The organism is Nocardia sp. NPDC005366 (genome assembly GCF_040606855.1).
Classification (GTDB): Bacteria; Actinomycetota; Actinomycetes; order Mycobacteriales; family Mycobacteriaceae; genus Nocardia.
Genome location: NZ_JBEXFQ010000018.1, coordinates 1 through 113,525 on the forward strand (window position 1 = coordinate 1; position 113,525 = coordinate 113,525).

The 113,525-nt window shown below is 67.1% G+C and carries 111 protein-coding genes and 5 pseudogenes (1 of these 116 running past the window's edge); 52 read left to right on the forward strand and 64 right to left on the reverse strand.

The annotated features are described in order from the left end of the window. Window positions 1-91: 91 nt before the first annotated feature. The 4 genes from ABZS43_RS20855 to ABZS43_RS20870 form a co-directional block, all read right to left on the reverse strand. The gene (locus ABZS43_RS20855; RefSeq protein ID WP_355037575.1) at window positions 92-598 is read right to left on the reverse strand and encodes a methylated-DNA--[protein]-cysteine S-methyltransferase; all 507 of its coding nucleotides are present in this window, start codon (window positions 596-598) and stop codon (window positions 92-94) included. A gap of 63 nt (window positions 599-661) precedes the next feature. Next, window positions 662-2,221 carry an Ada metal-binding domain-containing protein gene (locus tag ABZS43_RS20860; protein ID WP_355037576.1) on the reverse strand — a complete coding sequence of 520 codons (1,560 nt, stop codon included), beginning with the start codon at window positions 2,219-2,221 and terminating at the stop codon, window positions 662-664. 97 nt (window positions 2,222-2,318) lie between these two features. Beyond that, window positions 2,319-2,546, reverse strand: a complete 228-nt coding sequence (locus ABZS43_RS20865) for a YbdD/YjiX family protein (protein WP_355037714.1) — start codon at window positions 2,544-2,546, stop codon at window positions 2,319-2,321. A gap of 11 nt (window positions 2,547-2,557) precedes the next feature. After that, window positions 2,558-4,822 carry a carbon starvation CstA family protein gene (locus tag ABZS43_RS20870; RefSeq protein ID WP_355037577.1) on the reverse strand — a complete coding sequence of 755 codons (2,265 nt, stop codon included), beginning with the start codon at window positions 4,820-4,822 and terminating at the stop codon, window positions 2,558-2,560. Window positions 4,823-5,130: 308 nt separating this feature from the next. Between ABZS43_RS20870 and ABZS43_RS20875 the strand changes: the two are divergent. Beyond that, window positions 5,131-5,865 (forward strand): annotated as a pseudogene (locus tag ABZS43_RS20875) (carbohydrate ABC transporter permease). Between the two features lie 61 nt (window positions 5,866-5,926). Here ABZS43_RS20875 and ABZS43_RS20880 read toward each other — a convergent pair. Both ABZS43_RS20880 and ABZS43_RS20885 read right to left on the reverse strand, forming a co-directional pair. Beyond that, complete coding sequence (locus ABZS43_RS20880; RefSeq protein WP_355037578.1) at window positions 5,927-6,355, reverse strand: VOC family protein; 429 nt, start codon at window positions 6,353-6,355, stop codon at window positions 5,927-5,929. Between the two features lie 4 nt (window positions 6,356-6,359). Next, the gene (locus ABZS43_RS20885) at window positions 6,360-7,202 is read right to left on the reverse strand and encodes a helix-turn-helix domain-containing protein (protein WP_355037579.1); all 843 of its coding nucleotides are present in this window, start codon (window positions 7,200-7,202) and stop codon (window positions 6,360-6,362) included. A 193-nt stretch (window positions 7,203-7,395) separates the two neighbouring features. Here ABZS43_RS20885 and ABZS43_RS20890 point away from each other — a divergent pair, with 193 nt between their 5' ends. The 5 genes from ABZS43_RS20890 to ABZS43_RS20910 all read left to right on the forward strand — a co-directional run bounded on the left by ABZS43_RS20890 (window position 7,396) and on the right by ABZS43_RS20910 (window position 13,207). Beyond that, window positions 7,396-8,319 (forward strand): zinc-binding dehydrogenase, encoded by a 924-nt coding sequence (locus ABZS43_RS20890; protein WP_355037580.1) that lies wholly within the window; start codon window positions 7,396-7,398, stop codon window positions 8,317-8,319. A gap of 84 nt (window positions 8,320-8,403) precedes the next feature. Further along, entirely contained in the window at window positions 8,404-9,498 is a 1,095-nt protein-coding gene (gene ychF, locus ABZS43_RS20895) for a redox-regulated ATPase YchF (RefSeq protein WP_355037581.1), read from the forward strand. Window positions 9,499-9,840: 342 nt separating this feature from the next. Continuing rightward, entirely contained in the window at window positions 9,841-10,542 is a 702-nt protein-coding gene (locus tag ABZS43_RS20900; protein WP_355037582.1) for a hypothetical protein, read from the forward strand. Beyond that, window positions 10,535-11,656 (forward strand): XRE family transcriptional regulator, encoded by a 1,122-nt coding sequence (locus ABZS43_RS20905; RefSeq protein ID WP_355037583.1) that lies wholly within the window; start codon window positions 10,535-10,537, stop codon window positions 11,654-11,656. The genes ABZS43_RS20900 and ABZS43_RS20905 overlap by 8 nt, the downstream gene beginning before the upstream one ends. Window positions 11,657-12,331: 675 nt before the next feature. Beyond that, window positions 12,332-13,207 carry an Abi family protein gene (locus tag ABZS43_RS20910; RefSeq protein WP_355037584.1) on the forward strand — a complete coding sequence of 292 codons (876 nt, stop codon included), beginning with the start codon at window positions 12,332-12,334 and terminating at the stop codon, window positions 13,205-13,207. Window positions 13,208-13,596: 389 nt separating this feature from the next. On the opposite strand, the gene ABZS43_RS20915 is transcribed toward ABZS43_RS20910, so the two are convergent. Then, window positions 13,597-14,643, reverse strand: a complete 1,047-nt coding sequence (locus tag ABZS43_RS20915; RefSeq protein ID WP_355037585.1) for a MerR family transcriptional regulator — start codon at window positions 14,641-14,643, stop codon at window positions 13,597-13,599. Window positions 14,644-14,763: 120 nt separating this feature from the next. On the opposite strand from ABZS43_RS20915, the gene acpM reads away from it, so the two are divergent. Then, window positions 14,764-15,069 carry a meromycolate extension acyl carrier protein AcpM gene (acpM, locus tag ABZS43_RS20920; RefSeq protein WP_104364258.1) on the forward strand — a complete coding sequence of 102 codons (306 nt, stop codon included), beginning with the start codon at window positions 14,764-14,766 and terminating at the stop codon, window positions 15,067-15,069. A 41-nt stretch (window positions 15,070-15,110) separates the two neighbouring features. Next, entirely contained in the window at window positions 15,111-15,554 is a 444-nt protein-coding gene (locus ABZS43_RS20925; protein ID WP_355037586.1) for an SRPBCC domain-containing protein, read from the forward strand. Window positions 15,555-16,295: 741 nt separating this feature from the next. On the opposite strand, the gene ABZS43_RS20930 is transcribed toward ABZS43_RS20925, so the two are convergent. Beyond that, window positions 16,296-17,198 carry a LysR family transcriptional regulator gene (locus ABZS43_RS20930; RefSeq protein WP_355037587.1) on the reverse strand — a complete coding sequence of 301 codons (903 nt, stop codon included), beginning with the start codon at window positions 17,196-17,198 and terminating at the stop codon, window positions 16,296-16,298. Between the two features lie 150 nt (window positions 17,199-17,348). On the opposite strand from ABZS43_RS20930, the gene ABZS43_RS20935 reads away from it, so the two are divergent. After that, the gene (locus ABZS43_RS20935) at window positions 17,349-17,660 is read left to right on the forward strand and encodes an EthD family reductase (RefSeq protein ID WP_355037588.1); all 312 of its coding nucleotides are present in this window, start codon (window positions 17,349-17,351) and stop codon (window positions 17,658-17,660) included. A 485-nt stretch (window positions 17,661-18,145) separates the two neighbouring features. On the opposite strand, the gene ABZS43_RS20940 is transcribed toward ABZS43_RS20935, so the two are convergent. Both ABZS43_RS20940 and ABZS43_RS20945 read right to left on the reverse strand, forming a co-directional pair. Beyond that, window positions 18,146-18,589 carry a hypothetical protein gene (locus ABZS43_RS20940; RefSeq protein ID WP_355037589.1) on the reverse strand — a complete coding sequence of 148 codons (444 nt, stop codon included), beginning with the start codon at window positions 18,587-18,589 and terminating at the stop codon, window positions 18,146-18,148. A 2-nt stretch (window positions 18,590-18,591) separates the two neighbouring features. Next, window positions 18,592-18,882, reverse strand: coding sequence for a hypothetical protein (locus ABZS43_RS20945; RefSeq protein ID WP_355037590.1), 291 nt, complete (start codon window positions 18,880-18,882; stop codon window positions 18,592-18,594). A gap of 550 nt (window positions 18,883-19,432) precedes the next feature. Between ABZS43_RS20945 and ABZS43_RS20950 the strand changes: the two genes are divergently transcribed. Continuing rightward, complete coding sequence (locus ABZS43_RS20950) at window positions 19,433-20,635, forward strand: SMI1/KNR4 family protein (protein WP_355037715.1); 1,203 nt, start codon at window positions 19,433-19,435, stop codon at window positions 20,633-20,635. An 80-nt stretch (window positions 20,636-20,715) separates the two neighbouring features. Further along, window positions 20,716-21,372 (forward strand): AAA family ATPase, encoded by a 657-nt coding sequence (locus tag ABZS43_RS20955; protein ID WP_355037591.1) that lies wholly within the window; start codon window positions 20,716-20,718, stop codon window positions 21,370-21,372. Window positions 21,373-21,515: 143 nt separating this feature from the next. Here ABZS43_RS20955 and ABZS43_RS20960 read toward each other — a convergent pair whose 3' ends face one another. After that, on the reverse strand, window positions 21,516-22,889 hold the full coding sequence (locus ABZS43_RS20960; RefSeq protein ID WP_355037592.1) for an FAD-dependent monooxygenase: 1,374 nt from the start codon (window positions 22,887-22,889) through the stop codon (window positions 21,516-21,518). A 34-nt stretch (window positions 22,890-22,923) separates the two neighbouring features. On the opposite strand from ABZS43_RS20960, the gene ABZS43_RS20965 reads away from it, so the two are divergent. Next, entirely contained in the window at window positions 22,924-23,610 is a 687-nt protein-coding gene (locus ABZS43_RS20965; RefSeq protein WP_355037593.1) for a TetR/AcrR family transcriptional regulator, read from the forward strand. Window positions 23,611-23,760: 150 nt separating this feature from the next. On the opposite strand, the gene ABZS43_RS20970 is transcribed toward ABZS43_RS20965, so the two are convergent. From ABZS43_RS20970 to ABZS43_RS20990, 5 genes and pseudogenes are all read right to left on the reverse strand, one after another. After that, entirely contained in the window at window positions 23,761-23,943 is a 183-nt protein-coding gene (locus tag ABZS43_RS20970; RefSeq protein WP_355037594.1) for a hypothetical protein, read from the reverse strand. Window positions 23,944-23,987: 44 nt separating this feature from the next. Next, entirely contained in the window at window positions 23,988-24,290 is a 303-nt protein-coding gene (locus ABZS43_RS20975; protein WP_355037595.1) for a hypothetical protein, read from the reverse strand. A gap of 140 nt (window positions 24,291-24,430) precedes the next feature. Then, window positions 24,431-24,876 (reverse strand): annotated as a pseudogene (tnpA, locus tag ABZS43_RS20980) (IS200/IS605 family transposase). An 867-nt stretch (window positions 24,877-25,743) separates the two neighbouring features. Continuing rightward, a complete protein-coding gene (locus ABZS43_RS20985; RefSeq protein WP_355037596.1) occupies window positions 25,744-26,034 on the reverse strand; it encodes a hypothetical protein in 291 nt (96 codons plus the stop codon). Beyond that, window positions 26,010-26,822: a helix-turn-helix domain-containing protein gene (locus ABZS43_RS20990; protein WP_355037597.1), complete on the reverse strand. Its 813-nt coding sequence runs from the start codon at window positions 26,820-26,822 to the stop codon at window positions 26,010-26,012. Before ABZS43_RS20990 ends, ABZS43_RS20985 begins: the two co-directional genes overlap by 25 nt. Before the next feature lie 127 nt (window positions 26,823-26,949). On the opposite strand from ABZS43_RS20990, the gene ABZS43_RS20995 reads away from it, so the two are divergent. After that, window positions 26,950-27,882 carry an alpha/beta hydrolase gene (locus tag ABZS43_RS20995; RefSeq protein ID WP_355037598.1) on the forward strand — a complete coding sequence of 311 codons (933 nt, stop codon included), beginning with the start codon at window positions 26,950-26,952 and terminating at the stop codon, window positions 27,880-27,882. Between the two features lie 196 nt (window positions 27,883-28,078). Here the strand turns inward: ABZS43_RS20995 and ABZS43_RS21000 are convergent, their stop codons facing one another. The 5 genes from ABZS43_RS21000 to ABZS43_RS21020 all read right to left on the reverse strand — a co-directional run bounded on the left by ABZS43_RS21000 (window position 28,079) and on the right by ABZS43_RS21020 (window position 31,277). After that, window positions 28,079-28,483, reverse strand: a complete 405-nt coding sequence (locus ABZS43_RS21000) for a hypothetical protein (RefSeq protein WP_355037599.1) — start codon at window positions 28,481-28,483, stop codon at window positions 28,079-28,081. Window positions 28,484-28,644: 161 nt separating this feature from the next. Next, a complete protein-coding gene (locus ABZS43_RS21005; protein WP_355037600.1) occupies window positions 28,645-29,475 on the reverse strand; it encodes an alpha/beta hydrolase in 831 nt (276 codons plus the stop codon). A 492-nt stretch (window positions 29,476-29,967) separates the two neighbouring features. Next, a complete protein-coding gene (locus tag ABZS43_RS21010) occupies window positions 29,968-30,114 on the reverse strand; it encodes a hypothetical protein (protein ID WP_355037724.1) in 147 nt (48 codons plus the stop codon). Beyond that, entirely contained in the window at window positions 30,050-30,754 is a 705-nt protein-coding gene (locus ABZS43_RS21015; RefSeq protein ID WP_355037601.1) for a 2-phosphosulfolactate phosphatase, read from the reverse strand. The genes ABZS43_RS21010 and ABZS43_RS21015 overlap by 65 nt, the downstream gene beginning before the upstream one ends. A 112-nt stretch (window positions 30,755-30,866) precedes the next feature. Beyond that, window positions 30,867-31,277: a VOC family protein gene (locus ABZS43_RS21020; RefSeq protein WP_355037602.1), complete on the reverse strand. Its 411-nt coding sequence runs from the start codon at window positions 31,275-31,277 to the stop codon at window positions 30,867-30,869. Window positions 31,278-31,380: 103 nt separating this feature from the next. Here ABZS43_RS21020 and ABZS43_RS21025 point away from each other — a divergent pair, with 103 nt between their 5' ends. Then, window positions 31,381-31,839, forward strand: coding sequence for a hypothetical protein (locus ABZS43_RS21025; protein WP_355037603.1), 459 nt, complete (start codon window positions 31,381-31,383; stop codon window positions 31,837-31,839). A gap of 9 nt (window positions 31,840-31,848) precedes the next feature. On the opposite strand, the gene ABZS43_RS21030 is transcribed toward ABZS43_RS21025, so the two are convergent. Beyond that, window positions 31,849-32,421, reverse strand: a complete 573-nt coding sequence (locus ABZS43_RS21030) for a helix-turn-helix domain-containing protein (protein ID WP_355037604.1) — start codon at window positions 32,419-32,421, stop codon at window positions 31,849-31,851. A gap of 133 nt (window positions 32,422-32,554) precedes the next feature. On the opposite strand from ABZS43_RS21030, the gene ABZS43_RS21035 reads away from it, so the two are divergent. Next, on the forward strand, window positions 32,555-35,053 hold the full coding sequence (locus ABZS43_RS21035; RefSeq protein WP_355037605.1) for a 2Fe-2S iron-sulfur cluster-binding protein: 2,499 nt from the start codon (window positions 32,555-32,557) through the stop codon (window positions 35,051-35,053). On the opposite strand, the gene ABZS43_RS21040 is transcribed toward ABZS43_RS21035, so the two are convergent. The 5 genes from ABZS43_RS21040 to ABZS43_RS21060 all read right to left on the reverse strand — a co-directional run bounded on the left by ABZS43_RS21040 (window position 35,028) and on the right by ABZS43_RS21060 (window position 38,967). Next, a complete protein-coding gene (locus ABZS43_RS21040; RefSeq protein ID WP_355037606.1) occupies window positions 35,028-36,635 on the reverse strand; it encodes a serine/threonine-protein kinase in 1,608 nt (535 codons plus the stop codon). The two genes, ABZS43_RS21035 and ABZS43_RS21040, sit on opposite strands and share 26 nt — an antisense overlap. Window positions 36,636-36,754: 119 nt before the next feature. Next, window positions 36,755-37,336, reverse strand: coding sequence for a hypothetical protein (locus tag ABZS43_RS21045; protein WP_355037607.1), 582 nt, complete (start codon window positions 37,334-37,336; stop codon window positions 36,755-36,757). Next, a complete protein-coding gene (locus tag ABZS43_RS21050; RefSeq protein WP_355037608.1) occupies window positions 37,333-37,890 on the reverse strand; it encodes a hypothetical protein in 558 nt (185 codons plus the stop codon). The genes ABZS43_RS21045 and ABZS43_RS21050 overlap by 4 nt, the downstream gene beginning before the upstream one ends. A 177-nt stretch (window positions 37,891-38,067) precedes the next feature. Next, on the reverse strand, window positions 38,068-38,397 hold the full coding sequence (locus tag ABZS43_RS21055; protein WP_355037609.1) for a hypothetical protein: 330 nt from the start codon (window positions 38,395-38,397) through the stop codon (window positions 38,068-38,070). Between the two features lie 87 nt (window positions 38,398-38,484). Further along, the gene (locus ABZS43_RS21060; protein ID WP_355037610.1) at window positions 38,485-38,967 is read right to left on the reverse strand and encodes a MarR family transcriptional regulator; all 483 of its coding nucleotides are present in this window, start codon (window positions 38,965-38,967) and stop codon (window positions 38,485-38,487) included. Between the two features lie 75 nt (window positions 38,968-39,042). Between ABZS43_RS21060 and ABZS43_RS21065 the strand changes: the two genes are divergently transcribed. After that, window positions 39,043-40,479 (forward strand): MFS transporter, encoded by a 1,437-nt coding sequence (locus ABZS43_RS21065; protein ID WP_355037611.1) that lies wholly within the window; start codon window positions 39,043-39,045, stop codon window positions 40,477-40,479. 7 nt (window positions 40,480-40,486) lie between these two features. Here ABZS43_RS21065 and ABZS43_RS21070 read toward each other — a convergent pair whose 3' ends face one another. Then, a complete protein-coding gene (locus ABZS43_RS21070) occupies window positions 40,487-41,473 on the reverse strand; it encodes a WYL domain-containing protein (protein WP_355037612.1) in 987 nt (328 codons plus the stop codon). Window positions 41,474-41,594: 121 nt separating this feature from the next. On the opposite strand from ABZS43_RS21070, the gene ABZS43_RS21075 reads away from it, so the two are divergent. The 4 genes from ABZS43_RS21075 to ABZS43_RS21090 all read left to right on the forward strand — a co-directional run bounded on the left by ABZS43_RS21075 (window position 41,595) and on the right by ABZS43_RS21090 (window position 45,351). After that, a complete protein-coding gene (locus ABZS43_RS21075; RefSeq protein WP_355037613.1) occupies window positions 41,595-42,233 on the forward strand; it encodes a TIGR03086 family metal-binding protein in 639 nt (212 codons plus the stop codon). Window positions 42,234-42,336: 103 nt separating this feature from the next. Then, entirely contained in the window at window positions 42,337-42,945 is a 609-nt protein-coding gene (locus ABZS43_RS21080; RefSeq protein ID WP_355037614.1) for a CHAP domain-containing protein, read from the forward strand. A 151-nt stretch (window positions 42,946-43,096) separates the two neighbouring features. Further along, window positions 43,097-44,458: a hypothetical protein gene (locus ABZS43_RS21085; RefSeq protein ID WP_355037615.1), complete on the forward strand. Its 1,362-nt coding sequence runs from the start codon at window positions 43,097-43,099 to the stop codon at window positions 44,456-44,458. A gap of 185 nt (window positions 44,459-44,643) precedes the next feature. Further along, on the forward strand, window positions 44,644-45,351 hold the full coding sequence (locus tag ABZS43_RS21090; RefSeq protein ID WP_355037616.1) for a DUF1906 domain-containing protein: 708 nt from the start codon (window positions 44,644-44,646) through the stop codon (window positions 45,349-45,351). Between the two features lie 4 nt (window positions 45,352-45,355). Here ABZS43_RS21090 and ABZS43_RS21095 read toward each other — a convergent pair whose 3' ends face one another. Both ABZS43_RS21095 and ABZS43_RS21100 read right to left on the reverse strand, forming a co-directional pair. Further along, window positions 45,356-45,715: a hypothetical protein gene (locus ABZS43_RS21095; RefSeq protein ID WP_355037617.1), complete on the reverse strand. Its 360-nt coding sequence runs from the start codon at window positions 45,713-45,715 to the stop codon at window positions 45,356-45,358. Between the two features lie 194 nt (window positions 45,716-45,909). Beyond that, entirely contained in the window at window positions 45,910-46,692 is a 783-nt protein-coding gene (locus ABZS43_RS21100; protein WP_355037618.1) for a hypothetical protein, read from the reverse strand. A 398-nt stretch (window positions 46,693-47,090) separates the two neighbouring features. On the opposite strand from ABZS43_RS21100, the gene ABZS43_RS21105 reads away from it, so the two are divergent. After that, complete coding sequence (locus ABZS43_RS21105) at window positions 47,091-48,353, forward strand: mannosyltransferase (RefSeq protein ID WP_355037619.1); 1,263 nt, start codon at window positions 47,091-47,093, stop codon at window positions 48,351-48,353. Here the strand turns inward: ABZS43_RS21105 and ABZS43_RS21110 are convergent. Together ABZS43_RS21110 and ABZS43_RS21115 are read right to left on the reverse strand one after the other, a co-directional pair. Further along, window positions 48,292-48,588: a 4a-hydroxytetrahydrobiopterin dehydratase gene (locus ABZS43_RS21110; RefSeq protein WP_355037620.1), complete on the reverse strand. Its 297-nt coding sequence runs from the start codon at window positions 48,586-48,588 to the stop codon at window positions 48,292-48,294. The two genes, ABZS43_RS21105 and ABZS43_RS21110, sit on opposite strands and share 62 nt — an antisense overlap. A 139-nt stretch (window positions 48,589-48,727) precedes the next feature. After that, on the reverse strand, window positions 48,728-48,904 hold the full coding sequence (locus ABZS43_RS21115) for a hypothetical protein (protein ID WP_355037621.1): 177 nt from the start codon (window positions 48,902-48,904) through the stop codon (window positions 48,728-48,730). A gap of 156 nt (window positions 48,905-49,060) precedes the next feature. Here ABZS43_RS21115 and typA point away from each other — a divergent pair, with 156 nt between their 5' ends. From typA to ABZS43_RS21145, 6 genes are all read left to right on the forward strand, one after another. Then, window positions 49,061-50,959 carry a translational GTPase TypA gene (typA, locus tag ABZS43_RS21120; protein ID WP_355037622.1) on the forward strand — a complete coding sequence of 633 codons (1,899 nt, stop codon included), beginning with the start codon at window positions 49,061-49,063 and terminating at the stop codon, window positions 50,957-50,959. Between the two features lie 168 nt (window positions 50,960-51,127). Continuing rightward, window positions 51,128-52,867, forward strand: a complete 1,740-nt coding sequence (locus ABZS43_RS21125) for an ABC transporter family substrate-binding protein (protein ID WP_355037716.1) — start codon at window positions 51,128-51,130, stop codon at window positions 52,865-52,867. Then, window positions 52,864-53,739: an N-acetyl-1-D-myo-inositol-2-amino-2-deoxy-alpha-D-glucopyranoside deacetylase gene (gene mshB / locus ABZS43_RS21130; protein WP_355037623.1), complete on the forward strand. Its 876-nt coding sequence runs from the start codon at window positions 52,864-52,866 to the stop codon at window positions 53,737-53,739. Before ABZS43_RS21125 ends, mshB begins: the two co-directional genes overlap by 4 nt. 68 nt (window positions 53,740-53,807) lie before the next feature. Further along, window positions 53,808-53,966 carry a hypothetical protein gene (locus tag ABZS43_RS21135; RefSeq protein WP_355037624.1) on the forward strand — a complete coding sequence of 53 codons (159 nt, stop codon included), beginning with the start codon at window positions 53,808-53,810 and terminating at the stop codon, window positions 53,964-53,966. After that, window positions 53,963-54,463 carry a hypothetical protein gene (locus ABZS43_RS21140; RefSeq protein ID WP_355037625.1) on the forward strand — a complete coding sequence of 167 codons (501 nt, stop codon included), beginning with the start codon at window positions 53,963-53,965 and terminating at the stop codon, window positions 54,461-54,463. The genes ABZS43_RS21135 and ABZS43_RS21140 overlap by 4 nt, the downstream gene beginning before the upstream one ends. A gap of 149 nt (window positions 54,464-54,612) precedes the next feature. Next, window positions 54,613-56,169, forward strand: a complete 1,557-nt coding sequence (locus tag ABZS43_RS21145; RefSeq protein ID WP_355037626.1) for an FAD-binding protein — start codon at window positions 54,613-54,615, stop codon at window positions 56,167-56,169. A 24-nt stretch (window positions 56,170-56,193) separates the two neighbouring features. On the opposite strand, the gene ABZS43_RS21150 is transcribed toward ABZS43_RS21145, so the two are convergent. Continuing rightward, window positions 56,194-57,879 carry a PH domain-containing protein gene (locus tag ABZS43_RS21150; protein ID WP_355037627.1) on the reverse strand — a complete coding sequence of 562 codons (1,686 nt, stop codon included), beginning with the start codon at window positions 57,877-57,879 and terminating at the stop codon, window positions 56,194-56,196. Continuing rightward, window positions 57,876-58,373 (reverse strand): PH domain-containing protein, encoded by a 498-nt coding sequence (locus tag ABZS43_RS21155; protein ID WP_355037628.1) that lies wholly within the window; start codon window positions 58,371-58,373, stop codon window positions 57,876-57,878. The genes ABZS43_RS21150 and ABZS43_RS21155 overlap by 4 nt, the downstream gene beginning before the upstream one ends. 303 nt (window positions 58,374-58,676) lie before the next feature. Between ABZS43_RS21155 and ABZS43_RS21160 the strand changes: the two genes are divergently transcribed. The 5 genes from ABZS43_RS21160 (at window position 58,677) to ABZS43_RS21180 (ending at window position 65,817) form a co-directional block, all read left to right on the forward strand. Continuing rightward, on the forward strand, window positions 58,677-61,277 hold the full coding sequence (locus ABZS43_RS21160) for a bifunctional FO biosynthesis protein CofGH (protein WP_355037629.1): 2,601 nt from the start codon (window positions 58,677-58,679) through the stop codon (window positions 61,275-61,277). Between the two features lie 337 nt (window positions 61,278-61,614). After that, complete coding sequence (fdxA, locus tag ABZS43_RS21165; RefSeq protein ID WP_355037630.1) at window positions 61,615-61,935, forward strand: ferredoxin; 321 nt, start codon at window positions 61,615-61,617, stop codon at window positions 61,933-61,935. Beyond that, complete coding sequence (dapC, locus tag ABZS43_RS21170; RefSeq protein WP_355037631.1) at window positions 61,932-63,053, forward strand: succinyldiaminopimelate transaminase; 1,122 nt, start codon at window positions 61,932-61,934, stop codon at window positions 63,051-63,053. Before fdxA ends, dapC begins: the two co-directional genes overlap by 4 nt. Window positions 63,054-63,122: 69 nt before the next feature. Beyond that, window positions 63,123-64,757 (forward strand): L-glutamate gamma-semialdehyde dehydrogenase, encoded by a 1,635-nt coding sequence (gene pruA / locus ABZS43_RS21175; RefSeq protein WP_355037632.1) that lies wholly within the window; start codon window positions 63,123-63,125, stop codon window positions 64,755-64,757. 103 nt (window positions 64,758-64,860) lie between these two features. Further along, window positions 64,861-65,817, forward strand: coding sequence for a proline dehydrogenase family protein (locus ABZS43_RS21180; protein WP_355037633.1), 957 nt, complete (start codon window positions 64,861-64,863; stop codon window positions 65,815-65,817). Here ABZS43_RS21180 and ABZS43_RS21185 read toward each other — a convergent pair whose 3' ends face one another. Continuing rightward, window positions 65,818-66,687 (reverse strand): oxygenase MpaB family protein, encoded by an 870-nt coding sequence (locus tag ABZS43_RS21185; RefSeq protein ID WP_355037634.1) that lies wholly within the window; start codon window positions 66,685-66,687, stop codon window positions 65,818-65,820. 174 nt (window positions 66,688-66,861) lie between these two features. On the opposite strand from ABZS43_RS21185, the gene ABZS43_RS21190 reads away from it, so the two are divergent. Then, window positions 66,862-67,494 (forward strand): TetR/AcrR family transcriptional regulator, encoded by a 633-nt coding sequence (locus tag ABZS43_RS21190; RefSeq protein ID WP_355037635.1) that lies wholly within the window; start codon window positions 66,862-66,864, stop codon window positions 67,492-67,494. A 27-nt stretch (window positions 67,495-67,521) separates the two neighbouring features. Here ABZS43_RS21190 and ABZS43_RS21195 read toward each other — a convergent pair whose 3' ends face one another. Continuing rightward, a complete protein-coding gene (locus tag ABZS43_RS21195) occupies window positions 67,522-68,376 on the reverse strand; it encodes an oxygenase MpaB family protein (protein WP_355037636.1) in 855 nt (284 codons plus the stop codon). A 233-nt stretch (window positions 68,377-68,609) separates the two neighbouring features. Between ABZS43_RS21195 and ABZS43_RS21200 the strand changes: the two genes are divergently transcribed. Together ABZS43_RS21200 and ABZS43_RS21205 are read left to right on the forward strand one after the other, a co-directional pair. Next, window positions 68,610-70,046: an acyl-CoA synthetase gene (locus ABZS43_RS21200; RefSeq protein WP_355037637.1), complete on the forward strand. Its 1,437-nt coding sequence runs from the start codon at window positions 68,610-68,612 to the stop codon at window positions 70,044-70,046. Window positions 70,047-70,080: 34 nt separating this feature from the next. Further along, complete coding sequence (locus tag ABZS43_RS21205; RefSeq protein WP_355037638.1) at window positions 70,081-70,467, forward strand: PPOX class F420-dependent oxidoreductase; 387 nt, start codon at window positions 70,081-70,083, stop codon at window positions 70,465-70,467. 120 nt (window positions 70,468-70,587) lie between these two features. Here the strand turns inward: ABZS43_RS21205 and dapD are convergent, their stop codons facing one another. Continuing rightward, entirely contained in the window at window positions 70,588-71,544 is a 957-nt protein-coding gene (dapD, locus tag ABZS43_RS21210; RefSeq protein ID WP_355037639.1) for a 2,3,4,5-tetrahydropyridine-2,6-dicarboxylate N-succinyltransferase, read from the reverse strand. A 116-nt stretch (window positions 71,545-71,660) separates the two neighbouring features. Here dapD and dapE point away from each other — a divergent pair, with 116 nt between their 5' ends. After that, window positions 71,661-72,761, forward strand: coding sequence for a succinyl-diaminopimelate desuccinylase (gene dapE, locus ABZS43_RS21215; protein ID WP_355037640.1), 1,101 nt, complete (start codon window positions 71,661-71,663; stop codon window positions 72,759-72,761). Window positions 72,762-72,822: 61 nt separating this feature from the next. On the opposite strand, the gene ABZS43_RS21220 is transcribed toward dapE, so the two are convergent. The 3 genes and pseudogenes from ABZS43_RS21220 to ABZS43_RS21230 form a co-directional block, all read right to left on the reverse strand. Then, entirely contained in the window at window positions 72,823-73,050 is a 228-nt protein-coding gene (locus tag ABZS43_RS21220) for an LppA family lipoprotein (RefSeq protein ID WP_355037717.1), read from the reverse strand. A 114-nt stretch (window positions 73,051-73,164) separates the two neighbouring features. Continuing rightward, window positions 73,165-73,666 (reverse strand): annotated as a pseudogene (locus tag ABZS43_RS21225) (alpha/beta hydrolase); the annotation flags it as partial. 135 nt (window positions 73,667-73,801) lie between these two features. After that, the gene (locus ABZS43_RS21230) at window positions 73,802-74,782 is read right to left on the reverse strand and encodes an aldo/keto reductase (protein ID WP_355037641.1); all 981 of its coding nucleotides are present in this window, start codon (window positions 74,780-74,782) and stop codon (window positions 73,802-73,804) included. Between the two features lie 88 nt (window positions 74,783-74,870). On the opposite strand from ABZS43_RS21230, the gene ABZS43_RS21235 reads away from it, so the two are divergent. The 4 genes from ABZS43_RS21235 (at window position 74,871) to ABZS43_RS21250 (ending at window position 78,754) form a co-directional block, all read left to right on the forward strand. After that, window positions 74,871-75,452, forward strand: a complete 582-nt coding sequence (locus ABZS43_RS21235; RefSeq protein ID WP_355037642.1) for a helix-turn-helix domain-containing protein — start codon at window positions 74,871-74,873, stop codon at window positions 75,450-75,452. A gap of 142 nt (window positions 75,453-75,594) precedes the next feature. Next, window positions 75,595-76,404 (forward strand): TIGR00730 family Rossman fold protein, encoded by an 810-nt coding sequence (locus ABZS43_RS21240; protein ID WP_355037643.1) that lies wholly within the window; start codon window positions 75,595-75,597, stop codon window positions 76,402-76,404. Next, window positions 76,401-76,988, forward strand: a complete 588-nt coding sequence (locus ABZS43_RS21245; protein ID WP_355037644.1) for a TIGR00730 family Rossman fold protein — start codon at window positions 76,401-76,403, stop codon at window positions 76,986-76,988. The genes ABZS43_RS21240 and ABZS43_RS21245 overlap by 4 nt, the downstream gene beginning before the upstream one ends. Further along, entirely contained in the window at window positions 76,985-78,754 is a 1,770-nt protein-coding gene (locus tag ABZS43_RS21250; RefSeq protein ID WP_355037645.1) for a long-chain-acyl-CoA synthetase, read from the forward strand. Before ABZS43_RS21245 ends, ABZS43_RS21250 begins: the two co-directional genes overlap by 4 nt. A gap of 67 nt (window positions 78,755-78,821) precedes the next feature. On the opposite strand, the gene ABZS43_RS21255 is transcribed toward ABZS43_RS21250, so the two are convergent. From ABZS43_RS21255 to sigE, 9 genes and pseudogenes are all read right to left on the reverse strand, one after another. After that, the gene (locus ABZS43_RS21255; protein WP_355037646.1) at window positions 78,822-79,760 is read right to left on the reverse strand and encodes a glucosyl-3-phosphoglycerate synthase; all 939 of its coding nucleotides are present in this window, start codon (window positions 79,758-79,760) and stop codon (window positions 78,822-78,824) included. Then, window positions 79,757-80,641: a dihydropteroate synthase gene (gene folP, locus ABZS43_RS21260; RefSeq protein ID WP_355037647.1), complete on the reverse strand. Its 885-nt coding sequence runs from the start codon at window positions 80,639-80,641 to the stop codon at window positions 79,757-79,759. Before folP ends, ABZS43_RS21255 begins: the two co-directional genes overlap by 4 nt. A gap of 67 nt (window positions 80,642-80,708) precedes the next feature. Beyond that, window positions 80,709-81,785, reverse strand: coding sequence for an XdhC family protein (locus tag ABZS43_RS21265; protein WP_355037648.1), 1,077 nt, complete (start codon window positions 81,783-81,785; stop codon window positions 80,709-80,711). A 140-nt stretch (window positions 81,786-81,925) separates the two neighbouring features. Beyond that, window positions 81,926-82,132: a hypothetical protein gene (locus ABZS43_RS21270; protein ID WP_355037649.1), complete on the reverse strand. Its 207-nt coding sequence runs from the start codon at window positions 82,130-82,132 to the stop codon at window positions 81,926-81,928. A 336-nt stretch (window positions 82,133-82,468) separates the two neighbouring features. Beyond that, entirely contained in the window at window positions 82,469-83,329 is an 861-nt protein-coding gene (locus ABZS43_RS21275; protein ID WP_355037650.1) for a hypothetical protein, read from the reverse strand. A gap of 105 nt (window positions 83,330-83,434) precedes the next feature. After that, window positions 83,435-83,851, reverse strand: a complete 417-nt coding sequence (gene tatB, locus ABZS43_RS21280; protein WP_355037651.1) for a Sec-independent protein translocase protein TatB — start codon at window positions 83,849-83,851, stop codon at window positions 83,435-83,437. A gap of 34 nt (window positions 83,852-83,885) precedes the next feature. Beyond that, entirely contained in the window at window positions 83,886-85,445 is a 1,560-nt protein-coding gene (locus ABZS43_RS21285) for a trypsin-like peptidase domain-containing protein (RefSeq protein ID WP_355037652.1), read from the reverse strand. A 10-nt stretch (window positions 85,446-85,455) separates the two neighbouring features. Next, window positions 85,456-85,839, reverse strand: a complete 384-nt coding sequence (locus ABZS43_RS21290) for a hypothetical protein (RefSeq protein WP_355037653.1) — start codon at window positions 85,837-85,839, stop codon at window positions 85,456-85,458. Between the two features lie 62 nt (window positions 85,840-85,901). Continuing rightward, a pseudogene (gene sigE / locus ABZS43_RS21295) lies at window positions 85,902-86,480 on the reverse strand (RNA polymerase sigma factor SigE); the annotation flags it as partial. Between the two features lie 489 nt (window positions 86,481-86,969). On the opposite strand from sigE, the gene ABZS43_RS21300 reads away from it, so the two are divergent. Both ABZS43_RS21300 and ABZS43_RS21305 read left to right on the forward strand, forming a co-directional pair. After that, the gene (locus ABZS43_RS21300; RefSeq protein ID WP_355037654.1) at window positions 86,970-87,602 is read left to right on the forward strand and encodes an O-methyltransferase; all 633 of its coding nucleotides are present in this window, start codon (window positions 86,970-86,972) and stop codon (window positions 87,600-87,602) included. 609 nt (window positions 87,603-88,211) lie between these two features. Further along, window positions 88,212-88,403 (forward strand): hypothetical protein, encoded by a 192-nt coding sequence (locus ABZS43_RS21305; protein ID WP_355037655.1) that lies wholly within the window; start codon window positions 88,212-88,214, stop codon window positions 88,401-88,403. Window positions 88,404-88,419: 16 nt separating this feature from the next. On the opposite strand, the gene glgC is transcribed toward ABZS43_RS21305, so the two are convergent. Then, window positions 88,420-89,634, reverse strand: a complete 1,215-nt coding sequence (gene glgC, locus ABZS43_RS21310; protein ID WP_355037656.1) for a glucose-1-phosphate adenylyltransferase — start codon at window positions 89,632-89,634, stop codon at window positions 88,420-88,422. A 206-nt stretch (window positions 89,635-89,840) separates the two neighbouring features. Between glgC and glgA the strand changes: the two genes are divergently transcribed. Then, a complete protein-coding gene (glgA, locus tag ABZS43_RS21315; RefSeq protein WP_355037718.1) occupies window positions 89,841-90,998 on the forward strand; it encodes a glycogen synthase in 1,158 nt (385 codons plus the stop codon). A gap of 7 nt (window positions 90,999-91,005) precedes the next feature. Here the strand turns inward: glgA and ABZS43_RS21320 are convergent, their stop codons facing one another. The 9 genes and pseudogenes from ABZS43_RS21320 to ABZS43_RS21360 all read right to left on the reverse strand — a co-directional run bounded on the left by ABZS43_RS21320 (window position 91,006) and on the right by ABZS43_RS21360 (window position 99,045). Next, complete coding sequence (locus tag ABZS43_RS21320) at window positions 91,006-91,848, reverse strand: putative RNA methyltransferase (RefSeq protein ID WP_355037657.1); 843 nt, start codon at window positions 91,846-91,848, stop codon at window positions 91,006-91,008. 80 nt (window positions 91,849-91,928) lie between these two features. Further along, window positions 91,929-92,096: a DUF3117 domain-containing protein gene (locus ABZS43_RS21325; protein WP_011211259.1), complete on the reverse strand. Its 168-nt coding sequence runs from the start codon at window positions 92,094-92,096 to the stop codon at window positions 91,929-91,931. Window positions 92,097-92,276: 180 nt separating this feature from the next. Next, on the reverse strand, window positions 92,277-92,822 hold the full coding sequence (locus ABZS43_RS21330) for a DNA-3-methyladenine glycosylase I (RefSeq protein WP_355037719.1): 546 nt from the start codon (window positions 92,820-92,822) through the stop codon (window positions 92,277-92,279). Window positions 92,823-93,232: 410 nt separating this feature from the next. Beyond that, window positions 93,233-93,499 (reverse strand): annotated as a pseudogene (locus ABZS43_RS21335) (DivIVA domain-containing protein); the annotation flags it as partial. 68 nt (window positions 93,500-93,567) lie between these two features. Beyond that, window positions 93,568-94,704 carry an Mrp/NBP35 family ATP-binding protein gene (locus tag ABZS43_RS21340; RefSeq protein ID WP_355037658.1) on the reverse strand — a complete coding sequence of 379 codons (1,137 nt, stop codon included), beginning with the start codon at window positions 94,702-94,704 and terminating at the stop codon, window positions 93,568-93,570. 19 nt (window positions 94,705-94,723) lie between these two features. After that, the gene (locus ABZS43_RS21345; protein WP_355037659.1) at window positions 94,724-95,572 is read right to left on the reverse strand and encodes a lytic murein transglycosylase; all 849 of its coding nucleotides are present in this window, start codon (window positions 95,570-95,572) and stop codon (window positions 94,724-94,726) included. Between the two features lie 101 nt (window positions 95,573-95,673). Further along, complete coding sequence (locus ABZS43_RS21350) at window positions 95,674-97,056, reverse strand: lytic murein transglycosylase (protein WP_355037660.1); 1,383 nt, start codon at window positions 97,054-97,056, stop codon at window positions 95,674-95,676. Window positions 97,057-97,175: 119 nt separating this feature from the next. Continuing rightward, entirely contained in the window at window positions 97,176-97,766 is a 591-nt protein-coding gene (locus tag ABZS43_RS21355; RefSeq protein WP_355037661.1) for a DUF1003 domain-containing protein, read from the reverse strand. After that, window positions 97,759-99,045, reverse strand: a complete 1,287-nt coding sequence (locus tag ABZS43_RS21360; RefSeq protein WP_355037662.1) for a CBS domain-containing protein — start codon at window positions 99,043-99,045, stop codon at window positions 97,759-97,761. The genes ABZS43_RS21355 and ABZS43_RS21360 overlap by 8 nt, the downstream gene beginning before the upstream one ends. A gap of 64 nt (window positions 99,046-99,109) precedes the next feature. On the opposite strand from ABZS43_RS21360, the gene ABZS43_RS21365 reads away from it, so the two are divergent. Genes ABZS43_RS21365 through ABZS43_RS21375 form a run of 3 tightly spaced genes read left to right on the forward strand, consistent with a single transcriptional unit; the run spans window position 99,110 to window position 101,157 of the window. After that, window positions 99,110-100,063 (forward strand): CoA ester lyase, encoded by a 954-nt coding sequence (locus ABZS43_RS21365; protein WP_355037663.1) that lies wholly within the window; start codon window positions 99,110-99,112, stop codon window positions 100,061-100,063. Between the two features lie 17 nt (window positions 100,064-100,080). After that, window positions 100,081-100,572, forward strand: coding sequence for a general stress protein (locus ABZS43_RS21370; protein WP_355037664.1), 492 nt, complete (start codon window positions 100,081-100,083; stop codon window positions 100,570-100,572). Between the two features lie 3 nt (window positions 100,573-100,575). After that, on the forward strand, window positions 100,576-101,157 hold the full coding sequence (locus ABZS43_RS21375; protein WP_355037665.1) for a suppressor of fused domain protein: 582 nt from the start codon (window positions 100,576-100,578) through the stop codon (window positions 101,155-101,157). A gap of 50 nt (window positions 101,158-101,207) precedes the next feature. Here the strand turns inward: ABZS43_RS21375 and ABZS43_RS21380 are convergent, their stop codons facing one another. Further along, a complete protein-coding gene (locus ABZS43_RS21380; protein ID WP_355037666.1) occupies window positions 101,208-102,299 on the reverse strand; it encodes a magnesium and cobalt transport protein CorA in 1,092 nt (363 codons plus the stop codon). A 131-nt stretch (window positions 102,300-102,430) separates the two neighbouring features. On the opposite strand from ABZS43_RS21380, the gene ABZS43_RS21385 reads away from it, so the two are divergent. From ABZS43_RS21385 to ABZS43_RS21395, 3 genes are all read left to right on the forward strand, one after another. Further along, window positions 102,431-103,285 carry a PHP domain-containing protein gene (locus ABZS43_RS21385; RefSeq protein ID WP_355037667.1) on the forward strand — a complete coding sequence of 285 codons (855 nt, stop codon included), beginning with the start codon at window positions 102,431-102,433 and terminating at the stop codon, window positions 103,283-103,285. A gap of 314 nt (window positions 103,286-103,599) precedes the next feature. Continuing rightward, window positions 103,600-105,384 (forward strand): FAD-binding protein, encoded by a 1,785-nt coding sequence (locus tag ABZS43_RS21390; protein WP_355037668.1) that lies wholly within the window; start codon window positions 103,600-103,602, stop codon window positions 105,382-105,384. Window positions 105,385-105,925: 541 nt separating this feature from the next. Further along, window positions 105,926-107,110 carry an NADP-dependent malic enzyme gene (locus tag ABZS43_RS21395; RefSeq protein ID WP_355037720.1) on the forward strand — a complete coding sequence of 395 codons (1,185 nt, stop codon included), beginning with the start codon at window positions 105,926-105,928 and terminating at the stop codon, window positions 107,108-107,110. Window positions 107,111-107,213: 103 nt separating this feature from the next. On the opposite strand, the gene ABZS43_RS21400 is transcribed toward ABZS43_RS21395, so the two are convergent. From ABZS43_RS21400 to ABZS43_RS21415, 4 genes are read right to left on the reverse strand one after another with little or no spacing between them, the layout of a single operon-like run. Next, window positions 107,214-107,927: an ABC transporter permease gene (locus ABZS43_RS21400; RefSeq protein WP_355037669.1), complete on the reverse strand. Its 714-nt coding sequence runs from the start codon at window positions 107,925-107,927 to the stop codon at window positions 107,214-107,216. After that, entirely contained in the window at window positions 107,924-108,592 is a 669-nt protein-coding gene (locus tag ABZS43_RS21405; RefSeq protein ID WP_355037670.1) for an ABC transporter permease, read from the reverse strand. Before ABZS43_RS21405 ends, ABZS43_RS21400 begins: the two co-directional genes overlap by 4 nt. Before the next feature lie 28 nt (window positions 108,593-108,620). Beyond that, complete coding sequence (locus tag ABZS43_RS21410) at window positions 108,621-109,772, reverse strand: ATP-binding cassette domain-containing protein (protein WP_355037671.1); 1,152 nt, start codon at window positions 109,770-109,772, stop codon at window positions 108,621-108,623. A gap of 8 nt (window positions 109,773-109,780) precedes the next feature. Beyond that, entirely contained in the window at window positions 109,781-110,665 is an 885-nt protein-coding gene (locus ABZS43_RS21415) for an ABC transporter substrate-binding protein (protein WP_355037721.1), read from the reverse strand. Between the two features lie 242 nt (window positions 110,666-110,907). Here ABZS43_RS21415 and ABZS43_RS21420 point away from each other — a divergent pair, with 242 nt between their 5' ends. The 3 genes from ABZS43_RS21420 to ABZS43_RS21430 all read left to right on the forward strand — a co-directional run. Continuing rightward, window positions 110,908-111,798: a glycine betaine ABC transporter substrate-binding protein gene (locus ABZS43_RS21420; protein WP_355037672.1), complete on the forward strand. Its 891-nt coding sequence runs from the start codon at window positions 110,908-110,910 to the stop codon at window positions 111,796-111,798. Between the two features lie 248 nt (window positions 111,799-112,046). Beyond that, entirely contained in the window at window positions 112,047-112,739 is a 693-nt protein-coding gene (locus ABZS43_RS21425) for a PadR family transcriptional regulator (protein WP_355037673.1), read from the forward strand. Between the two features lie 80 nt (window positions 112,740-112,819). Beyond that, window positions 112,820-113,525, forward strand: the 5' portion of a protein-coding gene (locus tag ABZS43_RS21430; protein WP_355037674.1) for a DHA2 family efflux MFS transporter permease subunit. 770 nt of this gene lie beyond the right edge of the window; 706 of the gene's 1,476 nt are visible here — the first part of the coding sequence; it begins with the start codon at window positions 112,820-112,822; its stop codon lies beyond the right edge, outside the window.

Genomic DNA, 113,525 nt, shown 5'->3' on the forward strand with positions numbered 1-113,525 from the left:
CCACACGGTATGACAAGTTGGCCATCACCTACCGCGCCGGAGTCGTCCTGGCCCTGATCGTGGAGTGGCTCAGGTCATTGGGAGACAGAACCTAGGCCGCGCGCTCCTCGTGGTCCAGCAGCCAGCGTTTGACGGGCAACCCCCACCGGAAACCGCCGAGCGCACCGCCGATCCGCAGCACGCGGTGACAGGGCACGAACAGCGCCGCCGCATTGCGGGCGCACGCGTTGGCGGCGGCACGGGTGGCGTCGGGGCGGCCGGAGATGGCGGCGAATTCGGTATAGGTGACCGGATCTCCCGCGGGAACCTTGCGTAACACCTCCCACGCGTGCAGCAGGAATTCACCCGAATGCTGACTGACCGGGACGGTATCGATGGCGCTGAGCTCGCCCCGGTGGTAGTCGGTGACGGCGGTGGTGATCGAACCGAGCGACTCACGTTCCCGCAACTCGGCGGGGCGCAGCCGGGGATGGATCAGTTGACGCAGATTCTCGGCGTCGGCCGTCCACCCGGCGGCAAGTACGGCCCCCTCGGCGTTCACGAGTGCGGTGAAAGGCCCGATGGGGGTCTCGACGGTGCTGAAATCCGCGGTGCTCATCTGTGTGTGCTCGCTTTCGTTGTGCGGCGTTGAGGGCGAGGGCCGAGTCGGCGTGCGTACCGCTCATGACGCACCGACCCGCCCGTATGTGTTCTTGCGTGACACCCGGCCCGCTAACGCGGCCTTCCACAGGTGCATCGACAGATACGACCGCCACGGAGCCCATTTCTCGGTGTCGGTGAGATCGACGCCGAGTAGCGCGGCTCCTTCTCGGACCACGAGGTCGGTGCCGAGCAGGACATCGGGATCGGCGAGCAGTCGCATGGTCACGTAGTCGGCGGTCCATGGGCCGACGCCGTCCAGGGCGAGCAGGTCGCGGCGCAGGTCGGCGGCGGTGCGGCCCTGGTGCAGTCGCAGCTCACCCGAGGCGAGCGCCGCGGCGGCGGCGATGATCGAGTGGACGCGACGCGCGGGTCCGGTCAGCACCTCGGCGCCGCGTTCGGCGATGACCGCGGGTGTGGGGAAGAGCCTGGGGAGCGGTCCCTCGACGGATTCGCCGAGTGCGTCGACCAGACGCGCGGTGTGGGTGGCCGCCGCCGACACCGAGATCTGCTGGCCGATCATGGTGCGCAGCAACAGTTCCGCGCCGTCCAGGCATCCGGGTACCCGGATGCCTGGACTGAACAGCGGATGTTGCGCGCCCACCGGATGCGGCAGGTCGCCGGTGGCGGGCGCGGTGCCCGCGTCGGGCAACTGCTCGCCGTCCAGCGGTTCCGGATCGGCGCGGCGCGGCAGTACGCCGAGTATCTCGTCGATACCGACCGGGTCGGCGTCGAGGTCGAGCAGGTGCCGCAGCCGCGCCACCGTCGGCGCCAGATCGCGCATATCGTGCAGGGCGAGTTCGGCGCGCACGTGGTCACGCTGGAAGCTCAGCCTGGTCGTCGCATATCCGTGCGGGGTACGCAGGTTGCGCGTGTAGGCGTGGTCCTCCCACAGTTCCATGCCGGGGGCAACGTGCGATGAAAGGAACCATTCCAGCCAGGCCCGATCCAGCGGTTCCCGGTAGGGCAGGCGCAATGTGAGCGCACCGTTGGTGGCCGGCACGACGGGCGAGTCCTTGCGCGCCCGCTGCGCCTCGGTGCGCATCGTGGTCGGGCTGACGGCGAAAACCTCACGCACGGTGTCGTTGAATTGCCGAATGCTGGCGAATCCGGCCGCGAACGCGATATCCGACATCGGCATCGATGTGGTCTGGATCAGCAGTCGCGCGGTGTGGGCGCGATGCGCGCGAGCCAGTGCGAGCGGACCGGCGCCGAGTTCGGTGGTCAGCACACGGGTCAGTTGCCGCTGTGAATAACCGAGGGTGGCCGCCAGCGCGGGCACGCCGCCGCGTTCGATCACGCCGTCGCCGATGAGCCGCATGGCGCGGGCGGCGAGATCGGCTCTGGTATTCCACAGGGGGGAGCCGGGCGCCGCGTCGGGCAGACAGCGGCGGCAGGCCCGGTACCCGGCGTGCTGCGCGGCGGCGGCCGTCGGCAGGAAACTGACATTCGTTCGTTTGGGTGTGATGGCCGGGCATGAAGGGCGGCAATAGATCCCGGTGGTTCGCACCGCCGTGAAGAACTGTCCGTCGAATCGCGAGTCCCGCGTCGACACCGCTCGATAGCACCGCTCGAAATCCAACGCCGTGATCGTCACTTCATCAACAATGTCAGCTCACGCGACAGCGTGCTAGCGGAAATCAGACGCGAATGCATCCGATCGGGCAGCCCGGCGGGAGTCAGCAGCAGCGGTTCTGGGGATTGCGATCCGCCTCGGCATACCGGTCGCGCCAGTAGTCACGCTCGGTCGGAATCTCGCGACCGGGGTGCGCGCGGCGTAGATGGTCGACGTAGCGGCGGTAGTCCTGCCCGCCCAGTATCGAGTCGACCCACCAGATGACGGTCTTCGCGCCGTCGCGCACGCGGCGCAGGGCGGCCGATCCGGTGAATCGACCGCCCCGCGCCATCCGGGGGCGCGTCACGCGGGTCGATCCGCCGTCGCGTGTGCCGCGCCCGGCGCACGCACCGTGCCCGCCGCGATCAACTCGTCCCACTGCTTCTGGACTTCCCGCTCGGCCGGGGTCGCGACGAAACCGCTCGGCGCGAATATCTTCGACGGTTCCTCCGGTGATTCGGTCGTCTCCGAACCGCCCGCGCGCCACGCCCGCAGGCAGACGACGGCGCCGACGATCGCGACGATCAGTACAAGCACCGCGAAGATGATCGACAGGGTGCCCTGGATGAAGGTGTTGCGCAGCGCGGTGTCGACCTGGTCGGCTTTCGCCGTCAGACAGCCTTTGCCCGCGTCCTTGGCGGCCTGGCACAGACTGTGCTGTTTCCAATACCCGAGTTTCGGATCGGCGGAGAAGATCTTCTGCCACGACGCCGTCATCGTCACCAGGAGATCCCAGATCAGCGGAATACCCGGTATCCAGGCGTATTTCACCAGGCCCTTCTTGATGATGATGGTCAGCACCACCGTCAGGGCCACCGCCGCGAGCAACTGGTTGGCGATGCCGAACAGCGGGTAGAGCGCGTTGATACCGCCGAAAGGATCGTTGACGCCCATCAGCAGGATCGAACCCCAGGCCGCGACCACCACCAGCGAGCACAGCCAGGCGCCGATCCGCCACGACGGATCCTTGAATTTGCGCAGCGGGCCACCGAAATTGCCCAGCGCGTCCGAGACGATGAACCGCGCGACGCGGGTGCCCGCATCGATCGTGGTGAGAATGAACAGCGCCTCGAACATGATCGCGAAGTGGTACCAGAACGATTTCATCGCCGAGCCGCCGAGAAATTCGGAGAACACCTGCGAGATGCCGACCGCCAAGGTCGGCGCACCGCCGGTCCGCGAAATGATCGTCTTCTCGCCGACGTCGGAAGCGATCTGGGAGAAATCGGCCGGGGTGGCGGGTGGTCCGGAGAGTCCGAGCGAATTGGTATACGCCGCAGCTGTTTCCGGGGTATTGCCGGTCAACGCGCCCGGGGCGTTCATCCCGAAATACAGATGCTGGTCGATGATGGAGGCGGTGATGATCGCCATCACGGCGACGAACGACTCCATCAACATGCCGCCGTAGCCGATCATGCGGCCGTGGGATTCCTTCTCCAGCAGTTTCGGCGTAGTACCCGAGGCGACGAGCGAATGGAACCCGGACAGCGCGCCGCAGGCGATGGTGATGAACAGGAAGGGGAACAGGCTGCCCGCGAACGCCGGCCCGGTTCCCGAACTCGCGAACTGGGAGACCGCGGGCGCCTCCAGCACCGGCATGGTGATCAGAATGCCGACCGCGAGCAGGCCGATGGTGCCGATCTTCATGAAGGTCGACAGATAGTCGCGCGGCGCGAGCAACAGCCACACCGGCAGCACAGACGCGAAGAAGCCGTAGGCGATCAACAGCCAGGCGATGGTTGTCTTCGAGAGGGTGAACCAGTCCTCGCCCCAGCTGGTTTCCGCGACCCAGCCGCCCGAGACGATCGCGAGCAGTAGCAGCGCGATACCGATCGCGGAAACCTCGCCGACCTTACCCGGACGCAGAAACCGCAGGTAGACGCCCATGAACAGGGCGATGGGGATGGTCATGCCGATCGAGTACACACCCCACGGACTCTCGCCGAGCGCGTTGACGACGACCAGCGCGAGCACCGCGAGCAGGATCATCATGATGACCAGGATCGCGACGATCGCCGCGACGCCGCCGATGGCGCCCAGCTCGTCGCGCGCCATCTGCCCGAGGCTGCGACCGCGCCGTTTGGTCGACGCCCAGAGCACCAAGTAGTCCTGCACAGCACCGGCGAAGACCACGCCGACGACGATCCAGATGGTGCCGGGCAGATAACCCATCTGCGCGGCAAGCACCGGGCCGACCAGCGGACCCGCACCCGCGATGGCGGCGAAGTGGTGGCCGTAGAGGACCCGCCGGTCCATCGGCATGTAATCCTTGCCGTTCTCCAGTATTTCGGCCGGAGTCGCCACATCGTCACGCGGTGTGGTGATCTTCCACTCGATGAACCGTGCGTAGAACCGGTAGGCGATGACATAGGTGCACACCGCGGCGATGACGATCCAGACGGCATTGACGTTCTCGCCGCGCGCGATGGCGAGCAGGGCCCATGCGACCGCGCCGAGGACCGCGATTCCGGCGAAAATCGCCTTCTTTGCCGGTGTTATCGGGGACCGGTCGACCACGCCGACGGGCGGCAGGTCGGGATCGGTCCGCAGATATTCGAGTGTCGCCATCTGCCTACTCCCTGTAGAACTCCGCGGGATCTTGCTGAAACACGTGTCAACGTATCCGATCTACGTCGCCGGCCAGGCGGAATTCCGCTATCGAGGGCCGGTCTTCGACATTTGTCCCGTGTGTCGGGCGCTCCGCGATCGCCGCCGTAAGTAAGCTGCGTTGCCGTCCGTGTTGCGCCGCCCTCACCCCCGGCAGGAGTGCCGTGCTGCATCCGACCCGCGCGGTATCGAATCCCGCGAGTCCGACTCACCGGGCCGCCGCGCGGGTGCGCAGGCGGACTCTGCTCGGGTCGGCCCTCGCGTTACCGCTGCTGAGCGGCGGCTGCGGTGACGACGACGAGGCACTGACCCCGTGCTGTGGGCCGTATCCGGCTCACTGAAGAGCGACGGCGACATCACCGAGCCCACCGTGCTTCCCGCGCATCCGCGCTGGTCCAACTACGGCCGTGTCTTCGACACCCTGCCGATGGGGCGAATGCTGTTCAACACCACCGGCTACGCGCTGTGCGTGACCGCGGGACAGGTGTTCTTCTGCTCGCTTGCCGGATACGCGTTCGCCCGCTTGCGATTTCGCGGCAGGGACGTGTTGTTCCTCGCCTATCTGGGCACCCTGATGGTGCCGTTGACCGTCACGGTGATCCCGCAATTCCTGCTCATGCGTGTCCTCGGCTGGGTCGACACGCCGTGGGCGGTGATCGTGCCCGGCCTGTTCGGCAGCGCCTTCGGCACCTACCTCATGCGCCAGTTCTTCCGCACCCTCCCCGTGGAATTGGAGGAAGCGGCGATCCTGGACGGCTGCACGACCTGGCAGATCTACTGGCGGGTGCTGCTACCGCACACCCGTCCCGCCCTGATGGTGCTGGCCGTACTCACCCTGGATATCGGTCTGGAACGATTTCCTGTGGCCGTTGATCATGATCCAACGCAACGAATACGCCACCGCCACACTGGGTCTGGTCCGCCTGCAAGGCCAGTACCACACCCAGTGGCCGCTGCTGATGGCCGCGGCGGTGGTCATCCTGTCGCCGCTGCTCGTGCTCTAGGCCCTGGCACAACGCGCCTTCGTGCACGGCATAGCCATGTCCGGGCTGGGCGGTCGCTGAGCTATTCGCCGCGGTAGGTGCCGAAACTCCAGATATTGCCCTCGGGATCGCGCACCGCGAAACCCCGTGAGCCGTAATCCTCGTCGCGCAGATCGCGCACCACCTCGGCCCCCGCCGCCGTGGCACGGGCGAAGAGTTCATCCGGTTCGTCGCAGACGACGTAGACCAGGTCGGTTCCGGGTTCACGCCGCCCGAACGGTGAGTCGTCCCTGCCCGCGCTGCCGAACATGACGCCGCCGCCGAGCGGCCAGCGGAGTTGACCGTGCTCGATGACGGACGGGTCGCCCTCGCGCGCGTAGAGCGCCGCCAGTTCGAAACCGAAGGCGCGGACGAGGAAATCCGCCGACGCGCGGGCGTCGCGGAAGATGAGGCACGGCCATACGGCCGTGGCGATGCGAGTAGTGGCTTCTGCCGGTGCTGGATTGGTCATGACCTCAGCGTGCGCCCGCCCGCGCCGTTGCGTCTTGGACGGATGTAACCTCCTGCGCCAGCCACGTCGTCGGACTGCACCCCGCCAACTCGGCGAAATCGCGATTCAGATGCGCCTGGTCGTAATAGCCGCACGTGGCCGCGACCTGGGCGATAGTGATATGCGGCGGGACGTGCTCGATCATGCGCCGTGCGCGCTCGAATCGGGTGATCCGCCCCGCCAGCTTCGGACTCACCCCGAATTCGGTAGCGAAGCGCCGCGCCAGATGCTGCCTGCTCCACCCGACGCGCTCCGCCAACGGAGCGATGGCGACATTGCCGCCGCTGTCCACGAGAGTTCGCCAGGCCCAGGATAATTCGGGTGTCACGAGACGATCCGGACGCGCCACCCGGGTCAGCACCTCATCGCAGATCGCGAACCGTCGCGACCACGGCGCCGGCCCCTGCAACCGTTCCCACAACTCGTCACCCGCGCGACCAGCCACATCGGCGCACTCCAGCGAGGTATTCCACAGCGTGCCCGCGGGCATTCCGAACAACGTCCGGCACCCCATCGGCGTCAACGCGATCGTCACGCCCTCCTGATCCCCGCAGTGCGCGATCGCGGCCGAACTGGCCTGCAACCCGCTCAACACACAGCGATAGTCATCCGGCCGCTGCCGAGGATCGGTCTGCGCGACGACATCGATGGTCGGCCCGATGGACACGATGAACGTCAGATGCCGCGACGGCAGACCCCGGTGCAGTCCGGGCGGATAACCGGTCATCCGGTAGCCGAGGTAGTGGTCGATGAACCCCGCCAGCGCGGGCGCGGGCCGTGCCGTCACCACCTCCGTGATCGGCTCCATACGAGCACGGTACGCCGGGGCGTTCTCGTGCACAGTTGTTGACGGAAAGGCGTGCGTGCGGCCCTCGAATGTCCGCTCAGGTCGGATCCCGCCCACGGCCTGGTGAGATGTCGCACAGCAGCGCCATCGAATGGGTGAGATCCGCCTGCCGTCCCGTTACCGTTACGCCTTCTAACGATCAATGGAGGTTGGGATGCGTCGGGTCCGGTATGAGCGCAATGGTGGTCCCGAGGTCCTCGAGGTGGAGTCGGTCGAGATCCCGACTCCCGGCCCCGGTGAACTCCTCGTTCGCGTCGAGGCGATCGGAGTGACCCTGCCGGTGGTGCGGAAGGTCCGAGAAGCCGGGGAACCGAGCCCATTGGGCGGCGAGATCGCGGGCGAGGTGGTGGCCGTGGGCGAAGGCGTCACCGACTGCATGCCCGGCTATCGCGTCACCGGCCTGTGCTTCGGCCACGGGTACGCCGAGTACGCGCTGATCCATGAGTCGATGGCATCGACCATCCCCGACGGTGCGTCGGCCGTCGACGCGGTGGCGCTGGTGCGCAGCGGTCTGGTCGCGCTCGGCGCCCTCGATGCCGCGAAACCGGAGTCCGGCGAGTCCGCGCTCGTCACCGCCGCGGCGAGCGGCGTCGGACACCTCGCGGTCCAACTGGCCCGCGTGCGCGGAGCCAAGCGGGTGCTCGCGGCCGTCTCCGATCTCTCGAAGGCGGAATTCCTGGACGGCCTCGGCGTCGACGAGGTGGTCGCCTACAGCGCGCGGACATGGGGTGAACCCGTCGACTACGGCCTCGATGCCGTCGGCGGCGACCTGCTCGGCCCGGCGTTGGCCGCTCTCGCCCCCGGCGGTCGCCTGGTCGCCTACAGCTCCGGCGGCGGCACGATCCAAGCCTATGACCTGCTCGTCGGCGCGAAATCGGTGATCGGATTCCAGATCGCGCGCGTCGCCGCGGAAACCCCCGAGATCTACGACCACTGGCGCCAGGAATTGTGGCAATACGCCGCTTCCGGCCAACTGCGACCCGCCGTGCATGCCGAATTCTCGCTCGATGACGCCGCCGAGGCGCACACCGTCATCGAGGGCCGTGCCAACCTGGGCAAGGTCGTCCTCATCCCCTGACGATCGGCAACTCGACCCGATCCCCGACGTTTCCCGGGAGCGGTGGGCCGGGCCGTGCGTCGCGACGCGTAGACTCCCTACCTCGTGAGTCTCACCCTCGGAATCGTCGGCCTGCCCAACGTCGGAAAGTCGACGCTCTTCAACGCGCTGACCAAGAACGACGTGCTGGCCGCGAACTACCCGTTCGCGACCATCGAGCCGAACGTCGGGGTGGTCCCGCTGCCCGATCCGCGCTTGAAAACGCTCGCCGGGATCTTCGGTTCCGAGCGCCTCGTCCCCGCCGTCGTCTCCTTCGTCGATATAGCGGGCATCGTGAAGGGCGCGTCCGAGGGCGCGGGACTCGGCAACAAATTCCTCGCCAACATCCGCGAGGCCGACGCCATCTGCCAGGTGGTGCGCGTCTTCGCCGACGACGATGTCGTGCACGTCGACGGCAAGGTCGACCCGACCGCCGATATCGAGGTCATCGAAACCGAACTCATCCTCGCCGACCTCCAGACCCTCGAGAAGGCGGTCCCGCGCTTCGAAAAGGAAGCCAAGATCAAGAAGGAGCGCAAGCCCCTCGCCGATGCCGCCAAAACGGCCCAGGAGATCCTGAACAGCGGAACCACCCTGTTCGCTGCGGGCAACAAGGTGGATACCGAACTGCTGAAAGAACTTTCGCTGCTCACCACCAAACCCTTCCTCTACGTCTTCAACGCCGACGAATCGGTGCTCACCGACGAAGCGAAGATCGCCGAACTGAAAGCCGCCGTGGCGCCCGCGGACGCGGTCTTCCTCGACGCCAAGGTCGAAGCCGAACTGCTCGAACTCGATGACGAATCCGCCCTGGAACTGCTGGAATCCATCGGGCAGACCGAACCGGGCCTGCACGCCCTCGCTCGCGCCGGATTCCACACCCTCGGCTTGCAGACCTACCTCACGGCGGGGCCGAAAGAGGCCCGCGCGTGGACGATTCATCAGGGCGATACCGCTCCCAAGGCGGCGGGCGTCATCCACACCGACTTCGAACGCGGCTTCATCAAGGCCGAGATCGTCGCCTTCGCGGATCTTGTCGAAGCGGGCTCCATGGCGGCGGCGAAGGCCGCGGGCAAGGTTCGTATGGAGGGTAAGGACTACGTCATGGTCGATGGTGACGTGGTCGAATTCCGCAGCGGATTAGCGTCTGCGAAGAAGTAACACTGCGCGCGAATCGCTGCTGGTAGAAAGTCTGCGGAGTTCCGCTCAATATCTGCGTGGGGGCCCAGTGGGTTCGCCGGGACAGCATCCTGGCCACTTCGGTCAGTGCGGTCTGACGCGTGAGCGCGCGTTTGGTCAGCTGTGGAGAAAGGCGTCGGTGATCAGTCCGGCGGCGTGGTGGCGACCGTTGATAGGCCAAAGGTCGACTCGCCCAGCCTGGTCTATGGGCTGTGGCGCGCCACGCTGAGCTCGACTGAAGCGTCTATGCGCGAATCGCGTGCCATACTGAAGTGACAGTCCTGGCCGAATGTGCGGCTCCGGACGCGGAATCAGGAGTCCATCATGGTTTTGCACTCGCCCGCCGATGCTCTCGGCTCCCACGCTCCCGGCATCCGTAAACTACTCGTCGAAATTGTGCGTTCGAGGCACGACCGCGCGGCGGAAGCGCACCTGGCTTCGGGGTCGCGGTACTCCATGGGCTTTGGCAGTCAGTGGCGCGATCTCCTCGATGACGCCCACGAGGCACTAGCTGCTCGCGGCTTCCAGTCGCATAAGCTGACCCCGGCAGGGTACGAGCTTCCCGTCGTCAACGACTGCGTGCTGTACGTCTGGCGGGTGCCGGGCACTCCGGATGCGCTCAGCAACTTCGCGTCAAGCCCGACGCGGATGAACGGCTTTGCTGCCCGGCCTCCGGACCCGATGCTGTTCGAGCCTGGCTTCGAGGAGGCACCCGAGCCTGACAACGATGTGGCCGAGGACGCTAGCGAGCCTAGTGTCCAGCGCCTGGTGGCGGCGGTCGGCGACACGATGCCTCTCGTGCTGATCATGGTCCATTCGTCGCCGCGGCAGTTGCAGGCGATCGAGTGGGCCGTCGCCGTCCTCGATGACGCAGGCAAGGTCAAGTTGCACGGGCATGAAGCCATCTGGCAGCCCGAGGCCGACTCTGAGCGCGTGACTGCGGACGTCGAGCCGTTCGACAGTGGCACCCCGGTCGTTCCCGTCGTTGAGTTGCAGAAGCAGGAGGAGACGCCTCCAGATGCGTGACGATACCCCGAGCCTGTTCGACCTTCCCGGCTCCGGGCAGACGCACGGCCGTTTCGAACCGGCCCGGCTAACTCAGGCCCGTGTTCGTCTTTCAGTGACGAAGTCCGACCTAGCGGCCGAGGTCGGAGTGTCGGCGGCCGCGATCGGTCAGTACGAGGCCGGAATCAACTCGCCCCGCGCCGACGTGCTGGACCGTTTGGCGAAGGCCCTGGACGTCCGCCCCGGTTTCTTCGGCGTCGGTCGCCCTCTGGCCCGCATCGACACGGTGAATGCCCACTTTCGGAGCCTGCGTTCGGCGCGCGTGAGCGACCGCCAAAAGGCGCTGGCCACGACGACCTTGGTGTGGGAGTTGACATTCGCGCTTGAGCGGCACGTCAAGCTCCCTGAGGCCGACCTCCCTGAGGTCAACCGGGGCATTGCGCCTGCCGAGGCCGCCGCGCTTCTGCGCCAGCACTGGGGCCTGCCCGATGGCCCAGTCAAGCATTTGGTCGCCACGTCCGAGTCCCGCGGCATCGTCGTCGCTGTGCGCCCGCTCGGCGAGATCGACGCTGTCGATGCCTTCTCCGTTGTGATTGTCGACCGTCCGATCATCATCACGACCCCGCGGCGGACCGAGAACGTATTTACCCACCGATTCTCGATTGCGCATGAGATTGGGCACTTGCTGCTGCATACCGACTCCAGCGAGCACAGTGCAGCCATAGAGAAGGAGGCCGACGAATTCGCCGCCGCATTCCTGACGCCAGCCGCGTCTATGGATGCTGCCCTACCGCAGCGGCTCGACCTGTCCGCGCTCGACCGGCTTGGCAGGACTTGGGGCGTCTCGCCACACTCGCTGGTTCGCCGGATGGTCGAGCGCGGCCGTACCACGGAGTCGTCCGCGCGTCGGGCGTACCAACGCCTCGCTATGGTTATCGACCCTTCCGCCGATCCGTCGAGCGCGTATCCAGGGGAGGTGCCGACGTTGCTGAGGAAGGCAACCGAACTCGCTGGCAACCACGGGGTGAGTATCCCCGCTCTCGCCGATGTCCTGAAGATCAGCCCGAGGCAGGTCCGCGACCTCCTCGGAGAGGCCGACCAGCGGCCAGTGCTGCGCCTTGTCGGCAACAAGTGATGCCGCGTTCCAGTCTGGACTGTGGGTGAAGACAATCTCACTGGCGGAACTCACCTGACGACCAGGAAGGAACCTGATGGTACGACCAGTGCCAGCGCCGGTCGTACCATCAGGTTCGCGCAGAGGTTGTCCGACTTCGGTACATGAGTCGCGGCGCGAAGGAGGTTTGACGTGCAGTGATAGGACGTCAACAGGGGCGAGGTCCGCAGCGGACTAGCGTCAGCGAAGAAGTTAGGCCGGCGGCTGCGGAAAGGCTTGATACTTGGTATCGCTGATCGAACGGACATTAGTCTCGGACGATGCAAATCCGTTCCCGGCGGCTAGTTCGGTGCGTCCTCATCGAGAACGTTCAGGGCTCGAACGAGGGCAGCTCTTTTCGCCTGGAACAGCGCTGGATCATCCACGAGGCGGTAGGCAACTGGCCGTCCACGGTCGGCGCCAATCGTTCGGACAGGGTCAACCAAAGGATGCTGCTTGCGGATTTGCCTCGCAGGCAAGAAGTGATCTGTGCGGAGCAGGGCTTGAACTTCTGCTCATCGGGCGCTAGCGGCGGCTGGCATGTGAGTCCATCATGGGCTATGCTGGTGCCAATCGTCCCCCTCCCAAGCCTCTCGCTGAAGCTCAAATGGGAGGGGCCTTTTTCTTTCCGGGGGCTCTGTGAAGCCTAGCCTGTCCGTGGAGGAGCAGGTCGAGCTCCTGGGGCGACGCGGTCTCGTTATCGAGGACGAGGCGGGGTGTTCCGCGTTCCTCGCCGCGAATAACTACTACAGGTTCTCCGGTTATGCACGGTACTTCCAGCAGGCTCCACATCTGGGCGACGATGACTTCCGTCCCGGCACGACCTTCCATGATATCCGGACGATTTACGAAGCAGACGAGGCGCTGCGGTCCATGCTCGTGCCGCCGCTCGCCCGCGTCGAGTTGTTGCTACGGACTCATACGGCGCGTGTGATCGCGGCTGCCCACGGGCCACGCGGGCGATACCTCAAGGATGATTTCTACATGGATGTCGGTCAGGGCGAACGAACCGTCGAATCGTGCCTGCGCGACATCGAGCGGAGCAAGGAGCGTCACATCCTGCGCTTCACGACCACCGACGCAGGCAGGCAGGGCTTTAGCGAACTGCCTGTCTGGTCGGCTGTCGAGGCATGGTCGTTCGGCACGCTGTCGAAGTGCATCGAGCGCGGGGCACTGGGCACGCTGCCCGACGCTGTCGCGGCCAGTGTCGGAGTAGCAAAGAGCGGTTTCGCCTACCGGGTGAGGGCCATGGTCTACCTCCGTAATCGCTGTGCTCATCACAGCCGACTGTGGCACCACTCCGTCATCGACGCTGGCCCCACACCGAACAACGTGCGCGTCAAGGCCAAGAAGCAGGCTGGCCAGTTCGAGCCGCGCTCTGTGCTGGACGTCGTCGCTTCGCTCGATGACGTGCTGGTCCGCAGTAGAACAGAGAATCCCGTCCTGCCGGTGCTAACGCAGCAACATCCTCGCGATTCCCAATTCTGGCGGGGACTTGCCTGCCCGCAGAACCCTCGGGATCATGACGCCTGACATCAGTGTGTCTCACAGGCAGACCTCGCGATGCCCTGGTGACCAGCGCCCGACCGAAAGAGGGCGACTGCCCTCGACTCCAACCTCACAAAGAGGAAGTCGCTAGAGTCCTGGTGAGGTTATTTGGCTTCGGAACGTAGGCTGCGTGCGGAACAGGGTGTTTGACGTGCCGATATTGGATGTCAAGAGGGTCGAGTTCCGCAGCGGATTAGCGTCAGCGAAGAAGTAGGCAGCACCTGTATCGCTGCTGGTAGAGGCGCTGCTGAGGCCACCGCCCGGTGTCCGGGCGGGGGCTCTGTCGTTTCGCTGGCACGGTGATCTGGCCGGTTCGGTCAGCGCGGTATGCGGCAAGACAGTGCGTTTGCGTCAGTCTTCTCGACGAGCCGGCGCTACAGCAGCTGCCGCAGTAGTTCGGCCCGACGGGCGGCTCGGCGGCGAGCATTCCCGGGCTCGTGGCCGGAACCGTCACGGTATTCCTCCGGTAGTGCGGTCTGCTGGCTCGCTGGTGCGTCGACGAGCTCGGTGGAGCTGGTCAGGGCTTCGTAGAGCCAGTTGTGGGCTTGGCCAACGGTGACGCGAGTTCCGAGGAACTGACTGGTCAGCGCCCAATAGCGATGAATCCGGTGGTCGGCGTCGGTAGCGTCGATCATCATTTGCTCGCGGAAACGTGGGGTGTCGCGTTCGCCGCGCGCGCTGGCGTGAGCGATGACGAATCGATCGAGTTCGTTGCCTCGATGCGGCTGGACGCCTTCGGTGACGAGTGACACCACATCCACCATCACCTCGCCCACCGCGACGTACAACGCGTGGGCATCATGAATCAACTCCGGCCGACCTCGCCAGTATTGCCGCCGCACAACTCTGATCACGTCGGGATCGGCCGCGAGAGCGGCCAACTCGACATACGCCACAACCTCGTCGATGGATGGCTCAGCAGGCGGCTGCGGGACGTTCCAGCACACCCACGGATCGCTGGCGGCTCGCGGTAGCGGTGCGAGGATGCGCCGCCAGAAGCGGACGAGGCGATCGTGGACCGCAACTCCGTCCTGCGCGGCAGCCAGCAATGCCAATCGCGCACTCCGCTGTGCCGAGGACGCCGTCTCGATAGCCCGCAGTGACGCCCGCCGCCACGCCAGTGATCTCAATTCGACATCCAGTCGTGCACTTTCGGCAGCGATGGCTTCTGTCAGCGACCGTTCCCCGTGCAGCACATGAGTTATCGAATCGAGGCCGAGGCCCAGAATGCGTAGCCGCCGTACCAAGAGCAGTCGTTCGGCGGCACTGTCAGGGTCGAACATTCGATGTCCGCCCGCGCTGCGTTGCGATTCCAGAATGCCTTCGTCGCAGTAGAACCGGATCGTTCGCACCGCGAGACCGGTCCTGCGTGCCAACTCACCGATGCTCACCAGCACACCGGATTGCGTGTTGTCCGTCACAACCTGTTGAACCTCCACCCCACTGGAGCTCTTAGCGTACTGGCACTGACTCTCGGCTCCAGCGAGGCACAGGGCCTCGGGTCGACGCAGACAGATAATTGCACCGAGAAAGGGTAATTCGTGGCTACTACGCAGGAAGAAATCGTCGCTGGCATCGCGGAGATCGTCGAGGAGGTCACCGGTATCGACGCTGCAGACGTGGTGCTCGAGAAGTCGTTCGTCGACGACCTCGATATCGACTCACTGTCGCTGGTTGAGATCGCCGTGCAGCTGGAGGACAAGTACGAGGTGAAGATCCCCGATGAAGACCTGGCGAGCCTGCGAACTGTCGGCGATGCGGTCAACTATGTCCAGAAGATGGAGGCCGAACAGCCGCAACTTGCAGCGGAAATGGAAGCGAAATTCAAGGAAGGCCAGGCGAATTGAGCAGCAGGGCCGGTTCGGCCCTTTGTGGAGGTGGTGCGCCGGTGATCGCTGATCCGCAATTGAATCCCGCCGCAGTCGAGCTTGGCAGCTTCTTTCGGCAGCCGCCGGAAGCCGTGTGGCGTGCATTGACCGAGCCGGATTTGCTGCAACGGTGGTTGCTGCGACCGACCGGGTTCGCTGCGTCGGTCGGGACCTGCTTCCGGTTCATCATTCCGGAATCAGTCACCGAGCAGATCCTCTGTGAGGTGTTGGCGGTCCGGCCATACGAGCAGCTGACCTACAGTTGGGATTATCCACAGGCAGAGTTTCCCGCCCGCTGGGTTGTCGACTGGATGCTGCAGACGCAGGGGCGGGGTACACGACTTCTGCTGACACAGACGGGGTTCGACATCCAGGATCGACGACAGCGGATGGTGCGCAACGCCGTCGAGCGCAGTTGGAAACGGTCCGTTCTGCCGCGGCTCGGTGAGGTGATCCACCACTGAGTTGCGCGGAGTACGGAGAGGGGGCGAACCTACCTCCGATCGCACCGCGAAGTGCACTCAATTCGGCATGAGCGCGCACTTGAGTTCTCTAGAGTCAGCCGGGCGGTGCGGCGGCCGGAGCGTCGGATCGCACGAGCCGCCGACACCGGTTGGGTCGAGGAGAGGTGCAGAGGTTATTCTGCTTCGGAACGTGACGCGACGTACGAGCAGGGGGTTTGACGTGCCGATATGGGATGTCAATGGGGTCGAGTTCCGCTTCAACGTATAGCGAATCAGCGTCTGGGAAGAAGTAGCGCGGCACGCGTATCGCTGCTGGTAGAGACTCTGCTGAGCCTCGGTCCGGTTGCCGGGTGGGGGCTCAGTCGTTCCGTCGGCGCCGCCCGTCCGGCCGGTTCCGTCAGCGCGCTGTGCGGCAAATGTAGTGCGTTCTCGACCCCCTGCGGTTGGCACGGGCATGCAGGGGGTGGACGTTGCCGTGGAGCTGTTACTGCGAAGGTGGCGAGGCCCGTTTCGGCGACAGACCTCGGGGACCGGAGGAGGTCAGCCCGGTGCGCCGGGCGCGGGGGGTGGGTCGCACGGGTGGGCTGGCTGCTGCTGGTGGTCGCTGTAGTACTCGGATCGTGGTGCCGGTTGGGCAATTGCTCGTGCTCATACCGATTTCCTGGACACATCCGCTGTTGAAGGTTGTGGCGGTGCAGGGGATCGTCATCGTCGGCGGCAATCTGCGTGACCTGCTGCGCGTCAGTCGGGCAGCCAGTGCAGCTCGTGTGCAAGGGTTTTGGCGACGGTGCGGACGCGGCGGTGTAGTGGTGACTGCACGCGCGGGAGGACCAGGTGGATCGTCAAGGTGGGCGCGCCCTGCAGCGGTCGCCACGTGAGACCGGCCGTTTGTGTCGCGACCGCGGCTTCACCGGCCGGGGCGAGGGTGAGCCCGTCGCGTAGGTCGCTTTGAGACATGTCGAAAGAGACTGGGGGCGTGTGGAATCGGGGGTTCGGCCGGGTATCGCGGAACAGTGCGGACAGCTGGTCGTGGATCACGGGGTTGGCCGTCCGGTCGGGGAGTCGCAGCGGATACGCGGCCGCATCGGCGATCTCGATCTCCGGGTGTTCGGCCAGCGGATGATGCTGTGCCAATTGGACCCCGACGCGCTCGCGCCGCAGCAGGAACCGGCGCACGTCACGACCCGGCTGTCCACCGCGGGTGATCCCCGCATCGATGCGGCCGTCGGCGACCGCGGGGGAGATCTCCGGTGTCGCCATGGGGACCGCGCCGACCTCGAGTCCCGGGCTGCTGCGAATGAGCCTGTCCACCAGGGTCGGTGCCGTCTCGGCCCCCGCGCTGAGGCTGTATCCGATGCGCAGCGTGCCCAGTTGACCGGCCCCCGCATTCCGGGCGGTGTCCCATGCCCGGTCCAGCGCCGCCAGCGCGGGCGGCGCGGACTCCGCCAAAGCCGCGCCGGCCGTGGTCAATACGACGCTACGCGTGTTACGAACCAGCAGCGTCGTACCGAGTTCCGCCTCCAATCGGCGCATCCGGGCACTGAGTGCGGGCTGCGCGATACCGATCCGTGCGGCCGCGCGGGTGAAGTTCAACTCCTGCGCCAGCACCAGAAAGTACCGCAGGCTCACCGTATCCGGCGCCATATGCCCTCCCGGTCGATTGATAACGATCCGTTCTGAGTCTATCCCGTCCCCGTCTTTCCCTCGACCACACATCAAGCCCTAACCTGCACATATGACGATTCAACCGACCGCGGTACCGGACACCGCACTCACACACACCGGGAGGCGGTCATGCATAAGTTGGTAGTCCTGTATCCCAAGCCCGCCGACCCTGACCACTTCCGCGACTACTACGTGACCAATCACCTTCCACTGGTCATGAAAATGCCCGGCCTGCTTGCGTGGCGCTACAGCTTCGACGTAGCGGCCACCAACGGAGAAGCGCCGTATTTCGCGGTCTTCGAAGCCGACTTCGCCGACGCCGCCGCCATGGCCGCGGCACGGGCATCACAGCACGGCCAGCGGGCGGCCGCCGATGTCGTCAACTACGCCACCGGCGGTGCGGTCGTCATCGACTATCCGGTGCAGGACGGCACCGACTGAGGCGGGACGGCACGCTCCGGGACGCGTTCGGCCGGCCGTTACGGCCAGATCCCGGCTATCGGTGGAACGCCGTTCCCGGTCGCCGGTCCGTTGAGCGTCAAAGGTGGGCCGATGTCCTGGCCGGATGTCACGGTGGTTGATGCGCGTGTGCGGCGCGACGGCCGGGGCGGGAGCCCGCCACACTCGGGCAGGCCAGGCATCGCCTTTCGAAGAACGGTCCAAGCGTTGCGAACCCACTCCGCTGCGCCCCAATCCAGCTGTCCGGGTGGGGGCGCGGTCGTCTTGGCGGCGAGCAAGTATGCCGTTCTGAACCGCGCGCTATGCGGCATTGCAGGTTGTCTGTCACCCTCTCCGGCTACCCGTAGGAGTGGGTCGGCCTTGGCGAGGTGACCTGTCGACCCGGCGGGCATCGGCTTGGCCGTGGCGACCATGTTGGACGAGTTCGGCCCTGTCGCCCGCGGCACACGGGTCCTGCTGTTCGCCCCTCATTGCGCACGGCGCTCAGCTTCACCGTCCGAGCGTGTGTCGAATGCCTCGAAACGCCGCGTGCAGCGCTCGTAGACGGTGTGCAACGCGAAGATCAAGCACACGAAGATCGGAATGGTCAGTAGATTCCAGTCCTCTTTTCTCGCCAGCAGAGCCGTGCTTGCGGCCAGCGCCGTGTAGGCGGAGAAGAACAGTGTGCGAACGATGACCAGTGATGTTCCGGCGGGTGGGGTCCGCCAGCTCATCGCGATCGCCGCCACCTGCACGAGCAGGGCGTAGCCGAGCGCCGCGCGTTGGGCTACGGCGAGACCGGCCCACTCCGCTATGTCTGGCACCAGCAGTCCGCACCCGATCACCGTTGGAATCACGGCTTGCAAGGCGAGTCCGAAGATCCGGACGCGTTGTTCCCCCGCGCGCATCCGCGCCGGGTCCGCACCTGCCATGTCTAGGCGATCTCCCAACTGGACTTGTCGTCGCCCTCGACCGACGCGTCGTTGAAACTCCTCGCCTGGGAGCCCGGCCATTTGCCGTCGGGGAAGGATCTGTCGATGTCGCCCATGGCTTTGGCCTGTGCGCCGAGAAAGGTCACCAGGGCGGTGCAGGCGGCAGCGCCGGTCGCCGCCGTCATCCCGGATGTCGCGGCGATATCGGCGATACTGACCCCGGCCCCGACACCGCTGAGCAGTTCGCCGATGGCGCGGGCCAGACCGACCAAGAAATTGACACAGGCCGCCACGAGGTACTCCCGGGATACAACCGGGCCGATCCCTGGACGGCTTCGGCCAACACAGAGGCGCGGTAATTCGGCAGCGGGTCGGCCGGGCGGGTATCCGGTCCCCGTCGGGCCGGTCGGGTAACCGGGCGGATCGGCTCGTCGTCCCAGAACTCGTCGGGATCGTCGTAGTGGTTGAAGAATCCGCCGCTCATCGAAACACCTCGCCGTTCCCTCCATCACGGACAAGAACAACGAAGCCGACCAGACATTGCCCCCGCCCACATAGGCCACCCTCCAGTGGATGCCATCACCCTTACTCCCGGACCGACTTTTGTCAATTGTCCGGCGTTGGTCCACCACTCGGCGCCCGTCGGGCTCGTGCGGCATTTGCGGACATGTCTGAGCAGGGCCAGAGTAGTAGCTACTCTCACCACGATCTCGGCCTGCACGCACGCCGAACTTGTCGGAGGCCACTCGTAGCGTTCATGGAGTGAACTGGAGACCGTGGCTGGAGCTGTGGAGCGAGGAATGGGTCACAGGCAGTGATTTCGGTGACCTGGAGCCCGATGTGGTGCGGCAGCGCTGGCTCGGGTACGCCCCCGCTGCCGAGGTCGACGTCGAGGTGGTCGAGGAGCGACTCGGTCTGAGGTTGCCGCCCTCGTATCGCGGCTTCCTGCTGACCACGGATGGATGGCGCCATGCCGGGGAATTCGTGTGGAAGATGCGTGATACCACCAATCTGGGATGGCTGCGTGACCTCGAACCGGCTTGGGAGTCGTGGGCCGACCTGATCACCGAGGCTCCGGTCGGCGCGCCGGGTAACCCGTTCAGTCGCGGGCTACTGATCTCGCTTCACGCCGACGTCGGGGTTCTGTTCCTCGACCCGGCCGACCGTGATGAGAACGGCGAGTGGGCGGCCTACAGCGTGTTTTCCTGGGCTGAATTTCCGCGGCGGTATCCGTCGTTCACTGCGCTCATGGAATCGCTGTACCAGGACTTTCACCGGTTGCGCCAGCCGCCGGGCAAGACTCGTGACAGCTGGGATCTGGCGGTGGAACAGGCTCGGGGCGAGGCTCTTTCCGGGGATATCGACAGAGCCGTGGTGGCCCTGGAAAAAGCCCAAGATTTCGGCCAGCCACGCGCCACTGTCCTCCAAGTCCAGCTCCAGATGTTCCTCGCCACCTCCTCCCCGTACGAAACCTCCCGGCTTCTTTCGCGTCTGCTGCCTCCGGCGCCCGTCCCGGACGGATTCTTCGCTGGTTCACTGTTCACCGAAGAGTTCCTGCCGTGCGTGTTCCTGCAACACGCACATAAAGAACCCTGGTACGGCTCCGCGCTCGAGACTGCCCAGTACATGGCAGATCGCGCACACGCCGGACACCGCGTAGCCCTCGAAATCGCCCAGCAACACACAAACAAAGGGGCCGCGCAGTACTCCGCGCTCGAAGTTGCCCAGATCCTCGAAACCGCCCAGAACGACCCCGGGTTCGAGATCGGACGTGCCATCGACGAGCACCGAGCGCGGGTACAGCAGCCCGGCTACCGGCTCACCTACGGAAACCAGGCATTCGACACCGCGGTGCGAAACGCGCTCGCTGAACACCACTCCGACCCAGCGGCACTCTGGCATGCGCTCGAGACCGCGATGACGCACTGGCAGCCCCGCACTCCAGATCACATCGCCCCGGTTGCGCTGCTCGCCGACCCTGTTCTTGCGTACAGCCTCACCCCGGAACGCGGCCGCGCGTTGTTGAGCAAACCGCGGAGTGGCTGACCCCGCGAGCAACCGGTTTTGCCGCGAGGTAAGTCGTTGAGCGTGTGCGCTTCGTCGGCGTCGATGGATAGCTTGGTCGAATGGGTGCCGACGAACAAAAGCAGCCTGGTACCGCAGCCGCGCTGCGCCTGCGACTGCGCCATATCTATTGGATCGGTGGGGGCAGCGGTGCCGGCAAATCGACAATCGCGGGTAATCTCGCGGCCCGGCACGGCTTGCGCGTGTACTCGACCGACGATGCCATGCGCGACCATGCTGCGCGCAGCACACGGGAGAACTCACCCTGGCTGAGCAGATTCGCGGCGATGAGTATGGATGAACGCTGGGTGGACCGGTCACCGGAGACGATGCTCGACACCTTCCACTGGTACCGGGGGGAAGGATTCCATTTCATCGTCGACGACCTGTTGTGTTCATCCTCCGAAACCGGTGTCATCGCCGAGGGATTCCGCCTGTTGCCGCATCTGGTCGCTCCGCTGCTCACCGAGCGCAGCCACGGCGTGTGGTTGCTTCCCTCACCCGCGTTCCGCCGGGCAGCGTTCGATAAGCGCGGCTGGGAGATCCCGGACAAGACCCGTGATCCGGAACGTGCTGCACGAAATCTGCTCGAACGTGATCGGTTGTTCACCAACCGTCTCCGCACGGAGAGCACCCGCCTCGGACTTCCCGTCATCGACGTCGACACCGTATCCGAGGAGGATCTGACCAAGAGGGTTGGCCGGGTACTCGGACTCTGAGCCGCAAGTGCCAAGGCACATCCGGAACTCGGCATTACATGGCGTTGGCCAGCGGCAGTTGTAGCGGCAGGTCGCGTCTTCGAGATACGCCCGCGGCCGGTTCGAGCCGCGCGGGCTGCGACCGGCACAGGGCGCGCTGGCGACTAGGGGTACGAACGGCTCACGAAACCGTCGGGGCGGACCAGCAGCGTCCCGTACGGCCAGTCATCCACGAGGTGGACCGGAATGTCGGCCTCCACATCGGGATCGGCCGTGAGTACGCACCACTGCGATCCGACGAGATCTAGCGTGGACACCCCGTCGGTCACCCACCTGTGCGGCAGGCGCGATCCCGGCGATCCGTCGAGGTCGAGGGTGACGTCCTCGGTGGAGGGGAGCTTCGCGCCGCCGTACCGGTATCCCATGTGCACCACCGGCGCGTTGATCGCCCCCGCTGCCTTGCGTGCCTGTGCCATGTCCTTGCCCCAGTGCAGGGAGGGATCGTTGAACCGCAGGCGCGCCTGCTCCATCGTCATGAGGGCCACCGGATGGCGTTCGGCGTGATATGTCTCCAACAGCTCGGGCTCGGCTTCACCACGCAGCACGTGCGCGAGCTTCCAGGCCAGATTGTGTGCGTCGGCGATGCCGGTGTTCAACCCGAACGCGCCCAACGGGGGGATCGCGTGCGCCGCGTCGCCTACCAGGAAGACCCGCCCGACGGAGAGCCGATCGGCCACCTGGCCGCGCCCCCGGAACCGCAGCACACTGCGGATCTCCACCTCGATCGACGGGTCGCCGACCGCGGTGCGGATGAGCTCGGGAGTCGGCTCGGTGTCGAGACGGGTGAGGAACACCCATTCGCGTTCGCCGTCGACGGTCACCAGCAGGCCGGTCGCGTCCGGATGCTCGATGTTGCACATGGCGAACGGCGTGTGCGGACGCAGATCGGCACCGAACAGAACACTGGTCGTCTCCTGGCCGATCACGCCGGGACCGGTGAGGCCGATGCCGAGGACCTGCCGAACCCGGCTGCGCACCCCGTCGGCCGCCACCAGATAGCGCGCCCGCACGACACGCCCGTCCGACAGGGTCGCCGTGACGCCGCCTGAGTCCTGCTCGAACGAGTCGAGCGCCACGCCGAACTCCACGTGCCCGGCTCTGGTGATCAGCACGCGGTCGAGCCGGTTCTGTGCGCAGGTGCCACGGATCCGGGCCGGTGTGTAGGTGAGCTCGGCCGCGCTTTTCGTCTTCCACTGCGCGTCTTCGGTGAAGTCGGCCTCGGTGAGCGTGCGCCCTCTGATCTTGCCCGCCCGCAAGTCGACCGCAGCCTCGTTGACCGCTTGATCCAGGCCGACCTCGCGCAGGATCTCCACCGACCGCGACCCGATGCCGGTGGCCCGGGGGTGTGGCGAGAGCTCCGGCTTCTCCTCGACGACGAGGGGCTCGACGCCGTGGTGGCGCAGCAGCACCGCGAGCATCAGCCCGACCGATCCGCCGCCGGCGATCAAAACATCTGTGGCTACAGTGTGCCCGTCCATGGGCACACTGTAGCCGATTCTGTAGACTCTGCCCATGCCGCTTATCTGGGAACGTGAGCCGTACCAGCCGAAAAGGCAGGCCCTGAGCGTGGAACGCATCGTGGACGCCTCCGTCGCCATCGCCGACTCCGAGGGGCTCGACGCGCTGTCGATGCGCCGCGTCGCCGCCGAGCTGTCGACCGGCACGACCTCGCTCTATCGCTACGTGGACAGCCGCGACGACCTACTCGACCTCATGGCCGACGCGGTGCACGACGACCACGCGCCGCTGACAGGAGACTGGCGCGACGACCTCGACGCGTACGCCCACCACGAGCGCGCGCTGTGGCTTCGGCACACCTGGCTCGCCCCGCTGCTGGCCACCCGACCACTGCTCGGCCCGAACTGGCTGCGCGGGCTGGAACACGCCCTCACCGCGGCTGCCCCGCTCACCTCCGACATCGCCGACGCCGCCTCGGCCGTCGGACTGATCAGGGACTACGTGCGTGGCGCGGTCATGCGCGAGCTCGCCGAGAAACAGACCCAACGACGCACCGGCCAGACCGAGGACCAGTGGCGCGCCGCCGTCGCCCCCTACATGCGCAAGGTCATCGAGAGCGGCGCATATCCCCAGGTTTCGCGCATGACCGAAGCCGTCGACCTGAGCCCGGCCGAACAGTTCTCCTACGGCTTGCGCCGCATCCTCGCCGGGATCGCGGACTCTCAGCAGACGACAAAGTGATCACGAACGCACCGAGGCCGATCCCGCCAGAACGGGGGAACCACCTACGCGACACACCTATATGCCAACGAGGCCAACCACTTTCGCTGAACGCGCCGATCGGGCGGCACCTCTCCGTGGTGCCACTCCGGACTTCGAGACAGAACCTAGCTAGGCGATGTCACCGCTCAGGCTGGACGAACCGGTGATCAAGCCGTTCACCAGTTCGAGGAAAGGGGGCGCATGGAGTGAACTCGAGTCGAAACAGCCGACCGGGGCAGCCGGTTCGGGGGGTGCCTGGGCGGCGGCCGGTATCAGCGCACCGGCCGGGACGGCGGCGAGTGATCGTTTCATCGAAACGTTCTTCTGCTCTGGCAGTTTCGGGCTGACTCGTTTGCTCAGGAATTCCGGAAATTCGAGGACAGGCCGGACGAGCCGGTGGCCAAAGTCCACTTGATCGCATCGATCAGGCTTTGCCATAGTGGAGGCTGCGGTACACAGGTGATGCCTGGGCACCCACCATCGCCGGACCCCGAGGAGACCTGATCGACCTGAGCCTGCGCGGTGGCCATTGGAGCCAGCGTCAGTGTGCCGGCCAGTACCGCGGCGGCGAGTGATCGTTTCATCGAAACTTCCTTCTTCAGCGTCTCGGGCTGCCCGAAAAGCCCCGGAGCAGCGCCGATTACGCTATGCCACAGCATCGAGCAGTCATAGACCCCCGTTTCGCGGCCCGCAGTTCCCGGGGCAGGCGATGCCCTGACGGCTGGGAGTGCGCGGATGTTCGGTTCGCCGAGGTTTGACCATGAAACGTAGCGCGCAAGCCCGGTCCTTCAGGGTCGGGTTAGCGCGTCAACTTCGGTCTTCCTGGGGTGTGGGGTGGGCGACGCTGCTGCTCGATGTACTGCTTGATGATCGAGATCGGCGCGCCACCGCAGGAGGCGGCGAAGTAGCTGGGGGACCACAGGTGTCCGTTCATGCTGTGCCGGTTCACTCGCCCGGTGAACTCGTAGCGCAGCCGCCGGGCGGAGACACCCTTGAGCGAGTTCACCAGTTTCGACACCGCGACTTTCGGCGGGTACTCGACCAGTAGGTGTACATGGTCGTCTTCCCCGTTGAACTCGACCAGCACGGCTTCGAAGTCGGTGACACTTCCCGTATCACCTGCTCGCACAGGGTGAGCATGGCGTCGTCCAGGACTCCGCGTCGGTATTTTGTCACAAAGACCAAATGAACGTGCATCGCGGAAACCACACTGCGCCCGCGTCGATAGTCGTTTTCAGAAGACATTGCGGAGGTGTCAGCTGCTCCCGCACTATCTCATGCGATGTGTGTGGATTCCTCGGGTGCTCATGTGGGCGCTGGTGGTATCGGCAGCGCGGGAAGTCAATGCCGCCCAGCGGGTTTGTCCGCCGGTGGAGATTCGGGGTCACCGCTGTGGTCATGGCCGTGATCACCATCGGTGCTGGATCTCTTGCCTGTACGGTTTCCGACTCGCCGCGGCTGGGCCACGGATCGGCTGTCGACGGCCGCGGCATTCTCACCGGCTCGTTTCCGCCGCAGTGCGTCGAGATCGACGACACTCCCGTCGTGGTCGCCTGGATTTTGCGCCGCGGCGGGGTGCCGCGCCGGGCCAGGGGCGACCGGCCACCGCCCTGTCTCATGCTGTAGTTCCGATCGCAGCACGGGCCTGGTCGGTGCCGGATCGTAGACGCTGTCATTTTCCGGACGCCAGGGCTGCTTGGGGCGCCCGTCGGCTTCCTCTGTCACGCGCCGGGGGCGACGCGGCAGCCGGATGACTTTCGACGTGCCGTCCCCGGTACCGGGCGAATCGGTCGCCTCAGATCTCATTCCTTCGAGCTTTCGGCGGAGCTGGTCCCGCGCGTCGGCCTGCCAACCCGGCACTTCCTGATCCGACATCGCGTCAGCGGCCGCCGAGTGCCGCTTCACCCGTCAATGCCGCGACCATCGGTCCGTCGAGCTGATATCTGATCCTGATTGCGTTACTCACGCCCATATTGTCTCTCAGAGTCACCACATTTGTTTCCCGGGTGATTACTGAGCACCGGAGCCAGGCGCGCGCTGGCGAGTGGCTCGGCCGAGTCCAGCGATCACACCATCGCTTCTCGGACTCGAATCGGGGACTCACCAGGGCCACTACTTCTGTCCGGAAAGGCTGGACGAACCGGTGATGATCGTCTGCGGCAGCCCTTTGAACCCGAGCAGGAAGTCGGCGTCTTGACATTCGGGCCACGTGAAGTCGCCCGGTTTGCGCGAAATCGACGTGGCCGGGGCCGGGACTGCCGATTCCGGCTGTGCATGGGCGGTGACCATCGGCGCCAGCATCAGTGCACCGGCAAGGGTAGCTAACGAAGCGGCCGCGGCCGTTCTGAACAGGGCGGGTCTTTGTTCGCGAACGCCGATCAGCCCGTAGTGCTCGATGGCCATGCCTTGTCGTCCACCGCGAGCCACGGTTCGCTGGCCGCGGAGGAGGGGGGAGTGCCGGTGAATCCGCGTACGTCGCGGTGGAGATGGGACTGGTCGGCGTAACCACTGTCGGCCGCCACTTGCGCGGGTGAGTGTCCCCGGACCAATCGGTGCACGGCGTGGTCGAACCGCACCAGCATGGCGGCGCGCTTGGGCGTGAGGCCGATCTGTGTGCCGAAGCGTGACCACAGCCGTTGGCGGCTCCACCCGACCTCTGCGGCCAAGCGCTCGACGCGAAATCGGCCTCGGCTGAGGATGAGTTGGCGCCATGCCCAGGCGACCTCCGGGTCGGCCCGGCGGTCGTCGCGCAACCGTGCCGACAGTGTCGTCTCGATCAGCGCGAATCGTTCGTGCCAGCCGCATGTTTCGTGCAGGCGCTCACTCAGACGCGTCGCGTCGCGCCCCCACAGATCGTCGAGGGCGACGATATTCCCGGTCAATTCGGCGAGCGGGAATCCGAGGATGGCGGATGCGACGACCGGTGAGAGGCGGACCTGGACGCACTCGATGGCCTGGACGCGCACCGGCGCAGCGTTGCCGGTCAGGCCGAGGGCCAGGCTGCCCGAATGGGTTCGGCCTGTCGAGTCGCGGACGTCGAAGCAATGGTCACCGATGTTGACCGCTACCGTGACGGCCGGATGGGGAATGGCGCGCAGCCGAGCCGGGATGTCACCGTGAATGCGGAATCCGGCCATGTCCACCCCGTGCAGCGCGGGTGTCCGCGGTGGTCGTGTGATCTCCCAAGCCACACCGCGATTATATGAGCCGTCCGGTATCGGCGGTCGATGCCGACCTCCGTCGCTGACATTTCTTCAAGACGTATGTCGTTGTCGCCCACCAGGGTGGTGGTCTCACGGATCGGTCGAAGGAGGACCTATGAATGAGAGCACCGCCGCCGCAACGTCGGGTCGGCGACGACGTATCGGGCTGATGGTCGCCGCGGTGTCGGCCGCCCTGTTCGCGGGCAACGCGGCAGGTGTCGCGACCGCCACGCCGGACGTTTCCCAGGATCAGATGGTGCACCTTCCCACCGGAGATATTCATGTCATCTCGAGCGGAGTGCCCAGCGCGGATGCGGTGGTGCTGTTGCACGGGCTGGCCGGATCGACCGCATGGTGGGACCAGGTGATGCCCGCCCTGCAGAATCGATACGTGGTGCGGATCGATCTGCTCGGACACGGCGGATCGGCCAAACCGGATAGTGGTTATCAAATGGCCGAGCAGGCGAGCCGAGTCGCAGAGGTACTCGATCGGCTCGACGTGCGCCACGCGATCGTCGTCGGACATTCCACCGGTGGCTACGTGGCGACCTCGTTGGCGCAACAGCGCCATGATCTGGTGACGGCGCTCGCGCTGATCGATACCGGTTCACGGCTGGACGCGTTCACCGACAACGGCCCGGCCGGCAACCTGCTGCTCAACCCGGCGATAGGGCAACCACTGTGGCCGCTACTTCCGGACGCCGCTATTCGGTACTCCCTGAGCAGTGCTTTCACCCGCGACGTACCGGTTCCCGAGCGGATCGTCGCTGACGTCCGAGGTATGACATACCGCAGCCTCACCGCGACTTCGAACGCGTCGGACGCGTACCTGCTAGACCGCCCCGAACCGGACCGGCTCGTGGACCTCGGCCTGCCGACCATGGTGATCTATGGCTCCCAGGACAAGCGCTGGCCGGCGGCGTCCTTCCAGGACTATCGCCGAGTCCCGAACGTCCGCATCGAGCCCCTCGATTGCGGTCACACCCCCATGATCGAGGATCCCGGCGCCACCGGCGCCCTCATCCGTGACTTCGCCGAGCCGTACTGACCCCGGGGAATTCAGGCACGAACTGCAACTCGCGCACGGCACTGAAGGCGTTGAGCGAATTAGGTTTTGGCACCTTCGAACGCGTCGAGTCCGCCGCGAACGGACGCCGAGACCGGACAGAACATGAGCTCCGTCCGGTCCGTCCGACATATATGGACACAGGTCACAGGCTTGACGCCGGTGCCCGGCCCCCATCTCATCGAGCGGCGTCGATGGCTCCGGTGATCTTGCGGGCCATCTCGGCCATGGCGGGGCTTGGCTCGCCTTTGCGGGGCCGAGCGGCTGTTTCGATGGCCATCATGACGATGCTGCGGAAGTTGTCGGCCTCTGCCGGGGCCTGCTTCTCGAGCATGCTCATGGTTGCCGTCAGGGCGGGCAGCACGTGGTCGGCGAGTCCGGCTACCGACTTGCTTTTCAGGTTCATGCCCTTCGACTTCTCGGCGAGTACGTGCCCGATCAGGCCGGTCGCGGAGGACAGGGCGATGGTGCCGTCGGTGGCGGACCGGTGGGGCGAGCCACCGGCGGCGGCCATCAGCGTCACGGCGCCGTACGCAGCGGTCCGCAGGGTGAGCTTGTCCTGATCGGTGAGGGTGATGGACATGGTTGTGTGCTCCTTGGAATCTGTCGGAAAACTCGGTTGAAGGGATGGGCGGTGGAATGCGGTCCTGTTGGCGCCCTTGGTATTCGGATCGCTGAGGGCCGGTCGGCGTCGGTCGCGGCTCTCGGTACATGCCGCCGCGTGATCGATCGTGAACCCGTCCGTCATCGGCTCGGCGAATCCTGCATGTCATGGGCCGCTGCCGTCTCGCGGACGGCTTCGGCGACGGCTCGGAAGTCCTTGCGCAGAATGTGGGAGTGGTTGCTCGGGACCTTCGCGCTGACCTGGAGGTTGGGGTTGCGGGCGAGTACCGGATCGAGTGAGGCCCGCGCCGCTTCCATCTCCTCCTCGCCGCCGCCGAGGTTGGCGCCCGTGGCAAGGACATATCGCATCGGGCAGGTCACGCGGTCGAGGACCGGCGCCATGGCGGCGCCTATCTCGTTGACCTCGATGTTGACCTCGGCGTGCTGGTCGGCGCTCATCCGCGCGGCCAGGCCGAGCGGGCGCACCAGTGGCATCAAGAACCGCATGCGGTGGAACAGCTTCCGGATCCGCTCGTGGCCCTCCTCGCCGGTCAAGCCGTACGGCATGGCGCCGTCTACGGCCACCACGCCCAGGACGCGGTCCGGATTCCGTTCGGCCCAGTGCGCCGCGAGCGTCGCACCGTAGGACCAGCCGACGAGAATCGGCCGCTGCACCCCGGTCGCCTCGAGGACGGCATCGACATCTCGCAAGCACGCCTCGAACGAGTAGTCCGCCGAGCGCTTCGATTTGCCGCGAGCCCGCTCGTCGAAGGTGATGTGCCGCCAGTCGGCGCCGAGTTCGGCGATGACTGGCCGCCAGTGCGAGTGGTCGGCATAGGCGCCGTTCAGATAGATGACGGGACGGCCGGGGCCGCCGCTGTCGGTCACGGCCAGCGCGGTGTCGTCGACCGGCACCATGCCGGTCCAGGTCGAGTTGTTCGAGTCGGTGCCGGTCATGTGTTGAGCGCGCACGTGATCACCCTTCCGGTGCGTTACGTAGTAGCGGTCTAGCTATACGTAGATGTATACGTAGGACTCACTATAAGTAGAAGTATACGTATATGCAAGAGTGGAATTCACGCGCCTTGTGGGAGGTCCGAGTCGCGGTCGCCCAGCGGCATATATGCCCTGTTCAGGGCGTCACGAAGTAGTCCAGGGGCGAGTCTGGCCGGTTCCGCGCGCTCGCACCCGGGGTACTGACTGTTCGAAGTCGAACCGTCGTCAGTCGTCCACGCTGTTCAGTTCAGATGAACAGCGCAAAAAATTGAACACCGATCCTGCGGCGCTGCCTTAGCTCGCTCGCCGAGACCGGAGTCCGCGTCGGCAGCCTGTCGCCGACCTTCGTGACGTGCGGTCGTTGCGGCCACCGGAATGCGAACTGGCCGCGACCACACACGAGACGGTCCGGAATCGCCGCGACGGCGTCCTTCGCGCCCTCCGCCTCGGCGATCCCGGATCGCCGTGTCATCGCGGGGCATCGGTGAACGCACCGTCGACCAATAGCGGTACCGCAGAACTGGATTCGATCTCGATCGCGACCGCGACATCATCGGCGAATCCGAGCGCGGCCAGTTCCAGACCTGACGCACATCCGGAGATCAGCGTCGCCACATCGGGATCCCGGCGTAACTGCTGTGGGCGAGCGTGGCCTCCGGTGACAACGGTCCGGCCCCGTGCTCGGCGAGTGCCGCGATGACGGCGGCAGCGCCGAGCCAATCCTCGATCGCGGGCCGCAGCACATCCTGACCCGGCCAGTGCTCACCGCCGCGATCACCGAAACGGGTGCCTGTTCCGTCCCCCACCCCTGCGCGCTGATCCAGCGAGCCACCGCCGAGGCATTGCGCAGGCACGCCGCGACGACGGGAATCCCGCTGACCGCGGCCGAGATGGCCGAGCCATTCGGTGACGGAAGGACCAAGCGCTCCGGCGCGGGAGCACGCCGCAACGCGGCGGGAGACAGTGACCACGGCTGCCGCGCGGAAACGGCTCGACGGCCCACGGCCAGTTCCGCGTGGTTGGCCGCCGCGTATTCCTCGGCTGTGCGGTCCCGCCACCGGTAGGGGAGAACCCGCGTCCCGGCGTCGACGGCTACCGAAACCGATGTCGTGAACGACAGGACATCGACAACGACGACCACCGCGCTATCCGGCCCGAGCGCCCGCGCGCCGGCCGCGCCCCAATCGATGCGCACACCCCACGGACGCTGTGTCGACCAGTCCGGAATCGCCGGCGTATTCGGTTTCCCTCCCATGGATCACAACTTAGCCGCGACCACCGATCCCGCCGACCGACGCTTGCCCACCGTGTGCGGGATCAGCAGATCCGTGCCGTGTTCACGTCGGATACGGCGGCAGTCCGCCGGCTCAGCGCCGCTCGTCGATGCGGACCATATTGCCCGCCGGATCGCGGAAGGCGCAGTCACGCACCCCGTACGGCTGCTCGGTCGGCTCCTGGACGACTTCGGCCCCACCTGCCCGCACCCGTTCGAAAACACCGTCGAGGTCGGAGGTCGACAGGAGGATGCTGGCGTAGGTGCCTTTCGCCATCATCTCGGCGATGGTGCGGCGCTCTTCGTCGGTCATGCCGGGAGCGGCGGTCGGTGGGTGCAGGACGATGGAGGTCGCTGGCTGGTCGACCGGGCCGACGGTGATCCACCGCATCCCGCCCTGCCCGACATCCTTGCGGACCTCGAAGCCGAGGGTGTCGCGGTAGAAGGCCAGGGCGGCGTCGGGATCGTCGTGCGGCAGGAAACTCGAGTGAATGATGATGTCCATGACAGTGACGTTAGGTGTGTGCCGGGGGTGGATGCTTCTCGATTCCTGACCGGTCGGCGCGCCCGGGTGGGCCGTGCGGCGGGCCTGCACGAAGATTGCCACCATGTCTGCAGATTCCGACCTCGCGGAGGCGATCATCGCGATGCACTACGACCTCGCCGAATGGATCGGTTCGGATGCTCCCCCGAAGGTGTTCGACCGGTTCGCTCACGTCCTGCACGAGAAGTTCTCGGCGGTGACGACCGTCGGACAGAAGGTCGACCGGGATACGTTGCTGGCCGGTGTCTGGGCGGCCCGGAATCTGCAGCCCGGTCTGGAGATCGAGATCGATGATTTCGAGGAGCTGGTGGACGGCGGTGATTTCCGCGTCGTCCGGTTCGCGGCGGCGAACCGGACGGGCGACGCGGTGGCCCGGCGTCTGGCGACCGCGGTCCTCGTTCTCGGCGACTACGGATACCAATTGCGGACGTTGCACGAAACCAATACGCCGACTACGGAAATCGAGAACCCGTCGATGGAGCAGATCAGGAACCGCCTCGGTCGCGATAGCTCGTCGGGATGAGCTCGCCGCTCATTCGCCCGGTCCGGCGCTGATCGCGCGTGCGGCGGTCTCGGCGACCTGTTCGTCGGTGAGCCCGCTGCCGTGGATCAACGCGTGGGACAGAACGGTGCGGACGACGACTTCGCCCGCCTGCCGCGGCGTCAGGGCGAGGCCGGTGTCAGCGCGTGCGGCGATCAGCGGTTCGGCGACGGTGGCGACGGTTTCCACGAGATTGAGTTCGGAATCGCCGTGGGGGATGGCGATGGTGAGCAGCCAGGCGGGTTCGTTGACGCGAACGTATTGGAAGGCGCGGTGCTCGCGAAGGTATCGCAGCGCGAACAGTGTTGCCGCGCGGGCGATCTCGGGCACGGGTGCGGACAGGTCGATCGCCTCGTATGCGGCGGCGACCATGCGGCCGACCTCGTTGCGTCCCACGGCCGCGACGAGGCCGTCCTTATCGCCGAATTCGCGGTAGGCGGTCGCCCGCGAGACTCCGGCGTGCTCGGCCACGGCGCTGAGTGTCAGTCCGTCCAAACCGCTTTCGGCGATCAGCGTGGCCGCCGCGTCGAGCAGCGCGTCCGACGATCGGGTGGAGGAGCTCATGGCTCTTTCTACCCCGTCGGCGGCGGGGTCCGGGTTGCCCGCCCAGATAACTGAGACTAATCTGGCAAAAAATCTCAGTTTCCGCCGGTGGTCGCTCGGGAGCTGCCGAGGACGATGAGGTCGGAGGGCGAAGATGACCGGGCGCGAACATGCCGTGGTGCTGGGAGCGAGCATGGCCGGACTGCTGGCCGCGCGGGTACTGAGCGAGAGTTTCGCGCGGGTCACGGTGATCGAACGCGACGATCTGTCGGTGCCTGGCGATCGGCGCGGCGTCCCGCAGGGACGGCATGTGCACGCCCTGCTGGCGCGGGGAAAGCGGATATTCGAGGAGCTGTTTCCCGGCGTCACCGAGGAACTCCTCGCCGACGGCGCGGTGGATTGCCGGTCGTTGAGCGAGATGCGGATGACGATCGCAGGTCACACGCTGAAGCGATCCGACGACGGGTATTCGCTGCTCCAGGCCAGTCGGCCGTTCCTGGAGTGGCGCGTGCGCAATCGGGTGCGCGCCCTGCCGAATGTGGAGTTGATCGACCGCTGCGCTGTCACCGGGCTGACCGCCGACGCGGCGCGGGCGCGGGTGACCGGCGTACTGGTCGAACCCGAGGAAGCGCCGGCGCGGGAATTGGAGGCCGATCTGGTGGTCGGCTGTCTGGGGCGGCACGGACCGATCAATGATTGGCTCGCCGGTCTGGGGTATCGGCGTCCCACCGAAGAGGGCGTGCGGATCGACATGATGTACGCGAGCCGGTATGTGCGGCTGCCCGTGGGATCGGTCGGCGGCGACAAGGAGATCGTCATCGCGAATCAGGATCCCGCGCGGGGCCTCGCCCTGTTCGCGGTCGAGGACGGGATGCATATCCTGACACTGATCGGGTATGGAAAGGACCATCCCCCAACGGATTCGGAGGCGTTCTGGCGATTCGCGGCGTCGGTCGCGCCCCCCGATGTGCGCGAGGCGCTGCTGGACGCGATGCCGCTCACCGAGGTCAGCACGTATCGGTACTTGGCCAACCAGCGTCGGCGGTACGAGCGTTTGACACGCTTCCCCGAGGGGTTGCTGGTCGTCGGCGACGCGGTGTGTAGTTTCAGCCCGGCGTTCGGCCAGGGGATGACGGTTTCCGCGCTCCAGGCACAGCGGCTGCGCCACGTTCTGGCGGAAGGGGACCACGACCTGGCACGCAGGTATTTCCGCGCCGCCGCGGCCGCGATAGATGACGCCTGGGCTATCACGAAACTGTTCGATCTGGCCATGCCGCATGTGGACAGCGCGGGGCAGACGCCGATGCGGGCGCTCGGTGCGCTGACCCGGCTCGGTATGGCGGTCGGGGCACGTGATGCGACGGTGGGGCGGCAGATCGCGCGTATCGCGGGGCTGCTGGATCGCCCGACGGCGGTGCTGAATCCTTCGCTGTTCGGTCACGGCATGGCGGCGCTGGCCGGCGTTGGTGTCGATTATCTACGGGCGGTCGATTATTCACGGGCGCTGGCGGTTTCGCCGTCGCGCGCCTGCGTCGTCGTCGGTTTCGATCCGGTGCCGCACGGGCCCGCCCGTGGTTTCCATCGCCTGGCGGTTCGATCGGTCGTCCGTGACACCGTCGACAGCGTCGTGGTCGAATTCGATATCCCGGAAAGACTTCGCGCGCAGTACCGTTTCGTCGCGGGCCAGCATGTCATCGTGCGCGGTGTGCGGCGCGGGCAGCCGATCCGTCGCAGCTATTCGCTGTGTGACGCGGCGAGCTCGGGGCGGCTGCGTATCGCGATCAAAGTACGGCCGGGCGGGGTGTTCTCCGATTTCGTCGCGGGGGAGCTGACCGAGGGGACGATGCTGCATGTATCGGAACCGACGGGTACTTTCACCGTCGAACCGGCGCGCGATCGGTCACGCGCCTACGCGGCGGTCGCGGCGGGCAGTGGCATCACGCCGATCGTCTCCATCATCGCGACGATTCTCGAGGCTGAACCCGACAGCACGTTCACACTCCACTACGGCAGTCGTGACCACGAGCGAATCATGCTCGCGCATCGGCTCGACGACCTCGTCAGCCGGTTCCCGGAACGGCTGCGCGTCACCCACCACCTGTCGCGGCAGGTTCGCCTGCCCGGCGACCGGGACTATCGGCACGGACGGATCGACCCGTCCCAGGTCGCGAAATATGAGGCCGACCAATGGTTGCTGTGCGGGCCGAAAGAACTCGTGGCCGATACGGCGGCGGCACTGCGCGAGCGCGGCGCGGACAGTTCTCGAATCAAGACCGAATTATTCGAGACGAGCTCTCCCGACCCGATGCCGATTTCGGCGAACACGCGGACCAGCACGGTCACACTCTCCGGATACGGGCCCGACCTGAGTGTCGAAATGCCCCGAAATGGCACGATTCTCGACGCCGCGCTGCGCAACAGGGAAGACCTGCCGTACTCGTGTCTCGGCGGATCCTGTGGAACCTGTATCGCCACCGTCGAATCCGGACAGGTGCGGATGGAACCCGATCCGCTGCTCGCCATCACCGACGACGAAATCGACCGGGGGCATATTCTCGCCTGCCGCGCGCGACCGGAATCGGACGAGGTGACGCTGCGGTTCGGTCGTCGTACTCGGGCGGACAGCGTCAGCGACCCCTCGGGAACATCGTGACGATGCTGCCGTCGAGGTTGGCTGCGAGATAGGCGCCGCCGTAATCGTCGGTCAGGTAGACCAGGAGTGTGGGACGGTCGTCATTGAAGGTCCAGGCGGGGTCCACGATAACGTAGCGCAGGGTGGGCTTCGGGATGCCGAGTTTCTCGTTCGCGGTATCGAAAAGGCCGGGAACGACATCCCAATTGATCGAACTCAGCTGGATGGTGACGCTGTCCTTGTCGAGTTCGCCGCCCGCGCCTTTGCGGCTGGCACCGCCGTTGCGATAGACGTACTCGTCGTAGACGGTCGGCTGGTTCCGGACCGGCGCGCTGGCGTTGACGAAGGTCGGATAGAAGGTCACCTCGGTGAAAGCTGTTCCGCCGGAGACCTTTTCCAGTGCGGTGACCGCCTGGCGCATTCCGGAGGGGGTCAGGAGTTCGGTGCTGTCTCCGGTCGGTGTGTCGGTGATCCTGATACCGGAACCGGGCGCGATGACGGTGCCGGGGGCGGTGCGCGATTCGGTGGCCTGCGTGGTGCCCTGAGGCGCGCTCGCGCCGGGTTCGTCACCGCCCGAACCTGGGCGCAGCGCCATCGCGGCCAGCGCCGCGGCGGCGATCACGATGACCGCGGCGGCGGCGATGCCGAACCGTGCGCCGCGCGACATCGGGGCGCGGGCGGGCGGACTCGCGTGGATCTCGTGTCGGTACGAGGGTGGGGGCGTCGCCGGGGCGGGCGCGACGGCGTGCGGAGTGTGCGCGACGGCGTGCGCGACGTGGGGGGCGGTGAGCACCTGGGCGAGCAGATGGTCGACGTGATCGGCGGTCGGTCGGTGATTCGGATCGGACACCAGTATCGCCTGCAACACCGGTGTCAGCGGTCCCGCGCGATGGGGGACGGGAACGGTGCCCTGGAGTACGGCGGCGAGTGTCGCGACCGTGGTGTCGCGCCGCATGGGGTGATATCCCTCGACCGCGAGGAACAGGACGATGCCGAGCGACCACAGATCCGAGGCCGGGTTGCCCTCCTGACCGCCGAGACGTTCCGGGGCGATGAATTCCAGTGACCCGACGAGATTTCCGGTGCCGGTCAACCCGGTCGCGTCGTGCAGCGCCGCGATGCCGAAGTCGGTGAGCACCGGCGAACCGTCCTCGCGCAACAGGACATTCGCGGGTTTGATATCGCGGTGCAGCACGCCCACCTGGTGCGCGGCGCGCAGACCGGCCAGGATGCCGCGGCCGATATGAGCGGCCTGCGCGGGAGGGATCGGGCCCTGGGCGAGGTAATCCGAGAGGGTGCGGCCCCGCACCAGCTCCATCACGATCCACGGGTGAGCCGGCGCGGGAGAATCGACGATATGGTGCACGGCCACGACATTCGGATGGGTGATACGCGCCAGTGCCCGTGCCTCCCTGAGCACCCGCTCGCGTTGCACGCCCGGTGCGCCGCCCGGCCCCTCCGGTTCGGCCGGCCGGACCTCCTTCAGCGCCACCTCACGATGCAGGGCCAGATCATAGGCCCGCCACACCGTTCCCATACCTCCGCTGCCGAGCGGTTCGAGCAGCTCGAAACGCCCGTCGACCACTGTCCGCCCGGAATTCACGGCGCAAGCCTATGTCCCTCGGCGCGGTGGCGCGAGAGCGCGGTACCGCCGCGAACAGACACGGACCGCACGAGCGCGGCAGTGGTGGTCGCGCTCGTACGGTCCGACGGTGGGCGGGGTCAGGAAGTGGGGGACAGCAGTTGGTTGAAGAACGCGCGGTAGCTACGCAAGGCGCAACGCAACGACTCCGTGTCCGGGTTGTCCGACCAGCGGTCCGCGATGATTTCCTTGCGCTCGGCATAGGTGGCGGTGAGTTCGTGGATCAGCTCCTCGACGAGATCGTCGGCGCGTGCCACGGCGTCACGGGGATCATCGACGAAGGTGCCCTGCAGATCACGCCACCGGCCGCGCAGCTGTTCCAAGGATTGTTCGTCGAACAGCGGGACGACGGCGTCGTCATCGGTGACGGGGCTCTGTTGCCCGAGTGGTTCCGAGGACGGTGTGTCGTCGGTGTTCTCGAGACCGGGCTCGCTCTCGTCCACGGCTCTCGTCCCGTGCTCGGCCACGAACACCCGTCCGTCGTCGGTGTCGGTCGCTGTCGGCTCCCGCTCGGCGTCGATGACTTCGGCGTCGATGACCTCGCCGTCCCGAGCGCTCGTATGCCCGCCCGGTGCGAAGCTCTCGGATTCGTGGTCGTAGTGCGCGTCCGTCGATTCGTCATCGAGCGAGCTGGTTCGGGTCTTGTCGTATTCGGTGCTCATGACACTGTGTCCTTCTTCTGCGTGGTGTGGCCGTTCGTCAGGTCGAGGAACAGGGCCCGGTAGTGCACGAGGGCAGTGCGCAGATCCTCGGTGGTCGCGTTGCCGTCGGACTGTTTGATCGCGATGTCGTGGGCGTCGCGGTAATGGCCGAGGGTCGTGGCGTGTTCCACGGACAGGTCGGCGACCCGCTGGTCGTAACCTTCGGTCGGATACCCGCGTTCGGCCATGACGGTCGTGATGAGCTGGTCGGCCTCGCTCACCGCGTCGGCAGGCTGGTCGACGAACCGTTCCTGCACCGTTGTCCAGGCTCGGGTGAACTCTTCCTTGCGTTCCGCGCTCAGTTCACGCAGCTCGAACTGTTCGTGCCTGCGTTCCCGTTGCGCCAGTTCGCGTTCGGCGGCGCGACGATCCTCGGTCTGCTCTACGGTCCGGTCGTATTCGGGCCCGAACCTGTCGCGTAGGCGTTTCCTACGCAGGTACGGGGGGATCAACAGTGCGGCGCCCGCGACCAAGACCACGACGACGATGACGATTACCAGGATTCCGGAAGACACGGGGTTCTCCTTCTACGAGCCTCTTGTCCCGGTAGTGCCTCGAAATCCGCCGTTCAAACCCTCCGGACCGCACGCGTCCGCGATTCGCGCGGCCGGGTATCGAATCCGGTTCGTCCCGCGAAGATCATCCCCGCCCGATCGGGGTAGTCCCGGGAAGCGGCGACGAGCCGCCCGGATTCAGCGCCGGGGCACGGTAAAACGCCTCTTGGCGCGTCGGCGCAGCGACGGGCTGACGAGCAAGGCCGGGGAGATGATGATCGCGGCGACGATCATGCCGATGAGCCGCAGCGCCGCCAGGAGTTCGCCGACGATCTGCACCCCGGCGGGAACGGCGAAGGCGAGGGCGAAGACCGCGAGGGCGAGGGCCGCGACGTAATGCTCGGCGAGCGCGACGGTTGCGGCGACGGTGCCGAGCGCCGCCGCCACGATCAGGCCGAGTGCGCCGATCAGGTAGTTGTCCCAGGTGAGCCAGGTCGGGCGCGGTGTGCTGCGATACCGGTTTCCCACCCGTGCGAGCCTAGCGGGATCCTGTGGCGGCGCAGCGGAATCCGCGAGTTCGTCCCGGGACGAGTGGGGTAGCTCGATGGTAGCGATCTATGTGATCTCGGGTGGGCGCGGCCACCGGTTGTGTTCGAGGTGTTCGATGGATTCGTTGAATCGCGCGATGAGCGAGCCCAATTGGTCGACATCGACGGGCGACCAGTCGGCCACGACCGCGCCGATGCCGTCGTGGCTGCGGGCGCGGTCGTCGGCGAGGGCTTTCAGGCCCTTGTCGGTGGCGCGGATCTTGCGCGCGATGCCGCCGTCCGGATCGGGTTCGCGTTCGACGAGTTCCTGTTTGAGCATGGCGCCGATCTGGCGATTGATCGTGGAGATATCGAGCTGGAGGGCGTCGGACAATTCGCGCAGGCTCAGCGGGTTGTCGAGCTCGAGCCGGGTCAGGATGACGTAGGCGGAGCGGTCGAGCTGAAATCCGGGGCGGCGCAACATGGACGCCGGATAGTGCCGCGACAGTAGCGTCAGTTCGAAGACGAGCCGCCGCAGCGCCGTGCTGTCGACGGGGGTCTGGTCTGACATGGCACCAACTATGTCGTTCTGTTCACAGCAAAAGCAAATTGTGCACCATACATATTGTGTGTACCGTACACATTCATGTCCATCACCGCCGACGCGTCCGCGACCGTCCCGAGTGTCGATGATCGGCGGCTGCCATCGCCCGCAGTGCTCATCGCGACGCTGGGCACGGTCGGCATCGTCGTCTCGCTCATGCAGACGCTGGTCATTCCGATCATCCCGCTGCTGCCTTCGCTGCTGCACGCCTCCGCCGCCGACGCCTCGTGGGTGATCACCGCGGCGCTGCTCGCGGGCGCGGTGTTCACGCCGATCAGCGGCAGGCTCGGCGATATGTTCGGCAAACGCCGGGTGCTGCTGGCGAATCTGCTCATGATGATCGCGGGTTCGGTGATCTGCGGCGCCTTCTCGTCGCTGGTGCCCGAAATCATCGGCCGCTCGTTGCAGGGCGCGGCGATCGGCGCGATTCCGCTCGGCATCAGCATCATGCGCGACGAATTGCCCCCCGAGCGGGTCGGTTCGGCGATGGCGATCATGAGCGCGACCCTCGGTGTCGGCGGCGCCGTCGGCCTGCCCGCCGCGGCGTTCATCGGGCAGAACGCGGACTGGCACGTGCTGTTCTGGACCGCCGCCGGACTCGGCGTTGTGTGCGCGATCCTGGTTTTCCTCCTGGTGCCGGAGTCGCCGGTGCGTACCCCGGCGCGCTTCGATTTCGGCGGCGCGGTCGGCCTTTCGGTCGCACTGCTATCTCTGCTCATCGCGATCACCAAGGGTGCGGACTGGGGCTGGGGCAGCGGCTCGATTCTGGCGCTGTTCGCGGTGTCGCTGGCGGTGTTCCTCGGCTGGGGCTATTTCGAATTGCGGCAGAAGGCGCCGCTGGTCGATCTCAGGGTCTCGGCCCGGCCCCGGGTGCTGTTCACCAACGTGGCCTCCATCGCTGTCGGGTTCTCGCTCTACGCCATGTCCCTGGGCTTCCCGCAGCTGCTGATGGCCCCGGAGGGCACCGGCTACGGGTTCGGGCTCGAAATGGTCAACGCCGGATTGGTGTTGGCGCCATCGGGTCTGGTGATGATGCTGTTGTCGCCGGTGTCGGCGCGGCTGACGAGGGCGCGCGGGCCCAAGGTGACCTTGATGCTCGGTGCGACGGTGATCGCGGTCGGTTACCTGTGCGCGGTGGTGTTGATGAACGGCGTATGGGAGATCATGCTGGCGTCGCTGATCGTCGCGGGCGGTGTCGGCCTCGCCTACGCCGCGATGCCCGCGTTGATAATGGGCGCGGTGCCGATCACCGAAACCGCCGCCGCCAACGGCCTGAACTCGCTGATGCGCTCGATCGGCACCTCCACCTCCGCCGCGGTGACCAGTGTCGTGCTCGCCCATATGACCATCGCCTACGGCGGCCACGTGCTGCCCTCCCGCGAGGGATTCCACACCATCTTCTTCATCGCGATGGCGGCCGCTGTACTGGCTATCGTGCTGACGGCCTGCATCCCGATGGGCAGGAAAGCCGAGGCCTGATCGGTCATCACGCGCCCGGTGCGTCGGCGACCGCTTCGGTATAGCGCCGCGCCAGGGTGCGCAGGTGGTCGACGAGTTCTGGCGGTCCGTCGACGCGGAAGTCCATCATCAGCATGCTCAGATAGATGGCGATGGTCTCCAGCGCGTCCGCGCCGGTGAGCAGGGTGCAGCACTGGTCGTCCACCGGTTCCACCACCCCGACGGCCGGATTGATCCGTGCGATCACCGTTTCGGCCGGGGCGAGGACCGTCACCCGCGCGTGCACCTTCCAGCCGGTGGTGGCGATATCGCGCATCACGAAGGCGACCGGATCCTCGTCCGGCAGTGCGCGCGCGGCGAACCGGCGTCCGGCCGTCGTGGCGTGGGAGACGGCCGCGACGGGAATCGCGCGCCAGGAATGGTTTTCGAGGGAGTAGGCGACCAGATACCAGCGTCGCTGCCAGTTGATCAGCCGATACGGCTCGACCTCGGCGGTCACCGAATCGTCGGGACCGGCGATGTCGACCCGTACCGTCGCGCGGTCGCGCACGGCACTCGCGAGAGTGGTGAGCAGCGTCGCGGGCACGGGCGCGTCGGGTTCGCGTGAACCGGTGGTCGCGGGCCCGACGGCGGTCGCGGTGCTGAGCGCGGCGACCTTGCGCTGCAGACGTTTCGGCAGGATCTGCTCCAATTTGGCGAGGGCGCGTCCGGCATGGTCGGTGATATCCGTCAGGCCGGTGGAACCGTCCTGCGCGAGTCCGATCGCCACCGCGACGGCGACGGCCTCGTCGTCATCGAGTAACAGTGGCGGCATCGCCGTGCCGCGACCGAGGCGGTAGCCGCCGACCGCGCCGCGCGTCGCGTGCACCGGATAGCCGAGTTCGCGCAGCCGCTGGATGTCGTTGCGCAAGGTCCGGTCGGTGACGCCGAGCCGTTCGGCGAGTTCGCGGCCGGTGTGGGTGCGGTCCTGGAGCAGCGAGAGCAAACGCAGCACCCTGGTTGTGGTCCGTGACACACCCTGCCTCCGCTCATATTAGGAACGAAATGAGCCTAATGCGCTTCTACGCTGAGGTCAGCACCGAGGAATACCCACCGAGGAATACCCACCGAGGAATACCCACGGCGAAAGGGCCGACATGACTATCACCACCGCTCCACTGACCACTGTCTGGCGCACCGTGCTCGACGAGTCCTACCGCGCACTGGAGAACGCGGTCGCCCGCGTCGACGCGGACCAGTGGCGACTGCCGACCCCGTGCTCGGAATGGAATGTCGCCCAGGTGGTCCAGCACGCCGCGGGCGATCAACTCGGCTTCGCCGCGGCGCTCGGCTTCGGTGCGGGCCCCGCCTACAACCCGTTCGAGCCGTCCGGCGACATCGAGGGCGCACCGCTGGATCTGGTGCGCGCCGCCCTCGAACCGGCCGTGCTCGCCTGGTCCACCGTGACCGACGAGACCCCGACCGTTCCCACCCCGCTGCCGCACGGTGAACTGCCGACACCCGTCGCCGCGGTGATGTGCGCGCTGGACGCCGCCGTGCACGCCTGGGATATCGCGGTCGCCACCGGCAATCCTTCCCCGCTGACCGACGAACTCGCAGGCCGTCTGCTCACCGCCGCGCGCACCGTCAACCCGGCTCCTGGCGGCGGTCCCTCGATGGAAATCGTCGAGCCGCTGCGCCAGTGGGGCGCCTACAGCGCCGTCGTCGACGGCGAACCGGACGACGGCGCGGTCGAGCAGTTGCTGCGCTACCTGGGCCGCGACCCGCGGGCATGACCGACACCCGGCGCATCGCGGTCGGAGCGGAACCGTTCGGCCGGCCCGTTCGTCCAATTCATAGGGCCGAGGGTCGGTCGTGACGCGCTGAAACCGGGGGAGTATGTCCGAACGAGATTCGACGACGACGCGAGCAGGTCTGTGGATCACCCTGGGGGCACTCGTCGTCGTGCTCGCGGCCGGGGCGGCGCTCGGGGTGCGATGGTGGCACGTCCACACGCCGCGGCACGCGATCGTGGGGGAGAGTCCGGCCGAATTCCCTGTCATAGACCGATCCGTCCTCGATCCGGCGCAGTCCAGACTTGTCGCGGTCGCGGAGCGCGAATTCGAGAATCCCGGTGACGGCACCAAATATTCCGAGGGCGTGCGCGAACCGTGGTGCGCCGATTTCGTGAGTTGGGTCATGCGGGAAGCGGACAGTGCGCTGCGGAATCCGCATTCGGGATCGTGGCGGATTCCCGGCGTCTACACCCTCCAGGAGTACTACCAGGACGCGGGCCGATTCACGCCGTTCACCGACGGCTACCGGCCGCGCACCGGTGACGTGCTGTTATACGGTGATGCCAGTCCGTTCACCCAGCACACCAATATCGTTCTCGCCGCCGAGAACGGGGTCGTCACCACCATCGGCGGCAACGAGTACGGCGAGGTCAGGATTCATCGGTTCGCGCTCGCCGGGGTGCCGGGCGTGGTCGGATTCGGACGGCTGTGAGAATCATTGCCGCTCAGCCGAAATGGTCGGCGCGGGCCGGTTCGGCGAGTCCGGCGCGAGGACTTACCATTGAGTAGGCGGCGCCCGGCAGCGCTGTCACCCCGGAGCCCCGTCCTGCTACCCCCTCATCAGCAGGACGGGGCTCCACCTCGTGAGCTGGTGTCTCGTCGGTCTCCGGCCGCAGCCGCTGGGGCAGTCCATCGAACAGCGGCAACGCCAGGTCCAGAGCACACTCGACCCCGAGATGCCTCCCGCGTGGGCCGTCACCCCCGCCCTGAAGGGCGGAGCACTGGCCCACGATTCGGTAGCGTGTCCGATATCCCGTCCACAGGTAAAGGGTTCCGGAACACTCATGCAGCCGATGACGCAGCCGACCGACGAAACGAGCGGTGATCCGGGCTGGATCGACTACGCCGAATTCGGCGAGCGCTTCGTCACCCATGCGGTGACCGAGGAGCGGATCGTCGCGGCGGTGTCCGGAATCGCCGGTCGGGGGATGACCATAGGCCCGTTCTCGATCGGCCCCGCAGGGCTGGCCGGATTCGTCGCCGAGGGCAAAGTGGGCGAGCCGACGGTGTTCCGGCACGACCCCCACGTCGTCTTCGCGCTCACCGTCCCGCTCTCGTTGACGGTGAAGGTGCTGCTCGGTGGCCGCAAGCTGCGATTGTCGGCCGTGGTCGAAATAGATCTGACGTTGCGCGCTCGCACCGCCGAACCGGTGCTCATCGTCATCGATATCCCGCCGATCAGCGCCCGCGACGTCAGTTTCGTGCTGCGTGCGCAGGCCGTGGACTCGGCGTGGGAGTGGCTACTCGATCCCATCGCCGGCATGGTGCAGCGCGAGGTCGCCAACCGCGTGAACGCCATGCTCGACGAGCCGCAGTCGCGGCGCGGCCGGGTCTTCGATATCGACGCCATGATCGCGGGCGTCCGCTCCGAACATCGCGAGCAGGCCGAATTCGACTGGATCGACTACGGCCGATTCGGCACGAACTTCTTCCACCACGTCGTAACTCGCGACCGCGTCTTCGACGTGGTCGAGCGAATGGCCGGTCGTGCGATCGAGGTCGGGCCGCTGCGAACGGGGCCGGGTAGGAAGGCCACGGTCACCGTGCGCGGATCGATCCGAGTGCCCGAGCTGACCAGGCGTCCGATCGAGGATCCCGAGCACGAGCCGGTGTCCTTCGATCTGATGCTGCCGGTGAGCCTGGACATCACCGTCGATGTGCTCAAGGCCCACCACTACCGCGCCGACGTCGAAGTTCCACTGGTGTTGACCGCGCACGCCGCCGATCCACTGCGCCTGGTGATCGATGTGGTGCCGCCCGCGCCCGACCATATCCGGCTGGCATTCAAGGCGCACGGCATGCGCGCCGCCACCCTCGGGGCGCTCGCCGGTATCAAGAAGCAGATCGTCGCACAGGTCGCCGAGGTCGTGCGCGCGGAGTTGGACGACAGCGCGAAACGGACCATCGATGTAGCGGCGCGTATCGCCACGGTCACCCGATCGTGACGCCTGTGGCGAGTGTGATGAGTGTGTCCGATGGGTCTAGCGGTTCCAATGTGAATGTGGTGAAATGAGTCCACGTTCGAGGCTCCCGGCGCGCGATCGAACCTTGGGGAAGGTGCGCCGGGCACGCTGCCGCTTTTTCGAAAGCCGTGCTTTCCGATTCCGGGGGGAGCGCGAAGGAGTCTGCGATGCGTTCGATGGACCTGTCCCGACGTGAATTATTCGCACTGACCGCCGCCGTGGCTGTTGTCGGTGTCACCGCGCCGACAGTTTCGGCCGCGGGAGAACTCGGCACCCTGATCGACTACGCGGGCGGCGTGCCCGACGCGGCGGCCATTCGCGACGCGGGCCATATCGGCGTGATCCGGTATGTCTCCGACCGCCGCCCCGGTGCGGAATGGATGGAGGGTAAGCCGCTGCGCGCGTCCGAGGTGGACGCGCTGCACGAGGCGGGGCTCACCATCGTCTCCAATTATCAGTACGGCAAAGGCCCGACCGCGGATTGGCGCGGCGGACTCGAAGCGGGGAAACGCCATGCAACGCGGGGGCTGGAATTGCATCGTCAAGCCGGTGGTCCGGACGACCGGCCCATCTACGCCTCGATCGACGACAATCCCTCCGCGGTGGATTTCGCCACGATGATCGCGCCCTATCTACTGGGCTGGGAATCGGTACTCGGCAGGGGAAACGTCGGCGTGTACGCGAATTCGCCGACCATCGAATTGGCCCGCGTCGCCGGGCTCGGCTCGTGGTACTGGCAGCACAACTGGGGTACCCCGAAAGGGTTCGTCCATCCGGTCGCGCACCTGCATCAATTCGAAATCGACAAACGCGCGGTGGACGGCGTCGGTGTCGACCTGAATTCGATCCTGCGGCCGGAATACGGTCAGTGGTAGCGGTTCACGTCTGGCAGTGACAGACCGGCGCCACCCGCAGATCGGGTTCGTCGTCGGGGACCACCCGCAGATTCGGGCGCGAATCCGGTGCGTCGTGATCGCCCTGCCACGAAAGCAGCGACCAGCGCGACAGACCGGAGAAGGCCGACCCCAGGCTGCCGAAGGAACCCGAGGACATCATCGATCCGAAGGATCCGACCGATCCGATCGACAGAATCGACCCGACGCTGCCGATCGACAGGATCGAATAGGCGGAACCGATGGAAAGGATGGAGCCTTCCGACCGGAACGACAGGATCGATCGCCGCGATCGCTTGCTCCGTATCGATCGGCCAGGCCGCACGGTTGCCTCGACAGTCGCCATGTCTTCGGTCTACCACAGTGTTGTGGCCCGTGCGCGCGATCACCGAGATTCACGGGCGTGCGTGTCGGCCCTGGGAACGAAGTGCGAAATCGCCGATCTCCCGGAGCCGCAACGGGACACGGAGGCGGTCGAACAGCGAACCGCCTGCCGCCGACAGTGATTGTGGCAGCAGGCGGGTTCGATCCGAAGCGGGATCAGACGGTGAAGAATCCGAGCGTCGGGAGGAACGAGCAGGTACGCGCCTCGGCATCGGGTGCCTTGGTGGTCAGCGAGCCGCCGACCACCGCGACGATGCGGCCCGAACCGGTGTTGGCGATAGCCGACAGGGTGGCCGGGCCGTCCGGGTTGATCTTGGCCTCGTCGGTCAGCGCCTGGACGCCGCTCTGGCGGGTGTCGAGGTTGAGCCACTGCACCGTCATCGGCGGATTCTGCTCCGCGGTCGGCGCCTTGGTGCCGAGTGCGGTGAAGACGAATCCGGTCTGACCCGCCGCGGGTCCGGGCGGCGGCAGCTGCGCCGGGCCGGGGACCGCGAGTGCGGTGCCCACCGAGTCGGCGGAGGCGCTGATGCACCCCTTGCCGATGGTCGGGTACAGGAACTGGGCGATGACCGGCCCGTCCTGCGGAGGTAGCTCGGGGCCGCCGCCGCCGCTGCCGTCGAGGAACGTGATGATCCGTTCCAAGGTCGACTTGATCTGCGGCGGCAGGTTCAGCGTCGCCAGCAGGGCACGCGCCTGCGCGAGAATGGCGGACTGCGGGCCGTCCGCGATATCGGCCGGACCCGCGATCGACCCGACGATTGCCGGGGTAAGCGCGGCCAGCGCGTCTACCGGAACACCCTCCGGAACCATGGGGATGCTGTTCGGGACCGCGGCGGGCGCGGGAGCGGGCGCCGCCAAAGCGGTCGGCGCGGCAAGCGAAGCACTCGCCGCCAGGGCGAGAGCGGACAATGCAATCCGCGTTCCTCGGGTGCGAAGCACTGGTCTAGCCGTCCTTACCTTCGGGTACATCTGGAGCGATGCAAAAAGCCATCGTTTCGGGTCACTCTAGGGACAACGCCACCGAGTTGTACAGCTGCGGTGTCCGACAGGTTCTGTGGACGATCAGTGTTATCGGAAGGTAGCGCGCCGCCGGTGTTACTGGTGTGAAAGGTGATGCAAATGTTACCTGTGAATTTTTTGCTCGGCGGGGCTGTGCGCGGGGTGCCGCGAGCAGGACCGACCGAATCCGTCGGCGGTTCCCGGATTCATGTGTCCGATCGAGTGGATCGGGGCTCCGGTTAATGTAGTCGGAGCCTTCGGCTCTTGTCGCCGAACACACCGAATAATTTTCCGGCGGGTCGAGACCGTGACCCGCACCGACGTCGAAAGCCTGCGATGTGAACCGAGAGAGCGCTCGGACGGATAGCCGTCCGACCGCCGCACCCCTACGACTGGCAGTGCTCGCGCTCGCTTTATCGGTGCTGGCCCGGCTGCTGTGGATGCTGCTGTCGGACAACGGGATGAATCTCGTCGATCTGCACGTCTACGTCGGCGGCTCGGCCGACCTGCTGACCGACCGGCTCTACGACTACACCTACGCGGAGAAGACGCCCGACTTCCCGCTGCCCTTCACGTATCCGCCGTTCGCCGCGCTGGTTTTCTTCCCCCTGCACTACCTGCCGTTCACCGCGGTCGCTGTCGGCTGGCTGCTGGCGACGGTCGCGGCCCTGTACGGCGTGGTGTGGATCAGCCTCGAACTCATCCTCGGCAAGCAAGCGCTGCGCGCGCCGGGCTGGCGGGTGGCGGCGGTCGGCTGGACCGCGGTCGGGGTCTGGCTGGAACCGGTGCGGACCACGATCGACTACGGCCAGGTCAATGTCTTCCTCGTCTTCGGCGCCATGCTCGCGGTCCGCAGTACGCGGTGGTGGTTGTCGGGCGGGCTGGTCGGGATCATCGCGGGTATCAAACTGACCCCCGCCATCACCGGGCTGTATTTCGCCGCGCGCCGGCGCTGGGCGACGGTGGCGTGGTCGGCGGCGGTATTCGGGGCGACCGTCGGCATCAGCTATCTCATCAACGATCACGAGGCGACACGATATTTCGGAACTCTGCTCGGCGACGCCGACCGGATCGGGCCGGTCGGATCGGTGTGGAATCAGTCCCTGCGCGGTGCGCTGAGCCGGATCCTCGGCCACGATGTCGAATCGGGACCGTGGTGGATCGCGTCCGTGCTCGTCGTCGCCGTGCTCGCGTTCTTCGCCTGGCGCGCACTGGATTCGGACGACCGGCTCGGGACGCTCGTCGTCGTCCAGTTGTTCGGGCTGATGGTGTCGCCGATTTCGTGGTCGCACCACTGGGTGTGGCTGTTGCCGACGGTGCTGTGGCTGGTCTACGGACCGCTGCGGCGGGCGCCGGGCGCGCGCGTGCTCGCGGGCTACTGGCTGGCTACCATGCTGGTCGGCCTGCCGTGGATACTGTCGTTCTTCCAGCCGACGATCTGGGAGATCTCCCGGCCCGGTCTGCTGTCCTGGCTCGGCGCTGTCGACGTGCTCGGGGTGCTGTGGTGCTACGCCTGGGTCATCCGCTCGGGGCGTCCGCTCAGGAGAAGCGGGGCGCCAGCCGATCGATCTCGCGAGCCAGCGACACGTCCAGCTGGGTGAGTCCGCCCGCCGAGTGGGTCGACAGCGCGAAGGTGACATCGCGCCAGCGGATGTCGATATCGGGATGATGGTCGGCCGCCTCGGCGACTTCGGCGACCGCGCGCACCAGTTCGATGCCCGCCGGGAACGAGGCCGCTGTGACCGTGCGGGTCAGCGCGGGCCCGGATCGGGTCCAGTTCGGGAGCGTGGCGACGGCTTCGGCGATCTCGGATTCGGTCAGCAGCGAGGTGCTCATATTCCGGTTCTACCCTCGTCGCCGGATTTCATCGCGCTCCGGCGCGGCGATCCCGCGAACCTGCCCGGTTAGTCGTAAATGTCGCGTTCGCCGGAGTAGTCGATCGCCGTGGAAGGCAGGTATGCCCGACGTTCGCCGGTCAGGCCGCGCGGGCGTGTTTGAGCGCCTTCTTCAGATCCTTGCCGCTGCAGCCCGCGGCCTCGGCTTTCTTCATTCGCATGATGACCACGGGGCATTTCACGCAGCGCGTCTTCTTGCGACAGCACTTCTTCTTGGGTTTCAACGAGGAAACCTTGTTTGCTTTGACCTTGCCCACGGTGGTTAGCATACCCTTAGTACCCTGCCGGGGGACCGGGGGCGAGTCTATTGCCGGTAGGGTGTAAAACTGGCCGCAATGCCCGGTGAGTTTCGATTCTCCACCTGTTTGCAGGGGTCGGCCCGCACTTATACCCAACAGCAGGAGGATTGAGGCGTGTCGTCTGCACGCGATTTTCGCAACGTCGCCATCGTGGCCCACGTAGACCACGGTAAGACGACTCTGGTCGACGCCATGCTTCGTCAGTCCGGCGCTTTCGCCGAGCGCGCCGAGCTCGTCGATCGAGTCATGGATTCCGGTGATCTGGAACGCGAGAAGGGCATCACCATTCTCGCGAAGAACACCGCGGTACACCGGCATAACCCGGACGGATCGGTGACTGTGATCAATGTCATCGACACTCCCGGCCACGCCGATTTCGGCGGTGAGGTCGAGCGCGGCCTGTCGATGGTCGACGGGGTCGTGCTGCTCGTCGACGCCTCCGAGGGGCCGTTGCCGCAGACCCGCTTCGTGCTGCGCAAGGCGCTTGCCGCCTCGTTGCCGGTGATCCTGGTCGTCAACAAGACCGACCGCCCGGACGCCAGGATCGAGGAGGTCGTCGAGGAGAGCCACGATCTGCTGCTCGATCTCGCCTCCGATCTGGACGACGCCGCGGCCGAGGCCGCCGAACTCGCCCTCGATCTGCCGGTGCTCTACGCGTCCGGCCGTGAGGGTAAAGCGTCCAAGGAACGGCCGGAGAACGGCAACGCCCCCAGCGCGGAGAACCTGGACGCGCTCTTCGACGTGCTGATGGAGTACATCCCGGCGCCCAAGAGCGATCCGACCGCCCCGCTGCAGGCGCATGTCACCAACCTCGACGCCTCCGCCTTCCTCGGCCGTCTCGCGCTGGTCCGCATCTACAGCGGCGAACTGCGCAAGGGCCAGAACGTCGCGTGGATGCACGCCGACGGCGTCAAGCAGGTCAAGATCACCGAGCTGCTCCAGACCGTCGGTGTGGAGCGCAAACCGGGTGAAATCGCCGTGGCCGGTGACATCGTCGCCATCGCGGGCATTCCCGATATCATGATCGGCGACACGCTCGCCGACGTCGAGAATCCGGTCGCGCTGCCGCGCATCACCGTCGACGAGCCCGCGATCTCGGTCACCATCGGCACCAATACCTCGCCGCTGGTCGGCCGGGTGCAGGGCCACAAGCTGACCGCCCGCATGGTGAAGTCGCGCCTGGATTCGGAACTGGTCGGCAACGTCTCGCTGCGGGTGCTCGATATCGGCCGCCCCGATGCCTGGGAGGTGCAGGGCCGCGGCGAGCTGGCACTGGCCATCCTGGTCGAGCAGATGCGCCGCGAGGGTTTCGAGCTGACCGTCGGCAAGCCGCAGGTGGTCACCAAGCAGGTCGACGGCAAAGTGCATGAGCCGTTCGAAGAGCTGACCATCGACTGCCCCGACGAGTACCTCGGCGCGATCACCCAGCTGCTTGCCGCCCGCAAGGGCAAGATGGTGCAGATGAACAACCACGCCGCCGGGTGGGTGCGGATGGAGTTCATCGTCCCCTCGCGGGGTCTGATCGGTTTCCGCACCGACTTCCTCACCGAGACCAGGGGCACCGGCATCGCCAACGCCGTCTCCCACGGGTACGCGCCGTGGGCGGGTGAGATCCGGGCCAGGCATACCGGCTCGCTGGTCTCCGACCGCGCGGGCACCGTGACGCCGTTCGCGATGATCCAGCTGGGCGATCGCGGCCAGTTCTTCGTTGAGCCGGGCGCGGACACCTACGAGGGTCACGTCGTCGGCATCAACCCGCGCGCCGAGGATCTCGATATCAACGTCACCCGCGAGAAGAAGCTGACCAATATGCGCAGCTCCACCGCCGACGTGTTCGAAACCCTCGCCAAGCCGCTGCAACTCGATCTCGAGGGCGCGATGGAATTCTGCGCGGGCGACGAATGCGTCGAGGTCACCCCCGAGGTGGTCCGGGTGCGCAAGGTGATCCTCGGCGCCACCGAGCGAGGCCGGGAGCTGTCCCGGCGGAAGGCTCGGGACCGGGCCGCGTTGTAGTGCGGACGTTCGCTGACGAACCGGGATCGCGATCCGGCGGATTCGACTCCGCCGGATCGCGGTGCTTCGGGCAGGGAAGCGTCGGCCGATGGTCGGCGGCTTGCGAGGCTGGGTAGAGTGCGCACCGTGAGCTCGGGGGCAAGACGACGCGCGACGGTGCGCACGGTGCTGGCAGTGCTGTCGGTGGTGGCGGCCTCCGTGACAGGGCTCGTCGGATGCACCGCGAATCCGCCGCCGCCGATCGAGAGCACCGACAGCCCGAAGACGACACCGGCGAAACCGGGAAAGCACACCGTCGTGGTGGCGATCGACGACATCGGTATCGGATTCAATCCGCATCTGCGCGCCGATCAGTCGCCCGCCAACGCGGCGGTGGCCTCGATGGTGTTGCCGAGCCCGTTCCGTCCCGCGCCGAATCCGGCCGTACCGGGCGCCACCGAGTGGGTGCCGGACACGGCCCTCGTCACAGCGGCGGAGGTGACCGCGCAGGAGCCGTTCACCATCACCTACACCCTGCGCAATCAGGCCAACTGGTCCGACGGAGCGCCGATCGCCGCCGAGGATTTCCGGTATCTGTGGCAGCAGATGATCACCCAGCCCGGTGCGGTCGATCCGGCGGGCTACCGGCTGATCGCCGATGTGAGTTCCTCCGGCGGCGGCAAGACCGTCACGGTGACCATGAATCAGCCGTATCCGGCCTGGCGTGAGTTGTTCGTCGACCTGCTGCCCTCCCATCTGCTGAAGGATTCGCCCGGCGGATTCGTCAACGGCCTCGAGGAGCCGAGTCAGGTCTCCGGGGGTAATTTCGCCATCAAATCGGTGGATCGGGGACGCGACGAGATCCTGCTGGAACGTAACGACCGATATTGGGGCACGCCCGCCGCGCCGGACCAGATCCTGTTGCGCCGCGGGGGAACTCCCGCGCAACTCGCGGAATCACTGCGCACCGGCGACGCTCAGATGGCGCTCGTGCACGGTGGCGTCGCCACCCAGGCCCAGTTGGCGGCGATCCCCTCGGTGCGCACCGCGATCATGCCGCAGTCGCGCGAACTGCAATTCGTATTGAACGGGCGCAGTGGGGATCTCGGCGATCCCCGGGTGCGTCGCGGCGTTGTCGCCCTGCTCGATCCCGCCCTGCTCGCCACCGTCGGCGCGCAGACAGGAGGCTGGGTGGAACCGGTCAGGGCACAGATCCTGACCCCGTCCGATCCCGGTTACCTCCCGACCGCGCCGCCACGCGCTACCGCCGACGAGGCGTTCGGGCTGCTGGCCGAGGCCGGTTACGTGCGCGCGCCCGAGCAGCCGACGGCGGCATCGCCCACCTCGCCCGCGCCGCGTCCGCGCACCGTCGCCAAGAACGGCCGACAACTCGTCATCCGGATCGGCGCGGTGACCAATGACGCGACCGCGCTCGCGGTCGCCAATACCGCCGCGGACCAATTACGCAGCGCCGGAATAGATGCCAGCGTGCGCAGTCTCACCGCCGACGCGCTGTACGGCAAAGAACTGGTCGACAGCGGTGTGGACGCGCTGGTGGGCTGGGAGGTCGCGGGCGGTGATCCGGCCACCGCGCTCTCCTCGCGTCACGGATGTCCGCCGGTCGTCGATCCCGCGATGACCGACGACGCGAACGCGGCCGTCGAGGCGGCGCGGCGCGCGCCGAGCAATCTGTCGGGCGTATGCGACCCCGTGTTGCAGCCGGGTATCGATGGCGCGTTGCGCGGTATCGACGTCGGGCGGGTGCTGGCCGATGCCGAGCCGGGGCTGTGGAATCTGGCGACGACGCTGCCGATCGTGCAGGACAACGTGGTCGCCGCATCCGGTCCGTGGGTCGACGGGGCGTCGCTGAGCGGCGCGATCCAGGTCGGCATCTTCGGTGACGCCGCGATGTGGAGGCGGATTCCGTGAACGGCGGCATTCTGTTGGTGCACGCCCATCCGGACGACGAATCCATCACCACCGGCGGCACTATCGCCTACTACCGCCGCCGCGGGGTTCCGGTGACCGTGGTGACCTGCACTCTCGGCGAGGAGGGCGAGGTGATCGGGGAGCAGTGGGCGCAACTGGTCGCCGATCGCGCCGATCAACTCGGCGGCTACCGTGTTCTCGAATTGACCAGGGCGCTGGCCGCTCTGGACTGCGCGCCGCCACGATTCCTCGGCGGGGCCGGTCGCTGGCGCGATTCCGGCATGGCGGGTACCCCGTCCGCCGAGAATCCCAGGGCTTTCGTGCATTCCGGCTCCGCGGCCGTCGACGCACTCACCGAGGTGGTGCTGGAACTGCGCCCGAAGGTAGTGATCGGCTACGACCCGCGAGGCGGTTACGGTCACCCGGATCATATTCGCGCGCACCAGATCACGACCGCCGCCGTCCATGCCGCGGCCGAACGCGGTTGGGACACACCGAAATTCTATTGGACCGTGACCGACGCCGATATGCTCCGCCTACACACCGAAGTGCTGGCGCGGCGCACCGTCGAGGGGTTGCCCGGTGCGCTCCCGCCGGGTTGGCGACTTCCGGTCGTGGGCGAATTGGCAAGTGTGCCCAGTCATTCGGTGACGACGACAATCGAGGTATCGGATGTGCTCGCCGCCAAACGCGCGGCGCTGCGCGCCCACGCGACACAGGTGACGGTGGCTCCGTCGGGCCGGGAATTCGTGCTGTCCAACAATGTCGTGCAGCCGGTTCTGCCCGAGGAGCATTATGTGCTGGCGCGCGGCGAACGCGGTCCGACCGGAGCCGACGGGCGCGAGCACGACCTGTTCGCCGGTATCGACTGACACGGCAGCTGCCCGGTGGCCGCGGACGGCGACTGACCCGCGGGTGTCGAGCGGAATAGACTCGTCATATGTACAACTGGCAGCTCCAGGACGCCATCGTGGCGTTCGTGGAGAGTATGAAGCCGAACTGGCCGGCGCAACACGAGCTGTACATGTCGGTGCTGTACACCTTCGTCGACATGCAGAGCCACCTGCTCTCCCTTCTCGGTTACCCGCCGGTCTCGTGACGGCGACCGTCGATAAGCGGACCGGAGCGACCGGCGCCGCCCGGGACCGGCTGGAAGGGATTCCCGCCGTCGCGGTGATGTCGGTACTCGTCTTCAGCGGCCTGTTCACCCTGGTATTCGAGGTTCTCTACCTCCCGGTCTACCTCGGCAGCGGCAGCGTGCCCGCGCCGGAGCCGGAGGTGGTCGCCGCCCCCGCCGGACTGGCCGCCGCGCTGACCGATGGCGCTGTCGCCTTCCCGGTCACCGCCCTGCTCGCCGGGGTGCTGAACGTAGTGCTGGTCGCGGCCATGCGTACCCTCACCGACCGACCCGGCGTCGCACTGCTCCCCGTGCTCGCGTGGACTTTCGGTTTCTTCGCCTGTTCTGTCAGCGGGCCCGGTGGCGACATCATGCTGCTCAGCGACTGGCCGACACTGCTGCTGCTCCTGTGTGGATTGGTCCCGCCGCTGGCCTATACCTTCGCCGGATCCGCCCCCGGGAGAGTGCGCCCGAGCTGAATGCGGGCCGCTCGTGTGGCGCGGTACGCAGTACCCGTGTCCTACCGGCGGCGAACGCATCTACCCCGCTCGGTGAGATTTCGCGCGTCGGCTGACGACCCGCTACTGTTTCGATCGATTATATCGACGCTCCACTCGGGGGAAGTTCAATGTTGTTGTCTCGTCGCGGTTTTCTCGTCGCGCCCATTGTCGCCGGCGCGGTGACCGCGCTGAGTCAGCCGGTCGCGAATGCCCTGGAACCGACGGTCGTGCGCGCGGGCGATGCCGACTACCTGACGCTGGCGACGCGTGGTTACAACCGGCGGTTCGCCGCCCGCCCGCAGCAGATCTTCGTGCCGTCGAACGCCGAGGAGGTCCGGCTGGCGGTCGCCCGGGCGGTGAGCGAGGGATCGCCGCTCGCGGTGCGGTCGGGCGGGCACGGGTTCGACGATTTTGTCGACAATGACCGGACCAAGACGATTGTCGATCTGCAGCGGTTGAATGCGGTGTCGTGGGACGAGACCCATCGCGCGTTCTCCGTCGAATCCGGCGCGGATCTCGGCACGGTGTACGAGCGGTTGCTCGGTGGTTGGGGCGTGACGGTTCCGGCGGGGATCTGCAAGGGTGTCGGCGCGGGCGGTCATGTGAGCGGCGGTGGATACGGTCCGCTGTCGCGGCGGCTCGGGCTGATGGCCGATCACCTGTACGGGCTGGAGATCGTCACCGTCGACTCGAGCGGTGCCGCCTCGACCGTAGTGGCGACCAAGGACGGTCCGAACGCGGATCTGTGGTGGGCGCACACCGGCGGCGGGGGCGGCAATTTCGGGGTGGTGACGCGGTATCTGCTGCGCTCGGCGGATTCCGACGGCGCTGATCCGGCTCGGGCGCTGCCGAAATCACCGGGGAGCATGCTGCATACACGGCTCGCGCTGCCGCTCGCGAACGAGGAGTCGTTCATTCGTTTCGTCGGCAACTACCTCGCGTTCTTCGAGCGGCACAGTGCGCCGGGCGATCCGTTCACCGGCCTGTACGCGCCGCTGCACATCCGTCCGGGTATCACGGGCTCGGATGTGCTGATTCTGCTCGACGGCGACCTGCCCGACGCGGGGAAGATGTTCGACGAGTTCGTCGCCGCCATCTCGGAGGGGGTGACACCGGGACTCGTCATGCTGCCGCCCACCCGGGCGTCCTACGCCGATACCGTCGCGAACGTCTACTACGCCAAGGGCATGCCCGGTTTCCGGGTCAAGGTCAAATCCGCCTATCTGCGCAAGTCGTATTCGACCGAGCAGTTGCGGACCCTGTACCGCTACCTGACCGATATCCGTTTCCTCGGCGAATCCCAGCTGGAATTCATGCCTTTCGGCGGGGCGACCAACGCCGTGGCCGCCGACGCCACCGCTGTGCCCGCGCGGGACTCGTTCATGAAGGTGCTCGTCCACGCGGCCTGGCGACTTCCGGGCGACGACGACCGCTATGTCGCCTGGGCCAGAGAGATGTTCCGCGACGTCTACGCCGACACCGGCGGTGTGCCCGTGCCGAACGAGTTCAACGGTGGCAGCTACATCAACTACCCCGATCCGGATCTGGCCGACCCGAACTGGAATACCTCAGGGGTGCCGTGGCACGAGTTCTACTACGGCGGCAACTACGAACGGCTGCGCGGGATCAAGGCGACGTGGGATCCCGGTAACGTCTTCCAACACCGACTTTCGATCGGTCGATAGCCGCGCGAGGTCGGTGGCCGGTATTCAGTCCGTGACGGGTGGATTCGGCTCGCCCTCGCGCGGGAAGGAGCGGACGCCGAGTAGGCCGGGAGTGATGGCCGCGATCAGGGCTCGGGCGTCTTCCATCGGTATGTCGACCACCACGTAGCGCTTCTTGCCCGCGGCGGTGGCGGCCACGACCGTCGCGATACCCGATCGGCGCTGCCAGAAGGACTGGCGCACGGTCCAACCGATGATGCCGGGGCCTTCCAGGCAGTCGCGGTCGCGGTCGAGTGATCCGGCTCGGGTGATCAGCCAGGCCGGGGTGGTCGCCGTCGCGGGAATGACGGCGTGGCCGAGTCCACGGTAGCGGTCCTCGGCGAGGGCGGCGGCGATGAGTGCGGTCGATGCCGGAAGTAGCCACCACCACGGGGAGAAGTCGAGTCCGGCCAGAGTGCACAGCAGCAGAATCACGACGGTGATGAGGGACGGGGCGAGCGCGCGGGTGTAGCGGCGGCGGCGCGCGACGACGCCGTGGGGTACCAGGGGGATGCTGCCCTGGGGACTCAGCAGGGCCGACGTGCTGTCGTCGCGGGCGGTCGGATGGTCAGCGGTTGTTGTGAGCGCCCTATCGCCTTGTGTGCCATAGGTTGTCGTGCCCCGCGGAATCGCCGCGCGCGAGGCGAGTAATTCGGCGAGGGTGCGTTCCACCGCGGACCTCGGCGCTTGCGGCAGGAGTTTCTGGCGTGAATTCTCCCCGACCATGATCGCCTCGAGTTCGGCCGCGCCGGAAAGTCGCAGCAGCAGTGGCTCGTTGATGGTCGCGCCGCGGAACCGTGCCAGATCCAGGGTGATCTGCCTGGTGGTGAACAGGCCGTGACGCAGATGCAGCGTGCGGCCGTTGTCGGTGACCCGGAGGCCGAAATAGGTTGCCAGATAGCGGGTGCACGCGGCCAGGCTGACGAGTGCCACGATGGCGGCGACAAGGCCGAGCACGATAACGGAGACCAGTGCCGCGGTGCCCTCCTCGATACTCTGCGCGGCATTCGAGCGGAACAGGGCTTCGCCGAGTCCGTATTGGAATCCCACGCCGACGATCGGCGCGATCACCGCGAATCCGGTGAGTGAGAGCGGCGCGTAGCGAACCCAGCCCGGCTGCCAATGCCCGATCTCCCTTTCCGGCATCGGTTCCGAGACAACGCGGTGCGAGGGCGCGTCATCGGAAGGCGGGATCGTCTGTTCCCCCGTGGTTTTCGGTGAGCCGGACACATGCGCGAGCAGTGTCGCGCGCACGGCCGGCACCTGATCGCGGTCGAGCGAGTCCAGTCTGAACTTCTCGCCCTTATCCGCCTGCTGTCCGGTGCCGATCACCATCACCGCCAGGCCAAGTGCGCGGTGCAGCAGATCGGATTCGATGTCGACGGAACGGATTCGGGAGCGCGGCACCGAGAGTTTGCGTCGCTGGATCAGACCGGTTCGCAACTCGACATGCGTCGGCCCGATCCGGTAGGTGGTGGTGAACCATCGCGTGAGCGCGAATCCGACGATCAGGGCGAGCGGGATGAGACTCCACCCGTGATTACCGCTGCTGGTCCCGAGAATGAGCGTGCCGATCAGTACCGGGATGAATTTCACGATCTCGTTTACCGGATGGACCAACAGCATTCGCCTGTCCAGGCGAAGCCATGGCTCCTCGGTCCCGGGCTCGGGACCGGGTAGCGAAGCGCTCATGTCGCGTCCCCGCGGTGCAGCGCCGCGATCTCGGTCAATCGCGTCACCGTCTGCTCGGCCATCGGAAGGTCAAGCGCCTCGATCCGCACCGCCCCGGCGGAGGAGGCGGTGGTGACCGTCACCGTGGCCAGCCCGAGCAATCGCTCCAGCGGTCCGCGTTCGGTGTCGACCGTCTGCACCCGTGAGATGGGCGCCACCCGGCTTTCCTGCGTCAACCAGCCGACCCGTGTGTACACGGCCTCGTCGGTCACCTCCCAGCGGTGCACCGCGTACCGCCACCACGGAACCACCGTCGCGCTGAAGATCCCGAGGACGAGCACCACCATCAGCGCGACGCCCTGCCATCCGCGATGTCCCGCGTCCAAGAGTGCCCAGATCAGCACGGCCGCGACCGGAATCAGCCAGAATACGATGGCCTGCAGACTCCACAGGCGTTTCGCCTTGGGACTGGGACGCCAGGCCGGATCGGCCAGTATGGTTCGCGGTTGCGACATACCGCCATCGTGGCACGAACATCGCGGGCCCCGTCGGCTCAGCGCGACTGTGCGACGCATCCCTCGGGTGAACCAACGGGCCGACGAGGCGGGAGCCCCGGCGGGCATCGCTGAACGCCGCCTCCCCACGCGGTCGGCCGGACCGCCCGGCGCGGTTCGTGGAATAACCGCGCGCCACCGCGAGGTTGTGCTGCTGACGACTACGGCGTCGCCGTCGTCGTGCGCGTGGCCGTGCATTGCGTCGGCTCGCTCGCGACGCGCACTCACGTGCACTGGAGGAAGACAGCGAAGGATGTGTAGCGCATGATCGAGGGCGTGACCGAGCTAGTGACACCGAGTGTCCCCCCCGCGCCGCCCACGTCATCGGCCATGCGCCGGGCGCTGCGGCGTGCGCGTGACGGTGTGACCTTGAACGTGGACGAAGCCACCGTGCTGCTGCATGCCCGCGGCGAGGATCTGGTCGACCTGTGCCGCAGCGCCGCCAGGGTGCGCGACGCGGGCCTGGAGTCGGCGGGTCGCCCGAAAACCATCAGCTACTCCCGCAATGTCTTCATCCCGTTGACGAAGTTGTGCCGGGACAAATGCCACTACTGCACCTTCGTCACGGTGCCGGGCAAATTGCGGGCCGAGGGCAAGGGCATGTTCCTCGAACCCGACGAGGTGCTCGAGATCGCGCGCGAAGGGGCGGCGCTCGGCTGTAAGGAAGCCCTGTTCACCCTCGGTGACCGGCCGGAGGATCGCTGGCCGGAGGCCGCGCAGTGGCTGGACGAACGCGGCTACGACTCCACGCTGGACTACCTGCGCGCCGTGTCGATCCTGGTGCTCGAGGAGACCGGACTGCTGCCGCACCTGAATCCCGGTGTGATGAGCTGGGCCGAGATCTCCCGGCTCAAGCCGGTGGCGCAGTCCATGGGCATGATGCTCGAGACCACCTCGGCCAGGTTGTTCACCGAGAAGGGGCAGTGTCACTACGGCAGTCCCGACAAGGATCCGGCGGTGCGGCTGCGGGCGATCACCGATGCCGGACGGCTTTCGGTGCCCTACACCACGGGCATCCTGGTCGGCATCGGCGAGACCATGACCGAGCGCGCCGAATCGATCATGGCGATTCGCAAGCAGCACAAGGCATTCGGGCATATCCAGGAAGTGATCATCCAGAACTTCCGCGCCAAGGACGACACCGCCATGCGCGATGTGCCGGACGCGGGGCTGGAGGAGTTCCGCGCCACCATCGCGGTCACCCGGCTGCTGCTCGGTCCCGACGTGCCGGTGCAGGCGCCGCCGAATCTGGTCTCCCAGCGGGAATGCCTCGCGCTCATCGACGCGGGTATCGATGACTGGGGCGGGGTCTCGCCCGTCACGCCCGACCACGTCAATCCCGAACGGCCGTGGCCGAATCTGGACACCCTGCGCGAGATCACCGAGGCGGGCGGCTACCAGCTGGTCGAGCGGACCTCGGCGCACCCGAAGTACGTGCGCGCGGGCAATCCGTGGATCGATCCGCGCATCGGTGCGCACGTCGCCGCGCTCACCGATCCGGCGACCGGGCTGGCGAATCCCGACGCGATGCCGGTGGGTCTGCCGTGGCAGGAGCCCGACGAGAACTGGGAATCGGCGGGTCGGGTCGATCTCAATACCTCGATCGACGTGACCGGACGCAAGACCGAGAGCCGCAGCGATTCCGGACTCGGCCAGGAGGTCGTCGGCGCGTTCGGCGATTGGGACACCATTCGTGAGCAGGCCCGCGATCTGGCGATCACCGCGCCCCAGCGGCTCGACGCCGATGTGCTGGCCGCGCTGCGGGCCGCCGAAGCCGATCCGGCCGGCCTGAGCGACGCCGAATACCTGGCGCTGGCCACCGCCGACGGCGCGGATCTGGAAGCCGTTGTGGCGCTGGCCGATCAGCTGCGCCGCGAGGTGTCCGGCGATGAGGTCACCTACGTGGTGAACCGGAATATCAACTTCACCAATATCTGCTACACCGGATGCCGTTTCTGCGCCTTCGCCCAGCGCAAGGGCGATGCCGACGCCTTCACGCTGAGTACCGACGAAGTGGCGGATCGGGCCTGGGAAGCCTACGTCGACGGCGCGAGCGAGGTCTGCATGCAGGGCGGTATCGACCCCGACCTGCCGGTCACCGGGTACGCGGATCTGGTGCGCGCGGTGAAACGGCGGGTGCCGTCGATGCACGTGCACGCGTTCAGCCCGATGGAGATCGTGAACGGCGCGTCACGCGGCGGGCAGAGCATCAGGGATTGGCTGGTCGCGCTGAAAGAGGCTGGGCTCGACACCATTCCGGGCACCGCGGCCGAAATCCTCGACGACGAGGTGCGCTGGGTGCTCACCAAGGGCAAACTGCCCGCCTCGGCGTGGATCGAGGTCATCACCACGGCGCACCAGGTGGGCCTGCGCTCGAGTTCGACCATGATGTACGGCCACGTGGACAATCCGTCGCACTGGGTGGGCCATCTGCGCGTACTACGCGGAATCCAGGACGAGACAGGCGGTTTCACCGAATTCGTGCTGCTGCCCTTCGTCCACCAGAGCGCTCCGCTCTATCTGGCTGGCGCGGCCAGACCCGGCCCGACCATCCGCGACAATCGCGCGGCCCACGCCCTGTCCCGCATCATGCTGCACGGCCGTATCCCCAATATCCAGACCAGCTGGGTCAAACTCGGCACCCAGGGCACCCGCATGATGCTCAACGGCGGCGCCAACGATCTCGGCGGCACCCTCATGGAGGAGACCATCTCCCGCATGGCGGGCTCGCAGCACGGCTCGGCCAAAACCGTCGCCGAACTGCGCGAGATCGCGGAGGGTATCGGCAGGCCGGTGCGCGAACGCACCACCGTCTACGGCCATATCGACCGCAAGGCCACCCCGGTTCCGCTGGTCGTCGGATAGACCCCCCGGACGTGCCGCCCATCTCGGTACCACGCACCGGGATATGGGCGAGGTGGCCGTCACGGCTTCCGATCCCTTTCCGCTGGAACTGCTGTGGGCGGATCTGGAAATAGCTGCGCGGTGACCCGCTGGCTTCGAGTGATCGGTCACTCGATGGCAGCGCCCCGATGGTGGCGGCACTAGGATCTTTCTGGCGGCGTCGGCGTGGACGCGGTGCGAACGAGCCGGGGTCGGAGCCAGAAGTTAGGGCAGGCTGACCCGCGGTAAATCGGGGTGTCGGGATAGGGTTCCGCAGGCGGACCCGCCCGCAGGTGAGTACCAGACTAGGAGAGCGGCAGTGACGTACATCATCGCTGAACCGTGCGTTGACGTGAAGGACAAGGCGTGCATCGAGGAATGTCCCGTGGATTGCATCTACGAGGGCGGCCGCATGCTGTACATCCATCCCGACGAGTGCGTGGACTGTGGTGCGTGTGAGCCGGTGTGTCCGGTCGAGGCGATCTTCTACGAGGACGACACACCGGACCAGTGGAGCGGGTACGTGAACGCCAACGTCGACTTCTTCGACGAATTGGGTTCGCCGGGCGGCGCGACCAAGGTCGGCAAGGTGGATTTCGATCCGTCGTTCATCAAAGAACTCCCCCCGATGGGCGAGTGAGTTCGCACGTGGGCGCTCGCGTGCGGGTCAGCAGTCTGCTGCCCGACTTTCCGTGGGACACCATCGCCTCGGTCAAGGCGAAGGCCGCGGCGCATCCAGGTGGCATCGTCGACCTGTCCGTCGGCACCCCGGTCGACCCGGTGGCCCCGCTGATCAGGACCGCGTTGAACTCGGTAGCCGAGATTCCCGGCTACCCGACCACGCACGGCACCCCTGAACTGCGCGCCGCGGCCGTCGACGCGTTGAAGCGGCGCTACGGGGTCACCGATGTGGACCCGGCCGCGATATTGCCCGTGATCGGCACCAAGGAATTGATCGCGGGGCTGCCGAAACTGCTCGGCCTCGGCGCGGCAGATCTGGTCGTCATCCCCGAGGCGGCCTACCCGACCTACGAGGTGGGGGCCCTGCTCGCGGGAGCCGAAGTGGTGCGCGCGGACGGGCTGACCCAGCTCGGCCCCCGGAATCCGGCACTGATCTACGTGAACTCGCCGTCGAATCCGACCGGCAAGGTGCTCGGCGTCGACCACCTGCGCAAGGTGGTGGCTTTCGCCCGCGAGCGCGGTGCGATCGTCGCCTCCGACGAGTGCTACCTCGGGCTCACCTGGGAGGGCCGGGCGGTATCGGTGCTCGATCCCGATGTCTGCGATGGCGACCACACCGGTCTGCTCGCGGTGCATTCCCTGTCGAAAACCTCGAATCTGGCCAGCTACCGCGCCGGCTTCGTGGCGGGCGATCCCGAACTCGTCGCCGAACTGCTCGAGGTGCGCAAACACTCCGGCATGATGGTGCCCTTCCCGATCCAGGCCGCGATGACCGCGGCGCTCAGCGACGACGCCCACGAGTCGCAGCAGCGGGAGCGGTACCGGGCGCGCCGGGAGACGCTGCGAAATGCTTTGCTGGCCGCCGGTTTCCGCATCGATCATTCCGAGGCGGGCCTCTACCTGTGGTCGACTCGCGGCGAGAACTGCCACACCACGCTGGACTGGCTCGCCGAGCGCGGCATACTCGCCGCTCCCGGAGCGTTCTACGGCCCGGCCTGCGCCGACTATGTGCGCATCGCCCTGACCGCGACCGACGAGCGTATCGCCGCGGCGGCGCGGCGCCTCGGCGAGCCCTGACCCGGGTCCGGCGGACACGCTGATCGGCGCCTGGCGCACGCGAGCACGCGAAGGGCGATAGCCTGGGGTATGGACGCTGTCACGGTTGTCCCTGTCCCCGCCAACGAGCCGGTGCATTCCTACGCACCCGGCACCCGGGAGCGTGAACTGCTGCTCGCGCGGTTGGCCGAGATCTCCGCCGAATCCTTCGAGATCCCGTTGGTGGTCGGCGGCAAGCATCGACCGGGTATCGGCGAACGCCACTCCATCGTCGCACCGCACCGGCATGCTCACGTCCTGGGGACCTACACCGATACCACCCATTCCGAGGCGCGCGTCGCCATCGAGGCGGCGATCGCCGCCGCTCCGGGCTGGCGCGCACTGCCCTTCGACGAGCGCGCCGCGATTCTGCTGCGCGCGGCCGACCTGCTGGCGGGCCCGTGGCGCGAGACCATCGCCGCCGCGACCATGCTCGGGCAGTCGAAATCGGCGATTCAGGCAGAGATCGACGCTCCCTGCGAACTGGTCGACTTCTGGCGTTTCAATGTGGCCTTCGCCCGCGAGATCATGGAACAGCAACCGCAGTCATCGTCCGGGGTGTGGAATCGTCTGGAGTACCGGCCGCTGGAGGGGTTCGTCTACGCGATCACGCCCTTCAACTTCACCGCGATCGCGGGGAATCTGCCGACCGCGCCCGCGCTGATGGGCAATACGGTGGTCTGGAAGCCGTCGCCGACCCAGACCCTCGCCGCCTTCTACACCATGCGGCTGCTCGAAGCCGCGGGCCTGCCGCCCGGGGTGATCAATATGGTGACCGGCGACGGGGCCGACCTGTCGGAGGTCGCGCTGACCGATCCGCGGTTGGCCGGAATCCATTTCACCGGTTCCACCGCGACGTTCCAGTACCTGTGGCAGCAGGTCGGGGTGAATATCGGCCGGTATCACGGCTATCCGAGGTTGGTGGGGGAGACCGGCGGCAAGGATTTCATCGTCGCGCACCCGTCCGCCGATCCGGATGCGTTGCGCACCGCGCTGATCCGCGGCGCGTACGAATACCAGGGACAGAAGTGTTCGGCCGCCTCGCGCGCCTATATCGCGCGATCGGTCTGGCGTGAGATGGGCGACGATTTCCTGGATCTGACCGCGCGACTCGAGTACGGCGATGTGGCCGATCTGACGAAATTCGGTGGTGCGCTGATCGATCGACGGGCCTACGACAAGAACGTGGCCGCCATCGAGCGAGCCAGGGACGCCGGGGTCACCATTCCGGTCGGCGGCGATTACGACGATGCCGAAGGCTGGTTCGTGCGTCCGACGGTGCTGCTGTCCGACGATCCCCGCGACGAGTCGTTCACCACCGAGTATTTCGGGCCCATCCTGTCGGTGCACATCTACGACGACGCCGAACCGGGCTCCTACGCCGCGATACTGGCCGAGGTGGACTCGGCGTCGCCGTACGCGCTCACCGGCGCGATCTTCGCCCGTGACCGCAGGGCGATCGAACAGGCCGGTGCCGCGCTGCGATTCGCGGCGGGCAATTTCTACGTCAACGACAAACCCACCGGCGCGGTGGTCGGACAGCAACCCTTCGGCGGCGCACGCGCCTCGGGAACCGACGACAAGGCGGGCTCACCGCTGAACCTGCTGCGGTGGGTCGCGCCACGGACCATCAAGGAGACCTTCGTGGCGCCGGTTGATCACCGGTACCCGCATATGGACGAGTGAGGACGACCGACCCGATCTCCCCGGCGTCCGGATTCGGTCGCGACGACGACAGAGGAGGCATGGTGCGCGAGACAGGACAGCTTCCGGTTCCCGGTGCGCGGCGATGAATCCGCTGCGGCCCGTCATCCTCGCCGCGGCCGGCTCGCCGCGCATGAAGAAGGTGCTCACCGGCACGCCGGTCACCGCCGGTATCGTCCGCCGCTTCGTGGCGGGGGAGACACGGCGGGATCTACTGCCGGTCGTGGTGGACCTGCTTGGCAGCGATCGGCTGATCAGCGTCGACTTCCTCGGTGAGTACACCACCGATCGGGCGCGCGCCGACGCGACCGTGGCCGAATACCTCTCGCTCATCAACGATCTCGCCGCCCTCGGTCGCCGCGATCCGCCCGGTGTCGAGCCCGCGCCGGTGGAGGTGTCGGTCAAGTTGTCGGCCCTCGGCCAGGCCTTGCCCGTCGACGGGCCGGCCATCGCCACCGACAACCTGCACACCCTGTGCACCAAGGCCGCCGAAGCCGGGGTCTGGGTGACCGTCGACGCGGAGGATCACACGGCCACCGACGCCACCCTGGCCTCGGTGCGCGCGCTGCGTCCCGAATTTCCCTGGCTCGGCACGGTTCTGCAGGCTTACCTGCGACGCACCGAATCCGACTGCGCCGATTTCGCCGGACCAGGCTCGCGAATCCGGTTGTGCAAGGGCGCCTATCGGGAACCGCACGGCGTCGCGTTCCAGCATGCCAGCGAGGTGACCGACTCGTATCTGCGCTGCCTCGAGGTGCTCATGCGCGGGGCGGGCTATCCGATGGTGGCGACGCACGATCCGGTGCTCGTCCGCGCGGCCGAGGCGATGGCCGCCGAAACGAACCGTCCCGCGCAGCGATTCGAACACCAGATGCTCTACGGCATCCGCGAGGCCGAGCAGCTGCGGCTGACCGAGGCCGGATACGCGTTGCGGGTCTACATTCCGTACGGGAACGAGTGGTACGGCTATCTGACCCGCCGCCTGGCCGAGCGCCCGGCCAATCTGAGTTTCTTTCTCCGGGCGCTGGTCTCGCGATCCTGATCAGACCAACGGCTTGCCGAGACGGTGCCTGCGACGCATATCCCATAGGCAGGCGTTGAGCGGAAAGAGCTTGACGGGCTTGGGGAATCGGCGTTGGGTCGCGCCGATGGCGTGCATCAGCGCGTTCATGACCCGCTCGTCCCGGTCCGTCCAGGTCATTCTCATCTGCTCGCGCAGCTGCGGCGGCAGCAGTCCGACCACGAGGAAGCGCTGGAACGGCGCGAAGACGCGCAGCGGCTTGGCGATCATCTTCAGATTGATCATGTCGTTGAAGAAGGCGCGGGTGCGCGGGTCGATCGTCTTGGTCGCCAGTTCGGAATTCCAGTACTCCTCGAACGCCGCGCGGTCGGCGGGCCACATCTCCCTGCGCATCTGCAGGGTGGTGCCGAGCCGGGAGGCGTACTGGTAGAACACCTCAGCGGTGTCGGGATCCAGCGGACCGTGGAGCCGTTCCTCCAGGTCGACGATGCCCCAGTACAGGCAGGCCGCCACCCACAGCTGCAACGTCGGATCGAAGGCGTTGTATTTGACCGGGCTGTCGGGTCCGGAGCGGATCTGGCGGTGCGAGATGTTGACCGCCTCCTTGTAGATCCGCTTGTCCTCGTCGGTGCCCATCAGCGCGACGGCGAGATAGGTCAGCGTGGTGCGCAGGCGCTTGTACGGGTGGACGGTGATCCGGCCCGATTCGACGGGACTCTCCATCACGCCGTAGGCGACCGGTTGCAGGCTGAGCTGCATGATGACGTTCGCGGTGCCGCCGAGGAAGGCGGTGATCCCGGTCCAGAACTCCTCCATGTCGAAGTCGTCTGCCGTGCCGTAGCGGCAGGTCAGGGCAGGTTCAGGCGTCGTTGCGCGAAGCGGCGCGGTCATGGGATCCCCGTCTTTCTGTCTTCGTCGGCGGTGACGAAAATGAGAAGATTACTTTCTAACTCTCTCATCGTGTCGGTAGGCTGTCAATCGGTATGAACCCCGGCCGGCGATGACGTTATGCGATGCTTGCATCGTCATCGTTTCTCCGGAATCGACAGCGAATAGGGTGAGAACATGGCGAGGCTGACGAAGCTGCTGCCCCTGGTGCGCAACGCGGGCCCGGAGGATCGCAATCAAGCGCGCGTTCTCGATGCCGCCCTGCTTGCCTTCCTCGACTTCGGGATCAAACGCACCAGCATGGTCGAGGTGGCCAGGCGCTGCGGACTGTCTCTTGCCACGCTCTACCGGCGCTTTGCCAGCAAATCCGATCTCATCCAGGCCGTCGCGCTGCGGCAGTCCCGTGATTTCATCGATGAGGTCGACGCGGTGCTGCAACGTCAGGTCGACCGCGACGCGAGCGCCGAGGATCAGATCGTCGAACTGTTCGCCGCATTCATCAACGGCCTGCGCGGCAACGAGTTGGTCCACCGATTGCTCGCCACCGAACCCGAACTCGTCCTGCCATTCCTCACCACGCGGGGCGCGCCGATCATCGAACTCGGCCGCGACTACCTGGCCGAATTCGTGACCAGGCTCCAGCGCGAGGGCAAACTGCCCGATTACGACCCGGCGCCGCTGGCCGAGATGATCGCGCGCACCGCGGTATCGCTGGCCCTCACACCGCAGACGGTGATCCCGCTGAGCGACGACGAGGCCATGCGGCGTTTCGCTCGCGACCACGTCGTCGTCTCGTTCCGGGTGCCCTGACGCCGTTTCCCGTGCTCGGCTGCTCGCCTAGACCAATCGCAGGCCGAGACGACGGCGCAGCCGCATATCCCAGAGGAAGGCGTTCATCGGCAATGCCTTGACCTGCCTCGGCATACGATCCTCCACCGCGCCGACGGTGCTGAGCAGTCGGTCGAGCAGTCGGTCGTCGTGTTCGCTCCAGCTCATGCCCATCTGCTCGCGAAGACGGGCGGGCAGCATGCCCGCGGTCACCCAGCGGTGGAATCGGCCGAACGCCAGCTGGATTGGCCAGGGGAACATCTTCAGGTCGACGATATCGTCGAACATCGCACGCACCGGCGGGTCGATCCTGGTTCTTGCCAGGTTCTCGGTCCAGTAGCGATCGAAGGCCGCGCGATCGGCGGGCCACAGCGCGGCGGGCATCTGTAGGGTGCTGCCGAGACGTTCGGCGTGGTGATAGAAGCCGTCCGCGGCGGCCTCGTCCATCGGGCCGTGCATGCGTTCGTAGAGGTCGCGGGCGCCCCAGTAGAGGCAGGCCGCCACCCATAATTGCAGCCTCGGATCGAAGGCGTTGTATTTCACCGGACTCGCAGGGCCGGAGCGCACCGCCCGGTGCGAGACGTCGACCGCCCGGCGGTAGGCGACGCGCTCGTCCTCGGTGCCGAGCATCGCGACCGCGAGATAGGTGAGTGTGGTGCGAGTCCGTTTGATCGGGTGCGTCATGATCTTGCCGCTGTCGACGGGACTCTCCAGCACGCCGTAGCCGACCGCGGGGGTGCTGAGCTGCATGATGACATTGGCTGCCGCGCCGAAGAAGGCGGCCGATCCGTCGATGTGGCGCGTGATGTCGAAGTCGTCGGCCCCGGTGCGCGGGGAGGCGGCGGCGCGCAGTGGTCTGGTCATCATCGACCTCGTTCTCATCGTTGAGAAAAGTGTGCATAAACCGTCTCACCGCCTCGGTGGGGTGTCAACCGCCTCGTCGTGCACGTCATCCAGCTGTGACGCGGGTTTCGGCCAGGTGTCGAGAATCGTTTCCGCCCCACCATGTCCCCTGCCCGCCGCGCCGCGAGGATCGCGCTCGCCGGCAGGTCGGGGCAGCGTCGCACGTCGCGTCGCGCGCACAGTAGCGTGAGCGGATGTCGTTCGGCCCGCCGCTGCTGCTCACCTCCCTGAACCCGCTCGCCGTCGCCGCGGGCGCGGATATTCCCGATGCGGTCACCATCGACGGAACCACTCTGTCGCGCAGTGATCTACTCGGCGCTGCGACCTCGGTGGCGGAGCGGATCGCCCGCGCCGACCGGGTGGCGGTGCTGGCCGCGCCGACGGTGACGACGGTGCTCGCGGTGGTCGGCTGCCTGATCGCCGGCGTCACTGTGATTCCGGTGCCGCCGGATTCGGGGGCGGCCGAACTCGCCCATATCCTCGCCGATTCCGGAGCCCAGGCGTGGCTCGGTGACGCGCCGGATGGCACCGAACTGCCGGTGGTTCCGGTGCGCGTGCACGCTCGCTCCTGGCACACCTACCCCGAACCGGACCCGGCCTCGCCCGCGTTCGTGCTCTACACCTCGGGCACCACCGGCCTGCCCAAGGGTGTCGTGCTCAACCGCGGCGCCATTGCGGCGGGTCTGGACGCCCTCGCCGATGCGTGGTCGTGGACCGCGAACGACGTACTCGTGCACGGTCTTCCGCTGTTCCACGTGCACGGGCTGATCCTCGGCGTACTCGGCCCGCTGCGGGTGGGTTCTGCGCTGATCCACACCGGTAGGCCGACACCGCGGGCGTATGCGCAGGCGGGTGGAACGCTGTATTTCGGGGTGCCGACGGTGTGGTCGCGTATCGTCGAAGATCCCGATGCCGCAAGGCGTTTGGCCGATGCGCGGTTGCTGGTGTCCGGTAGCGCGCCGCTGCCCGTGCCGGTTTTCGAGAAATTGCGCGAACTCACCGGGCAGGCCCCGGTCGAGCGCTACGGCATGAGCGAAACCCTGATCACGCTGTCCACACGCGCCGACGGTGAGCGCAGGCCGGGCTGGGTCGGCACCCCGGTCCGAGGCGTGCGGACCCGGCTGCGCGACGAATCCGGCGCGCCGGTGCCGCACGACGGCGAGAGTATCGGCGGGCTCCAGGTGACGGGCCCGATGCTGTTCGACGGATATCTGAATCGTCCCGAGGTCACCGCCGAGAGCTGGACCGAGGACGGCTGGTTCAAAACCGGTGATGTGGCCGTGATCGACGCCGACGGTTTCCATCGCATCGTCGGGCGCGAATCGGTGGACCTCATCAAATCCGGCGGCTACCGCATCGGGGCGGGCGAGGTCGAGACCGTGCTGCTCGGTCATCCCGCCGTCGCCGAGGTCGCGGTGGTCGGCCTGCCCGACGACGATCTCGGTCAGCGTGTCGTCGCCTTCGTCGTGCTGCGCGACGGTGCGGCCACCGACGTCGAGAAGGAATTGATCGAGCATGTGGCACAACAGCTTTCGGTGCACAAACGGCCCAGGGAGGTTCATGTGCTCGCCGCGCTCCCGCGCAATGCCATGGGCAAGGTGCAGAAGAAGTCGCTGAGCCGAGGGGATTGACCTCGAGTTAGGTGCAGGTTCTACGGTCACGGACATGAACGCACAGTTGACCCCCGAACAGATCGATTACCTGCGCACCCAGCGGTTGGGGCGGCTGGCTACCGTCCGCCCGGACGGCTCGCCGCAGAACAACCCCGTCGGCTTCCGGTACAACGCTGAACTCGGGACCATCGATATCGCGGGCTGGAATATGGGCGCGTCGTGGAAATTTCGCAATCTGGCCGATAACGACCGGGTCGCCTTCGTCGTCGACGACGTCGCCTCCGTGCAGCCCTGGCGCGTTCGCTGTCTCGAAATCCGGGGCACCGCGCAGGCATTGACCGATGTGCGGCCCTATATGGAAGGCCTCTCCCGCGAGATGATCCGCATCCGCCCGGACCGGGTCATCGCGTTCGGGCTGGAGGCCGCGCCCGCCCGGTGAGGCGGCGTGGGGCGTACGCAAGCCGCGCACCGGGCGCACGATTCGCGTTTCCGTACGGGCAATCGACCGCGACCGCCTGCCGCGCGACGATTCGAGTCGTGCGGCAGGCGGTTCAGAAACTCAGTCGTTCGCGTGCAACGCCGCGTTGAGTTCGATCCCGGTGCCCTTGCGGGAGACGACCTCGACCGCGCCGCTCTGGGAATTGCGGCGGAACAGCAGGTTGTTCTGCCCGGACAGTTCGGCGGCCTTGACCACGGTGCCGTCGGGCGTGGCGACCTTGGTGCCCGCGGTGATGTAGAGCCCGGCCTCGACCACGCAATCGTCACCGAGCGGAATGCCGACGCCCGCGTTCGCGCCGACCAGCGAACGCTCGCCGATGGAGATGATCGTGGTGCCGCCGCCGGACAGGGTGCCCATGGTGGATGCCCCGCCGCCGATATCGGAACCGTCGCCGACGACGACTCCGGCCGAGATACGCCCTTCGATCATCGAATTGCCGAGCGTGCCCGCGTTGAAGTTGACGAACCCCTCGTGCATGACGGTCGTACCGGAGGCGAGGTGCGCGCCGAGCCGGACCCGGTCGGCGTCGCCGATGCGCACACCGGTCGGGATCACGTAGTCGACCATGCGCGGGAATTTGTCGATGCTGTAGACGGTGACCGGGCCGCGGGCGCGCAGTTTGGCGCGGGTGGTCTCGAAACCTTCCACCGCCGCCGGGCCGTGATTGGTCCACACCACATTGCTCAGCAGGCCGAACTGGCCGTCGAGGCTGATCGAGTGCGGTGTGACCAGCCGATGGGACAGCAGGTGCAGGCGCAGGTAGACGTCGTGCGCGTCGACCGGCGGGGCGGAAAGATCGGCGATCACCGTGCGCACCGCGATCACGTCGACGCCGCGCGCCTCGTCGAAGCCGAGCAGCGCCGCGTACTCCGAGTAGCCCTGGGCCGCGTCATCGAGACGCTTGGTGCCGGTTTCGCCGAATTCGCCCAGCTCCGGGCTCGGGTACCAGGTGTCGAGGACGGTTCCGTCCGCCGTCACATTGGCGATGCCGACTGCTGCTGCTCCCTTGATGCTCACGTCGACAGAGGTTACCGACCCGCGGCGGCCCGTGGTGAACCTACCTGCGGCTTATCGGTCACAACGGGGTGCGGGCCGCCCAGGAAGCGTCGCATCGGTCTCCGTAGGCTGAGGTCGTGACCATCGACCTGCGCGAGGATCCCATCGCCCTGACCGCCGCATTGGTGGACATTCCCAGCGTTTCCCTCGACGAGACGGCGATCGCCGACATCGTGGAACAGGCGCTGCGCGAGCAGACCCCCGGCTTCGAGGTGCTCCGGCACGGGAATGTGGTGCTGGCGCGGACGAACCGGGGCAAGCCGACGCGGGTGGTCCTCGCGGGTCATCTGGATACCGTGCCGATCGCGGACAATGTGCCGAGCCGGTTCGACACCGACGCCACCGGCGCGGATGTGCTGTTCGGCTGCGGCACCGTCGATATGAAATCCGGTGACGCGGTATTTCTGCATCTCGCGGCGACCGTCGCCGATCCGGTCTGCGATCTGACGCTGATCTTCTACGACGGCGAGGAGATCGCCGCGGAATTCAACGGTCTCGGCCATATCGAGCGCGACCTGCCGGATTGGCTCGACGCGGATCTGGCGATCCTCGGCGAACCTTCCGGCGGCTGGATCGAGGCGGGCTGCCAGGGCACCCTGCGGGTCCGGCTCACCACCGAGGGCACGCGCGCGCATTCGGCGCGGGCCTGGCTGGGTGACAATGCCGTGCACCGCCTCGCCCCGGTCTTGCGGCGGCTCTCGGAATACCAGGCCAGGCAGGTCGATATCGACGGATGCGTCTACCGCGAGGGTCTGTCCGCGGTCCGCGTCCACGGTGGTGTGGCGGGCAATGTGGTGCCCGACCTCGCCGAGGTCGACGTGAATTTCCGCTTCGCGCCGGACCGTTCGGTGGCCGAGGCCGTCGACCATGTCCGCGAGGTCTTCGCGGGCCTCGACCTCCGATTCGAGGTCACCGATTCCGCGCCCGGCGCGCTTCCCGGTCTGACAGCGCCCGCCGCCGCCGATCTCATCGCGTCGATCGATGCCCACGGGGGCGGCGGGGTGCGAGCAAAATACGGCTGGACCGACGTCTCCCGTTTCGCGGCGCGCGGCATCCCCGCCGTGAACTTCGGGCCGGGCGATCCGAATCTGGCCCACAAACGCGACGAGCACGTCCCGACGGCGCAGATCACCGCCGTCACGGCCATCCTCAGGAATTACCTCACCGGCGGGGCATGAAGACCGCACCCCCGCCCCGTGCCGACACAGGCACGCGGGCCGACCGGCGCAGCGGCGGTTCCTACTCGGGCGGTTTGTCGAGGTCGGCTTGTTCGTAGCGGCAGCCGGTAATTGCACGCAGCACGGCCGCTTTCAAGGTGCCGAAACGTAGCAGGTTCCCGTCCTCGCTGGTGAAGGTCACATCGTGGTCGCCAGGGCGATCGATGACTGTCTCGACTGTGTTCAGGCCGAACGATCGTGCGATTTCGGTGGCCGAGCGCAGGATCTGGGGCCAGTCGGTATCGGGGATCGGTGTAGGTCTGGGGGCCGTCGAGCATGGTTTCTCCGCATCCGGTCAGCAGCAACATCGGCAGTAAGGCTGCGGTCATCAGGTGGGCTGTCGCGGTTCTGAGTCGACGCCGTGTCATCGGTACAGCTGTTCTGCGGGTAGTCCACCGATGACGACGGCCATGTTGTAGCCGGAGGTGCGCAGTTTCCCGTTCCACGGGCCTTCACCGCTGGGGCGGGGGTATTCGCTGTGGCCTGCCGGGCCTTCCCGCGAGACCCCGTCGGCGGTGGTCCCAGCGCCGACCGATAGTTGTTCGAGGTTGGTGGTGACCGGGTCGGGACCGAAGGTATGGGTGGTGTCGCCGAGGGTGATCGGGTCATCGGCCGAGCGCATCACATAGCCGTGGCCCTGGCGCAGTCCGAGGTCGGGTTCGTCGCTGGCGTTGATTCCGGGCGAGCCGTAGAACACGGCGTCATCGACCGGTTGTCCGGTTCCTGGATCCTGTAGCGCTCGGGCCAGGGTGTAGGAGCCGTAGGAGTGTCCGAGTCCGGTCAGATGCGCCCGTGGTGACCGGTGGTTCGTAGCCCAGCCATGAGATCGTCGCCACCTTCTCTCCTCCCCGTCCCACTCGGTCCAAGCTCGTCACCGGGCGCACCACGACGTAGACCCCGGCCGCGGCCGGGGCCATGTCCACATCGGAAAACGGCACGAAGCCTCGAACCCGTCCAGGTTGTACGACATCAACCCATCATGACCCGACTCCGCGACCTCTTCACCGTTCGTGGGAAAGGGCGGACAACTCGTCGAGGTGCTCGGCGAGTTCTGTCGGCAGTGGGATCTCGGTGAGGTTCTCGTCGAGTTGTTCGACGGTGCGAGGACCGATCAAGATCGAGGAAATGCCCGCTCGACTGCCTACCCACGACAGCGCGACGGCGACGGCGGTAGTGCCCAGTTCGGCTGCGACCCGCACTACTTCGTCGGCGATGCGGAGATTCCGGTCGGTGAGCAGTTCGCCGGCCCAGCGGTTGGCCATCGGCACCGGCGAAGCCAGCAGTCTGCCGAGTCGGCTGTCTGCGGCCGGGACGGCGTCGCGGTATCGGCCGGTGAGCACGCCCGACCCCAGCGGGCTCCATGCGGTGACCCCCAGGCCGTGACGATGGCAGGTCGGCAGGATCTCCGCCTCGATCGTGCGCGCGACCAGCGAGTACTGCGCCTGCAGCACGGTGAATGGTGTACCGCCGACACGCTGTGCGGCCCATTGTGATTCGACGATCTGCGCGGCGGTGAAGTTGGAACAGCCCAGGTACCGGACCTTGCCCGACCGGACGAAACCGTCCAGGGTCGCCATGGTCTCCTCGATCGGAGTGTCCGGATCCCACTGATGACAGTAGTAGATATCGACGTAGTCGGTGTCCAGGCGTCGCAGACTCGCCTCCAACGCGCGGGTCAGATGCGCCCGCGACAACCCTCGATGGTTGGGGCCATCCCCCTGGGGCAGAAATGCTTTCGTCGAGATCAATACTTCGTCGCGACGTCCGCGCACGGCGCGCCCGACGATTTGCTCGGATTCGCCGCCGGTGTAGGCGTCTGCCGTGTCGATCAGGTTGTGCCCCGCGGCCAGGAACCGGTCGATGATCCGCCGCGCGTCGGCCTCGCCACAGCTGGTGAAGTACGCCGACTCCCCGAAATTCATGGCACCCAAGCTGATACGGGAGACCTTCAGTCCGGATCTACCCAGGGGCGAGTGATGCATGAGTGTCCCATTCGCTCGATATAATCGGAATCATGATTCCGATTGGACGATACGGAATGTGGATTCCGCTTGTCAACGGGTTGGTGCCGTGACGGCCGAGCGAGTGTTGCGCGCCGATGCCCGGCGCAACCGGGCTCGGGTGCTGGAGGTGGCCGAGTCGTTGTTCACGACGCAGGGCATCGACGTGCCGATCGAGGAGGTGGCGCGGGTTACGGGAGTCGGGGTCGGCACCGTGTACAGGCACTTCCCGACCAAGAAGGACTTGGTCGAAGCGATCGTCGCCGAGCGCATGCGGCGTCTGGTCGAGAAGGCCCGGACGTCCGTCGCCCAACCTGATTCGCCGAATGCCCTGTTCGAGATCATGGATGGGATCGTGGCCGAAGCGACGGTGAAGAAGCACCTCGGGATTGCCGATGCCGTGCAGGCGACGGAGAAACCCGCGGCGATCGAGATCATCGCCGCGGATCTGCGCGCGACGATCTCGCACGTGCTTGTTGCCGCACAGACCGCTGGTGCCGTGCGTGCGGATATCGAACTATCCGATGTTCTGACCACGCTGTACGGTCTGAGCGCCGCTGCCGAACACTACGGCTGGGATGAGGCCCGGCGCCACCGTGCGATCACCACCATCTTCGATGGATTGCGATCACGCGAGACCTCGAAGGACTGATCGATTGTCCGACAGCCGGGGAAGCCAGGAATATTTCGGTGCGGCAGGCCCTCCGGCGCGGAGGCACGTGTTGCCGTGAATACGCACGGTGTTGTCCCCGTGGTTCGGCGCGCGAAATGTAGGTCCCGGTAGCGTGGTCTTCATGTCTACCGACGCCGCCGAACCCGAGGTTGCCAGCTCGCGGAAGTCGACACCCAAGTACCGCGGGCCGATAATGTTCCGCCGCGACCGCAAGGACGGTTTGGGCACCGCGGACCAGAATCTGCTCGACCGGCACGAGCCGAGTGATTGGGTGCACACCGATCCGTGGCGGGTGCTGCGCATCCAGGCCGAATTCGTCGAGGGTTTCGGCGCGTTGGCCGAGGTGCCGCGGGCGGTCGCGGTCTTCGGGTCCGCCCGCACCTCGGTCGATCACCCCGAGTACCAGGCGGGTCGCGCCATCGGCACCGCGCTGGCGCGAGCCGGCTTCGCGGTGATCACCGGGGGTGGTCCCGGCGCGATGGAGGCGGTCAATCGCGGGGCTTCCGAAGTCGGCGGCTATTCGATCGGTCTCGGCATCGAATTGCCCTTCGAGCAGAACCTCAACGAATGGGTCGATCTCGGGATCAATTTCCGGTACTTCTTCGCGCGCAAGACCATGTTCGTCAAGTATTCGCAGGCCTTCGTCTGCCTGCCCGGCGGATTCGGCACCCTCGACGAGTTGTTCGAGGCGCTCACCCTGGTGCAGACCCGCAAGATCACCCGGTTCCCGATCATCATGTTCGGCTCCAGATACTGGTCGGGGCTGGTGGATTGGCTGCGGGATTCGCTCGGTGGATCGGGCAAGATCTCGCCGGGAGATCTCGATCTGCTCTACGTCACCGACAGCGTCGAAGACGTCGTCTCGATCATCCTCGCGAACGTCGAGGCGGGCGGCGCCGCCGACGCGATCGGCTCGGAGGACCAGTGGTGAACGCCGCCGGGTATTCCCTGTGCGTGTACTGCTCGGCCAGCGCCGCGGATCCCGCGCAGCTTTCGCTCGCAGCCCGCGTCGGCACCGAAATCGCCAGGCGCGGCTGGCAATTGGTCTCCGGCGGGGGGCACGTCTCGATGATGGGCGCGGTCGCGACGGCGGCGCGCGCGGGCGGCGCGCGCACCATCGGGGTGATACCGAAACACCTTGTGCACCAGGAAGTCGCCGATGTCGAGGCCGACGAGCTGATCGTCACCGACACCATGCGCCAGCGCAAACAGGTGATGGAGGACCGTGCCGATGGATTCCTCACCCTGCCCGGCGGCATCGGCACACTCGAGGAATTCTTCGAGGCGTGGACGGGCGGCTATCTCGGCCAGCACGACAAGCCGGTGGTGCTGCTGGACGCGGACGGGTTCTACGCGGGTCTGGTGCGCTGGCTGGACGAACTGCGTGAGCGCGGATTCGTGAACAGGTACGCGATGGAGCGGATCACCGTCGCCACCGACCTGTCGTCGGCGTTCGCGGCGTTACGCGCACCGGGTGACGACACGGGGACCGACGAGGAGAACACGAACCGGTGAGCACCGATACCCGCACAACGGTCAACCTGTTCGACCTGGTCAAAGCCCTGCCGGGAATGGCACTCGACGCACCGGGGATGGTGCGCAACGCCTTCGGCATGCTGGTTCGTCCCGGTGACCGGGCCTCGATCGGGCTCTATTTCCAGCGCGGCGCGCACCGGCACCCGCAGCGGCTTTTCCTGCGTTTCGAGGGCCGCACGTACACCTATCAGCAGGCGAACGCGCAGGTGAACCGGTTCGCGAACGTCCTGACCGATCGCGGTGTGCGCCGCGGTGACGTGGTCGGCGTGCTGATGACCAACCGGCCCGAAACCCTGCTGGTGGCATTGGCAGTGGTGAAACTGGGCGCGACCGTCGGCCTGCTCAACCATCATCAGCGCGATCAGGTGCTCGCGCACAGTTTCGGGCTGCTCGGCAGTGTGCTCGACGTGGTCGGCGAGGAATGCGGCGAGGCGCTCGACTCACTGCCGGAGCCATTGCCGAATGTGCTGTTCAGCAACGATCTGCTGGACGCCGCCGAATTCGCCGATCCGGCCGATCCGGCGATCTGCGCGCGGATCACCGCGCGCGAACGGGCTTTCCTGATCTTCACCTCGGGCACCACCGGTCTGCCGAAGGCCAGCGTGATGACCCATCAGCGGTGGACGAAGAGTATGGCGGGCCTCGGCGGACTCGGAATTCGCCTGCGCGGCAGCGATACTCTGTACTGCTGCCTGCCGCTCTATCACAACAACGCGCTGACCGTCGCGCTGTCGTCGGTGCTCGCGGGCGGCGCGACCTACGCGCTCGGGCGTAAATTCTCGGCCACCGGTTTCTGGGACGAGATCATCCGGGAGCGCGCCACCGCGTTCATCTACATCGGCGAACTGTGCCGGTACCTGCTCAATCAACCGCCCAAGCCCGATGATCGGCGGCATCGGGTGCGTTTGGCCGTCGGCAACGGACTTCGCCCCGAACTCTGGGACGAATTCACCACCCGCTTCGGCATCGGCCGGGTGGTCGAGTTCTACGGCGCGAGCGAGGCGCCGGTCGCCTTCGTCAACGCGTTCGGCATCGATCGCACGGCGGGGTTCGGACCGCTGCCGTACGCGATCGTCGAGTACGACGACGAAACCGGGAAGGCCGCGCGCGGTCCCGACGGGAGACTGCGGCGCGTCCGCTCCGGCAACGTCGGACTGTTGCTCGCCAAGGTGACGGGCAGGCAGCCCTTCGACGGGTACACCGACGCCGCCGCCTCCGAATCCAAACTCGTGCGCGACGGCTTCGCCGACGGCGACGCCTGGTTCGACACCGGCGATCTGGTCCGTGACCAGGGCTGGTGGCATATCGCCTTCGTCGACCGGCTCGGCGACACCTTCCGCTGGAAGGGCGAGAACGTCGCCACCACCCAGGTGGAGGGTGCGTTGAACGAGACCGACACGATCGAGCAGGCCGTGGTGTTCGGCGTCGACATTCCCGGGACCGACGGTAAAGCGGGTATGGCCGCGGTGACCCTGCGTCCCGGTGCGGAATTCGACGGCAGGGCGCTGGCGGAGTCGGCCTACGAACGGCTGCCGGTCTATGCCGTCCCGCTGTTCGTCCGCGTGGTCGCCGAACTGGAGCAGACCTCGACCTTCAAGAGCCGCAAGGTCGAATTGCGCAAGCGGGGATATGCCCCGGATGGCGATAGCGCGCTGTACGTGCTCGCGGGCCGCGCCGAGGGATATGTGCCCGCCTACGACGACTATGCCGCCGACGTGGCCGCGGGGCGCGCGCCCAAGGGATGAGCGCCCCGCGCTGAGGTCACCTCGGGGGCGCCGACATCGCGGTGCCGGGTGCGGGCCACCGACGGGTTCAGGCGGCGACGCGCGAGGGGCGCAGGGTGTTCATCGGCGGCCGGTCGGCCAGCGACACCTCGGTGTGGTGCGCGGTGAATTCGTCACCGATCAGTGGGAACTGGGTGAGGGCCGCCCCGGAGTCGTGCACCCCGCTGCGCCTGAGGACGGTGCCGAGGATCTGGCGGCTCATCACGCCGAGATCGGCCAGCGGTCGATTCCTGTGCGTTCGCACGCCCAGATTGACCTGACCGATGGCATCGAGACCGAGCCGATCGTAGGTATCGAGGAGCAGCCCGATCTCCACGCCGTATCCGGGTGCGAAGGGGACCGAGGTCAGCAGTTCCCTGCTGCCCGCGTATTCGCCGCCGAGCGGTTGCAGCACCTGGGAGAGTTCCGGGCGCAGCGCCGCGAGCAGCGGACGTGCCACGAGTTCGGTGACGCGACCGCCGCCGTGCGCGTCGACCGAGCCGCCCTGGCGCAACGGACGACGGTAGTAGGCCTTGACCAGGTGCATGTCCTGGACCGTCAGCAGTGGGCCGAGCAATTTCGGCACGAAGGCCGGATCCGGGTCGATGAGATCGGAGTCGATGAAGGCGATCAGATCACCGGTGGTCACGGCCAGCGAGCGCCACAGCACCTCGCCTTTGCCCGGTACCGGATCGAGTTCGGGAACCGCCTGCTCGCGGCTGATGACCTCCGCGCCGGCGGCCTCCGCTCGTTCGGCGGTCGCGTCGGTGGAGCCGGAGTCGAGGACGACCAGTTCGTCGACGAGGGTGCCGAGCAGCGGACGGATACTGGCGACCACGTCGGCGACGGTCCGCTCCTCGTTCAGCGCGGGCAGCACCACCGAGACGGTGCGCCCGTTCTTGGCCTCGACGAGTTCGTCGACGGGCCACTCGGGGTTGTCGAAGGTATTCGTCGTCGCCCAGGCGGGCTCGCGGTGTTGGAATTTCATACCAGACCTCGCAGGGTTCGTGCGGGGGGCCGGATGCCCTGGATCGCGGCGATCATGTCCACCACCCGCCGGGTCGCGGCGACTTCGTGAACACGGAAGATTCGGGCGCCGGCCGCAGCAGACCATGCCGTTGCCGCCAATGTGCCCTCCAACCGTTCGGATAGATCGACACCTAAAGTCTCCCCGATGAAATCCTTGTTACTCAGTGCCATCAAGACTGGCCATCCGGTTTTTACAAGAACGTCGACTTCTCGCAACAGTGCGAGCCCGTGATAGGTGTTCTTGCCGAAATCATGGGTCGGATCGATCACGATCGAGTCCGCGCGCACCCCCGCCGCGAGCGCGTTCTGCGCGGCCCGCACCACGGTGTCGGTCACTTCCGCCACCACATCGGTGTAGCGGACCCGGTGCGGCCTCGTTCGCGGCACCGCCCCTCCGGTGTGACTGCATACGATGCCGACGCCGCGCTCCGCCGCGACACCGACCAGATCGGGATCGGCGCCCGCCCAGGTGTCGTTGATGAGATCGGCGCCCGCCTCCACCGACGCCAGCGCCACCTCGGCGCGCCAGGTGTCGACACTGATCAGGAGTTCGGGATATTTTCCCCGGATGGCGGCCACGAAGGGCACCACCCGGCGGGTTTCCTCGACCGCGTCGACCAGGTTGCCCGGACCGGCTTTCACCCCGCCGATGTCGACCACATCCGCGCCCTCGTCCACCGCGCGCGCGACCGCGTCCATGGCGGCGGAATCGCCGAAGGTGGCGCCCTTGTCATAGAACGAATCGGGAGTCCGGTTGACGATCGCCATGACCAGAGCCCGATCCGTCGCCACTGCCTTGCCGCACAGAGTCGGTGACGGCAAGGCGGTGGAGCTGAACATGCCAACGACTGTACCGACAGGTATTGCGGTCGCGTTCGGTACGGCCATCGGAACGCGGACCCGCCGCTCAGCGATGGATCGGCCCGTCGAGCCGATCGAGCGGAAGGGCGGATGCGCCACCGCGCACGGCGAGAATGTGCGCGGCGATGGAAATCGCGGTCTCGTCGGGGGTGTGGGCGTTGAGATCGAGGCCGAGCGGGCTGCGGAGGCGGTCCAGCCCGGCCTCTGTGACACCGGCCGCGCGCAACCGCTCGAGGCGTTCGGCGTGGGTGCGGCGGGAACCGAGAGCGCCGACGAAGGCCAGATCTTCGATGCCGAGCGCGAGCGCGAGCAACGGCACGTCGAATTTGGCGTCGTGGGTCAGTACGCAGACCACCGTGCGATGGTCGAGGCGGCCCGCGCCGTATTCGGAATCCAGGTAGCGATGCGGCCACGCGACGACCACCTCGTGCGCGGCGGGAAAGCGGTCCGGGGTCGCGAAGGTCTCGCGGGCGTCGACCACGGTGACCCGGTAGCCGAGTTGGCGGCCGGTGCGGCTGAGCGCACGGACGAAATCGTTCGCGCCCGCCAGAATCATCCGCGGTGCGGTGGCGAAGACCTGGACGAAAGTCCGCGGGCGGGTGGAGGATTCGGTACCGCGTTCCTCCGGACCGACGATTCCGCTGCGTCCGGCGGCGAGCAACGCGCGGGCATCGCGATCGACGCCGCGCCACGGCTCGCAATCGCCGGGGCGCAACACCTTCCATGCGGTGCTGGCCTCGAGTGTGGTGGCGAGTGCGGCAGGCTCGCCCGCCGCGAGCGCTCGGCGTAATTCGGTCAGCGCGGGCAGTCGGGTGGCATCAACCAGCTCGACGAAGATCTCCAATTCGCCGCCGCAGGTCAGGCCGATCTCGATGCCATCGGAGGCGGCGTATCCGAAACGGTCCGACGCGGCATGCCCGCTCGCCAGTACCGTGCGCGCCGAATCGAGTACCGCCGCCTCGACGCAGCCGCCCGACAGGGAGCCGACCACCGCGCCGGATTCGGTCACGATCATCGCGGCCCCCGGCTGCCGTGGGCCCGCTCCGGTCGTATCGATGACCCGCGCCAACGCGACCGGTCCTGCGGGGACCAGATCGATGAGCTGCTCGAGTATGGTGCGCACGGTCCCGGTCCTCTCCTCGGCGTCGCCCCGGATTCGACGCTCGCCGATACTTCCGAGCGTAGCCACCGAAGCGTTGTCAGGCGTGCGGGAATCCGTGCGTCGCGGGGGAGCGTGCGGTCAGGTGCGCACGTCGGGACGAATCACGAGTCCGCGTGTCGCCGGACGACCACCGATACGGTCCGGCGGGGGTCGTCGGCGGCGAGGGGGCGCTCCCCGGCGAGTCTGGCTTGAATTTCGGCCACCGTCAGGTGGTCGCGCGTGGAAACCGATCCGCGTAGTACGACGGCGAGGATGCCGAGCATGCCCGCGACGACGAGGACCACACCGATGACGACGACGAGGTTCACAACTGCCTCCCGTGGTGGGCGCCCGCCAGTGTCGTTCGAATCGCCTGTCATACGACCCGGCTCGGCTCGGTTTCGGACGTCGAACCCACGGAACGTGCACCCGCTTACATAGCGGTTATTTACCAGCAATCTATACGTAGATGGCGTGCTGGGGCCCGCGAGGGTCGGGTGAGCTGTGCCACATGGCGCGAATTGGGTGGGCGAGCGCTTCTGGTAGGCGATGAATCGCGGGGGATGGCTATTCTCCCGCAGCCGAGGCGCGGGAGAGTTGTGGCGTTGCGGCACGGCGGGATTCGGCGCGACGGACCCGCGTCGGCACGGGCGGGCGTGGCGGATTCAGCGACGTGCGCGGTTGACCGGCGATCTCGAATCGGGGGATTCGTGGCGGTAGACCGGCGTGAGCAGATCGGCCTCGACCGGCTCGCCGGTCGAGCGGTCGTAGCGGACCGCGATGAGGACCGAGAACAGATTGTTGGCCGCACGTTCGTGCAATGTGGCCAGGCGCGTGGCGAGCAGGCGGATCGCGCCGAGGGAACCGGGCGGATGCAGCCCGTCGATGAGCAGGCAGGTGCCGCGACCGTCGGGCCGGGGCAGCCGGGCCAGATAGGCGATATCGTGCGGCTCCGGGCCGCCCGGCCGGTACACGCGACGCGCGGCCCTGTCCTCGATACCGCGTCGCGCGTCGCCCGCCCTGGTCACGGCGCGGCGCAGCCGGGGGTCGGCGGCGATGAGTTGGCGCAGGCTCGGCGACAGTTCCGGTCCGCCGATGGCGATGAGTCCGTCCCGATTCAGGTCGATCGGGCGTCCGGGTAGGAAGGTTTCGACCGTCGCGGTGAATCCGAGTTCGCGGAGTAGTTCCGCCAGCCGGGTGCCCGCGTTGGGGTCGGGCGCGCCGAGCACCCGACCCGAACGGATCTCGGGGACGAGTACGGTGAGCGCGCCGTGCCCGAAGAACAATCCCTCGGGGGCCGGGCCCTGGGTGCTCACCTGATGGATGCGCGCGCGGGAAAGTCCCGCCGCCGCACCGATTCTGGCGAAGGTCCAGCCCTCGGCATGTAGTTCACGGATGACCGCCCTGCGGATCCGCGTTAGTTCATTGATGGTCTGCTGCGCCGCCGCCACCCCGTCGGTGGCCGCTTTCAGTCTCTCGACCTTGTCCTCGATCGCAAAGACACGCGCCACGTCATCGGCCGACATGTGCGAAGTCTAGACAGGTGAACACTCTCATGTGTCTAGACCGCTTGACTCGATGAACTTTACGACAGCCCAGTCTGTTTCGCCTGTCGGACCCGTTTCTACAGGTCAGGTGGCATCGTCGTCGATCGGCGGACGCTCGTTGCGCGCCAACGGCTTGTCGAGCTTCGGCATCGGATGATCCGGCATGCCGCTCGCCGCGCCGAACAGATCCTCCTTGCGCGGCACCGCCTTGTCGAGTTCGCGGAAGACCGAATCATCGCCGTTCAGCAAATGTTTGGTCACCACCGCGCGCGGGGTCATCCCGCGCAACTCGTTCAGATCGGCCAGTGGTTTGCGCAGTTCGTCGAATTCGGGACCGAGTTCCTGCTTCAGCTGCGCGGTCGCTCCACTCGCGTAGTCGCGCACCTGGCGCAGGCTGCGCGTGGTCCAGCGAACCGCGCCGGGCAGTCGCTCCGGGCCGAGGATCACTAGGGCCGCGACGAGCAAGATGAGCATCTCGCTCCAGCCGATGTTGCTGAACACGAATCCAGGCTACCTGGGTGGCCGTCGTCGCATATCAGTCGGATTCCAGCGTGACCGGCACGTCGACCTGCCTGCCATCTCGGATCAACTGCACGTTCACCTTCTCACCGATCTTGCGGGCCTGCACCGCGACGGTCAATTCCTCCGGCCCGGTCACCTCGCGATCGCCGACCTTGACGATCACGTCGCCCTCGACGATTCCGGCCTTGGCCGCGGGGCCGTTCGGCGACACGTCGGCGACCGCCGCGCCGCTCATGACATCGTTGGCGACGGTTTTGGTGCGGGCGCTGACACCGATGACGGGGTGGTGCATCTGGCCGTCGCGGATCAGGGTCTGCGCGACATCGGTCATCACATCCACCGGAATGGCGAAGCCGAGGCCCACCGAACCGCCCGTCTCACTGCGGATCGCGGAATTGATGCCGATGACCCGGCCCTCCATGTCCACCAGCGCGCCACCGGAGTTACCCGGGTTGATCGAGGCGTCGGTCTGCACCGCGTCGATCACCGCGTTGGTATCGCTGCCCTCGCCCTGCAATTTCACCGGGCGGTGCAGCGCGCTGACGATGCCGGAGGTGACGGTTTTGCTCAGTCCGAGCGGCGAACCGATGGCGAGCACGTCGTCACCGACCTGCACGTCGGTGGATTTGCCCAGTTCGGCCACCGTGAGGTTCTTCACATCGACCTTGAGTACGGCCAGGTCGGTCTTCGGATCACGTCCGACGATATTCGCGGGCACTCGGGAACCGTCGGAGAAGGTCACCTGGATCGCGGCCTTGTTGCTTTTGTCCTGGGCGGCCATCGAGATCACGTGATTGTTGGTGACCACGTACCCCGCGCCGTCGATCACGACGCCGGAGCCGGTCGCGCCGCTCTCGCCGACCGTCACGCGAATCGAGACGACCGATGGCAGAACGGCATTGGCCACCTGGGAGATCAGGCCGTGCGGGCGGTCGGTGTCGCTGCTCTGCTCCAGGGTCACCTTGCGGGAGGTGAGGGTGGTCGTCGCTTCGGCGGTGAGCCTGCCGACCAGACCGCCGATCAGTCCGATGGCGAGCGCGACGACGGCGAGCAGGGCCAGCGCCTTGGGCGCCACCCGGGAACCGAACAGCACGTCGCGGGCGGTGAGTTTGCGCGAGGGCGGCAGCGGCTGGGACCGCGGGGTCGGGACCGCGGGCGCGCCGAGCCTGGCCGAGGCCGCCGGGTCGCGCCACGGATCGGCCGGGCCCGCGACCGCGGCGGCGTCGTCGTCGGCATCGGGATCGCGCTGCAACAGTTCGGTGGAACCCTCGGGGCGGCCGAACGCCTCGCTGAGCACCGCGTCGGGCGGGCGATTCAGCAATTCGGGACCGTGCGGCGGCGTGCCGGATTCGGCGGCGGCCGGACGATGTTCGGAGAAGGAACCGACCTGTCCGCTCGGGCGGCGGAAAGCGTGGGCGGTGTGCGAGTCGACGTGCGGCCGATAGACCGGCCGCGGACCGAGCACGGGTGCGTCCGACGGCCTCAGGTTCCCCCTGCTGGCCGCCGAATCAGGGGTGTCGCCCGCCGTGGGCGCGTCAGACACAGGTCCGGTGTTCGGTGATTCGGTGGTCACGCGCCAAACTCTACTTGCGCCACCAGGTAGTCCACCGGGTCGCGGTGAACGAATCGGCCAGGAAACCGAAAACCGCCTCGTTGCGGGCGTTCCCGGCGGGCGGGCGGGCCGTGCCGTTCGCGCTGGGCAGTTCGGCGAGAGGAATGCGCGTCAGGCTGTCGTGCAGCCCGGTGGGAATCGACACCTGACCGGACTGGCGCAGCGCGATTCGCGCCTGCTGCTGCGCGTCCACCTCGGCCGCGCATTCCGGACAGACGGAAAGATGCTGGGCGGCGCGTAGGTATGCGTTCATCCGCAGTTCGCCGTCCACATAGGCCGCGATCGCCTCGCTGGCCAGATGTTCGGTGGGACGGAAACGCGGCGAAGGATCGGACGTGCTGAACTCGCCACTCATTCGGTGCTCACCCTTCCAACCGATATCGACCACCTGCGCGGATGATATCGACTCGTGACCGATCACCCGAGATTCGCGTCAGCGGCGAACCGCTGCTGAGATCCATTATGCGCAAGGTAGTCGCGTATTGCCTGACGCCCTCGGTGGATGCGGCTGCGCACGGTGCCGAGTTTCACCCCGAGCGTCGCGCCGATCTCCTCGTAGGACAGACCCTCGATATCGCAGAGCACGACCGCGGCGCGGAATTCCGGTGCGAGCGAGTCCAGCGCGGACTGCAGATCGGGATCGAGCCTGGCGTCGTGATACGCGTCCTCGGGGGTCGGCCCCTCGGCGGGCACCCGCTCGTAGTCCTCCGGTAGCGCCTCCATCCTGATCCGGTTGCGCCTGCGCACCATGTCGAGGAAGAGGTTGGTGGTGATGCGGTGCAGCCAGCCCTCGAAGGTGCCCGGCTGATAGTTCGACAGGGAGCGGAAAACCCTGATGAAGGTTTCCTGGGTGAGATCCTCGGCGTCCTGCGCGTCGCCGGACAGGCGATAGGCCAGCCGATACACCCGGTCGGCGTGTTCGCGGACCAGTTCGTCCCAGGATGGCATGACGGTCCGGTCGCCGGTGGCGTCGAAGGCCGCGGTTCCGGTCAACTCACCGGGTTCGGGCAGGGCGATCTCGACCGTCTCGTCCGTCCGCTCATTGTCCAACGGCGGCAAGTGCTCGGGCAGGGTGGCGTATTCGCTCGCCGCCGCGGGGCGAGAATCGGGTGTCGAGGTGGCTGCTCGAGTATCCGAGTAGTCCCCAGAGTGCCCCGGCAATGTCGCAAAGGAACCTTTGACCATGTGGATGGGGCTACCTCCTACTCGGGACCGTAAACGTTCGCGACGGTCGTGATGATCCGGAATCCCGGACCTCCACCTAGGGGATACAACCGACTTGCCGTATATCGTTGTTCCCTGGTCCCGTGTAAACGGTCGGATGGTCTTGCGTGTTCCCACTCTTTCGTGTCCCGATATGCCCCGGATATGGAGATCCTGAGGGACACCTGAGAAATTTGTCTTTTCGGAAGAAGTGGCAACTTCGGTCCACGCACTCACGAGCGGCGCAAGGACGCGGGGAGGCGGGCGAGCTAGCCTCATACGGTGGCATCGAACTTGGAGCGAAATCTCTCCTACGTGGAAGAATCCGTCGTGGAGGACGACATCCTGGTGAGCGCGCGCGAACGGGCCACCGAGCTCGGCGCCGCGCCGGTGCCGCCATCGGTCGGGGCGCTGCTCAGTATGTACGCGCAGTTGCTCGGCGCACGCGCGGTCGTCGAGGTCGGCACCGGCGCGGGGATCAGCGGGCTGTGGCTGCTCGACGGCATGCGCGAGGACGGCACCCTCACCACCATCGATTCCGAGCCGGAACACCAGCGTGCGGCCAAGGAAGCCTTCCGCGCCGCCGACATCCCGCCCGCGCGCACCAGGCTGATCAACGGCCGTGCGCTCGATGTCCTGCCGCGGCTCGCCGACGGGGCCTACGACCTGGTCTTCATCGATGCCGCGCCGTTGGAACATCCCCAGTACGTCGGCCAAGCCGTGCGATTACTCCGCGCGGGCGGCGCGATCGTCCTGCACAACGCACTACTCGGTGGTCGCGTTCCCGATTCGTCCCAGCGCGATCCCGCCACCGTCGCCGTGCGTGCCGCCACCCGCGCGATCGCCGAAGATCCCGAACTCACCAGTGTCCTCATTCCCGTCGGCGACGGGTTGCTCTGCGCGTCGCGCGGTTGATGTAGGGAATTCGACGGCGCGCGAATCCATTGCGGCACTTGGCATGTCCGCGCGCGAGCGGGAGACGCCCGAGGCTGCGGTCGGATCGGTGCCGGCACTGCGAGCGCGTCTCGGGTGCGACGGTCGTCACCGCTGCGGGCAAGGCACGACCGGTGGCAGGCGTGGCTTCGGACATGGCTTCCGACATGGCTTCGGAAATCGATGACTGCCCCGCGCGCCGCGAAAATGGCGGCGCGCGGGTGGAATTGCCGAGAGGGCGCGTGAATCCGATAGCGGCGGGTATGCGAGATTCAACCGTAGTTAGAGGTATCCCATGATTTGGCACCGTAGTTCAGAAGTCATCGAAACAGCCCACGTCGGCCATGTGGTCACCGAGCGATCGGCTCCGAGTTGGTTGATGTTGATTCTCGGCGTATTCGGTTTGGTAGTCGCGGCGGCGGTGATTGTGCTTGTCTTGGTCAGCAACGCCGACTTCGACACCGGGCCGCCGAAGGCCCCGCCCGCATCCGGGACGTGTGAGCCGTTCTGTACCGTCCCGCCGCCCGCCCCGAGGTAACCCGCCGCGACGATTCCGGACGTCACGGCCAGGACAGTTCCGAAAGGGACGTGATGTTCCAGAACAACGACGACCGCGGGGTGGATTGGGGCGGCACCGCCGTGGTGCTGGCCCTGCTCCTGGTGGCGGCGGTATTCGTACTGATCCTGGTGAGCACCGCGGACTTCGGGGATCGCGACCGGCCGACGGCTCCGCGCACACCCGGTCCCTGCGAGCCGTTCTGTCCGGCTCCGCCCGCGCCCTGACCCGGACGTGTGCGCGTCAGACCCAGATGCCCTTGCCGACGGTGACGATGCCGCCGTTGCTGATCGCGAACCGTTCCCGATCCCGTTCGATATCGACGCCGATGATCTCGCCTTCGGAGACCACCACGTTCTTGTCGAGAATCGCGCGCCGGACCACCGCACCGCGTCCGATGCGAACGCCGGGCATCAACACGCTGCCCTCGACGGTGGCGCCCTCGTCGATCACCACATTGGAACTGAGCACCGAATTGCGTACGGTCGCCGCCGAGAGAATGCTGCCCGCGCCGATGATGGATTCCTGGGCGAGCCCGCCCTGGGCGAATTTGGCCGGTGGCAGATTCTCGGCGGCGCCACGAATCGGCCAGTGCCGGTTGTACAGGTTGAAAACCGGGTGCACCGACACCAGATCCATATGGGCGTCGTAGAACGCGTCGATGGTTCCCACATCGCGCCAGTACCCGCGATCGCGATCGGTGGCGCCGGGGACCTCGTTGTCGGCGAAGTCGTAGACCCCCGCCTGGCCCGAGGCCACCAGTGACGGAATGATGTCGCCGCCCATGTCGTGGTCGGAATCGGAGTTCTCGGCGTCGGCGCGAATGGAATCCACGAGCACCTTGGTGGTGAAGACGTAGTTGCCCATGGAGGCGAAGGTCATATTCGGGTCGTCCGGGGTGCCCGGCGGATGGGCGGGTTTCTCCAGGAACTGGGTGATCCGCCCCGACTCGTCGGAATCGATGCAGCCGAAGGCGCTGGCCTCGCTGCGCGGCACCCGGATACCGGCCACCGTCACCCCCGCACCGGTTTCGATGTGGTGCGAGAGCATCTGCTCCGGATCCATCCGGTACACGTGATCGGCGCCGAAGACGACGATATAGGCCGGATCCTCGTCGTAGATCAGGTTCAGCGACTGCATGATCGCGTCGGCGCTTCCGGTGTACCACCGCGGGCCGAGGCGCTGCTGGGCCGGAACCGGGGTGATGTACTCACCCGCGAAACCGGACAGTCGCCATGTCTGAGAGATATGTCGGTCCAATGAATGCGATTTGTACTGGGTCAGGACACACAGCCGTAGAAAGCCTGCGTTCACCAAGTTGCTCAAGACGAAGTCGATCAGGCGATACGCACCCCCGAAGGGGACCGCAGGCTTGGCACGATCCGCCGTGAGTGGAAACAGGCGCTTGCCCTCGCCACCGGCGAGCACGATCCCGAGTACGTGCGGCTGGCTCCTCACAACTGCCAAACTACCGTGAAGTGCGGGTGTGAGTGGCCCCCGCAGACCCGAGCGTCTACTTTGAAGCCGTGAGATTCGGCACGGACGGCGGACGCTCGGCGGCGGGATCCGGTGAGACCGAGCAGGGGTGCGAGGACGCGGCGGCGACCGGTGACGCACCGCGGGACGGCGACGCCGCCCCGGTGAGCGACCGATTACAGGTCGCGATGCTGACCCGGGAGTACCCGCCGGAGATCTACGGCGGGGCCGGGGTGCACGTGACCCAACTGGTCGACCGGCTCGGTCGATTATGCGACGTCACGGTGCACTGTATGGGCGTGCCCCGTACCGATGCCGTGGTACACCAACCCGATCCGATGCTGTACGCGGCCAACCCCGCGCTGCAGATGATGTCGGCGCAATTGCGTATGGCCGATGCCGCCGGACATGTGGACGTGGTGCATTCACATACCTGGTACACCGGGCTGGCCGGCCACCTCGCGGCCACGCTGTACGGAATCCCCCATGTGCTCACCGCGCATTCGCTCGAACCGCGGCGGCCGTGGAAGGCCGAGCAGCTCGGCGGCGGCTATCGGCTGTCGTCGTGGTCGGAACGTAACGCGGTCGAACACGCCGACGCGGTCATCGCGGTGAGCGAGGGCATGCGCCACGACGTACTCGACGCGTATCCGGCGCTCGACCCGGGGCGGGTCCACGTGGTGCACAACGGGATCGACGCGACGCTGTGGCATCCGGGGCCCGCCGACGCGGGCGCGAGGCCCGTCCTGGCGGAATTGGGGGTGCGCACCGACCTGCCCATCGCGGCCTTCGTCGGACGGATCACCCGGCAGAAGGGGGTCGGGCATCTGCTCGCCGCCGCCCGCGATTTCGATCCGGATATCCAGCTCGTACTCTGCGCGGGAGCGCCGGACACGAAGGAACTCGAGGTCGAGACGGCCGCGGCGGTCGATGAATTGCGGCAGCGTCGCGGCGGTGTCTTCTGGGTGCGCGAAATGCTGCCGACCGAGCAGATCCGGCAGATCCTCGCCGCTGCCACCGTTTTCGTCTGTCCCTCGGTCTACGAGCCGCTCGGCATCGTCAACCTGGAGGCCATGGCCTGTGCCACCGCGGTGGTCGCCTCCGATGTCGGCGGGATTCCCGAGGTGGTCGCCGACGGGGTGACCGGGCGGCTGGTCCACTACGACCCGTTCGCCTCGGCCGACTACGAGCATGCCCTGGCGGAGGCGGTCAACGACGTCGCGGGAGATCCGCGTCTGGCCGCCGACCTCGGCGCGGCCGGACGGGCCAGGGCCATCGCGGAATTCGACTGGGCCGCCATCGCGGCGCGCACGGTCGAGGTGTACGACGAAGTGGGCAAGTTCTGATCCGCCCTCACGCGGGCCGGTAGGCGCAGACCACGACCGAGGCGGTGACCTCGGTCTCGTCGTCGAACGCGGCGATCCTCTCGTGTCCGGTCGCGTCGGTGTGGAAGGCCGATGGTCCCATACCGACGACATGCGCGATATCGGTGCGCGACAGTGTCATCGGATACTCCACGACCACCCGGTCGATAGCGGAGAAAAACCCCCCGAGGGATTCGGCGAGGCGGCGCTCCTTGTCCGGATCCACCGTCACCATATCCAGCGGACCGACGAGTTCGGCCAGATGACGGGGGGTGGGTGTGACGACGACGAACCGGCCGTCGGTGTCGAGCACCCGGGCGACCTCGGCCGGATTGCGCGGGGCGAAGACGGCGAGCACCCGGGACACGCCGTTGTCGCGAATCGGCAGACCTCGCCAGGCATCCGCCAGAATCGAGGCCGCGCGAGGGTGTGCGCGGGCGCAGCGGCGGGCCGCCGGTTTGGCCACGTCGAGTGCGATACCCCGGGCCGATGGCGCCGCGTCCAGCACCTCGGACAGGTAGTAGCCGGTTCCCGCGCCGACCTCGAGTACTGTCGCCGCCGGCTCGTCCGCGGCGGCGACAGCGGTGATCACCGCCCGCGCGATCGGCGCGAAATGCCGGGCACTCTGGAACGCGGCACGGGCGTCGAGCATGGCCGGGGTGTCACCGGTCATCTTGGTCGACGCGCCGGTCAACAGGCTGACGTAGCCCTGTTTGGCGAGGTCGAAACTGTGCCCGCGCTCGCAAAGCAGCGCCCGGTCCGCGGCTTCGAGTCCGAGGCCGCATTCCGGGCACGCCAGCAGCGCGGCCACCTCAGCGAGTGCCGGGTGCATGGGCGGCGTTTTCCGACCCCGTTTCGTGGGGATGATCGGTCGGGCCGCCCTCGGCCCGGCACTCGCGTCGCTGCGGCCCGCTAGCTCGTGACACTCTTCAATTCGTCGCCGAGCGCCGCTGCCTCATCCGGCGTGAGTTCGACGACCAGACGCCCGCCACCCTCGAGTGGAACCCGCATAACGATTCCACGCCCTTCTTTGGTTGCCTCGAGGGGACCGTCCCCGGTGCGGGGCTTCATGGCCGCCATCCTCTGCTCCCTCCAGATCTGCGCGGTTTTCTGCGCACTTTCTTGGAACTCCAGTTGTCACCAACCAGCGAGCTCGCCGGCATTTGGCGAGCTACACCGGTCCCATTCTTCCCTATTGCCGATGTGGACGGATACCTGAGTTCGAAATGTGACCGTGAGGTCGGTGCTCGGCGGGTCGAACTAGACCCAGCAATCGCTCAGATGGTCGTCGACCATTCCGGTGGCCTGCATCAACGCGTACGCTGTCGTCGGTCCGATGAAACGGAATCCGCGCTTCTTCAATTCTTTTGCAAGAGCGATGGATTCGGGACTTGTCGCGGGTACGTCGGCGAGTTCGCGCGGTCGTGGACGCGGTGGCGGCGCGAAGGACCAGATCAGCTCGTCCAGGCCGGTGCCGAGATCGCCGGCAACCCGGGCATTGGCGATGGCCGCCTCGATTTTCGCCCGGTTGCGCACGATGCCGGTATCGGTCAGCAAGCGCGCCACATCATCGTCGCCGAAGGCGGCCACCCGTTCGATGGAGAATCCGGAAAATGCTGTCCGGAAGGCGGGTCGCTTGCGCAGGATGGTGATCCACGCCAGCCCCGACTGGAATGCCTCGAGGCACATTCTCTCGAACATGGCGTCATCGCCGTGCAGTGGACGTCCCCACTCCTGATCGTGGTAATCGCGATACAACTGGGACGCCTCCGACCACGGGCAGCGGAATCGGCCGTCTCCGCTCAGCGGTGGCGTCGTCACGGCGCGTCGGGGGTCGACGGGGCGGATCCCGGCGCGGTGGGGTCGGCCCGCTCGCCGCCGTGGTTCTCCTGACTCGTCCGCGGTGGTGCGGCGGGGCGCGTCGGTTCGGTTCCGACCGCCGGTGTCGTCGGCGGCTTCGGCCACGGCGCGGCCGATCCTGGCCCGGGGGATGACGTGGCGTCTGGAGCGGGGGTGACCATCGGTTGCGGGCCGGTGAGGCCTGCCAGCGGCAGCGAGGACGCTTCGGGGCTCGGCTCGGGCTGTCCGGGCGCGACGCCCCACGGAGCGCGCGGCGCCGGGGGCGTCACCGGCCAGGGAAAGCGCGGCGGCACGGGAGTCGCGGCGGTCCGTTGCGCACCCGCCGCGACTTCGCCCTCGCCGCCGCGCGCATGCGCCAATTCCAATTGCAGCTCCTCGATCCGGGCGGCCAGTCGCGCCAGCGCCCAGTCCACTTCACCCGCCTTGTATCCGCGCACCACCTGCTGGAAACGCAGCGCGCGCACATCAGCGCCGCTGATCCCCTCGGCGGGAAGGACGGTCGCCGTCGTGCCCTCCGGCAGCGGACCCAATTCCTCCCCCCGGCCGAACACCACACTCGCGAGCAGGAAGAGCATCGCGGCCACCAGGCCTACGATCAGCACGTAGAAAAGCAGCGTGAGCATGCCGATGAGCTTATTGGCACCCGCCGACACGTGGCGCATGTCCTCGTGCGGCGGTTACCGCCGGGCTGTTACAGATGGCGCGTGGTGTCGATGCCGAGGGACATACCGGCCAGGCCGCGACGCCGTACGGCCAGCTTGTCGGCGACCTCGAGCAGTGCCTTGGCCGCGGCGCTCTCGGGATCGCGCAGCACGATCGGGGTACCTTCGTCGCCCGATTCGCGCACGGCCTGTTCGATCGGGATCTGACCCAGCAGGGGGACGTTCGCGCCGACGGCCCGGCTCAGGCTGTCCGCGACGGTCTGGCCGCCGCCCGATCCGTACAGATCCATCCGGGTACCGTCGGGCAGATCGAGCCAGGACATGTTCTCGACGACGCCCGCGATGCGCTGACGGGTTTGCAGGGCGATGGAACCGGCCCGCTCGGCTACCTCGGCCGCCGCGAGCTGCGGGGTGGTGACGACCAGGATCTCGGCGTTCGGGATCAGCTGGGCGATGGAGATGGCGACGTCACCGGTGCCGGGGGGCAGGTCGAGCAACAGCACGTCGAGGTCGCCCCAGAACACGTCGGCCAGGAACTGTTGCAGCGCCCGGTGCAGCATCGGGCCGCGCCACACCACGGGGGTGTTGCCCTGGGTGAACATCGCGATCGAGATGACCTTCACCCCGTGCGCGATGGGCGGCATGATCATCCGCTCCACCTGGGTGGGGCGCTGGTCGGTGCCGAGCATGCGCGGCACCGAGTGGCCGTAGATATCGGCGTCGAGGACGCCGACCGACAGTCCGCGCGCGGCCATCGCGGCGGCGAGATTGACCGTGACACTGGACTTTCCGACGCCGCCCTTCCCCGAGGCCACCGCGTACACGCGGGTCAGGGAACCGGGCTGGGCGAAGGGGATCACCGGCTCCGCGGAGTCGCCGCGCAACTGCTTGCGCAGGTTGGTGCGCTGCTCGTCGTCCATCACGTCGAGTTCCACGGTCACCGCGCCGACACCCGCCACATCGGCCACGGCCTTGGTGACTCGTTGGGTGATCTCCGTACGCAGCGGGCAGCCCGCCGTCGTCAGGTAGATCTCGATATGGACATCGCTGTCGGCACCGATCCCGATGCTCTTCACCATGCCCAGTTCGGTGATCGGCTTGCGAATCTCCGGGTCGTCGACCTTTGCGAGGGCGCCCCGCACATCCGCTTCCGTTACCACTGGCATTCCAGGAATTTTAGTCGTGTCAGATCCTGGGCAGTTCCGCGGGCTTGGGTGCAACCCCGTTGTTGTAGGAGTTCGCCCATGCCATGACGTTCGCGACATAGGCCATCGAGTTGTTGTAGCGCAGGATCGCACGGGTCTGCTGAGACAGGTCGCGCATGTTCAGACCGCCGCTGCAGAGGTACTTGCCTGCCGTCAGCGCGGCGTCGAAGAGATTCTGCGGGTCGGCGATGCCGTCGCCGTTGCCGTCGGCCGCGTAGCGCTTCCAGGTGTCGGGAAGGAACTGCATCGGGCCGATGGCGCGGTCGTATCCGCTCAGTCCGTCCAGTGCGCCGTCATCGCTGTCGTGGATGACATTGTTGCCCGAGAGCGAGCCGTCGAGCACCGGGCCGTAGACCGGGGTGAGCGGATTGCCGTCGGCGTCGGCTTTGCCGCCGAAGGCGTGGGTCGATTCCACCCGGCCGATACCCGCGAGCGTCGACCAGGACATTCCGCATTCCGGATTCTCCGCGAGCAGGGTCTTCTCGGCGTTCTGGTAGGCGGCCACGGCGACGCCGGGAATGCCCAACGGCCCGGCGGGCAGATCGGCCCGCACCCGATTCTCCGGTAGCGCAACGGTTTTGACGACCGGTGGCGCCGCGAACCGCTGTGCGGCCATGGCGTGACCCGCGGTCTCGTCGAGGGCGGCCGCGAGTCTGGCGCCGAGCGCGTCGATGCCTTCTTCGGGGGATGGCTGGATATCGGCCTGCAGGGCGGGATCCAAGTCGGAGGCGCCTGCGACGGCGACGAGTCCGGCGGGGAGCAACCCTGACAGAGCTAGAACAGAGCTTCGTCCGATGTTCACAGACGAAGGTTTACGGTGACGCCCCACGGTGTGGTGCCCTCCTCCGTTTCAAGAACCAAACTGAGGACAGGATACCGCATTCGAGATCTTTTTGTTACTGCTTCGTGACCTGCTGCGAGGTTTCGTCATCACCCCTGGGGCGGAAGTGGGATAACGATATTGAACGGCAACGTGATGCCCGGTTGCGCCGTCGGTGCGGGAGCGACCTCCTGTGGCGCCTCGGGCTGCTCCGGTTCGGGAGTTCTGGCCGGACCGGCCTCCTGCGTCGGTTCCGGCGCGGGCGCCTGCTGCTCCGTGATATTCGGCTGTGCGGGCATGCACGCCTGCGACGGCTGCCCGGCTTGCGCCGGATTCCGCTGTTCGCCCGCGCCGAAGGTCTGACCGGCGGCGGGTGGCAGCGCCGGTTCGCCGGGGCGCGGCATCGGGGCCGGAACCGTCTGTATCTCACACGAATTCGCGGGCGGCGGGGGCGGAGGACAGAAGACGCCGCAGGGGATCGGCGGCAGGCCGGGGATGGTGATCATCACCTGGGTGGGGGTGGTCGGGTCGACCGTGGTCGGCGCGTTCGGCGGTAGTTCGGCCGTGGTGGTCGGGCTCGGCGTCGTGGTGTTGGCCGCCAACATCTCCGGGTTGGCCTGCATGGGCATGCGCCCCGGCGGGATCAGGCCGGGCGAGATGCCGACCTGGCTCGGGGTGCCGCCGGTGCGGTAGGCCGCCGACCAGCTCAGCACGTTGGCGGCGTAGGACATCGAGTTGTTGTAGCGCAGCACCGCGCGTAGCTCCTGCGCCGGATCGCGCAGGTTCAACCCGCCCGAGCACAGGTATTTGCCCGCCGCGAGGGTGGCGTCGAAGACATTGTGCGGATCGGAGATTCCGTCACCGTTGCCGTCGGCCGCGTATCGGCTCCATGTACTCGGCAGGAACTGCATCGGCCCGACCGCGCGCACGTACCCGCCGTCGCCGGCTTTGATGACCTCGTTGCCGGGCAGGGTGCCGTCGAGTGCGGGGCCGAAGATGGGGGTGACCGATGTGCCCGCGGCGTCGGTCCGTCCGCCGCTCGCGTGGCCGGATTCGATACGCCCGATACCCGCGAGCAGATTCCACGACACGCCGCAGTCCGGCATCGCGGATTCCATCGCCAGTTCCGCGTTGCGGTAGGCGGCCAGCACGATCTCCGGAATGCCGAGCGCGCCACCGGTGGCGGGCAGGGCGATGTCACGAAGCGGAACAGTTCCGGCGAAGGGGGCGTTACCGTCGGAGGGCGGCGTCATTGCTGTCAGTTTGCGGGGCGTCTGGGGCGTGACGGGTAGTAGCCCTACTGTCCGAGACAGCTGAGTTTCATCCGTGATGTCTGCGGCGTTGCTGGTGCCGCCCGATGTGCTGGATGCCGCGAGCAATGCCTCGGGCGCCTGTGGAGCCTTGGTCTCATCGGTGGTGTTCGTGGTCGATCCTGTGGCAACGAGACCGGCCACTACCAGGGCCGACACGGTTATCGGAGTAGATATTCGCATTCGGCCACACCAATCCTCGACGTCGTGAGAGCGGCTGTCCGGGACATTTCGCATCCGACCCGCTCGGGACAACGTTCTCCAGGTTACCCATGGGTCAAGTGGTTGTTGAGCATTTCCGGTCAATGATCAGTTACTGGTGGTGAAATCGGGTCGCTTGTCTGCTTCTGACCGGAGGTTTTCTTGCGACGCGCCTTTGATGTCTGACCGGTATCGAGCACACGATCCGGTGTCGCCGCGGCATCGATTCGGTCGAGCACCTCCCGCATCTCCTCGAGTTCACGGCGCAGATAGTCCCGTGTCGCCACTTCGCCGACCGCGATCCGCAGCGCGGCGAGTTCGCGGGCGAGGAATTCGGTATCGGCCTTGGTCTGCGTCGCCCGGGATCGGTCCTCCTCCAAGGCGACTCGATCCCGATTGTCCTGGCGGTTCTGCGCGAGCAGGATCAACGGCGCGGCATACGCGGCCTGCGTGGAGAAGGCGAGATTCAGCAGGATGAACGGGTACGGATCCCACCGCAGCGCCACCACGAAGACATTGAGCAGGATCCAGACGATGACCAGCACCGTCTGCATCGCCAGATACCGTCCCGTGCCGAGGAATCGGGCCACCCGCTCACTACTGCGGGCCAGCGCCTCGGCATCCCAGTAGATACGGAAGCGTGTCTGCAGCGGCGTCTCCAGTCGCTGCCGAGCCGAACTCTTCTCACTCATGCCCGACTACCCCCTCGTGTGATTCCTCTTGCTCGCGCCAGTCCTCGGGCAGCAGATGATCGAGTACGTCATCGACGGTGACCGCGCCGAGCAGGTGGTTCTCCGTGTCGACCACGGGGCCGCAGACCAGGTTGTAGGTGGCGAAATAGCGGGTGACCGCGGACAGCGCCGCTTCCACCCGCAGCGGGGACAGATCGGTGTCGAGTATGCCGCCGACCAGATGCGCCGGTGGTTCCCGCAACAGTTGCTGCAGATGGACGCAGCCCAGATAGCGCCCGGTCGGGGTCGCGGTCGGCGGACGCACCACGAAGACCATGGAGGCGAGCGCGGGCGTCAGGTCGGGATTGCGAACTCGGGCAAGCGCCTCGGCGACCGTTGTCGCGGGTGTCAGGATCACCGGCTTCGGCGTCATCAGGCCGCCCGCGGTGTCGGGGGAGTGCTGGAGCAGCCTGCGCACCGGCTCGGATTCCTCCGGATCCATCAGGGCGAGCAGCGATTCGCGTTCGCCCGTGGAGAGTTCGCCGAGCAGGTCGGCGGCGTCGTCGGGATCCATCGCCTCCAGCACGTCGGCGGCCCTGCGGACCTCCAGGTGCCCGAGCAGGTCGACCTGGTCGTCGTCGGGCAATTCCTGGACGACGTCGGCGAGGCGCTCGTCATCGAGAGCCTCGGCGACTTCCATCCGGCGTTTCTCCGGCAGTTCGCGCAGCCGATGTGCGACGTCGGCGGGGCGCAGATTTTCGTACTGTGCCAGCAGAGTCGTCACATCCTGGCCTGGCCTGCCGAGTTCGTACGGGGTCAGACCGGATGCGCGGGACCAGTCGACCACGTGCACGGTCCGCCTTCGCCCGATCCGCCGATGCCCGCGCACCGCGACCCGCGACACCCGCCAATCCCTGGTACGTGTCTGCTCGATTCCGAGATCGACCACGAAGACGTCGACGCCGTGCAGGTCGGGAAGGTCGGGATCGTCGACCCGGACGGCGGAATCCACGATCTGCGCGATGGCGAGCAGTTCGCCGGGCCGTTGGGCGAAGCGGCGCAGACTCACGGTGCCGGTGTTCAAGGTGACGATACCCGGCTCGATCGCGGTCACCCGCAGCATGGGCACGAAAATTCGCCTGCGGCTCGGCAGTTCGACGACAAGGCCGTGCACTCGGGGTTGCTGGCGGTCGTACCTGATGGCCACGACGACATCGCGGATACGCCCGATAGACTCGCCATCCGGTCCCAGCACCACCAAGCCGGCCAGCCTGGCGACGTAAACCCTGGTTGCTGCCATGGCTGCCAGGCTAGAGGTTCGAGGGTTGGCGCACCTGCCACGCCACGAACGACAGGAGTGTGAGATGAAGCCGCGCCGTTCCGTTCTCGCCTGCCCCGGCAGCAGCACGAAAATGATCGCCAAGGCCAAGGGACTGCCGGTCGACGCGGTATTCCTCGATCTGGAGGACGCGGTGGCGCCCGCCGCCAAGATCGAGGCGCGCGCGAATATCGTGGCGGCGCTCAACGAATCGGGGTGGGGAACGCAACTGCGGGTGGTGCGGGTCAATGACTGGACAACCCCGTGGACCTACGCGGACGTGATCACCGTGGTCGAGGGCGCGGGAGCCGCGCTCGACGCGATCCTGCTACCCAAGGTCACCGACGCCGGTCAGGTGCGGGCGCTGGATCTGCTGCTCACCCAGTTGGAGAAGACCTGCGGACTCGAGGTCGGAAGAATCGGTATCGAGCCGCAGATCGAAAACGCCATCGGCCTGCGCAATATCGATGAGATCGCCACCGCGAGCCCGCGGGTCCAGACGCTGGTCTTCGGGCCCGCCGACTTCATGGCCAGCATCAATATGCGCACCCTCGTCGTCGGTGAACAGCCCGAAGGCTATGACACCGGCGATGCCTACCACCACATCCTGATGACCATCCTGCTCACCGCTCGCGCGCACGGACTGCAGGCGATCGACGGCCCCTACCTCCAGATCCGCGACCTCGCCGGATTCGAACGGGCCGCCGCGCGGACCGCCGCCCTCGGCTTCGACGGTAAATGGGTGCTGCACCCGAGCCAGGTGGATGCCGCGAACGCGATCTTCAGCCCGCGCCAGGCGGATTACGACCGCGCCGAGGAGATTCTGGACGCCTACGCCTATCACACCTCGTCGGCGGGCGGCGCCCGCGGCGCGGTGATGCTCGGCGAGGAGATGATCGATGAGGCCAGCGCCAAGATGGCTCAGGTGATCGCCGACAAGGGCAGGGCCGCCGGGATGAGACGGACCACGCGTTTCACACCCCCGGAAAACCCGGCGTGATAGCGCAGAATGGTGATATGACGAATCCCTTAGGAGGCTCGAGCCGTGCGCGGCAGGGTCTTCCGACCCCGCCGTCGGGCTGGCCCGTCGGCTCCTATCCGACCTACGCCGAGGCGCAGAAGGCCGTCGACTATCTGGCCGACAACCAGTTCCCGGTGCAGGACGTGACGATCGTCGGCGTCGACCTGATGCAGGTCGAACGGGTGCTGTATCGGCTGACCTGGGGCAAGGTCATCGGCGGCGGCGTGGTGAGCGGCGCGTGGCTCGGTCTTTTCCTGGGTCTGCTGCTGAGCCTTTTCACCACCAGTGGCGCCTTCGGACCGTTGCTCGTCGGACTGGTCGGCGGCATCATCTTCGGTGTCATCACCACCACGATCCCGTACGCGGCGACCAAGGGACAGCGCGATTTCGCCTCGACGATGCAGTTGGTCGCGGGGCGCTACGACGTGCTGTGCGATCCGAAATCGGCCGAGCAGGCGCGCGACATGCTGGCGCGACTGGCGATCTGACGGATGGAAGTAGTGGACAGGGTCCGCGCCGGAGTGCTGGACCATTACCGCGTGGACGCGGCGGGCGTCGACTCGGCCTCGGTGACCTTCCTCGGACTGGAGGCCATCGAGATCCTGCGGATCGTCGACGGCGATCTGGTGCGTTACGTGACACTGGGCGGATCCCGTCATCCGATGGGCGATCCCGGTGATCTGCTGGCGGATCCGGTGCGCGGGCCGCGTGCGGAACTGGTCCTGACGCTGCGCTCCGGAATCGGCGCGACCGCGGGACTCGTGCGTGCGCTCGGTGTCCTCGTCGCCACGCCCGCGGTGGAGGGCGTCGTGCTCCAGGCCGACGCGCTACTGGATCTGGGTGAGCCGATGTGGTCGGGCGCGAATTTCACCGCGGTACTGCTCGGCGGCAGCGATATCCCCGACGTCGTGCTGCCCGAACCCGCCGATCCGGTGCGGTATCTGACGGTGACGCCGGTGACGGCGACCGAGGCGGCGTGGGTCCGGGTGCGGGGCGCGGGGGCACTGCGTGACGCCTGGGCCGAGGCCGGGATCGACGTGCACGATCCGGGGCGCGGGGCAGCCTCGCTGTAATCGGATCCCGATCGCCGCGCCGCTGCCCCGGTCTGTCGCCGGGAGGTGGCTCAGAGCCAGTGGTTGCGGCGGAACATGATGAGCAGCCCCGTGCATATGCTGAGGATGATGCCGAAGACCAGCGGATATCCATATGTCCATCGCAGTTCCGGCATGTGATCGAAGTTCATCCCGTAGATGCCCGCGATCATCGTCGGCACCGCGGCGATGGCGACGTAGGCCGATATCTTGCGCATATCGGTGTTCTGCTGCACGCCGATCTTGGCGAGCGCGGCACTGATCAGCGCACTGAGCGAGCTGTCGAAATCGGTGATGCGCTCGGCCACGCTGGTGTGATGGTCGGCGACATCGCGCATATAGCGCCTGATCTCCTTGGGCAGCGGCAGATCCGCTTTGTGCCCGAGTAATTGCAGTGGGATCGCCAGCGGGTTCACCGCGCGGCGCAACTCGACCACTTCGCGTTTGAGTTGATAGATCGATTCGATGGCGACCTGGCTGCGCGGAGTGAAGACCTCTTCCTCCATGGCGTCGATATCCAGTTCGACCGAGGCCGCGACCTCGATGTAGGTGTCGACCACATAGTCGGCGACACCGTGCAGCACCGCGCCCGTCCCGTACATCAGCATCGCCGGATCGGATTCCAATCGCCTGCGCACCGAGGCCAGTCCCGAATGTTCGCCGTGCCGGACGGTGACGACGAAATCGGGCGCGGCGAACACCATGATCTCGCCCGTCTCGACGATCTCGCTGACACTGTGCAATTCGTGTTCGACATAGGCGACGGTGCGCATCACCAGCACCAGGGTGTCGTCGTAGCGTTCCAGTTTCGGACGCTGGCGGGCATTGACCGCATCCTCGACGGCGAGTGCGTGCAATCCGAACGTCTCCGCGATATCGGACATCTGGCCGTCGTCGGGATCGTGCAGACCCACCCAGACGAAACCGGCCCCGCGATTGCGCACCTCCGCCAGCGCGTCCTTATGGGTGAAGCGCCCCGGCAGCCGGCGCCCCTCGACGTAGACGCCGCAGTCGACGATGGCGCGTGCGGTCGGGACGGGGATACGCGCTAGCTGGTGACGCGCCGCCGCGCGGGCTGCGCGCCCGGACGCGCGGAACGACGGCATGGGCGGAATGGATGGCACCTGCCGATGCTACGTCGGCGTCAGTCGTTGCCATCGGCGCCTGCCACCGGCGCCTGCCATCGGCGAACGGTTGACACCGTGTGAGGGCCTGCGCGTGCGCACCGGAGATCACGCACTGTATGACTGAAGGCGTGCGCATCGATCTCCACACCCATTCGACCGCGTCCGACGGCACCGACGCTCCGGCCGAACTCGTGCGGAAAGCGGCGGCGGCGGGTTTGGACGTGGTCGCGATCACCGATCACGACACCACCTCCGGCTGGGCCGAGGCGGTGGACGCGCTGCCCGAGGGGCTGATCTTGGTGCGCGGCATGGAGATGTCGTGTGTCGGACTCGGTGAGGACGGCTGGCCGGTTCCGGTCCATCTGCTCGCCTATCTCTTCGATCCGGGCGATCGGTGTTTCGCCGAGGAACGGGAGCGGTTGCGGGCCGAGCGCATCGAGCGGTTGCGGGGGATGGCCGAACGGATGCGCGAGGACGGTCTGCCGATCGATCCGGACGCGGTGCTGGCCTCCGCCGGAGCATCGGCGGGGCGTCCGCACCTGGCCAGGGCGCTGGTCGATGCGGGCATCGTGCCGAATGTGGGCGCGGCCTTCGCCCGGCTGCTCGCGCCGAGCGGCCCGTACTACGTGGACAAGGCCGACACTCCGCTGCGGCACGCGGTGGAGATGATCGCGTCCGCGGGCGGGGTGAGTGTGCTGGCCCATACCAGGGCGAGGAAGCGTGGGCGGATGCTGGCCGTGGAGGATATTCGCGATCTGGCCGAACTGGGTCTCGGTGGCCTGGAGATCGACCATCCCGACCATTCGGCCGCCGATCGTGCGGTGCTGACCGAGCTGGCCGCCGAACTCGGTCTGCTCACGACCGGGTCGTCGGATTACCACGGCGCCAACAAGACCATTCGACTCGGCGAATTCGGTACCGACCCCGCACAGTTCGAGGAGATCGTCGGCAAGGCGACGGGTGTTCCGGTGGTCACGCGGTGAGAGTTGTCCGCTGGCTCAGCGGCGTGGTGGCCGCAGGAACTGTCGTACTCGCCCTCGTGGTGGTCGGTACCGCCGTCATCGCAGGGCGACGCGGATTTCCCGGTCCGGGTGGGGAATCCATCGCGTGGCATCTCGTCTCGTCGATGACAGCCGTTGCCGCCCAAGTTTTTTCGGACAGACATCGGGGTTTCGCCGCTTTTTCCGGGTCTGTAGTTGTTTTTGTGGTCACGGGAATATTGCTTTGGACACAGTGGTGGGGTTGATCTTCGTGTAATAGTTGCGGCCGGGTGAATTGTGGCCGAACATTTCTCCTTGTGGGTGATCTGGAGGCGGAAGTTCTGGTCCTCGGCGGTGGTCCCGCCGGCGCCTGGGCCGCTGTCTCGGCCGCCGCCTCCGGTGCGCGAGTGGTACTCGTCGACAAAGGCCGTTGCGGCGCAAGCGGGCCCACCGCATTCGGATTGACCTCACTGTGGAATATGCCGCCGGGACCGGCTCGTGACGAGGCCGTGCGGCGCGATCACGCGCACGGCGGCCACCTGGGTGATCCGGAGTGGATCGACCGGATGCTCGACGAGACGTATCGCCGCGTCGAGGAATTGGCGAATGGGGGCTACCGATTTCCCGGAGCCGGCCAGAACGGCCGCCGCGACTCCTCGAGAATCTGCGTCGACGGCGCGAGCTATCTGCGCCGGATGCGCCGACGCCTGCGCGAGGCCGGAGTGCGTGTCCTCGACTACCACCCGGCCCTGCAATTGCTCACCGACCGCGACGGCGTCGTCGCGGGCGCGACGGGCGTGCGGCAGCGTGACCGCTATCTGCCGTGGACCGTGCGGGCGGGCGCCGTGGTCGTCGCGACCGGGGGTTGCGCCTTCCTGTCCGGCGGTGCCGGCACCGATGTCGACACCGGTGACGGCCTGTTGCTCGCCGCGGAGGCGGGCGCGGAACTGTCCGGGATGGAGTTCTCGAGCGCCTACGGCCTCGCTCCCGTCTTGCCTTCGCCGTCCACCGCGACGCATTCGAGTGCCGCGCCCGGCCTCGCCCTGCACTTCCCCACGCTGTACGACGAATCCGGCGCCGTGATCGGCGGCCACCGATCCGCGGCGTTCGCCGCGATCGCCGAAGGCAGGCGCGTCTACGCGGCGCTCGACGACCTCCCCGAGATCGTGGGGATCTGGCTGTCGCGCCAGGGTGTGGTCGACCGCATGCGGCGCATTCCGCTGCGGGCCGTGCTCGAAGGCACCGTACGCGGCACCGGTGGGCTGCGCATCACCGGAACAGGCTGTGCGACAACGGTTTCCGGGCTCTACGCGGCAGGTGACGCCACCACGAGGGAAGCGATCACCGGGGCGGTCAGCGGATTCGGCGGACAGGGCGGCGCGTGGGCGATCGCCTCGGGCGTCTGGGCGGGCGCGAGCGCGGCCGGATTCGCACGGACCAGGGGGATACCCCGGACCGCGGCTGCGGTGCGGGGCGCGGGACTGCACGATCGGGCCCGCATCGATCCGCGCGCGGTGGTCGGGCTGGTGCAGGAGCACACGCTGCCGTTGCGCCGCAGCTACTGGCGCAGCGCGGGCAGCCTGCGCGACAGCATCTCCGAACTGGACGCGATATGGCCCGCCGCCGAATTCGAACTGGGCGGCCACGGTGCGGATCGGTTGCGCGCCAGACAGGCCGCGGCACTGCTCGCGGTAGCGCGCTGGACCAAGTACAGCGCGCTGGCCCGCCCCGAGACCAGGGGTATGCACCGTCGCACCGACCATCCCGGTGTGGCCGCCGATTGGCGGGTGCGTTTGACCTCCGGCGGACTCGATGAGGTCTGGGTGCGCGCCGAGACGCGACCGTGCCTCGACCCGCGCGACGACGCCGGTCACGAGTCGGTTCCCGTCGCGCGCGCGATCGCGAGCCAGGAATCGATACTCGCCGTCTCGCCGCGCCCCCCCGATCCGGATGCCCCGGCTCCCGAACCGCAGGGCCGGACCCAGGCCGGACAGGAGTCCGTGCTGGCCGCGCGTGCGCCGACGTCGCGTCCTCTACCCGTTTCGACCGACGAATCCGCTGGTGGACGCCACCGAGGAGCGGCTGATCCGCTGCCGCTGTGACGGGACTGTCGGCTCCACCGTTGTCCGCGCGTTCCGCCGAACTCACCGTACCGGCCCGCGTGCGCTGCGGTTTCTCACAACGGCCCGTCGCGGAGGTGCGAGTTTCCCCTTACCTCGGGGTAATTCCTTGGCCTTACCCTCGGAATATGACGCGCGACCGGTATGACGCACACCGGTTTGGCAAGTCGTCATCGATGCTGGCAGAATGTTGCGGATTCCCGCCTTCGCCACCGCCGGGTCAGGGAACCATGACGGTCTTCTCCGCGCGACGCACCGTCGCACCCCGAGGATCGCACCGCATATCCGTCCGGAACACCCTCCGGCTCCCGCTCCGCGGATCAGCGCCGCGTCTCGTTTTCGATGTCCTCCCTCGGGTTCTCCGCATCCGATCGGAAGGCGAAACGGATCGGCCGGAGCACTCGATGAGCGGTCCGAATCATGTATCACCTCAATACCCGGCGGTAACTGTCCCCCGGTTTAGCCCGACCCGAGCAGGAGTGAAATCGTGTCACCTGTGACTGACGCACCGAATGCCACCGCGGTGAACCGCACCGAAGATCCGGCCTCCCTTTCCTCGATCACGTCGGAAGAGATTTTCGCAGGGCACCTCGGCGGCAAGCTTTCGGTCGAACTGTCCTCGCCGCTGGAGACCCAGCGCGACCTCTCGATCGCCTACACCCCCGGTGTCGCGCAGGTCAGCCGGGCTATCGCCGCCGACGAGTCGATGGCGAAGCAGTACACCTGGACCGACCGGCTGGTCGTCGTCGTCAGCGACGGCACCGCGGTGCTCGGCCTCGGCGATATCGGCCCGCGCGCCTCGCTGCCGGTGATGGAGGGCAAGGCGGCGCTGTTCAAGAAATTCGCCGGGCTGAACTCGATCCCGCTCGTGCTCGACACCAAGGATTCCGACGAGATCGTCGAAACCCTGATCCGCCTGCGTCCGAGCTACGGCGCGGTGAACCTCGAGGACATCTCGGCGCCGCGCTGCTTCGAAATCGAGAAGCGCCTCATCGAAGCGCTCGACTGCCCGGTCATGCACGACGATCAGCACGGTACCGCCATCGTGGTGCTCGCCGCGCTCAACGGTGCGGCCAGGGTGCAGGGTCGCGGTATCGAGGGGCTCAAGGTCGTGGTGTCCGGCGCCGGTGCGGCCGGTGTCGCGTGCACCAACATCATGCTCGCCGCCGGCGTGCGGGATGTGACCGTGCTCGACTCGCGCGGCATCGTCAGCCGGGACCGCGCCGACCTCAACGACGTGAAGTCCGAACTGGCGCAGCGCACCAACCCGCGCGGCCTCAGCGGTGGCGCGGCGGAGGCCATGGCGGGCGCCGATGTCTTCCTCGGCCTGTCGGCCGGGCTGATCGCGGAGGAGCTCATCGCCTCGATGGCCCCCGAGTCGATCGTGTTCGCGATGTCCAATCCGGATCCGGAGATCCACCCCGAGGTGGCCCGCAAGTACGCCGCGATCGTCGCCACCGGCCGCAGCGATTTCCCGAACCAGATCAACAACGTTCTCGCCTTCCCCGGCGTCTTCAAGGGCGCGCTGGACGCGGGCGCTCGCCGCATCACCGAGGGCATGAAACTCGCCGCCGCGAACGCCATCCTGAGCGTCGTCGCCGACGAGCTGGGTCCGGAGCGGATCGTCCCGAGCCCCCTCGATCCGCGCGTCGCCCCGGCTGTCGCCGAAGCGGTCGCCAACGCGGCGCGCGCCGAGGGCGTCGCGTAAGTCAGCGGTTTCGGCAGAGCGCCCCGTTCGGGATGAACGGGGCGCTCTGTCGTGTGGGCGCTACGTCGCTGGATCTACGTTCGCTGGATCTACGTCGCTGGATCTACGTCGCGGGCTCTCCCTCGCGGCGGTGACGGGCGGACAGTGCGGTGCGGCGCAGGCGGTTGGTGCCGGGGACGCTGAGCCGGACCGCGAAGGCCAGGATGCCGTCGATGACCATGGCGAGCACCGCGACGAGGATCGCGCCGACCAGGACGCGGTCGTAGCGGTAGAGGCCGATTCCGTCGAAGATGTAGCGGCCGAGTCCACCGAGGTTGACGTAAGCGGCGATGGTCGCGGTGGCGACCACCTGCAGGGTGGCCCCGCGCAGGCCGGTGAGCAGAATGGGCATGGCATTGGGGATTTCGACGCGGAACAGGATCTGACGTTCGGTCATGCCGACCGCGCGGGAGGCGTCGACCACATCGTCGGCGACATTCGCGATGCCCGAGTAGGCGCCGGCGAGTAGCGGCGGGATGCCGACGGTGACCAGGGCGAGTAGCGGCGGGATCAGCCCCAGGCCAAGCAGCAGCACCAGGAATGTGAGCAGGCCGAGGGTGGGCAGCGCGCGCATGGCGTTGGCGAATCCGACGAGTGCCGCCGCACCCCGATCGGTATGACCGATCACCAGTCCCAGCGGCACCGCGACCACGGCGGAGGCGGCGACCGCGAGGAAGCTGTACCAGAGATGCTGCCCGATCCTGGTCTCGATACCGGCGGGCCCACCCCAGTTCGCGCCGTCGGTGAGATAGGTCCACGCGTCGATGAACAGGTTCACGCCACCGCGCCTTTCGCCTTCTTCGTGCCTCCGCCGGCGCGCGTCCACGGGGTCGCGAGGCGGCCGAGGACGAAGATCAGGCGGTCGAAGATCAGCGCGAGGGCCAGTGTCACGATGATGCCCGCGATGATCTCGTCCGGATAGTCGCGCTGGTAGCCCTGGGTGAAGAGTTTGCCGAGCCCGCCGACCCCGATCAGCGCGCCCACCGACACCATCGCGATATTGGTGACGACGACGACCCGCAGGCCGGCGACGAAAACGGGGATGGCCAGCGGCATATCGACGGTCAGGGTGCGCCGCAGCGGGCCGTAGCCGACCGCGTCGGCGGCGTCGATGACATCGGCGGCCACCGAATCGAGAGCGGTGGGCACCGCGATCACCAGAAGCGCCGTCGAATAGACGGACAGGGCGATGATCACATTGAGCGGATCGATCGTCGAAATGCCGACCAGCGGCGGGATGATGACGAACAGCGCGAGCGACGGCACGGTGTAGGCCAGGCTGGCGACGGTCACGGTGATCCGGCGCAGCCACGCCACCCGGCGCACCAGCGCGCCCACCGGAATCGCGATCACCAGTCCGATCGCCAACGGCGCCAGCGCCAGGTACAGGTGCGTCCGGGTGAAACCCATGACGGTGGAGAAGTTGTCGATCAGATAGCGCATCGCGTACCTCGGGCCCGCACCGCGCCGATCATCGCGTGCCGCCCTGCTCGTAGGCGAGGCGGTTGCGTGCGCAATCCTCGGCCGCACGCTGCTCGGCGAGGATCCGCACCACGTCGCCGGCCCGCACGCCACCCCGGACCGCACCGGAATCATCCACTGCCACGCCGATTCCCGACGGTGAGGAGATCGCCGCGTCCATCGCCAGGCGCAGATCGCCGCTCGGCGTGAACAGTGATCCGCCCGCCGCCGTACTCTCGGCGAGTGCGCGCCCGGCGCGCACCGATGCCACGCCGGTCGCATCGATCCACCCGGTGGGTCGGTCCGCGGCGTCCACCACGAGCACCCATTCACGTGGCTCCAGGCGAAGATTCGCCACCTCGTCGGCGACGACGGTCCGGATCTCGTGCAGGGTGAGGTCGGCGGCGCTGCGGAAGGACAGACCGCGGTAGCCGCGGTCACGCCCGACGAAATCCGCGACGAAATCCGTGGCGGGCTGGGCGAGCACCCGCTGGGGCGGGTCGTATTGCTGGAGGACCCCGCCGCGTCCGAAGACCGCGAGGCGATCGCCGAGGGTGATCGCCTCATCGATATCGTGGGTGACGAAAACGATGGTTTTGCGCAATTCGGCTTGCAGCCTTCGCATTTCGGTCTGGAGTTCGGCACGAACCACCGGATCGACCGCGCTGAACGGCTCGTCCATCAACAGGACCGGCGGATCGGCGGCCAGAGCTCTCGCCACACCGACACGCTGCTGCTGCCCACCGGAGAGCTGCGCCGGATACCGTTGCGCCAGAGCGCGATCCAGTCCGACGCGGTCGAGCACCTCCAGTGCGGCGGCCCTCGCGGCCTTGCGTGAATCGCCGCGAAGGACCGGGACGGTCGCGACATTGTCGAGCACGGTGCGATGCGGTAGCAATCCACCGCTCTGGATGACGTAGCCGATGCCGAGGCGCAATGTCACCGGATCGGTCGTCGTGATATCGACGCCGCCGATGGTGATATTGCCCGAGGTGGGCGCGATCATCCGGTTGATCATCCGCATCGACGTGGTCTTGCCGCAGCCGGAGGGGCCGACGAAGACGGTGAACGAACCGGATTCGATCCGCAGATCGAGATCGGTGACCGCCCGTGTGCCGTCGGGATAGGTTTTGCTGATACCCCGGAATTCGATATCGGACACCGGATCTCCTATCCCACGGGCTTGTTCAGCCCCTTGGCGGCGACCCAGGCCACGGCCGCCGCCTTCGGTTCGGTTTTGCCGCTGCCGGAGACGGCTTCGTTCAACGCGAGTAGTTCGTCGGTGGTCAATTTCGCGGAGACGGCATTCAGCGCGGCGAGCGCCCTGTCGGATTTCTTCGCGGCGTTGAACAGCGGCACCACATTCTGCGCCGGGAAGTTGTTCTTCGGGTCCTGCAGCACCACCAAGCCGTTCTGCGTGATGGCCGGGGAGGTCGTGAAGATATCGGCCGCGGTCACCTGTCCTTCCACCAGCGCGCGGACGGTGGCCGGTCCGCCGCCGTCGGCGATCGGGACGAAATTGTTCACGGCGATGTCGAGGCCGTAGTTCTGCTTCAGGCCGGGCAGACCGCCCGCCCGTTCCTGGAATTCCGCGGGCGCGCCGAATTTCACCTCGGCCGCGTGCGGCGCGAGATCGGCGATGGTGCGCAGGTTCCAGCGGTCCGCGGTCGCCTTGGTGACCACGACGGCATCGGAATCCTGGGCCGCGGCCGGGGCGCCGATGGCGAGTTCGGAGCCGAGGGCCGTGGCCAGCGCGGCGTCGACGTCGGCGGCGCTGGTCGCCGTCGCCTTCTTGTCCAGATATTGCAGCAGGTTGCCGGTGTACTCCGGGATCACCGAGATCGCGCACTGGCGCAGCGCCGGGATGTACGCCTCGCGACTGCCGATATTCAGCCGGGTGTCGACCGTGAAACCATTGACGCGCAGCACTTCCGCGTAGATTTCGGCGACCGTCTCCGACTCGGGGAAATTCGCGGACCCGACGGTGAGGGCATCGCCCGAACAACTACCGTTGCCGGCCAGAGGGTCAGAGTCACCGCACGCCGACAGGATCATGGCGGCGGCCAGAGCCGCCGCGGCGATGAGAAATCGGGTGGCGCGCAATGTCAGGCGCAGCGCCGAGCGCCGGCGCCGCGCGGCACCGGGGGTCACCGTGGTATTCACTGAGGTCCTTCCGGCAGGGCGAGCTATGCGGGCGGCCGGGTGGGAACGGCCACCGGTACATTCTGGTTGTCCATACTGCCCGCTGCTGAGCCTTTGTGTCGGCTCGGTCGACTTCGGAGAGTTGGTGTCGCCGGATGTTGCTGGCCGCGTCGAAGCGGATGCTGGCACGGTTGCTGGTGGTCACGGCCGCTGTCGCGGCCGTCTCCTGTGGAACCGAAGACGCGACTCCGGTATTCGTGATCGGCGCGGGTGATTCGGTGGAATCCGGGGTGCTGGCCGAGATCTACGCGGGCGCGCTCGCGCGCACCGGGTTACCCGTGTCGGTGTCGTCGCGGCTCGGGCAACGGGCCGACTATCTCGCCGCGCTCGACGCGGGCCGGGTGGCGCTGGTCGGCGAGCACAGCGGTGAACTGCTGTCGTATTTGGATTCCGGCTCAAGCGCGCGAACCCCGCAGCAGGTGACCGAGGCGCTGAACCGCGCGCTGCCCGAGGGAATCGTCGTCGCCGATCCGGCCGAGGGAACCGATCTGCGGCCACGGGTGCTGCTGCCCGCCGAGATCGCCGACCGCGAGGATCTGCGATCGGTCTCCGAACTGGGCCCGCGCTGCCCGCAGTGGGAAGCCGCGCTGGCGCCCACCCCGGATATCCTGCGGTCGCCGTCCGCGCCGACGACGGTCGCCGGATGCGAATTCGCCGCGACGCGGGCCCTGCCCGATGCCACCGCGCTGCGGACCGCCCTGCTGGACGGTGCTTTACCGATCGGGGTCCTGTCCGGGCCGCTCGCGCTGACGCGGGCGACGGCCGAAGGTCTCGCGGTGCTCACCGACGAGGATTACGCGCTGCCCGCCGAGAATGTGCTGCCGGTCTTCCGTAAAGGGATGCTCGATGATCGGCGCATCAAGAAGCTGAACTACGTCGCGGGCGAGTTGACCACCGAGGAGTTGGTGGACATGATCCTGCGGGTCCGTGGCGGAACCTCGCCCGCCGATGTCGCGCGCGACTGGCTGGACGCGCACGCCCTGTAACCGGATCACCCCGCGCCTGCGCCCGCGCGCCCCCGCCCCGCGCGTCTCCACGCCCAGCGGCCCCACGTGCCTCGACGGGGTTGTCGCCCCGGCACGATCATCGGCCTCTTGTCGGAGTAATGTCCCGAGCCGTATATTCCAGCTGGAGTATTTGATACCGACTATGTCGATTCGCGGGAGCAGCACGCGGATTCGGCCACGCGGATTCGGGGCCTGCCCTCGACGCGGCACGATCGAGAGGGAACGGAATGGGACAGCAGTCGCGCCCCGCGGTGACCGCGCTGGCGGTCGCGGTCCTGGCGCTGCTCGCTGAGCGACCCATGCATCCGTACGAGATGTACCAGTTGCTGATCAGTCGCGGGGAAGATCTTCTCGTCAAGGTCAGGCCGGGATCGCTCTACCACACGGTCGCGCGGCTGGCCGACCAGCAACTCGTGTGCGCCGAGGGCGTCGACCGGGCGGGTAACCGCCCCGAGCGCACCACCTACCGCATCACCGAACACGGTGCGGCGGCACTGCGGAACAAGATCGCCGAGGTCATCCGGTTTCCGCACGCCGAATATCCGCTGTTCCCACTCGCCCTGGCGGAGGCGCACAACCTGCCCGCCGCCGATGTCGTCGCCCTGCTCCAGGAACGGCTGCGGCACCTGCGCGCCGATATCGAGGATTTCGACCGCATGACGGCGTGGGCCACCGAGCACCTGATACCGCGCCGCTATTGGATCGTGCTGCCCTACCTACGCGCCACGGTCGGCGCCGAGATCGCGTGGATCGACGGATTCCTGGCCGAACTCGACAGCGGCGCGCTGGAATGGGAACAGTTCGATCCGGCTACCGGCGACCGGATCGCGGAGCCGGAACACCCGTGGGCCGACGGTCAGCATGCCCAGCGCCCGCCGCAGCCGCGCCGCGCCGCTGCCTCGTACAGCCCGCCTCCCTGACCTGTCGAAGGAATCCGGTGCGCCGCACGGGATCCGCCCGACCACAGACCTCCAGTATTTCCGAGATTGGAACGAAACCTATGACCGCCCAACGTAATCCGTGGCTCGCGCTGATGGCGCTAGTCGTCGGTTTCTTCATGATTCTGCTCGATATGACCATCGTCGCGGTCGCGAACCCGGCGATCATGAGAGATCTGGGGGCCGATGTCTCCTCGGTGATCTGGGTGACCAGCGCCTACCTGCTGACCTACGCGGTGCCGCTGCTGGTCACCGGCAGGCTCGGCGATCGCTTCGGCCCCAAGAACGTCTACCTCGTCGGCCTGGCCGTCTTCACCGGCGCCTCGCTGTGGTGCGGTCTGTCCGGCACCATCGGCATGCTGATCGCCGCGCGCGCCGTGCAGGGTCTCGGCGCGGCGCTGATGACCCCGCAGACCATGGCGGTGATCACCAGGACCTTCCCGCCGGACCGGCGCGGCGCGGCGATGGGCCTGTGGGGCGGCGTCGCGGGTCTGGCCACCCTGGTCGGCCCGATTCTGGGCGGTGTGCTCGTCGACGGTCTCGGCTGGGAATGGATCTTCTTCGTCAACGTCCCGGTGGGCGTCATCGCCTTCGCGCTGGCGGTGTGGCTGGTGCCGTCGCTGACGACGAGCGATCACAAATTCGACGTGCCTGGCATCGTGCTCAGCGGCGTCGGCCTGTTCCTGCTGGTCTTCGGCATTCAGGAGGGCAATACCTACGACTGGTCGCCGCGCATCTGGCTGATGATCGGCGCGGGCGTACTCGTGC

Coding starts and splice junctions, on each gene's coding strand:
- ABZS43_RS20995 (WP_355037598.1), top strand. CDS start 26,950: ATGAATGAGAGCACCGCCGCCGCAACGTCGGGTCGGCGACGACGTATC.
- ABZS43_RS21405 (WP_355037670.1), bottom strand. CDS start 108,592: ATGCGCTATCTGATCGACAACTTCTCCACCGTCATGGGTTTCACCCGG.
- ABZS43_RS21185 (WP_355037634.1), bottom strand. CDS start 66,687: ATGACCGCGCCGCTTCGCGCAACGACGCCTGAACCTGCCCTGACCTGC.
- ABZS43_RS20885 (WP_355037579.1), bottom strand. CDS start 7,202: ATGGAGCCGATCACGGAGGTGGTGACGGCACGGCCCGCGCCCGCGCTG.
- ABZS43_RS21305 (WP_355037655.1), top strand. CDS start 88,212: ATGTTCCAGAACAACGACGACCGCGGGGTGGATTGGGGCGGCACCGCC.
- ABZS43_RS20960 (WP_355037592.1), bottom strand. CDS start 22,889: ATGGACGGGCACACTGTAGCCACAGATGTTTTGATCGCCGGCGGCGGA.
- ABZS43_RS20890 (WP_355037580.1), top strand. CDS start 7,396: ATGCGTCGGGTCCGGTATGAGCGCAATGGTGGTCCCGAGGTCCTCGAG.
- ABZS43_RS20955 (WP_355037591.1), top strand. CDS start 20,716: ATGGGTGCCGACGAACAAAAGCAGCCTGGTACCGCAGCCGCGCTGCGC.
- ABZS43_RS21200 (WP_355037637.1), top strand. CDS start 68,610: ATGTCGTTCGGCCCGCCGCTGCTGCTCACCTCCCTGAACCCGCTCGCC.
- ABZS43_RS20970 (WP_355037594.1), bottom strand. CDS start 23,943: ATGAAACGATCACTCGCCGCCGTCCCGGCCGGTGCGCTGATACCGGCC.
- ABZS43_RS20855 (WP_355037575.1), bottom strand. CDS start 598: ATGAGCACCGCGGATTTCAGCACCGTCGAGACCCCCATCGGGCCTTTC.
- ABZS43_RS21135 (WP_355037624.1), top strand. CDS start 53,808: ATGTACAACTGGCAGCTCCAGGACGCCATCGTGGCGTTCGTGGAGAGT.
- ABZS43_RS21340 (WP_355037658.1), bottom strand. CDS start 94,704: ATGCCAGTGGTAACGGAAGCGGATGTGCGGGGCGCCCTCGCAAAGGTC.
- ABZS43_RS21160 (WP_355037629.1), top strand. CDS start 58,677: ATGATCGAGGGCGTGACCGAGCTAGTGACACCGAGTGTCCCCCCCGCG.
- glgA (WP_355037718.1), top strand. CDS start 89,841: ATGCTGACCCGGGAGTACCCGCCGGAGATCTACGGCGGGGCCGGGGTG.
- ABZS43_RS21320 (WP_355037657.1), bottom strand. CDS start 91,848: ATGCACCCGGCACTCGCTGAGGTGGCCGCGCTGCTGGCGTGCCCGGAA.
- ABZS43_RS21420 (WP_355037672.1), top strand. CDS start 110,908: ATGTTGCTGGCCGCGTCGAAGCGGATGCTGGCACGGTTGCTGGTGGTC.
- ABZS43_RS21015 (WP_355037601.1), bottom strand. CDS start 30,754: ATGGGAGGGAAACCGAATACGCCGGCGATTCCGGACTGGTCGACACAG.
- folP (WP_355037647.1), bottom strand. CDS start 80,641: ATGTTCAGCTCCACCGCCTTGCCGTCACCGACTCTGTGCGGCAAGGCA.
- ABZS43_RS21090 (WP_355037616.1), top strand. CDS start 44,644: ATGCGTTCGATGGACCTGTCCCGACGTGAATTATTCGCACTGACCGCC.
- ABZS43_RS20865 (WP_355037714.1), bottom strand. CDS start 2,546: ATGGCGCGGGGCGGTCGATTCACCGGATCGGCCGCCCTGCGCCGCGTG.
- ABZS43_RS21020 (WP_355037602.1), bottom strand. CDS start 31,277: ATGGACATCATCATTCACTCGAGTTTCCTGCCGCACGACGATCCCGAC.
- ABZS43_RS21325 (WP_011211259.1), bottom strand. CDS start 92,096: ATGGCGGCCATGAAGCCCCGCACCGGGGACGGTCCCCTCGAGGCAACC.
- ABZS43_RS21370 (WP_355037664.1), top strand. CDS start 100,081: ATGACGAATCCCTTAGGAGGCTCGAGCCGTGCGCGGCAGGGTCTTCCG.
- pruA (WP_355037632.1), top strand. CDS start 63,123: ATGGACGCTGTCACGGTTGTCCCTGTCCCCGCCAACGAGCCGGTGCAT.
- ABZS43_RS21290 (WP_355037653.1), bottom strand. CDS start 85,839: ATGAGTGGCGAGTTCAGCACGTCCGATCCTTCGCCGCGTTTCCGTCCC.
- ABZS43_RS21145 (WP_355037626.1), top strand. CDS start 54,613: ATGTTGTTGTCTCGTCGCGGTTTTCTCGTCGCGCCCATTGTCGCCGGC.
- ABZS43_RS21360 (WP_355037662.1), bottom strand. CDS start 99,045: ATGGCAGCAACCAGGGTTTACGTCGCCAGGCTGGCCGGCTTGGTGGTG.
- ABZS43_RS21095 (WP_355037617.1), bottom strand. CDS start 45,715: ATGGCGACTGTCGAGGCAACCGTGCGGCCTGGCCGATCGATACGGAGC.
- ABZS43_RS20965 (WP_355037593.1), top strand. CDS start 22,924: ATGCCGCTTATCTGGGAACGTGAGCCGTACCAGCCGAAAAGGCAGGCC.
- ABZS43_RS21205 (WP_355037638.1), top strand. CDS start 70,081: ATGAACGCACAGTTGACCCCCGAACAGATCGATTACCTGCGCACCCAG.
- ABZS43_RS20985 (WP_355037596.1), bottom strand. CDS start 26,034: ATGGCCATCGAGCACTACGGGCTGATCGGCGTTCGCGAACAAAGACCC.
- ABZS43_RS21275 (WP_355037650.1), bottom strand. CDS start 83,329: ATGTCGGCCGATGACGTGGCGCGTGTCTTTGCGATCGAGGACAAGGTC.
- ABZS43_RS20975 (WP_355037595.1), bottom strand. CDS start 24,290: ATGCTGTGGCATAGCGTAATCGGCGCTGCTCCGGGGCTTTTCGGGCAG.
- ABZS43_RS21415 (WP_355037721.1), bottom strand. CDS start 110,665: ATGATCCTGTCGGCGTGCGGTGACTCTGACCCTCTGGCCGGCAACGGT.
- ABZS43_RS21425 (WP_355037673.1), top strand. CDS start 112,047: ATGGGACAGCAGTCGCGCCCCGCGGTGACCGCGCTGGCGGTCGCGGTC.
- ABZS43_RS21255 (WP_355037646.1), bottom strand. CDS start 79,760: ATGAAATTCCAACACCGCGAGCCCGCCTGGGCGACGACGAATACCTTC.
- ABZS43_RS21155 (WP_355037628.1), bottom strand. CDS start 58,373: ATGTCGCAACCGCGAACCATACTGGCCGATCCGGCCTGGCGTCCCAGT.
- ABZS43_RS21075 (WP_355037613.1), top strand. CDS start 41,595: ATGACTATCACCACCGCTCCACTGACCACTGTCTGGCGCACCGTGCTC.
- ABZS43_RS21365 (WP_355037663.1), top strand. CDS start 99,110: ATGAAGCCGCGCCGTTCCGTTCTCGCCTGCCCCGGCAGCAGCACGAAA.
- ABZS43_RS21080 (WP_355037614.1), top strand. CDS start 42,337: ATGTCCGAACGAGATTCGACGACGACGCGAGCAGGTCTGTGGATCACC.
- ABZS43_RS21025 (WP_355037603.1), top strand. CDS start 31,381: ATGTCTGCAGATTCCGACCTCGCGGAGGCGATCATCGCGATGCACTAC.
- ABZS43_RS21240 (WP_355037643.1), top strand. CDS start 75,595: ATGTCTACCGACGCCGCCGAACCCGAGGTTGCCAGCTCGCGGAAGTCG.
- ABZS43_RS21150 (WP_355037627.1), bottom strand. CDS start 57,879: ATGAGCGCTTCGCTACCCGGTCCCGAGCCCGGGACCGAGGAGCCATGG.
- ABZS43_RS21190 (WP_355037635.1), top strand. CDS start 66,862: ATGGCGAGGCTGACGAAGCTGCTGCCCCTGGTGCGCAACGCGGGCCCG.
- ABZS43_RS20880 (WP_355037578.1), bottom strand. CDS start 6,355: ATGACCAATCCAGCACCGGCAGAAGCCACTACTCGCATCGCCACGGCC.
- ABZS43_RS20905 (WP_355037583.1), top strand. CDS start 10,535: ATGCGTGACGATACCCCGAGCCTGTTCGACCTTCCCGGCTCCGGGCAG.
- ABZS43_RS21180 (WP_355037633.1), top strand. CDS start 64,861: ATGAATCCGCTGCGGCCCGTCATCCTCGCCGCGGCCGGCTCGCCGCGC.
- ABZS43_RS21065 (WP_355037611.1), top strand. CDS start 39,043: ATGTCCATCACCGCCGACGCGTCCGCGACCGTCCCGAGTGTCGATGAT.
- ABZS43_RS20935 (WP_355037588.1), top strand. CDS start 17,349: ATGCATAAGTTGGTAGTCCTGTATCCCAAGCCCGCCGACCCTGACCAC.
- ABZS43_RS21230 (WP_355037641.1), bottom strand. CDS start 74,782: ATGCATCACTCGCCCCTGGGTAGATCCGGACTGAAGGTCTCCCGTATC.
- ABZS43_RS20930 (WP_355037587.1), bottom strand. CDS start 17,198: ATGGCGCCGGATACGGTGAGCCTGCGGTACTTTCTGGTGCTGGCGCAG.
- ABZS43_RS21195 (WP_355037636.1), bottom strand. CDS start 68,376: ATGACCAGACCACTGCGCGCCGCCGCCTCCCCGCGCACCGGGGCCGAC.
- ABZS43_RS21350 (WP_355037660.1), bottom strand. CDS start 97,056: ATGCGAATATCTACTCCGATAACCGTGTCGGCCCTGGTAGTGGCCGGT.
- ABZS43_RS21035 (WP_355037605.1), top strand. CDS start 32,555: ATGACCGGGCGCGAACATGCCGTGGTGCTGGGAGCGAGCATGGCCGGA.
- ABZS43_RS21375 (WP_355037665.1), top strand. CDS start 100,576: ATGGAAGTAGTGGACAGGGTCCGCGCCGGAGTGCTGGACCATTACCGC.
- ABZS43_RS21000 (WP_355037599.1), bottom strand. CDS start 28,483: ATGTCCATCACCCTCACCGATCAGGACAAGCTCACCCTGCGGACCGCT.
- ABZS43_RS20870 (WP_355037577.1), bottom strand. CDS start 4,822: ATGGCGACACTCGAATATCTGCGGACCGATCCCGACCTGCCGCCCGTC.
- ABZS43_RS21030 (WP_355037604.1), bottom strand. CDS start 32,421: ATGAGCTCCTCCACCCGATCGTCGGACGCGCTGCTCGACGCGGCGGCC.
- ABZS43_RS20940 (WP_355037589.1), bottom strand. CDS start 18,589: ATGGCAGGTGCGGACCCGGCGCGGATGCGCGCGGGGGAACAACGCGTC.
- ABZS43_RS21355 (WP_355037661.1), bottom strand. CDS start 97,766: ATGAGTGAGAAGAGTTCGGCTCGGCAGCGACTGGAGACGCCGCTGCAG.
- ABZS43_RS21110 (WP_355037620.1), bottom strand. CDS start 48,588: ATGAGCACCTCGCTGCTGACCGAATCCGAGATCGCCGAAGCCGTCGCC.
- ABZS43_RS20900 (WP_355037582.1), top strand. CDS start 9,841: ATGGTTTTGCACTCGCCCGCCGATGCTCTCGGCTCCCACGCTCCCGGC.
- ABZS43_RS21045 (WP_355037607.1), bottom strand. CDS start 37,336: ATGAGCACCGAATACGACAAGACCCGAACCAGCTCGCTCGATGACGAA.
- ABZS43_RS21060 (WP_355037610.1), bottom strand. CDS start 38,967: ATGTCAGACCAGACCCCCGTCGACAGCACGGCGCTGCGGCGGCTCGTC.